The following is a 112,525-nucleotide window of genomic DNA, read 5'->3' as shown; positions in this document are numbered from 1 at the left end:
CGAGGTCAGGCGGCCCTGGTTCGGGAACGGCTCGCGGGTCACCGCCGGGTAGTACAGCAGCTTGTCGCCGACCATTTCGCCCAGGAACTCATGCTCGCGCAGTTCCTTCTCGAAATAATCGCGATAGGCCAGGTCCTTTTCGTAGCGCACACCGTGGCACAGGATCACCTTGTCGAAGCGCTCGTAGGTCTCCGGGTCCTTGATCACCGACAGCCACGGCGCCAGGCCGGTGCCGGTGCCCAGCAGGTACAGGTGCTTGCCCGGGTGCAGGTCGCTGATCAGCAGGGTGCCGGTGGGCTTCTTGCCGACCAGTACCTTGTCGCCTGGCTTGATGTGCTGCAGGCGCGAGGTCAGCGGACCGTCCTGCACCTTGATGCTGAAGAATTCCAGCTGTTCTTCCCAGTTGGCACTGGCGATGGAGTACGCGCGCAGCAGCGGCCGCGCATCGGTCTCCAGGCCGATCATCACGAACTGGCCGTTCTCGAAGCGGAACCCGCTGTCACGGGTGAGGGTGAAGCTGAAGTAGGCGTCGGTCCAGTGGCGGACCTCAAGCACCGTTTCGGCGCCGAAAGCGGAGGACATGGGCGTATCTATCGGAAGTCGTCGGGACAATTCTATCTCAAATGAGACAGGTTCTCATTAGGCGGAACGAGAGGCGTTCTCAGCGATAACCGGCCGCCTGCAGTTCGAACAGCTCGGCATAGCGGCCGCCCTGTGCCATCAGCTGCTCGTGCGTGCCGCTGGCTTCGATCCGGCCATCGGCCAGCACCAGGATGCGGTCGGCCATGCGCACGGATGAGAAGCGGTGGGAAATCAGCACCGCAGTGCGATTATCCGCCAACTCCCTGAACCGCTGGAACACCTCGAACTCGGCGCGGGCATCCAGTGCTGCGGTGGGCTCATCCAGGATCATCACCTGTGCGTCGCGCATCCACGCCCGGGCGATGGCGATCTTCTGCCACTGGCCGCCGGACAGGTCCACGCCCTGCTTGAAGCGGCGGCCGATCTGCTGGTCGTAGCCGCCGGGCAGGGCAGCGATCACTTCCTCGGCCATGCCGCGGCGGGCGGCATCGGAGATCCGCGCGCGGTCGTCCATCGCTTCGACCTGGCCGACACCGATGTTCTCGCCGGCACTGAGGTTGTAGCGCACGAAATCCTGGAAGATCACGCCCAGATTGGCGCGCAGGTCGTCCAGGTCGTAGTCACGCAGGTCGCGCCCATCCAGCAGGATGCGGCCTTCGTCCGGTTCGTACAGGCGTGCCAGCAGCTTGACCAGGGTGGTCTTGCCCGCGCCGTTCTCGCCGACCAGCGCCAGTACTTCGCCCGCGTGCAAGTGGAAATCCAGGTGGCGCACGGCCCATTGCTCGGCATCGGGATAGCGGAAGCCCACGTCCTCGAACACGAAGCCCTCGCGGATCGGCTGCGGCACGCGCACCGCGTCCTTTCGCGAATGGATTTCCGGTTCGATCTGGAAGAACGAATACAGGTCGTCCAGGTACAGCGCCTGGCTGGCCACCTGCGAGAACCCGATCAGCAGGCCTTCCAGCAACTGGCGCAGGCGCAGGAAGCTGCCGGCGAGAAAGGTCAGGTCACCGATCGAGAAATCGCCACGCACCGTGCGCCAGGCGATATACGCATACGCGGTGTAGTAGCCCAGCGTGCCCAGCGCGGCCAGCAACGTGCCCCAGAACGCCCGCCGCCGGGCAAGCGCGCGGTTGGCCAGGAACAGTGCCGCCGACAGGCTGCGGTAGCGGTCGACCAGGAACCGGTGCAGGTTGAAGATCTTTACTTCCTTGGCCGTCTCCACGCTGGCACCGAGCTGGCGCAGGTAGTCCAGCTGGCGGCGCTCCGGCGTCCACAGGAAGTTGAGGCTGTAGCCGGCCGCATTGAAGTGCGACTCGCCGATGAAGGCCGGCACCAGCGCCAGCGCCAGCAGCAGGATCAGCCAGGGTGCGTAGACCAGCAGGCCGACGGCCAGGCTGGCAACGGTGATCGCATCCTGCACCTGGCCGAACAGCTGGCTCATCAGGTTCATCCGGCCCATGGTCTGGCGCCGTGCGCGGTCCAGCTTGTCCTGCAGGTCCGGGTCCTCGAAATCCTCCAGGTCCAGGGTCGCCGCATGTTCCATCAGGCGCACGCTGGTGGCGTTGGCGAACAGCTCCGACAACAGCGCATCGGCGTAGCTGACCAGCCGACCGAGCAGGTCCGAGGCGATCGCCAGGCCGAATTCCAGTGCCAGCAGGCCGAGCAGTGGATTGAGCAGGCCGCTGGACAGCGCCTCGCCCATCGGCGGAAAACCGGCTCCGTGCTGGCTCAGGTGCAGGGCGGTATCGATGATCAGCTTGCCGACGTACAACATCGCCACCGGCAGCAGCGCACGGATCAGGCGCAGGCCGAGGCTGGCCAGGGTCAGTGCGCGGCTGGTCTGCCACACCTGGCGCAGGAACGGCGGCAGGTTGCGCATCGCCTTGAAGCGTTGGCGCAGGCTGGGTTTCTTGGCGCCGGCAGCGCCGGCAATGGGAGAGGCGGGCATGCCGCCATTGTGCGCGCCTGATACGTGCAGGTGGGGTCAGGGCAGCCGTGTGGCCGCACGGGGTCGGATCCCTTTGCTGTGCAAAGGGCTCTGACCCCATCGGCCCGAATCGGGTCAGAGCCCTTCGCAATGCGAAGGGCTGGACCCACCCGCATCCACGCATGGCGTGGATCTACCGAGGCCAGCGCGAGACTGGCCCCGCCGAGAATCACGGCAGCGGCGGCAGCAGCCCAGCCCCCAGCCGGTTCCAGGCATTGATCACTGCAATGCCCATGCTCAGGTCACTGATGCCTTTCTCATCAAAGTGAGGTGCCAGCGCATCGAACGCCGCCTGCGACGGTGCGCCATCGGTCAACCGGGTCAGCGCCTCGGCCCAGCCCAGCGCCGCGCGCTCGCGGTCGTCGAAGAACCGGCTTTCGTGCCAGGCGGGCAGCGTATCCAGCTTGCGCGGCTCGATGCCGCCCTTGCGCAGCGCGGTGCCGTGCATGTCCATGCAGTAGCCGCAGCCATTGAGCTGCGAAACGCGCAGGAACACCAGTTCCATCAACGTCGGATCGATCGAACTGTCATGCACCGCCTTGCTGGTGGCCAGCAGGCCCTTGAAGGCATCGGCGGCCAGGCGGGTGTAGGGAACGCGGGGAGAGGCGTGGTCGGACATTTTCGGCTCCACGGCGGCCACGATGGCCGCCTTTCATTACAAGGACGCCGCAGCATCGCCGCGCGTGACAACCGACGGCAATTTGTTCGGATTGAGCACGCTGTAGAGATTGGCGATGCGGCCATCGACCACCTCGATGGTGGTGATCGAGTGCAGGTGGTCGCCTTCGAAACGCAGGATCGCCGGTTCGCCATTGACGTAGCCGAGCTGTGCCGGATGCGCCGCGCCGCGACGGGCGATGGCCCAGTACAGGCGGCCGATACGCTCGGCACCCCGCAGTGGTCGCACCGCCGCGGTGACCACGCCACCGCCATCGGAAACCAGCAGCGCGTTGGCATGCAGCAGGGCCTGGATGGCCTCGCTGTCGCCACGCTGGGAAGCGTCCATGAAACGCGCCAGCAGTTGCCGGTGCTGGCTGGCATCGGCATTGAAGCGCGGCCGCCCAGACTGCAGGCGCTGCCGGGCCCGGTGCACCAGCTGGCGGCAATTGGCCTCGCTGTGGCCGATCAGCTCGGCAATCTCGCGGTAGTCGTGGTCGAAGGCTTCCTTCAGCAGGAAGGCGGCGCGCTCCTCCGGTCCGAGCTGTTCGAGCAGGGTCAGGAAGGCCACGGAGACGTCGTCGGCCAGCGCGTGCAGCTGCGCGGGGCCGGGCGCCGGGTCGGGTTCGAGGGTGATCGCCAGCGGTTCGGCCAGCCACGGCCCGACATAGTGGGTGCGCTCACGCTTGGCTGCCCGCAGCCGGTCCAGCCCCAGCCGGGTGGTGGTGGTCACCAGCCAGGCCTCGGGGTCGACGATGGCGGCCGAATCGCTGCCGGCCCAGCGCAGCCAGGCGTCCTGGACCACGTCCTCGGCGTCGCTGCGGCTGCCAAGAAGGCGGTAGGCCAGCGCCATCAGGCGTGGGCGGTGGGTCTGGAAGGCGGTTTCGGCGTTCATGTGGGCAAGGACGCGCCAGCGGGGCGCAGCGTGACAGAGGGCAGGTCAGATCTTGCCGGCCAGCGGCCGGCACCACCACCCCACGGTCGAGGGAGGGGGTAAAATGGGCGGATTACCCCCGCCAGCCTTCAGCAAGCGAGCAATCCGTGACATCGATCAAGCAGGAAGACCTCATCCAGTCCGTCGCCGACGCGCTGCAGTACATCTCGTACTACCACCCGGTCGACTACATCAAGAACCTTGCCGCCGCCTATGAGCGCGAGGAGTCGCCGGCAGCGAAGGAGGCGATCGCGCAGATCCTGATCAACTCGCGGATGTGCGCCGAAGGCCATCGGCCGATCTGCCAGGACACCGGCATCGTCACCGTGTTCCTGGAAATCGGCATGGACGTGCGCTGGGATGACGCCACCATGGGCGTGGAGGACATGGCCAACGAAGGCATCCGCCGCGCCTACCTGTACCCGGACAACAAGCTGCGCGCTTCGGTGCTGGCCGATCCGGCCGGCAAGCGCATCAATACCAAGGACAACACCCCTGGCGTGGTCAACGTCAAGGTGGTGCCGGGCAACACCGTGGAGGTGATCGTTGCCGCCAAGGGCGGTGGCTCGGAAGCCAAGACCAAGTTCGCCATGCTCAACCCGTCCGACTCCATCGTCGACTGGGTGCTGAAGACCGTGCCGACCATGGGCGCGGGCTGGTGCCCGCCGGGCATGCTCGGCATCGGCATCGGCGGCACTGCCGAGAAGGCGATGCTGCTGGCCAAGGAAGCGCTGATGGAGCCGATCGACATCACCGAGCTGCAGGCCCGTGGTGCGTCCAACCGCATCGAGGAACTGCGTCTGGAGCTGTACGAGAAGGTCAACGCACTGGGTATCGGTGCGCAGGGCCTGGGTGGCCTGACCACCGTGCTCGACATCAAGATCAACGACTACCCGACCCACGCGGCCAACCTGCCGGTGGCGATGATCCCGAACTGCGCCGCCACCCGCCATGCGCACTTCACCCTGGATGGCAGCGGCCCGGTGATGCTGGACCCGCCGTCGCTGGAGGACTGGCCGAAGCTGACCTACGACGCGTCCAAGGGCACCCGCGTGGACCTGGACACGATCACCCCGGAAGACGTGGCCAGCTGGAAGCCGGGCCAGACCCTGCTGCTCAACGGCAAGCTGCTGACCGGCCGCGACGCCGCGCACAAGCGCATGGTCGACATGCTCAACAAGGGCGAGGAACTGCCGGTCGATCTGAAGGGGCGCTTCATCTACTACGTCGGCCCGGTCGATCCGGTGCGCGACGAAGTGGTAGGCCCGGCCGGTCCGACCACCGCCACCCGCATGGACAAGTTCACCGAGCAGGTGCTGGCACAGACCGGCCTGCTGGGCATGGTCGGCAAGGCCGAGCGCGGCCCGGCCGCAATCGAGGCCATCAAGAAGCACAAGTCGGCCTACCTGATGGCCGTCGGTGGTTCGGCCTATCTGGTGTCCAAGGCGATCAAGGCGGCCAAGGTCGTCGGCTTTGCGGACCTGGGCATGGAAGCGATCTACGAGTTCACCGTGGAAGACATGCCGGTGACCGTGGCCGTCGATTCCACCGGCGAGTCGGTGCACAAGACCGGCCCGCGCGAGTGGCAGGCCCGCATCGGCAAGATTCCTGTCGTGGTGGAATGATCGGCGCGGCGTCGACCACGCCCGTCCGATTTCAGAACGGCGCCCGGGTGGCGCCGTTCTTCGTTTAACGACTGCAACCGCGCGGCTTTGCTAGGGTGTGCGCGTTGCCAGGCAAGGGAAGCTGTTTGTGCGTCAAGGAATACACAATGTTTTCGCCGCAGTCGCCCTTGCCTTGATGGTGGGCTGCGCGCCGCAGTATTACGTCGAGCAACCCACCAGCGAGGCCGGCCGTGTGTGTGCGGCGGGGTGTGCGCAGCGGCACATGCAGTGCGCGGATCAGGCGCGTTCGATGGCCGAGATGGCGCAGCAGAGCTGTCAGTCGGGCAAGGAGCGCGTCATCGACAGATGCAGCGACATCGTTGACGAAAAGATGCGGCATCGTTGCGAGGGTGCACGTGGTGCCGGCGCATACTGTGCCACCGCATCCAATACGCGCGCCTGCGATGCGACCCGTGCGCAGTGTGTACTCGACTGCGGTGGATCGGTGAGCGAAATCCGTTCTTCCGGCAGTCTTCCGGTCTATTGAACAAGGAGCGTCCTGTGAACCTGTTGCGCACCCTTTCCCTTGTCACCCTGCTGGTCGTGGCCGGCTGCAGTACGTCGTCCTCGTCGTATGGCGGTGGGGGCGGCTTCAGCGCCGGTGCCCAGTGCCAGATGCAGTGCCAGGCCAGCTATCGCAGCTGCATGGCCGAAGGCCAGGGGATCGGCAGCCGCCAGTCCAGCTGCGAGCAGCAGGTGGCACCGACGCCGGACCAGCGCTGCAAGGACATCGAGCATCCGGAACTGCGCCGTTCCTGCGAGTTGAAGGCGCACGACTGCACGCTGCGCGCACCGATGATGGGCTGCGGCGAGCGTCGTGATACCTGCATGAGCACCTGCGGCTGACCACGCCGGGGACAGCGCGCATAATCAGCCGTTCCCCGCCCAGGACAGGTCCTATGCGCACCACCTTGTATGGTTCCACCAGCACCGCCTCGCTGGTGGTGCACTGGCTGCTGATCGAGCTCGGCATCGAGCACGAACTGGTGCTGCTCGATTTCGAAACGCGCGAGCACAAATCAGCTGGCTACCTGGCGCTCAATCCGGCGGGCAGGGTGCCGACCCTGTTGATCGACGACCAGGTACTGACCGAGGCGGCCGCGATCGCGCTGTATCTGGCAGACCGTCATCCGCAGGCAGGGTTGCTGCCTGCCGTCGGCACGCCGGCACGCGGCGAGGCCTATCGCTGGATGTTCTGGTGCGCCAACACCGTGCAGCCGGCATACCGCGCCTGGTTCTATCCGCATGAAGCAGCGGGTGGCGAGTGCATCGAGGCCGTGCGTACGATGGCCCGGCAGCAGTTGGAGGCGGCGTGGCAGCACGTTGCCGCACACCTGCAGGACGGCGGTCCCTACCTGCTCGGCGATGCGCCGGGCGTGGTCGATTTCATGCTGGTGATGTTGATGCGCTGGTCACGCAACATGCCCACCCCCAGCGACCACTGGGCGGCATTGAAGGCGTATGCGGATCGCCTGAAGGCGCGCCCGGCGTTCGCCGAGGTCTATCGCCGCGAAGGCATCACCGACTGGCGGTAACCCGTTCTGTAGAGCCGGGCATGGCTCGGCTCTACCAGAGCGGGGCGGGTTACAGGATCTCCAGCACCGTTTCCGGAGGCCGGCACAGGCGGGTGCCCTTCGCGGTCCGTACCACCGGGCGGTTGATCAGCCGTGGGTGGGTGGCCATCGCGGCCAGCAGGGCGTCGTCATCGCTTCCCTGCAGACCCAGTGCGGCAAACTCGGGTTCCTTGCTGCGCACCAGCCCGGTCGCGGCCAGGCCGGATTCGGCCAGTACCTGGCGCAGCGTGGCCACGTCGGGCGGGCTGCCGAGATAGTCGATCACCACCGGCTCGAAGCCGGCGTCGCGGATCAGCTTAAGCGCCCCGCGCGAGTTGCTGCACGCGGGGTTGTGCCAGATCGTCACATCCATCAGAACCACTCCAGCAGGGACACGCCCACGCCGACGTAGGTCGCCTTGTGGTTGTAATCGATCAGGCTCTCGCCATAGCCGTCGAAGATCTGCACATGGCCGCGCAGCAGGTTGCTGATCGGGAAGCCGTAGTCCAGCTGCAGCGCGCCGTGCGAGCGGTCACCGGTGCGCAACGAGTGGCGCGCCATCAACGAGACCTCGTGACCCTTGTGGTTCCAGGTCAGGGTCGCGTCGCCGCGGCCCATGTAGTCCTCGATGTCCGGGTTGTTGTCGTCGCTGCGGGTCTCGGGAATGCGGTACCAGGGACGCAGCACCAGTGCCCAGTTCTCGCGGTCGAGGCCGACGTTGAGGATCACCCGGTTCCAGCTGCGCGACAGCGGATCGGCACGGCCGTTGGACTGGTGGTTGAGGCTGATGCCGGTCATCCGCCCACGCCAGCCACCGATCGAGTAGCCGTTGCGGAACATCATCATCACTTCCGGCTCGTAGTTGGTCTCGCGGAACGGGCGCGAGTCCTCGCCGTTGTAGGCCTGCCAGCGCGAACTCTGGGTGTAGCCCGCCCAGATGTCGCCGTTGTCGCCGAACAGGCTCTCGGCGATCTTGGTCTTGAAGCTGATCTGGAACTTCAGCTCGGCGCTGTCCAGCACCTGCGGGGTGGTCACGCTGTTGGCCGGGTTCGGCGAGTGCGGCATGGTGTTGCGGTCGCTGGTCCAGAAGGCCGGCAGCAGGTACACAGGCTTGTACGCGCGCAGCTGGAACGGGCCCAGCTTGGAGTCCTCGGCCAGTTCCCAGCGGCTGTCCAGCAGCGAACCGCGGCCGGCATTGGCAAGTGCGCTGTCCGGCGCTTTGGAACGGAAAAGATCGCTGACACGTTCGCGCAGTTTTTCCTCGCCTTGGCTTACCCGCGTGGTGTCGCGCTGCTCACGGCGCGCCTGTGCGGCGGCTTCGGCGGCGGCGTCAGCTTCGGCGGTGGCCTGAGGCGTGCGCCCGAACTGGCGGTCGTAGCAGGCCAGGCGGGCAGCATCGGTCGTGATGGCCGCGCAGGCGGCCGGCGAGGCCTCGGCGCTGGGCGCGAATTCCTGGGCAGCCACAGGTGCGCTGGCCAGGGCCAACGCCAGCGGTGCAAGGCGGGGAAACAACGGAGAGAGGGTCATTGCAGCAGGCCCTTCGGAATGAATGCGGAAAGAGGGACAGTGTGGCGGCTGCATCCGGTAACGGCCAGCCCCACGGGTTTATGCCCGGCGTGTGCGTGCGCGCTGCGTGAAGGCCGCATGCCTCACAGGAACCAGGCGAAGGCGAACAGGCCCAGCATCGCGATCACCAGCGCCAGCTTCAGTGCCAGGCCCAGCAGGATGCCCAGCCAGGTGGCCAGCCCGACCTTGGTCGAGCGGCCGAGCTCACGGGTATGCCAGTACTCGCCCAGCAGCGCGCCCAGCAACGGCCCGGCGAACAATCCGATCGGCATGAAGAACAGGCCGACGATGCTGCCGATGAAGGTGCCCCAGAGCGCTTTGCGGCTGGCGCCCACGCGCTTGGCGCCAACTACGGTCGCCAGCACGTCGACCAGCAGCGACAGCGCGGTCAGCACGCCGAGGATCAGCAGAGTGGGCCAGCCGACATGGACGAAGCCGTCTGCCCAGGCCGCCAGCACCAGCCCGATGAAGACCAGCGGGATGCCCGGCAGGGCCGGCAGGACGATGCCGGCGATGCCGATGAGGACAAAAATGACCGCTAGCAGATACAAGATGAATGAGAGGTCCATGCTGTCCAGTATGGTTGTCTTTTTGGGGTTGACAGTGAAAGGTTTTTGCCAGTTGCTTTTTCGTTTTGGTCGGGTTAAGTTGCAGTCGCTGAGCTTGGCAAGGTCACCGTGGATCGTGGCCTGATGAAGCAAGATCGTTCCGATCCGCTGCATCGATGCACCTCGCTTCCCCCTTGCTTGTCAGCCGCCCAACAGGCGTATCCAACAACAAGTAGAGAGTCAAAGGGAGTTAGTGAGATGGCTGATCGCGAGAACGGTACCGTGAAGTGGTTCAATGATGCCAAGGGCTTCGGCTTCATCAGCCGGCAGAATGGCGAGGACGTGTTCGTGCACTTCCGTGCCATCGAGACCCAGGGCTTCAAGAGCCTCAAGGAAGGCCAGGCTGTGAGCTTTGAAGTGGTGCAGGGCCAGAAGGGCCTGCAGGCTGACAAGGTCCAGCCGGCGTAATACCTGCCGCTTGCCGGCATGAAAAAGGCCCGCGCAAGCGGGCCTTTTTTTGTTGCTCCGGTTCTGATCGGCCGGGGCCCGCTGCGGTTCAGCGCAGGATGACCTTGCCGTTGACCACGCGGACATAGGTGTTTTCGCGGATGCCGCCGAGGTCGCGCTGGTTGACCACGATGGTGCGGCCGTCATCCATGCGCACGCTGATGTCATACGTATCGCTGGTGACGTTCTTCTGGATCTGGTTGCCCGCCAATGCGCCACCCACGGCGCCGGCGGCGGCGGCGATGTTCTTGTTGCCGCGGCTGCCGCCGGTGTGGTCGGAGATCTCATGGCCGGCAACCGCGCCGACGATGCCGCCGAGGATCGCGCCGGTGGCGGAGGGCGCGGTACGGCCGGACTGCACGGCATTGATGCGGGTGACGATGCCGCAGTCGGCGCAGCGGCCCTGGTTGTAACCGGAGTTGTTGCCGTAGCCACCGTTGTTGTAACCGTTGTTGTAACCACCACCGCCGTAGCCCGGCGAGGTGGCACAGCCGGCCAGGCCGACGGTTGCAATGACACTGGCGGCGATGAGCTGGATCTTCATGGGGCATCTCCTGGCCGTGAAGGCGGGTGCGTTGGGTGGTACTGCGTCATGCAGCAGGGTGAGCGAATCCTCCTCTTTCCAACGTGAACAAGGCGCCAACCACCTCGGCCTTCGCCCACTCGAAGATGAATCAGCGGAAGTCCTGATGACAGGCCCGGCAATCGTCCTGCAGTGCCTGGACCTGCTGCGCCAACGCGTTGCAGTCGATGGGCGGGCTGGCCAATGCCGCATTGAGATCGGCCCGGTACTGGCTGGCGTGCTGCTGGAACTGCCGGCTGTCCTTCAATCCGGGGAAGGCCTCGTCCAGATCGTTGGACAGCAGGCGCAGCACCTGCAGGCGCGGGACGCTGTCGGCCAGGCTGCAGCGGTTCTGCTGCTGAGCCTGCTGCAGCAGATCCGCCTGTCGCTGCATCACCTGCATCAGGCTGTCCGGGAACGGATCGCGGCGTGCCTGCAGTGCGCGGCCGACCATCACCGTGGCAATCAGGCCGATCAGCAGGCCCAGGCCGAGCACGAACAGATAGCGGTAGGCGGTGGACGGGCGGCGGGGTGGGCTGGCACTCATGGCGGGCGCTCCGGGCGTGCAACGGTGGGTTCGGCGTCGTCGTGCTGTAGTCAGGGGACCTGCACGTTAAAATAGCCCGATGAACGAACAGGTCAAACAACGCTTCGCCGGTATTGAACGGCTGTATGGCGTCGGCGCGCTCGAGCGCCTGCAGGGCAGCCGTGTTGCCGTGGTCGGCATGGGCGGCGTCGGCTCGTGGGTGGTAGAGGCGCTGGCGCGCTCGGCGGTGGGCCATCTGGCCCTGATCGATGCCGATGACATCTGCGTATCCAATACCAACCGCCAGCTGCCGGCGCTGGAAGGCAACTACGGCCGCAACAAGGCCGAGGCCATGGCCGAGCGCTGCCGGGCGATCAATCCGCAGATCGAGGTCGACGCCGTGCAGGCGTTCCTGACCCCGGCCAACATGGCCGAACTGCTGGACCGCGGTTTCGACCTGGTGATCGATGCCTGCGACAGCTTCCGTGTGAAGGTGGAAACCATCGCCTGGTGCCGCCGCCGCAAGCTGCCGTTGCTGACCGTCGGCGCGGCCGGCGGTCGTACCGATCCCACCCTGGTGCGCATCCGCGACGTCTCGCGCACCGAGCATGACGCGATGCTGGCGCTGATCCGCAAGAAGCTGCGCAGCGAATTCAACTTCCCGAAGAATGCCAAGCGCTATTTCGGCGTGCCGGCGGTGTATTCGCTGGAAAACGTGAAATATCCGCAGGCCGACGGCAGCGTCTGTGGCCTGCGGCCGAACCTGGGCGCGGATGCGGCCCTGAAGCTCGATTGCGGCGCTGGCCTGGGCGCGGCCACCCACATCACCGGCGCGTTTGCGTTCGCGGCCGTCGGCAAGGCGCTGGAGATGCTGCTGGAGCCGAAGAAGGTGAAGGCCGAAGTGGTCGAGGATCACGCCGACGCGTGATCGATAGCGCCGGGCCATGTCCGGCGAGCGCACAGCGCGACCAGCACAATGCCGCCGGGCATGGCCCGACGCTACCGGTCAGGCGGGCAGGTTGAACAGCCGCCGTGCGTTGTCCGTGGTGGCCCGCGCCACGTCTTCAATGTCCATTCCGCGCAGTGCGGCGATGTGGCGGGCGATGACCGCCAGCCGCGCCGGCTCGTTGCGCTGGCCACGGATACCCGCGTCGGGCTGGTCCGGCGCATCGGTCTCCAGCAGCAACTGTTCCAGTGGCATCGTGCGGACAAGCCGCTGCAGGCGCTGCGCTCGCTCGTAGGTCAACGGTCCGCCCAGGCCAAGCAGGAATCCCAGCTTGTGCAATTGTGCGGCCTGTTCCGGGCTGCCGGAAAAACTGTGCACCACCCCGCGCAGGCCACCGATGTGGCGGATCGCGGTGATCACCGCATCCACTGCACGGCGGGCATGCACGATCACCGGCAGGTCAAACTCGCGCGCCAGCGTCAGCTGGCCGAGGAAATACTCATGCTGGACCTCGGCATCCAGGCCCTCGACGAAGAAATCCAGCCCGCATTCGCCGATCGCGCAGGGCCGCTCCTGGTCGATCCATTCACGCAGCTGCGGCAGGTGTTCGGGCCGGTGCTGGTCAAGGAACATCGGGTGCAGGCCATAGGCGGGGTAGAGGCCCGTCGCCTGCTGGCAGACCTCGCGCAGCTTTGGCCAGCTGGCCGCAGTGACCGCCGGAACCACCTGCATCTGCACGCCGGCAGCGCGCGCGCGCTCGATGACCGCCGCGCGGTCGCCATCGAATTCGCTGGCATCCAGATGGCAGTGGCTGTCGACCAGCAGGTTCAACGCTGCTCCAGGGGCGGTGGCGTGGTCGCGCTGCGATTCTTCCAGTTGGCCAGCAGCAGGGTGCCCAAGCCCAGCATCAGTTCGTCGACGAACGGAATCGGGTCGGGGATGAACAGGGTCAGCGCGAACAGGCCCGCGGTCAGCTTGAACAGGGTGGGGTAGCGCAGCCGGCGTGCCCATTGCAGGACCGGCAGCAGCATCGGGTTGGCCATGGCGGAGGTCCTCCTGGGGAATGTGCAAACGCTACCACGGGCCCAGCATTTCCAGATGCTGAATGGGTTACGGCGGTGAGCAGGAAATGTGGAGATTCCGTTCAGGCACCGCATGCTGCAATCTGGCCTGAGAACGTTGCGGACGGTCCGCAAGGAGCAGGTCATGAAAAGCACAACTACAACTGTCCTGGTCGCAGCGGGCGCGCTGCTGGTCGGTGGTATCGCCACCGCCGCCTTCATGAAGAGCGGCGACAAGTCGCCGGAGCAGCTGAGCGCCGGAAACCCGAGTGAATCGCGCCTGGTCGATGGCAATGCCACCGACGATGGCGCACGTGGCGACGCAGTGGACGCCAGTGCGCCGCGTGGCCTGGAATACGCCGATGTGCTGAAGGTCGATCCGATCACCGAGAAGCAGAAGGCCTATGCCACCGTGATCGGCACCGATCCGGTACGCGAGACGTCCACCACCCAGACCCCGCATGAGGTCTGCCAGGACGTGGTGGTGCAGGAACGCCTGCCCGAGCGTGACGGCAACGTCGGTGGCACCGTGGTCGGTGCCGTGGTCGGTGGCCTGCTGGGCAACCAGGTGGGCGGCGGCAATGGCAAGAAGGCCGCGACCGCTGCCGGTGCCGTGGCCGGTGGCTTCATCGGCAACCAGGTCGACAAGCGCCATGTGGGTGGCCGTGTGGTCAACCGCACCGAGCGCCAGTGCCACACCGAAACGGCGACCTCCGAGTCGAGCCGTGTCACCGGCTACAACGTGACCTACCGCAATGAAGACGGCACCACCGGCACCATGCGCATGGGCAGCAAGCCGGGCAACCGCATTGCCATGGGCACCAGTGACGTGGTCAAGGGCTACAACGTGACCTACCGCTACGACGGCGCAGAGAAGACCGTGCGTATGGACAACAAGCCGGCCAGCGATCGCCTGCCGGTGGTGGATGGGCAGCTGGTCACCCAGACGGCTGCAGCCGGCGACGCGACCGCGAACCGTCAGTAATCCTCCGGCAACATCGGTAACGAACAGGCCAGCCGCTGCTGGCCTGTTTTTTTTATGGGTGGGGTTCATCCACGCGTGGTGTGGCTCTACCATGACGCCATGAGCATCTTTGACCTGCGCATCGAAACCGAACGCCTGATCCTGCGTCCGCCGCAGCGGCAGGACTACGCCCCCTATCTGGCGTTCTGCGCTGATGAGGAGGTGATGCGCACGCTGGGCGGTGTGCAGGCACCCTCGGTGGCATGGCGCAGCTTCTGCAGCCTGGCCGGCGCATGGCAGCTGTTCGGCTTCTCGATGTTCAGCGTGATCGAGAAATCCAGCGGTGAATGGATCGGTCGCATGGGGCCGTGGCAGCCGCAGGACTGGCCCGGCACCGAGGTCGGCTGGAGCATCCGACGGGCCAGCTGGGGCAAGGGCTACGCACCGGAGGCGGCGATCGCGGCCATCGACTGGGCGTTCGATACGCTGGGCTGGGACGAGGTGATCCACACCATCGCCGAAGACAACGAGAACTCGAAAGTGGTTGCGCGCAAGCTCGGCAGCACGTTGCTGCGCATGGGGCAGTTGCCATCGCCCTATGAAGGCAAGCCGCTGGAAATCTGGGGGCAATCGCGCGGGCAGTGGCAGCAGCGCGCACGCTGAGCACTGCCCGGGAGTGTCGGCCGCTGGCCGGCAATCGCACGAATCCAGCTGCATCAAGGTTGCCGGCCAGCGGCCGGCACGACCGAATCGCCATGCTGCACCCGCGCTTGGCAATCGCCAAGCTGCTTGCCAGACTGCGGACAGCCGGCTGCAGGCCGGGACCTCCCTGGAGCAGGCAATGGTGGAAGAACGCATTGCGTTGACGGTGCATGGCATGTCGGTCTCGGGCAATTGCCACAAGGTGCGCCTGCTGCTGGAACAGCTTGGCAGCCGCTACCGCTGGGTGGAGGTGGACAGTGCCCACGGCCAGACCCATACCGCGGAATTTCTCGCTCTCAACCCCAATGCCAAGGTGCCGTTGATCGTGCGCGACGATGGCCGCGTGCTGACCGAGTCCAATGCGATCCTGTTCTGGCTGGCCGAGGGGACGCCGTATCTTCCCGCTGACGGTTGGCAGCGTGCGCAGGCATTGAGCTGGATGTTCTTCGAGCAGTACACGCATGAACCCTGCGTGGCGGTGGCACGCTTCATCCGCGGTTGGACACCGGCCGACTCGCCACGCCGTGCTGAACTGCCGCGCCTGCATGAGCGCGCTGCCAGCGCGCTGGCGGTGATGGAGCAACATCTGCGCCAGGCGCAGTGGTTCACCGGCGATGACTACGGTATCGCCGATATCGCCTTGTTTGCCTATTCCGATGTCGCCGCCGACGGTGGCATCGCACTGGATCCATTCCCGCAGGTGCGGGCCTGGTTGCAGCGGGTGCGAGCGCAGCCTCGCTTCGTGCCCATGCCTGCGGTGACCGCCGAGGTGCGCGCGCGGTTCAACGCACCGGATTGATTCCCCTGCAGCGTCGGGCGTGCTCGACCAGCGGAAGGGTCGCGCAGGCCCGGCGCCTTGGTTCGCAACAACGGCACGGAGGGTGTTCGATGTTCGCTGTGGTTCCTGATCCCATTCCCGCACGCATGCGCGGTCTCAATCGCGCCGAGGTCTGTGACGTCAATTTCCTCGAGGCCGTACGCGCCTGGCGCGGCATCCCGCGTCCGCGCCCGGCGCCGGATGCGCCGATCCTGCCGGGCAGCACCCTCACCGCCGCCGCCTTCGGCGAACTGTTCGAATCGCAGCTGCTCAGTCGCCAGCTGGACCTGATGGCGCGCGTGCTGCGCGTGCAGAACAAGGTCTTCTACACCATCGGCTCGTCCGGTCATGAAGGCAATGCGCTGCTTGCGCGCGCCTGCCGCCACACCGACCCCGCCTTCCTGCACTACCGTTCCGGCGCGTTCATGGCCGAGCGTGCGCGGCTGGTGCCCGGCATGGATCCGGTGCGCGACGCCGCGCTGTCCTTCGCCGCCAGTGCCGAGGATCCGGCCAGCGGCGGCCGTCACAAAGTGTGGGGCAGCAAGCCGCTGTGGGTGCTGCCGCAGACCTCGACCATCGCCTCGCACCTGCCCAAGGCGGTGGGTACCGCGCTGGCGATCGAGAGTGGCAGGCGCCTGAGCCAGCCGCTGCCGATTCCCGCCGACAGCATCGTGATGTGCTCTTTCGGCGACGCTTCGGCCAACCACGCCACCGCGCAGACTGCGTTCAATACCGCGATGTGGTCGGCCTATCAGAAACTGCCGGTGCCGATCCTGTTCGTCTGCGAGGACAACGGCCTGGGTATTTCGGTGAAGACCCCTGAAGGATGGATCGCAGAGCGCTTCAGCCGGCAACCGGGCCTGGACTATTTCTTTGCCGATGGCCTGGACCTGGCGGCCGGACACGCGCAGGTGCAGGCGGCGGTCGAGCATTGCCGGCGCATGCGTCGGCCCACCTTCCTGCACCTGCGCACCACGCGGTTGATGGGCCACGCCGGTACCGACTTCGAAGTGGAATGGCGCGCATTGGCCGAGCTGTGCGCGGCCGAGGCGCAGGACCCGCTGCTGCGCTCGGCGCAGATCGCGCTGGAATCGGGCTGGATGGATGCGGCGGGCGTCGAGGCCGCCTATGAAACCCTGCGCGCGCGCTGCATGGCCGCCGCCATCGATGCTGATACGCGGCCGAAGCTGCAGACATTGCAGGAAGTGATCACGCCGTTGGCACCCTATACGCCCGCAGCGGTGCAGGCCGAGGCCGAGCGCGTGGCGCCCATCGAGGCCCGGCAGGCGCTGTACGGCGGCGCCGATTCGCTGCCCGAAGGGCAACCGCCGCGGCATCTGGCGATACAGATCAACCATGCGCTGCAGGAGCTGCTGGGCAAGTACCCGCAGGCGCTGTTGTTTGGCGAGGACGTGGCGCAGAAAGGCGGCGTCTACACGGTGACGCGCGACCTGCTGCGCCGTTTCGGCCCGCGCCGGGTGTTCAACACGCTGCTGGACGAAACCATGATCCTGGGCATGGCCCAGGGGCTGGCCAACATGGGCATGCTGCCGATCCCGGAAATCCAGTACCTGGCCTACCTGCACAACGCCATCGACCAGGTACGTGGCGAGGCCTGCTCGCTGCAGTTCTTCTCCAACGACCAGTTCCGCAACCCGATGCTGGTACGGGTGGCCGGGCTGGGCTACCAGAAGGGGTTCGGCGGCCATTTCCACAATGACAATTCGATCACGGCGCTGCGTGACATCCCGGGGCTGGTGGTGGGCTGTCCGTCGCGTGGCGATGATGCGGTGATGATGCTGCGCACATTGGCGGCATTGGCCCGCGTGGATGGTCGGGTAGCGGTGTTCCTTGAACCGATCGCCCTCTACATGACCAAGGATCTGCACGCGGCCGGCGACGGCCAGTGGTTGTTCGACTACCCCGCGCCCGGGCAGGCGCTGGTGCTGGGCGAGGGCAGGGTGTATGCGCCGGACGCCAGCGATCTGGTGATCTTCACCTATGGCAACGGTGTGCCGATGGCGCTGCGCGCAGCGGTCGCCATCGAGCAGCAGCTGGGCTGGCAGGTGCGTGTGGTCGACCTGCGCTGGCTGGTGCCGTTGAATGCGGCCTTCATCGGCGCCCAGGCCGCCACCGCGCAACGGGTGCTGGTGCTGGATGAGGGGCGCCAGAGCGGCGGCGTCGGCGAGGGCGTGATCACCGCGCTGGTCGAGGCCGGCCATGGCCACCTGCCCGTGCGCCGGGTCTGCGGTGCCGATACCTATACGCCGCTGGCGGGGGCAGCAATGTTCGGGCTTCCAAGCGACAATGCGGTGATTGGCGCCGCCCTCGACCTGGCGCAGGAACCCTGATGCATGTGTGGATTGGCAGGTATGTTGTTGCCGGCGGCACAGACGCCGGCCGAGGTCCTGCAGGCGCAGGCGCTGGCCATGGGCCAGGCGCTGCACCATCGCGGGCCGGATGACGGCGGTACCTGGGTCGATGCCGCCGCTGGCATTGCCCTGGCCCACCGGCGCCTGAGCATCCTCGATCTTTCACCGCTGGGCCACCAGCCGATGGCCTCGGCCGACGGCCGCTATGTGATGGCCTACAACGGCGAGGTCTACAACTTCGCCACGCTGCGCGCCGAACTGGAGCCGCTGGGGCATGCGTTCCGTGGCCATTCCGATACCGAGGTGCTGTTGGCCGCGATCCTGCAGTGGGGCGTCGAGGACACCCTGCAGCGCGCCAACGGCATGTTCGCCATCGCCCTGTGGGACCGCCAGGAACAGTGCCTGTGGCTGGCCCGTGACCGGGTCGGCAAGAAGCCGCTGTACTACGGCTGGGCCGGTGATGCCCTGGTGTTCGGCTCGGAGCTGAAGGCGCTGTGGCAGCACCCGGATTTCGACAACGACATCGACCGCGATGCGCTGACGCTGCTGCTGCGGCTGGATTACATCCCGGCACCGCACAGCATCCACCAGCGCTGCTACAAACTGATGCCCGGGCGCGTGCTGCGTCTGGATGCGGCGGCGGTGGCGGCTGGAGCCAGCGCACATCGCCCTGAGCAGGCGCAGCGTCCGTACTGGGACGCGCGCGCGCGCATGCAGGCGGCACTGGCCGCACCGTTCCAGGGCCGCATCGAGGAGGCCGAAGAGCAGCTGGATGGCCTGCTGCGCGATGCCGTCGCACTGCGCATGGTTGCCGATGTGCCGGTGGGCGTGTTCCTGTCCGGCGGCACCGATTCGTCGCTGGTGGCGGCGCTGATGCAGGCGCAGAGCGGGCAGCCGGTGCACAGCTTCAGCATCGGCTTCAGCGGCTCCCACCACGACGAGGCACCGTTGGCCAGGGAACTGGCCACCCACCTTGGCTGCGATCACACCGAGCTGTATGTCAGTGGCGCCGATGCGCTGGCGGTGGTGCCGCAGCTGCCGGCGATGTTCGACGAACCCTTTGCCGATGCCTCGCAGGTGCCGACCGCGCTGGTCGCCCGCCTCGCCCGCCAGGGCGTGACCGTCGCACTGTCCGGCGATGGCGGCGATGAGCTGTTTTTCGGCTATACCCGCTATGTGCGTGCGCTGCGCAACTGGCAGATGCTGGGACGGGTGCCCGCGCCGCTGCGCCGCTGGATGGGTGCGCGTGCGCACCAGCAGGGCGAGGCGTCGCGCACCGGCGGGCTGGCCGCGTTGCTGGCCGAAACCGGCGCACGTGGCATCGGCGATGTGTATCGCAACCGCATCTCGCGCTGGCGCGATCCGGCGGCCGCGGTGATCGGTGCACGCGAGGCGGGCAGCTTCTACGATCTGGCCGATCCGCTGCATGGTGCCGGTACGCCGGCCGACGCGATGATGCTGGCCGACTTCGTCAGCTATCTGCCCGACGATCTGCTGTGCAAGGTCGACCGCACCTCGATGGCGGTCAGCCTGGAGGCACGTGCGCCCTTGCTGGACTGGCGCGTGGCCGAGTTCGCCTGGTCACTGCCGCTGGGCTTCAAGCGCAGTGAGTCGACCAGCAAGGTGCTGCTCAAGCGCGTGCTGGGGCGGTACGTGCCGCAGTCGATGGTGCACCGGCCCAAGCGTGGATTCGGCGCCCCGGTCAGTGATTGGCTGAAGGGCGACCTGAAGCCCTGGGCGGACGAACTGTTGCAGCCGGCGCGACTGGAACGCGAAGGCGTGCTGTCGGCCGCCGCCGTGCAGCCACTGTGGCAGCAGTTCCTGGGCGGCCAGCGCAAGTGGCACACGCACCTGTGGAACGTGCTGATGTTCCAGGCCTGGCAGAACCACTGGCGGCAGGTGCGTGCAGGCGTGAAGCGCGCTTGATCTTCACCGGCGGGGAAGGGCGCGGCGGCTAGGCTGGCCCTCCCGCACCGTGAGGAGTATGTCCTGATGTCCGTCCCCACCATTGCTGTATTCGTCGGCAGCCTGCGCAAGGACTCATGCAACCGCAAGCTGGCCCGCGCGCTGGAGAAACTTGCGGGTGACAAGGCGCGCTTCCAGTACGTGCAGATCGGCGACCTGCCGCTGTACGACCAGGATTTCGACGCCAGCTACCCCGCGCAGGGCACGCGCCTGAAGGGCCAGGTACGCGCGGCTGACGCCGTGCTGTTCGTGACCCCCGAGTACAACCGTTCCGTGCCGGGCGTGTTGAAGAATGCCATCGACATCGGCTCGCGCCCCTACGGCGACAGCGCTTTTGCGGGCAAGCCAGCGGCGGTGATCGGTGCTTCCATCGGCCAGATCGGCACGGCGGTGGCCCAGCAGCACCTGCGCAACAGCCTGGCCTTCCTGGACATGCACGTGCTTGGCCAGCCCGAGGCGTTCATCCACTTCAAGGATGGCCTGATCGATGCCGACGGCACGATCCACAACGAGGGCACGCAGACGTTCCTGCAGGGCTATGTGGACCGGTTCCTGGCCCTGATCGCGGTACATGCCAAGGGCGATTGACGCCAGCAGCGGCGGTTCCCATCTGCGATAATGGTCCGCTTCGGGCGTCGCAACGACGCCCGTCGCAGGCAATGCGACGCCCTCGCGCCAGTCTGGACAGGCTCAGGCGGATATCCCCCGTTCTTCCACGGCTTATCCACAGGTTTGTCCATGGCCGCCGGGCTCGGCGCATGCCTACACTCGTCTGGCCCCTTTTGCAGGAAACACCGCAGCATGTCCGCCCGTTCCGGCTTCCGTTCCAACCGCAGAGAGCGCGGCGATGGCTTCGATCGCGATCGCGATGAATCGCGTATCGACCAGTTGCGCGTGCCGCCGCACTCGGTGGAGGCCGAACAGGCGGTGCTGGGCGGCCTGATGCTGGCACCGGAGGCCTACGACCGGGTCAACGATCAGCTGACCGAGGGCGACTTCTACCGCCGCGACCACCAGATGGTCTACCGGGCGATCCGCGAGCTGTCCGAGCGCGAGCGCCCCTTCGATGCGGTGACCCTGGGCGAGTGGTTCGAATCGCAGGGCAAGATGGAGCTGGTGGGCGATGGCGCCTATCTGATCGAACTGGCCAGCACCACGCCGTCGGCGGCCAACATCGTGGCCTATGCCGAGATCGTGCGCGACAAGGCGGTGCTGCGGCAGCTGATCCAGGTCGGCACCGACATCGTCAACGATGGTTTCCAGCCCGAGGGCCGCGACAGCAGCGAGCTGCTGTCCGCTGCGGAAAAGAGCGTATTTGCCATCGCCGAGCAGGGCGCGCGCGGCCGTACCGACTTCGTGGCCATGCCCGGTGCGTTGAAGGACGCATTCGAAGAGCTGCGCAACCGCTTCGAGAATGGCGGCAACATCACCGGCCTGCCGACCGGCTATACCGATTTCGATGCGATGACCGCCGGCCTGCAGCCGACCGACCTGATCATCCTTGCTGCGCGTCCTGCGATGGGCAAGACCACCTTCGCCCTGAACATCGCCGAGTACGCGGCGATCAAGTCGAAGAAGGGCGTGGCAGTGTTCTCGATGGAAATGTCCGCATCGCAGCTGGCGATGCGCCTGATCTCTTCCAATGGCCGCATCAACGCGCAGCGCCTGCGTACCGGCCAGCTGGAGGACGAGGACTGGAGCCGGGTAACCGGTGCGATCAAGATGTTGAAGGAAACCAAGATCTTCATCGACGATACGCCGGGAGTGTCGCCGGAGATCCTGCGTTCCAAGTGCCGCCGCCTCAAGCGCGAGCACGACCTGGGCCTGATCGTGATCGACTACCTGCAGCTGATGAGCGTGCCGGGCAACAGCGAGAACCGCGCGACCGAAATTTCCGAGATCTCGCGTTCGCTGAAGGGCCTGGCCAAGGAACTGCACGTGCCGGTCATTGCACTGTCCCAGCTCAACCGCTCGCTGGAAACACGTACCGACAAGCGCCCGGTGATGGCCGACCTTCGCGAATCGGGCGCAATCGAGCAGGATGCGGACATGATCGTCTTCATCTACCGCGACGATTACTACAACAAGGAAAATTCGCCGGACAAGGGCCTGGCCGAGATCATCATCGGCAAGCACCGCGGCGGCCCCACCGGCTCGTGCAAGCTGAAGTTCTTCGGCGAATACACCCGTTTCGACAACCTGGCCCACGACTCGGTCGGTTCGTTCGAATAGCGCCGACGGCGTTACGGTAGCGCCGGGCCATGCCCGGCGGATCTGCTCCCCAGCGGCAGGTTTCATCGCCCCCCAACCGGGTTTCGTCGCAAACCGTTTGCGGGCGACAGGGCGGGGCAGCAACGTGGTTGCAGGCGGCGGGGTGCCGCCGAGGGAGCCTCTGATGAAGACCTTGTTTGCGCTTGGTGTCTGGTGCCTGCTGTTCGTGCTGTGCTGGCCGTTGGCGATCCTGGCGCTGGTCGCCTGGCCGTTCGTGTGGCTGCTGAGCCTGCCGTTCCGCCTGCTCGGCATCACCTTCTCGGCACTGTTCGCCTTCCTGCGCGCGCTGTTCATGCTGCCGGCACGCCTGCTGGGCGGCGGCCCAGTGACCGCATGAGGCCGCGCGTCATTGCGATGGTGGCGCTGCTGGTGGCGGCGCCCGCGTCCGCCAAGGAGCCGCCGTCGGCCTACCTGGAGCGCGGGCATGATCCTGCTTTGGCCGCCACCGCCGCGACTGCAGAGGATGCGCCCAAGGAATCCTGCCGGGTGGTGAAGGAGTGGAAGGCGGGGGAAATGGTCGTCCAGCACCGCATCTGTGACGATCCGCCGAAGAGGGCTGCCGCCAAGCCGGCACCGCGGCCGGTGCAGCGTTGATCCGCCATCTGCCGGTACGGCGGTGGTTTCAGGATGAGGGCGCCGCGGCCGCCGGCGGTGCCGGGAACACCTGTTCGCGCAGATCGCGGTAGACCATGATGATGCGGCCACGCGGGCGCACTACGAATTCAACCTGCAGCGGCGCGCCAGCGGTGGCTGCCGCCGGATGGGTCACCGTGCAGGGCTGCCTGATCCCACAGCGCCGCAGGGATACTTCCAGGCTGCCATCGCTGGCCGTGCGCACATCCGCGCCGGGTGAGTGGAAGAGCGTCTCGGCAGGCACGTGGTAGCGGATCAGCACGTCGCCATCGCGTTGCGGCATCACTTCGACCGGCTGCACCTCGGCTGCGCGGTAGTCGGTTCTGGCTGGGGTGGCAGTGCACCCGGCCAAGGCGAAGCCGAGCAGCAATGGCAGGCGGTAGAAGCGGGACAGGTGCATGATCGTACGGCTCCATGGAAATCGGCGGCGGCCACAGCATTCCCTGGCCGGTTGCATTGGGCCGGGTTGCAGGCGGGCGGTCAAGCGGCCAACAAAAAACCCCGCCGAGGCGGGGTTTTTCGTATCCAGCAACGCGGGCCAGTGGCCGGCACTACCCGATGGCTCAGTTCGCCTTGTGGATCGCGCGCTTGCTCACGGCCATCGCCGCGTCGTGCACCACTTCCGACAGCGACGGGTGAGCGTGGCAGATCCGCGCCAGGTCGTCGGCCGAACCGCTGAACTCCATGGTCAGCACGCCTTCGTGCACCAGCTCGGACACGTTGGCGCCCACCAGGTGCATGCCCAGGATGCGATCGGTTTCGGCGTGGGCCAGAACCTTCACGAAGCCTGCCGGCTCGATCATCGCCACGGCACGGCCGTTGGCGGCGAACGGGAAGCTGCCGGCCTTGTACGGGATGCCCTCGGCCTTCAGCTGCTGCTCGGTCTTGCCGACCCAGGCCAGCTCCGGCTCGGTGTAGATGACCCACGGAATGGTGTCGAAGTTGACGTGGCCCGGCAGGCCGGCGATCAGTTCGGCAACCGCGATGCCTTCCTCGAAGCCCTTGTGCGCCAGCATCGGGCCGCGCACGCAGTCACCGACCGCCCAGACGCCATTGACGCCGGTGTGGCAGTGCGCGTCGACTTCGATCTGGCCACGCTCGTTGATCTTGACGCCGGTACCTTCGGCCAGCAGGCCCTTGGTGGCGGCGCGACGGCCGACAGCCACCAGCAGCTTGTCCACGACCAGCGACTTCTCGCCTTCGGCGTCGGTGTAGGTCAGGGCGACTTCCTTCTTCTTGCCCTTGCCGGTCACTTCGGCCTTGGAGACCTTGGCACCCAGGCGGATGTCCAGGCCCTGCTTCTTGAATTCCTTGGCGGCGGTCTTGGCCACTTCGGTATCGGCCGCAGCCAGGAAGTCCGGCAGCGCTTCCAGGATGGTCACTTCCGAACCCAGGCGCTTCCACACGCTGCCCAGTTCCAGGCCGATCACACCGGCGCCGATCACGGCCAGGCGCGCCGGCACTTCGGTGAAGTCCAGGCCGCCGACGTTGTCGACGATGGTTTCGCCGTCGAACTTGGCGAACGGCAGTTCGATCGAATCCGAACCGGCGGCGATGATGACGTTGGTGCCCTTCAGCTCGACGACCGAGCCGTCATGCTGGGTGACCTTGACCACGTTGCCCGGCTGCAGTTCGCCGAAGCCGTAATAGGCGGCGACCTTGTTGGCCTTGAACAGCATGGCGATGCCGCCGGTGAACTGCTTGACGATCTTGTCCTTGCGGCCAACCATCGCTTCGACGTCCATCTTGGCATCCTTGAAGCTGATGCCGTGGTCGCCAAAGATGTGGCCCATGTTCCAGAACTGGCGCGAGGAATCCAGCAGCGCCTTGGACGGGATGCAGCCCACGCGCAGGCAGGTGCCACCCAGGGCCGGCTTGCCGTCCTTGCCCAGCGCTGCGTCGATGCAGGCGGTCTTCAGGCCAAGCTGGGCCGCGCGGATGGCAGCGTGGTAACCGGCCGGGCCGGCACCGATGACGACGACGTCGAATTGTTCAGCCATTGAAATAGTCCTTGTTGCATTACCAGAACCCCTCCGCGCAGGCGCGGAGGGGCGGGAGGTCTCTTACAGGCCGAACAGCATGCGGCCCGGGTTTTCCAGCTGGTTCTTGATGTCCACCAGGAACTGCACCGAGTCCTTGCCGTCGATGATGCGGTGATCGTAGGACAGCGCCAGGTACATCATCGGCGCGATCACGACCTGGCCGTTCTGGGCGATCGGGCGCTCCTTGATGGCGTGCATGCCGAGGATGGCGCTCTGCGGCGGGTTGATGATCGGGGTCGACAGCAGCGAACCGAAGGTGCCGCCGTTGGTCACGGTGAAGGTGCCGCCCTGCAGTTCTTCCAGGCTCAGCTTGCCGTCACGGGCCTTCTTGGCGTAGTCGGCGATGGTCTTTTCGATGTCGGCGAACGACATGCGCTCGACGTTGCGCAGCACCGGCGTGACCAGGCCCTTCTCGGTCGACACGGCGATCGAGATGTCCGAGTAGCCGTGGTAGATGATGTCGTCGCCGTCGATGGAGGCATTGACCAGCGGGAAGCGCTGCAGCGCGTTGGCGGCGGCCTTCACGAAGAAGCTCATGAAGCCGAGCTTGATGCCGTGTGCCTTGACGAACTCGTCCTGCAGTTCCTTGCGCGCCGCCGACACCTTGGACAGGTCGACTTCGTTGAAGGTGGTCAGCATGGCGGTGGAGTTCTTCGACTCCATCAGGCGCTCGGCGATGCGCTTGCGGATGCGGGTCATCGGCACGCGTTCTTCCGGACGTGCGCCACCGGCCTTGCCGGCGCCGCCGTTGCGGGCGAAGTTGACGATGTCTTCCTTGGTGACGGCGCCGCGACGGCCGGTGCCGTCGACGTCGGCCGGGTTCACGCCTTCGGTGATGGCGGTGAAGCGGGCGCCCGGCGGCAGCGCGTCGGCAGCCGACTTGGCAGCCGGGGCCGGGGCAGCGGCGGCGGCCGGAGCAGCAGCGGCCGGAGCGGCCTCAGCCTTCTTCTCTTCGGCAGCCGGGGCCGGTGCAGCAGCCACGGCGCCTTCTTCGATGATCGCCACGACCTGGCTGGAAGTGACGGTGTCGCCTTCCTTGAACTTGATTTCCTTGATCACGCCATCGACCGGCGACGGCACTTCCAGGACGACCTTGTCGGTTTCCAGGTCAAGCAGGTTTTCGTCGCGCTTGACGGCGTCGCCCACCTTCTTGTGCCAGGTGGCGATGGTGCCGTCGGCGACGGATTCGGGCAGTACCGGGGCTTTGACTTCGGTGGCCATGCGGGAGCTTCCTGGTTTGTCTTCTAAATAGGGGGAGAGTTATTCAGCGAACGAGTCGTTGAACGGGTTGACCAGTGCATCGGCGACCAGCTGCTGCTGTTCGCGGACGTGGTCAGCCATGTGACCGGCAGCCGGCGAAGCCGAACGTGCGCGACCGGCGTAGTGCAGGCTCTGGCCATCGGCCAGGCAGAACTGCAGGTGGTGGCGGATCTGGTACCACGCGCCCTGGTTCTGCGGTTCTTCCTGCGTCCACACCACGTCGGTGGCCTTGCCGTACTTCTTCAGTTCGGCAGCCAGCAGCGCACGCGGGAACGGGTACAGCTGCTCCACGCGGATGATCGCCACGTCGTCCTGGCCACGCTTGGTCTGGTCTTCCAGCAGGTCGTAGTAGACCTTGCCCGAGCACAGCACCACGCGCTTGACCTTCTTGGCATCTGCGTTGGCATCGCCGATCAGGTGCTGGAACTCGCCATTGGCCAGCTCGTCCAGGGTCGACACGGCCAGCTTGTGGCGCAGCAGCGACTTGGGCGACATCACCACCAGCGGCTTGCGGGTGGTCAGGTGCTGCTGGCGACGCAGCATGTGGAAGGCCTGCGCCGGGGTCGACGGCACCACCACCAGCATGTTCTCCAGCGCGCACAGCTGCAGGAAGCGCTCCAGGCGCGCCGAGCTGTGTTCCGGGCCCTGACCTTCATAGCCATGCGGCAGCAGCAGGGTCAGGCCGGAGATGCGGCCCCACTTTGCTTCGCCGGCGGCGATGAACTGATCGATCACCACCTGGGCGCCGTTGGCGAAGTCGCCGAACTGGCCTTCCCAGATGCACAGGGTGTTCGGATCGGTGGTCGAGAAACCGTACTCGTAGGCCATCACTGCTTCTTCGCTGAGCAGCGAATCGATGACGGTGGCCTTCTCCGGCGAATCCACCAGCTGCCGCAGCGGCAGGTAGTAGTTGTCGGTCTTCTGGTCGTGCAGGATCGCGTGGCGGTGGGTGAACGTGCCGCGGCCGACGTCCTGGCCGACCAGGCGCAGCGCACTGCCTTCATCCAGCAGGGTGGCGTAGGCCAGGTTCTCGGCAAAGCCCCAGTCGCCCGGGATCTCGCCGGCAGCCATCTTGCGGCGGTCGTCGTACACCTTGGACACGCGCGAGTGCAGCTGCACTTCTTCGGGCACGGTGTTGATCAGCTTGGCCAGCGCGACCAGCTTGTCCTTGTCGACCTTCGTCGACACCGGATCGGACAGCTTGCCTTCCAGCAGCTTCGGCCAATCAACGAACAGCGGGCTGGTCGGCGGGGTCTTTTCGACCTTGGCCAGCTCGGTGGTCACTTCACCGGCATCGAGCTTCTCGCGGTACGCATCGACCATCGCCTTGCCGGCGCCGGCGGCGATCACGCCTGCCTTTTCCAGCTGCTCGGCGTACATCTCGCGGGTGGTGGCGTGCTTGCGGATCACCTGGTACATCAGCGGCTGGGTGATCGCCGGCTCGTCGGCCTCGTTGTGGCCCCAACGGCGGTAGCACATCAGGTCGATGACCACGTCCTTGGCGAACTTCTGGCGGAACTCGAACGCCAGCTGCGCGGCGAACACCACCGCTTCCGGATCATCGCCGTTCACGTGCAGCACCGGGGCGGCGATCATCTTCGCCACGTCGGTGGCATAGCGCGTGGAGCGCGTGTCCTGCGGATTGGAGGTGGTGAAGCCGACCTGGTTGTTGACCACGATGTGCACGGTGCCGCCAACGGCGAAGCCGCGGGCCTGCGACATCTGGAACAGCTCCATGACCACGCCCTGGCCGGAGAAGGCCGCGTCGCCGTGGATCAGGATCGGCATCACCTGCTTGCGCGCGGTGTCCTTGCGGCGCTCCTGGCGCGAACGCACCGAGCCGGCAACCACCGGGTCGGCGATTTCCAGGTGCGACGGGTTGAACGCCAGGGCCAGATGCACCGGGCCACCCTCGGTGGCCACGTCGGCGGAGAAGCCCATGTGGTATTTCACATCGCCGGCCGAAGCGTGCTCGTCGTGCTCGAACTTGCCTTCGAATTCGTCGAACAGCTTGCGCGGGTTCTTGCCGAGGGTGTTGACCAGCACGTTCAGGCGGCCGCGGTGGGCCATGCCGATCACCACGTCCTTGACGCCATCCTTGCCGGCGCTGCGGATGATGGTGTCCATCATCGGGATCAGCGAGTCGCCGCCTTCCAGCGAGAAGCGCTTCTGGCCGACGTACTTGGTGTGCAGGTAGCGCTCGAGGCCTTCGGCGGCGGTCAGGCGCTCCAGCGTGCGGCGCTGGGTGTCAGCGTCCAGCTGGTAGTTGCCACCGGCCAGTTCCAGCTTCTTGTAGATCCACTGGCGCTGCTCGACCTCGGAGATGTGCATGAACTCCGCACCGATCGAACCGGTGTAGGTCGCCTTCAGGCGCGCCAGCAGGTCACGCAGCTTCATGCGCGGCTGGCCACCCACGCCGCCGGTGCTGAACTCGCTGTTGAGGTCAGCATCGGACAGGTTGTGGAAGGGCAGGCCGAGGTCCGGGGTGTTGACCGGAGAGGCCAGGCCCAGCGGGTCCAGGCGGGCGTCCAGATGACCACGCGAACGGTAGGCGGTGATCAGACGACCGACATTGCGCTCGCGCTCATCGCCTGCACCGGTGCCGGTGCCTGCTTTCAGCGCATCCTTGGCCGCGTCCGCGATGTGGGAAATGACGGCCGAGTGCGGAATGTCGCCCGCTTCGCGGCCCTTGAAGCCGTCGAAGTAGGTTTTCCATTTGGGATCGACACTATCCGGGGAGACCAGGTACTGCTCGTACAGGTCCTCGACATAGGAGGCGTTGCCGCCGGCGAGTTGCGAAGATTGCGCAAACTGCTTCAGTTGATTGTCCACGATGGAGGGTGCTGATTCGCTTTGTGGGGTATGGCTTCAGAAGGACCCGGCACGAAGATGAATAGCCATGCACGGGCGCGTTCAAACGGCCAAATTGTACCCCCATCCGGACACGAAGGGGCAGCGACGAGGGCATCGGGCGTCCCCCGGTGTCGGTCCCAGACAGGTTGAGCGCACCCCGTCGCGGTCAGATGCCGAGTGCGCGCAATTCGCTGCATTCGCGCGAACGGTCCCAGACACGCTGCAATTGCTGCTCGAACGGCTGCGAACGTGCCGGCAGCGCGATTGCCGATTCGCCGTCGAGGCGATGGCCGATGAGACGAAAGTAGAAGTCGCCTGCATCGTTGAGCAGGCAGGCCGAGGCCAGGGCGCGATCGATCGGATCGGCGACCTCGCGGAACTGGATCACACTGGGAAGGCGCTGGAACAGCGCCAGCAGCGGCGCACCGGCACTGGCGATGGCTGCGGCGTCATGCACGATCACCCGCAGCTGCTTGTCGTGGCGGGCGGTGACGAAGCGGCGCAGGGCCGCCTGTACCGGTGGCGCATCCAGCAGGCCGGGGTCCAGCTGCCGGCTGTGCAGCCACAATCGACGGCGGGCGCGGTGGATGATCGCCGTGGTGATCGCCACCGCTTCAGCGCGGCTGTCGATGGCGGAAACGGCCTGCAGGCGGCGCCGCATCTGCTGGTGGCCAATGCCAGCTTCTTCGAATTCGGGGCCTTCCGGAAGGAAGCCCTGGCGGGCGTAGAAGTCGCGTGCCGGCAGCTGCGCATGCAGGTGCAGCTCGGCCAGGCCGAGCTGGCGCCCGGCCTGCACCAGTGCCTCAAGCAGGGCCTCGCCAATGCCGTGGCCGCGATACGCCGCCAGCACCGCCATGCGGCCGATGCGGCCATCCGGCGACAGCCGCCCGGTGCCGACCGGATGCCCGTCGGCATCCAGCGCCAGCACGTGGGCACAGACCGGATCCAGGGCATCGCGCTCCAGGGCGGCGTCGATGCCCTGTTCCTGCACGAACACCCGCTGGCGCACGTCGTGGATGGCGACGTGGGCCTCGGCGTGACTGACCTGCTGGACCCGCAGCGGGCTCATGGCTCAGCCGCGGCCGGCGTCGCTGTCGTCTTCGTCGTGGTCATCGAAGTTGACGATCACTTCAATACCGTCGTCGTGCACGGTCACCAGATGGACGTCATCGGACATCGAGTCAGCCTCGATCACCTCGACCTGCTCGTGGCCCTCGATCACTTCACCCAGCACCTCTTCCTCCTCGTCGGAGTACACCTCGTTCGGATCGATCAGCTGGAACACGCCGCCGACCAGCAACTGCTGGACCACCGCACGGCCCTTGTCGGACAGGCCGCGGTAGGCGGCGGCGTCGAGCTGCTCGGCACCTGCCAGGCGCTGCGCGTCCTTGACCGGCAGGGCGAAGTCCTGGCCACTGACATACAGGCTGGCACCGCGCTTGGCCCGGCGCCAGGCCAGGCGCGACCACGGGTGACGCTGCAGCAGCAGGCCCGACTGCAGGGCCTCCAGCACTTCTTCCTGCGGCGGCGCGGCCTGGTGGGCCATCACCTCGCCGGCGGCGCGGTAGGTGGTGATGAAGCGGCCGAACCAGTCACCCAGCTTGTCCGGATCGTTCATGCGGATGGCGTTGAGCGCGGTGATCACCCGCGCCATCGCCACGGTGTCGATCTCGTTCGGGTCGGCCGGTGCCTTCAGGTCGGCGTCCTGGTAGCGGATGTTCTCGTCGGCGTCGGCGATCAACGTGTCCAGATAGTCACTGATCAGCTCGGCCGAAGACGGTGCGCGCATGCCGAACGAGAACGTCAGGCACGGGTCTTCGGCAACGCCGTGATGCGGCACGTTCGGCGGCAGGTACAGCATGTCGCCCGGCGCCAGCACCCAGTCGTGGGTCGGCTTGAACACTTCCAGCAGCTTCAGTTCCACGTCGGGGCGGAAGCCCAGCGGCGGGCGCTTGCCCTTGATCGATTCACTGGCATCGATCTGCCAGCGGCGGTGGCCGTGGGCCTGCAGCAGGAACACGTCGTACTGGTCGACATGGGCACCGACCGAGCCACCGGTAGCGGCGAAGCTGATCATCACATCGTCCATGCGCCAGCGCGGCAGGAAGCTGAAGTGTTCGATCAGGGCGCGCACGTCCTTGTCCCATTTGTCCACGTCCTGCACCAGCAGGGTCCAGTCGTGGTCGGGCAGGGCGGGGAAGATGTCTTCCTGGAACGGGCCGCTGCGCACGCGCCAGCTGTCCTGGGCCTTGTCATGCTCGATCAGGCGGGCCAGCACGCCCTCTTCGCAGGCCAGGCCGGCCAGGTCTTCCGGCTGTACCGGGGTCTGGAAATCCGGGAAGGCATTGCGGATCAGCAGCGGGCGTTTCTGCCAGAAGTCACGCAGGAAGGTGGCCGGTGCCATGCCCAGCGGCTGGCCGCGGCGGGCGGTGACTTCGATCAGGGGGGAGGAGGACTTGCGGGCGGCCATGGGGGAGTTCCTTGCAGCGGAAAGCGGGAGGGGCGGCGTGGCGGGCCGCCAAGGGCTCCATTGTCCGACGTTCGATGGGATTGCGCACGTGTGCTGGTTTGTCGCGGGGTGTCCGGCCAACGGCGGAGCCCCTCGTGGCGGTCAGGCTCACAAGCAAAAGCCGAGCTTGGCCGGGCGGGTGGGCCATGCAGGGGACGCTGCAAGTACGTCCCTGTAAGCTCGATGGCGCCATCCATGGCGCCAACGCCCCTGCATGGCCCACCCGCCCGGCCCCTGACAGTTTCCTGCGGGGTCCGCCACGGAATGGAAGAAGAAAATCAAAGGCAACAGCGGGTCGCGCGCTGCGCTTGCTCCAACTGCCTTCGCCATAAACAAAGAGGGACGCGGCGAAGCCGCGTCCCTCTCTCAATTCCGTCCCGACAACCCAACGCTCTTCGATCCGTCACCGGGAATCTGTCAGAGGTGGGGCGGGATGGGCCAGCGGGACCGTTGGCGCCATGGATGGCGCCATCGAGCCCCCATGGATGGGTTCACGGCGTGTCCCGCTGGCCCATCCCGACCCGCCCAGCTAGCAGTAATCCAGAGCCGCTTTTGACGTTGCTGTTGCCGTTGCTGTTGCCTGCCGCAGGCAGCGCCCGCGGCCGCCGCCGCAAGGAAAACCCTTAAATCTTCTTCGCCAGCGACTCGGCCAGGCCGGTGTAGCTGCCCGGGGTCATCTCCAGCAGGCGCTGCTTGGCATCGGCCGGCAGCTCCAGCCCCTGCACGAAGGTGCGCATCGACTCGGCCGTGATGCCCTGGCCACGGGTGAGCGCCTTCAGCTGCTCGTACGGGTTCGGCAGCCCATGGCGGCGCATCACCGTCTGCACGGCCTCGGCCAGCACTTCCCACGCCGCATCCAGATCGGCGTCCAGGCGCTGCGGGTTCACCTCCAGCTTGCCCAGGCCCTTGGCCAGCGAATCCAGCGCCACCTGGCTGTGACCGAACGCGGTGCCCAGCGCGCGCAGCACGGTGGAATCGGTCAGGTCACGCTGCCAGCGGCTGATCGGCAGCTTCGCGCTGAAATGCTCGAATAGCGCGTTGGCAATGCCGAAGTTGCCTTCGGCGTTCTCGAAATCGATCGGGTTGACCTTGTGCGGCATCGTCGACGAACCGACTTCGCCTTCCTTCAGGCGCTGCTTGAAATAGCCCAGCGAGACGTAGCCCCAGATGTCGCGGGCCAGGTCGATCAGGATGATGTTGGCGCGGCGGGCGGCATCACCGATCTCGGCGATGTTGTCGTGCGGCTCGATCTGGGTGGTGTACGGGTTGAACACCAGCCCCAGCCCGGTCACGAAGCGCTCGGCGAAGGCCGGCCAGTCCACATCCGGGTAGCTGGCGATGTGCGCGTTGTAGTTGCCGACGGCGCCGTTGATCTTGCCGGTCAGTTCAACCGCGGCGATCTGCCGGCGCTGGCGCTCCAGGCGGGCGACTACGTTGGCCAGCTCCTTGCCCAGCGTGGTCGGCGAGGCGGTCTGGCCGTGGGTGCGCGACAGCATCGGCTGGCCGGCCTGGGCATGGGCCAGCGTGCGCAGTGCAGTGGCGATGCCGTCCAGGGTCGGCAGCAGCACCTCGCGACGGGCCTGTTCCAGCATCAGGCCGTAGCTGAGGTTGTTGATGTCTTCGCTGGTGCAGGCGAAATGCACGAACTCCAGCGCCGGCGCCAGCTCGGCATCGTCCTTCAGCTGTTCCTTGATGAAGTACTCCACCGCCTTGACGTCATGGTTGGTGGTGCGCTCGATCTCCTTCACGCGCGCGGCCTGGGCCGGGCTGAAGCCGTTGGCCAGTGCACGCAGGCGGACGATGGCAGCGTCGGAGAACGCGGCCAGCTCGACGATGCCCGGCTCGGCGGCCAGGGCCAACAGCCACTCCACTTCGACCGTGACACGGGCCTTGATCAGGCCGTACTCGGAGAAGATCGGGCGCAGGGCGTCGACCTTGCCGGCATAGCGGCCATCGAGCGGGGACAGGGCGAGCAGGGCGGATTCGGACATGTCGGCAGGGCTGGGACGAGCGGCGGGGCCGATATTCTACGACGCGTGGCCTTCGCATGCTCGGTAGCGCCGGGCCATGCCCGGCGGATGGTGGCCGCGCTGCGCGCTCGCCGGGCGCGGCCCGGCGCTACCCGTTCAATCGGCCCTGCGGATGAAACGATCTGGCCCGTCCTCGCCATCCCACGCTGCGGACAAGGGAGTATCGTTGTCGCAGCCGCCAGCCCGGGAAGCGACACCCTGCCAGCCGCCGCTTTCCTTTCCCCAACTGAAGTAGTGCGGAGTTGATGCAATGAGCAAAGCTGCAAGCAAGAGTGCCCCCAAGGGATTCCGGATCGAGCACGACAGCATGGGCGAGCTGCAGGTGCCTGCCGACGCCCTGTGGGGCGCGCAGACCCAGCGCGCTGTACAGAATTTCCCGGTGTCGGGCCAGCGCATGCCGCGCGGTTTCATCCGTGCGCTGGGCCTGGTCAAGGGCGCTGCCGCCGGCGTCAATGCCGAGCTGGGCCATCTGCCGAAGACCGTGGCCAAGGCCATCCAGTCTGCCGCGGCTGAAGTGGCGGACGGCACGTGGGACGCGCAGTTCCCGATCGACGTCTACCAGACCGGCTCGGGTACGTCCTCGAACATGAATGCCAACGAGGTCATCGCCACCCTGGCCAATCGCGCCGGCAAGGCCGGCAAGACCACGGTGCACCCGAACGATCACGTCAACCAGGGGCAGAGCTCCAACGACGTGATTCCAACGGCGCTGCGCGTGTCGGCCGTGCTGGCCACCCATGAGCAGCTGCTGCCGGCGCTGGTGCACCTGCGCAGGACGCTGGACAAGAAGGGCCGCAGCCTGCGCAAGGTGGTCAAGACCGGCCGCACCCATCTGATGGATGCGATGCCGCTGACCTTCGAACAGGAATTCGGTGCATGGTCGGCGCAGCTGGCCTCGGCCCAGGAGCGCATCGAGGACAGCCTCAAGCGCGTGCGCCGCCTGCCGCTCGGCGGTACCGCCATCGGCACCGGCATCAATGCCGACCCGCGCTTTGGTGCACAGGTTGCCAAGGCGCTGAAGCAGCAGACCGGCTTCAAGTTCGACAGCGCCGAGAACAAGTTCGAAGGCCTGGCCGCGCAGGACGATGCAGTGGAGCTGTCGGGCCAGCTCAATGCACTGGCGGTGGCCCTGATCAAGATCGCCAACGACCTGCGCTGGATGAACGCCGGCCCGCTGGCGGGCCTGGGCGAGATCGAACTGCCGGCACTGCAGCCGGGGTCCTCGATCATGCCGGGCAAGGTCAATCCGGTGATCCCGGAGGCGACGGTGATGGCCTGCGCGCAGGTGATCGGCCACCACACGGCGATCACCGTGGCCGGCCAGACCGGCAACTTCCAGCTCAACGTGACGCTGCCGCTGATCGCGGTGAACCTGCTCGATGGCATCGGCCTGCTGGCCAATGTGTCGACCCTGCTGGCCGACAGCGCCATTGCCGGCCTGAAGGTGCGCGAGGACCGTGTGGCCGAGGCGCTGGCGCGCAATCCGATCCTGGTGACCGCGCTGAACCCGATCATCGGTTACGAGAAGGCCGCAGCGATTGCCAAGCGTGCCTACAAGGAGCAGCGCCCGGTGCTGGACGTGGCGCTGGAAGACAGTGGCCTGGCCGAAGCCGAGCTGCGCCGCCTGCTGGATCCGGCCGCGTTGACGGCCGGTGGCATCCAGGCCGGTGGCGGTGGTGCCGGCGGCTGATCGAGCGGTGTGCGGGCCGAGGTCCGCACCCACTACAGGCGAGAAAGAAGAACGCCGCCCGGGAGGGCGGCGTTGTTCGTTTCAGCGACGGTCGGCGACGATGTTGCCGAAGGTCTCGGTGTAATCCTTGAACTCGGGAATGGTCTGCACCAGGTCCGGCGGAATCACCTGCATGCCCTCCGGCGGCACGATCTTCACCGGCTGCATGTTGGGGTCGGCCGGTGCGGCCACCAGCGTGTTCTGGCGCAGCACCTGCAGCTTGCCGAACATCGTCTGCAGCATCTGCTTCTGTTCGGCGTTGAGCGGGATCAGGATCTCGTCGATCTTCATCTGCCCGTCGGGCAGGATGATGATGTTCGGTGCCGGCTGGCGGCGCACGGTCACGATGCTCTCGCTGACGGAAATCTTGGGTTTGCCACGCTCGGCGCGGTGGTTGCGGTAGTCCTGGTCACAGCCGACCAGGCCCAGGCAGAGCAGGGCGGCCAACAGCAGAAACAGCTTTTTCATGGCGGTTCGATGAAGTGCATCCGGGGCTGCCATTGTAAGCCCGCCGGGGCGCAGCGGCCGGCAACGCAGGTGCGCGGCCGGCCGGGTGCGCTGATCTGTCACAGGGGTCAGCGGTTGACGACGGTGTCCTTGCCGCAGTCGTCCACATCGCTCTGGTCCATCGTGGCGTAGGGCTTGAACGCCGGCAGCGAAGCAGCCAGGGCCTGCTGGCTGGCCAGCATGGCCGGCATGCGGTCGCAGATGCGCTTGGCCTGCGCTTCGATCTTGGCGGCCTCGGCGTTGATCCGTTTCTCGATGCCTTCGCTGTCACCGCTGAAGATGCCCTTCAGTGCTTCACCGGCGGCGTTGGCGCCGAGCTTGGCGCCTGCCAGGCCGACATCCATGCCGTCCATCGCCACCGCCACCACGTGGCCGCGGTAATCAAGCAGCTGGCGACGCTGGCCATCGTCCAGCGCCACCGGCTTGCCACCGATCAGCAGCTGTCCCTGCGGGGTGATCTCCGCGCGTGGCTGGTTGTCGGCCGAGATATTGATGTTGCCTTCGGCGATTTCCCTGCGGGCGTCATCCATCGCCTCCTTGACGGTCTGGCCGGCGCCGCCCGCGGTCTCGGCCACCGCCTTGCCGGCGGTCTTGTCGGGGCTGGACGTGTCGCCACAGGCGATCAGCGGCAGGCACAGCAGGGCAGCAGGCAGCAGGCGCAGCAGACTCATGGCATTCCCCTCGGATCGGATGGTTGGACGTTACTTGCCGCGCGGCAGGGTGATGGTGCCGGACACGTTGCGATGCTGGACATCGCCGCTGCCGCTGTGCTCGACGGTGAGGTTGCCGCGCACGCCGTCGACATCGATGTCGCCCGAGCCGTGGCTGCGCACGCGGACGTTGCCGCCGACCTGCTCGATATCGACGTTGCCGGAGCCGACCACGCCGACCTCGACGTTGCCCTGCACCTGCTTGAAGCCGATGTCGCCCGAACCGACGGTATCCAGCCGCGCGTTGCCACGCACGTCGGTCACCTTCAGGTCACCGGAGCCGACGGTGCCGACGCTGGCATCACCGCCGATGTTGCGCGCGTTGACGTCGCCCGAACCCAGCGAGAGCAGGTTGAACGACGCGGCGCCATCAACGTCCAGGTCGCCCGAACCCACGGCGGCATGCACGCTGCCACGGGTGCCGCGGGCGATGCCATCACCGGAGCCCACGTCCATGCTCAGCGACTGCGCGTTCTCGATGCTGCCATCGCCCGAGCCGATCTTGAACTGCAGCGGCAGGTTGTCCGGCACGCTGCCACGGATGTCCAGCCAGGCGTAGCTGTTACCCATCGACAGCGCGTCGCGGCTGTCGCGGCGCAGGCTCACCACCAGCTTGTCGCCCACGCGGCGCTGGTCCAGCACCAGCTGGTCCAGCCAGTCCTTGTTGGACGCGCACGCGCGGCCTTCGAGCTGGCCGCCACCGGTGCTGGCGACCACCTTCAGGTCATGCTGGTTGATCTCGAACACCACCGCTTTGGCACCGGCCGCGTCGATCTTCAACGCGCGCGGCGCGGAGAACTTGCAGTTCGGTGCATCGGCGGCCAGCGCCGACAGCGGCAACAGCAACAGTGCAGTACAGGCAATCAAGGAACGCATGGATGGTGCCTCCAGGTTGACGATCAGATTTCGCCAGCGCGCTTGCGCAGGCGGATGGCGATGAAGATGAAGGCCACGCCGAAGGCCGCGCCGATCCACAGGTCGGGCATCGCCAGCGACTTGAGCTGGGCAGAGGGCGCCATCAGCGCCACGATCGAGTCCAGATCCTGCCTGGATTCACCGCCACCGGCGCGGTACAGCAGATCCATTCCCGGCATCGCACCCAGCAGCAGACGGCCGACGATGTGTTGCCAGAACCAGCCGGTGGTCAGGTCGAACAGGTGCATCAGCTTGGTGGTGCTGACGATGATGCCGGCGAACAGCGGCAGCATCACTGCCCAAAGGAACGGCTTGCTCCGTGCCCAGGCCGAGCACAGCAGCAGCCAGCCGGCAGTGGGCAGCGCCCACAGGGCGTACACCGGGATGGACACGAACATGCCCATGACCAGGCTCATCGGATTGGCAGGTCCCACGATCAACTGCATCGCATCGCCGCCGTGGGAGACCACCACCAGGCACAGTATCAGCATGAAAACGAGCAGGGTCAGGCTGGAAGCGATGATGGCGATGAGCGGTGCGACGATCAGTGCACTGAGCACCTTGGACAGTACGGTCTGGGTGTCCGACAGCGGCAGCGACTTCCAGAACAGGATGCTGCGGTCGCGGCGATCGTCATACAGGGCGCCCAGGCAATAGAAGAACACCACAAAGGCAAGCACGATCAGTGGCCAGGACGAGGTCAATACCATCGCCAGGTCCAGGCCGTTGCCCAGGTCGGCCATGTCCTTGGCGCTGATGTCGCGGGTCAGCACGGCCAGATCCAGGCCGTTGATGTTCACGCTCTCGCCGTCGATGTGCAGGCCGCCGTCGCGGGCGGCACGATGCAGGGCGAACAGGCCCAGGCCGATGCCGATGCCGCTCATCAGCAGCGAGACGATGCCGGCGATCACCGGGGCGTACAGGAAACCACCGCGGTTTTCCCAGTATTCGCGCTTGAGCAGCCAGCGCAGGGTGCCTGCGGGACTGACAGGATGGTTGACGGCATTCATGCGTAGGTCCCCTTCATGACAGCGACGAACAGATCGGCAAGGCCGGCGTTGCGGGTTTCACCCAGGCTGGCCAGCTGGCTGCGTGGCACCCCGTCGAACAGCAGGACGGTCTTGCCGAAGGCCTGGCTGCGCTCGTCGATGGGCTTCAGTGCGCGGGCGGTTTCAAGCTGGTCGGCACCGACCAGCAGTTCGGTATAGCGGTCGCCGACTTCGTCCATTTCCGCATTGAGGACGATGCGACCATCGCGGATGAACATCACGTCGGTGAGGATGTGCTCGATCTCTTCCACCTGGTGGGTGGTGACGATGATCGTCTTCTGCTCGTCGAAGTAGTCTTCCAGCAGGCGCTGGTAGAACTCCTTGCGGTACAGGATGTCCAGGCCGAGCGTGGGTTCGTCCAGCACCAGCACCTTGGCGTCGATGGCCATCACCAGGGCCAGGTGCAGCTGCACGATCATGCCCTTGGACAGTTCGCGCACGCGCTGCTTCGGCTGCAGCTTGGTGTTGGCCAGGAAGCGTTCGCAACGGGCGCGATCGAAGCGGGGGTGCACGCCGGCGACGAAGTCGATCGCCTCACGCACCTTCAGCCAGCGCGGCAGCACGGCGACATCGGCGATGAAGCAGATGTCGTTCATCAGATCGTCGCGGTGCACGCGCGGGTCGCGGCCGAGCACGCTCAGCTCGCCTTCCACCGAGGTCAGGCCGAGCACCGCCTTCAGCGCGGTGGTCTTGCCGGCACCATTGGGGCCGATCAGGCCGATGATGCGGCCTGCCGGAATGGAGAAGCTGGCGTTGTCGAGCGCGAGCGTGTTCTTGTAAGCCTTGCGAAGGCCACGGGCGGTAATGACAGCGTCGCTTGGCACAGCGGTAGTGGGACTGGCATTCATCAGAATTTCCCCTGGGGCAACAATTCGTCGAGACTCAGGCCCAGTCGCTGGATGCGTTCCAGTACGGCCGGCCATTCTTCATTGAGGAAGCGTTCGCGCTCGCTGCTGCGCAGCTGCGTGGCCGCCTGTTCGGTCATGAACATGCCCAGCCCGCGGCGCTTCTCGACCAGGCCTTCATCGGCCAGCTCCTGGTAGGCGCGCGAAACGGTGATGGGGTTGAGCTGGTAATCGGCGGCCACCTGGCGCACCGAAGGAAGGGCATCGCCCGGCTTGAGGATTCCGTCAAGCATCATGGCGATCACGCGTTCCTTCAGCTGGCGGTAGATGGGAGCGCCGTCGCTCCACTGGATGTCGCTCATATTCAGCTCCGTGGGGTCAGCGGCTGTGCGAACGAGAAATACGGCATGGACAGGGAGCTGTGCAGCCGACGCGGGGGGGAGGGGGAGGGAGCGGCATTCCCTGCCGTGGGTGCTGCTGCGTCCTGCGTACTGTCTTCGGAGAGGGTGGGGGAGGACGCGGCCGGCGGTGCCGGCATGGCCAGCCAGACCAGCACGAACAGGGTTGATACCGCGGTGACCGCGGGGGCGGCAAGGCTGCGACGCATCCGGCTGTTCATGGTTCCCCCTGTCTCAGGTGACTGGTGTTGTATGCAACTATAACACCGGCACGCCTGTGTGCAAGTCCTGCCCCCACCCAACTGATGGCAGGGGTGGTCACGGCACCGCAATGTTCGTTCAACCGCTTGATATGCATCGAAAAAGAGAAACTGCGGAGGCGCGTTTTCAGTCCGCCTCCCATTCAGCCATGTCCATGCTATGTCATCAGCAGCGGGCTGGGACGCGCGGCAGACTGCTTCCGCCACGCCGTGCAAAGCGCGACAACGCATGCGCTCCAGAGACGTGCAGACCCCGGTGCTATAGTTCGGCCGATTCCCGGCCGGTCACGGCCGGACCCCTGGAATGGCTACCGCGGACCGTCTCCCATGCCTTTGTCGACTGCCTCCTCGCGCCGCCTTCGCGGCCTGTCCCTGTTGACCCTGCTGGCCGCAGGCCTGGCCACGTCGGCCGCCGCTTCGGCCGCCGATCTGCTGGATCTGTCGTACCGGCCGCTGGCGGGCAAGCAGCAGGTCAACCTGCAGCAGCGTTACCACGGGCAGGTGCTGCTGGTGGTCAATACGGCAAGCAAGTGCGGCTATACCCCGCAGTACGAGGGTCTGGAAGCGCTGCAGAAGCAGTACGCCGGCAAGGGGTTTGCCGTGCTCGGCTTCCCGTCCAACGATTTCAAGGGGCAGGAGCCGGGTGATGAAAAGCAGATCCAGGATTTCTGCACGCTTACCTATGGTGTGAAGTTCCCGATGTTCGAAAAGGTGCACGTGACCGGCGCGCAGGCCACGCCGCTGTATCAGCGCTTGACCGCCGCCACCGGCGTGGCGCCGGCCTGGAATTTCCACAAGTATCTGGTCGGACGCGATGGCACGGTCATTGCCCAGTTCGCCAGCAAGGTCACCCCGGATGATCCGCAGCTGAAAGCGGCCATCGACAAGGCGCTGGCGGCACCGGCCGCACATTGAATGCCGGCACGGATGCCTCGACATCGACGGCATGCGTGCGACAATACGTGTTTTCGCGCCGACGTCGGCGTCCAGTCACTTCCAGGAATGCAGCGAATGAAAATGGGAATGCGCGGCGCCGCGGCGTCGGTTCTGATTCTGGCGATGGGCACCTCCGGTGTCGCCCTGTCGCAACAACCGGCCGCTCCTTCGGCCGCCAAGGAGACCGCACCCTTGAATTCCCCCAAGCAGAAGCTCGGCTACGCCATTGGTCTGGATGTGGCCAAGTCGTTCGCGCCGATCGCCGATGAAATCGATGCAGCCGCGCTGCGCACTGCCGTGGAGCGTTCCTTCGAAGGCCTGCAGCCGCAGATCACCCAGGAACAGGCCAAGGCGACCGATGCCGCCCTGCGCCAGGTGGTGATGGCCCGCAGCGGCCAGCAGGTGCCGGGCGTCGCGCCGGGCTCGCAGCCGGCGAAGGTTGATCGGGTCAAGGTCGCGCAGATGATCGGTGCTTATTCGGTGGGTCCGTCGCTGGCACAGCTGAAGGACGATATCGATACCGCTTCGCTGTTTGACGCAATCAACACTGGCCTGAGCAAGGGCCAGCCGAAGATGAGCGAAGCCGATGCCACTGCCACCATCCAGTCGTTCATGGGTGCCAAGCAGGCCGAGATGCAGGCAAAGGCCGCACAGGCAGCGCAGACCAACCGTCAGGAAGGCAACGCGTTCCTGGCCAAGAACAAGACCCAGCCGGGCGTGGTGACCACCCCGTCGGGCCTGCAGTACCAGGTGATCCGTCCGGGCAGTGGCGAGCGTCCGTTGCCCTCCAGCAAGGTGCGCGTGAACTACGAAGGCAAGCTGCTCAACGGCACGGTGTTCGACAGTTCCGCGGGCCGTGGCCCGGCCGAATTCGGTCTGGACCAGGTCATCAAGGGCTGGACCGAGGGCGTGGCCCTGATGCCGGTCGGCTCGAAGTACCGCTTCTGGATCCCGGGTGAACTGGCATACGGCGAGAACGGCACCCCGGGTGGTCCGATCGGTCCGAACTCCACCCTGACCTTCGACGTCGAGCTGCTGGGCGTTCTGCCGTAAGCCAACACGGAGTCAGCACGGATATGCGCGTTGCGATTTTTGGTACCGGCTACGTAGGTCTGGTGACCGGCACCTGCCTGGCCGACGTTGGCCACCAGGTGGTCTGCGTCGATATCGACCAGGCCAAGGTGGATGGCCTCAACCGGGGCATCATCCCGATCTACGAGCCCGGCCTGGAGCCGATGGTGAAGGCCAACCACGCCGCGTCGCGGTTGGTGTTCACCACCGACGCGGCGACCGCCATCGGCCACGGCCAGGTGGTGTTCATCGCCGTGGGCACGCCGCCGGACGAGGATGGCAGCGCCGATCTGCAGTACGTGCTGGCCGTGGCCCGCACCATCGGTCGGTACATTTCGGTGCCGACCGTGGTGGTCAACAAGTCGACGGTGCCGGTAGGCACTGCCGACAAAGTGCGTGCGGCCATTGCCGAGGAGCTGGCGGCGCGGGGGGCGGATATCGCCTTCGATGTGGTGTCCAACCCCGAATTCCTGAAGGAAGGCGACGCCGTTGCCGACTGCATGCGGCCTGACCGCATCATCATCGGTGCGACCAGCGCCGAGTCGGTCGCCGTGATGCGTCGCCTGTACGCACCGTTCAATCGCAACCACGATCGCGTGGTGGAGATGGACGTGCGTTCGGCCGAGCTGACCAAGTACGCCGCCAATGCAATGCTGGCAACCAAGATTTCGTTCATGAATGAAATCGCCAACATCGCCGAGCGCGTGGGCGCCGACGTCGAGCAGGTCCGCCAGGGCATCGGTTCGGATCCGCGTATTGGCTGGCACTTCATCTATCCGGGTGCCGGTTATGGCGGTTCGTGTTTCCCCAAGGACGTGCAGGCACTGGCGCGCACCGCGCAGCAGGCCGGCCTGGAGCCGAAGCTGCTGAACGCGGTGGAGGCGGTCAATGAATCGCAGAAGGGGCACCTGTTTGCCCTGATCCAGCGCCACTACGACAAGGGCGAAGACGAAGGCGTGCGCGGCAGGACGTTCGCCGTGTGGGGCCTGGCGTTCAAGCCGAACACCGATGACATGCGCGAGGCCTCCAGCCGCCGCCTGCTGGCCCAGTTGTGGGAAGGCGGTGCGACAGTGCGCGCCTACGATCCGGAGGCGATGCATGAATCGCAGCGGATCTTCGGCGAGCGCGACGATCTGGTGTTCTGTGACAGCGCCGACGATGCGCTGCAGGGCGCCGATGCACTGGTCGTGGTGACCGAGTGGAAGCAGTTCCGTAGCCCCGATTTCCAGATGCTGCGCGAGCGGCTGAAGGATGCGGTGGTGTTCGACGGCCGCAATCTGTACGAGCCGGCTGAAGTCGAGGCCGCCGGCCTTGCGTATTACGGCATTGGCCGGGGGCGTTCGCTGCATGTCTGAAGTACCGACCGAACGCGAGCAGGCGCTGGAAGCGCGCCTGGTCGAGCTGGAGATGCGCGTGTCCTTCCAGGAACACGCGCTGGCCGAACTGAGCGATGCACTTGCAGACGCGCGCATGGAAGGCAGCCGCAATGCCGGCATCCTGCGCGTGCTGCTGGAAGACCTGGGCAAGGTCCGCAATGCATTGAATTCTTCTGATCCGGCGAGCGAACCGCCGCCGCCGCACTACTGATCCATATCCTATGAGCGATACCCTCCGCGACCAGCTGATGGGCCTGGGCTTCAAGCCCGCGCCCAAGCCCGAGCGCAAGAATGATGCCCCCCGCCGTGATGGCCGCCCGCAGGGCAAGGGTGGCGCTGGCAATGGAAAGCCGCAGCACGCTGGCAAGGGCGAACACAAACCCGGCGAGCGGCGGGCGCATGGCAATGGCGGCCCGGGCAAGCCTGGCCAGCAGCGTGGCCAGGGCCACGGGCAGGGGCCGCGCAAGCCGCGTACCGCCGAGGAAATGGATCTGGCCAAGGCTTACGCGATCCGTGCGCAGCGGGAGAAGGAAGAGCGCATCGAGACCGAGCGCCTGAAGCAGGAAGAAGCCCGCCAGCGCCGCGAGGCCAAGGTGAAGCTGGAAGAACTGCTGAAGGACAAGAGCCTGAATGCCGAAGCGGCCGATATCGCGCGCCACTTCCCGTACGGCGGCAAGATCAAGCGCATCTACGTCACCGCCGAGCAGCTCAAGGCACTCAATGCAGGTGAACTGGGCGTGGTCCAGCTCAACGGTCGCTACCTGCTGGTGACGGCTGAAGTCCTCGCCCAGTCTGAGGCGGTGTTCGCCGCTTCGGTGGCGTTGAAGGTCGACCCGAATGCACCGGCCGAGGACGATCCGTACGCCGACCCGCAGTACCAGGTGCCCGACGACCTGGTCTGGTAAGCACCGACAAAAAGGGGACGGAGGGGATTAAGTCGTTTGTGCCAAGAACGACTTAATCCCCTCCGTCCCCTTTTTTCATTCCGGATCGTAGTCGAGGTTGGACGCCAGCCAGCGTTCGGCCTGGGCACGATCCACGCCCTTGCGGCGAGCGTAGTCGGCGACCTGCTCGCGACCGAGGCGGCCGACCACGAAATACTGGCTCTGCGGGTGGCTGAAGTAGTAGCCCGACACCGCCGCGGTCGGCAGCATCGCGAAGCTCTCGGTCAGTTGCATGCCGGCGTTGGTTTCCGCGCCCAGCAGATCGAACAACCGGCGTTTTTCGCTGTGCTCGGGGCAGGCGGGGTAACCGGGCGCGGGGCGGATGCCGCGGTACTTTTCGTCGATCAGCGCTTCGTTGTCGAGCGTTTCGGCGTGGTCGTACCCCCAGAATCCGGTACGTACCCGCTGGTGCAGGCGTTCGGCCAGGGCTTCGGCAAAGCGGTCGGCGAGGGCCTTCAGCAGGATTGCGTTGTAGTCGTCGTGGTCGGCCTCGAAACGGGCCACGTGCGCGTCGATGCCGATCCCGGCGGTCACTGCGAAGGCGCCGATCCAGTCCTGCTTGCCGCTGTCGGCCGGGGCGATGAAATCGGCCAGGCAGAAATCCGGGCGTTCGGCCGGCTTGTCCACCTGTTGCCGCAGGAAGTGCAGGGTGGCCTCGCCATCAGGATGCTGCACACGTACGTCGTCGCCGATGCTGTTGGCAGGCCACAGGCCGAACACGGCCTTGGCCCGCAGCCACTTCTCGTTGACGATGCGGTCGAGCATCGCGCGCGCGTCCTGGTACAGCTCGCTGGCCTGGGTGCCGACGATCTCATCGGTGAGGATCGCCGGATATTTGCCGGCCAGCTCCCACGCCTGGAAGAACGGCGTCCAGTCGATGTAGGGGACCAGCTCGGCGAGTGGGTAGTCATCGAATACATGCAGGCCCGGCTGCTTCGGTGCGGGTGGCGTGTACGCCTGCCAGTCGCACTGGAACTTCTGGCCACGTGCATGTTCCAGCGACACCAGGCGCTTGGCGTCACCGCGGTTGCGGTGGCGGGTGCGGATCTCAGCGTAGTCCGCCTCGTTGGCGGCGACGAACGCATCCCGCAGCTCGCGCGAGATCAGCGACTGCGCCACGCCCACGGCGCGCGAGGCGTCCTTCACCCAGACCGTCGGGGCTTTGTAGTGCGGGTCGATCTTCAGCGCGGTGTGCGCACGCGAGGTGGTCGCGCCGCCGATCATCAGTGGCAGGTCAAAGCCCTGCCGCTGCATTTCACGGGCGACATGGCTCATTTCTTCCAGTGACGGCGTGATCAGGCCGGACAGGCCGATGATGTCGGCCTGGTGCTCGCGGGCGGCATCGAGGATCTTCTGCGCCGGCACCATCACGCCCAGATCGATCACTTCGAAGTTGTTGCAGGCCAGCACCACGCCCACGATGTTCTTGCCGATGTCGTGCACATCGCCCTTCACCGTGGCCATGATGATCTTGCCGTTGCTCTTGGCGGTGTCGCCGCTGCGGGCCTTTTCGGCTTCGATGTAGGGCAGCAGGTAGGCCACTGCCTTCTTCATCACACGTGCCGATTTCACCACCTGCGGCAGGAACATCTTGCCGGCACCGAACAGGTCTCCGACCACGTTCATGCCGGCCATCAGCGGGCCTTCAATGACGTCCAGCGGGCGGCTGGAACGTTGCCGGGCTTCTTCGGTATCGGCGTCGACCCAGGCATCCAGGCCATGCACCAGCGCATGCGCCAACCGTGCGTCCACCGGCTTCTCGCGCCAGGCCAGGTCTTCGGTCTTCGCCGCGCCCTTGCTGCCCTTGTAGCGCTCGGCGATTTCAAGCAGGCGCTCGGTGGCATCAGAGCGGCGGTTGAGGATCACGTCCTCCACGCGCTCGCGCAGTTCCGGCTCCAGCTCGTCGTAGATCGGCATGGCGCCGGCGTTGACGATGCCCATGTCCATGCCCGCGGCGATCGCGTGGTACAGGAACACCGAGTGGATCGCCTGGCGCACGGTTTCGTTGCCGCGGAACGAGAACGAAACGTTGGACACGCCGCCGGACACATGGCAGTGCGGCAGCGTCTGCTTGATGATGCGGGTGGCTTCGATGAAGTCGACCGCGTAGTTGTCATGCTCTTCAATGCCGGTGGCGACGGCGAAGATGTTCGGGTCGAAGATGATGTCCTGTGGCGGGAAGCCGATTTCATCGACCAGCAGGCGATAGGCGCGGGTGCAGATTTCAACCTTGCGTGCGCAGGTGTCGGCCTGCCCGCTCTCATCGAAGGCCATCACCACTGCCGCCGCACCGTAGCGCAGCACTTTGCGCGCATGCTCGCGGAACAGCTCCTCGCCTTCCTTCAGCGAAATCGAATTGACCACGCTCTTGCCCTGCAGGCACTTCAGGCCAGCCTCGATCACGCTCCACTTGGAGGAATCGACCATTACCGGGATGCGGGCGATGTCCGGCTCGGACATGATCAGGTTGAGGTAGCGGGTCATCGCCGCTTCCGAATCGATCAGGCCCTCGTCCATGTTGACGTCGAGTATCTGTGCGCCGCTGGCCACCTGCTGCCGGGCCACGTCCACCGCTTCTTCGTAACGGCCTTCCTTGATCAGCTTGCGGAACTGCGCGCTGCCGGTGACGTTGGTGCGTTCGCCGACATTGACGAACAGCAGATCCGGGGTGATGACCAGCGGTTCCAGGCCGGACAGGCGGGTAGGGCGGACAGGCGTCATGATCGGCGGCAACTCAGCGGCAACAGGGGGACGTGCGGGAGGGGGCGGAGGTGTTCATGCCGCCTGCACCTGGGCGGCAGGCAGGGCGCGGGGCGGCAGCCCGGCCACCGCCAGCGCGATCGCGCGGATGTGGTCCGGTGTGGAGCCACAGCAGCCGCCGACCAGGTTGAGCAGGCCATCTTCGGCAAAGCCACGCAGGGTGGCGGCCATTTCCTCGGGTGTTTCGTCGTACTCACCGAATGCATTGGGCAGGCCGGCGTTGGGATGGGCACTGACGTAGCAGTCCGACACCTGCGACAGGGTTTCCACGTGCGGACGCATGGCATCGGCGCCGAGTGCGCAGTTCAGGCCGATCGACAACGGCCGTGCATGCGCGAGTGACGCCTGGAACGCCTCGGCGGTCTGTCCGGACAGGGTGCGCCCGGAAGCATCGGTGATGGTGCCGGAAATCATGATCGGCAGCCGCGCGCCACGTGCATCGAAGGCCTCCTCGATGGCGTACAGCGCAGCCTTGGCGTTGAGCGTATCGAAGATGGTCTCGACCATGATCGTGTCGGCGCCACCATCGATCAGGCCATCGATGGCTTCGCGGTAGGTGCCGCGCAGCTCATCGAAACTGGTGTTGCGGAAGCCGGGATCGTTGACGTCCGGGCTGATCGAAGCGGTGCGGCTGGTCGGGCCGAGCACGCCGATGACGAAGCGCGGCTTGTCCGGTGTGGTGGCCGCCACCGCATCGCAGCAGGCACGTGCGACGGCCGCACCTGCCTTGTTCAGCTCGTACACCAGGTGTTCGAGGTGGTAGTCGGCCTGGCTGACCGAGGTGGCGTTGAAGGTGTTGGTTTCCACCAGGTCCGCGCCCGCTTCCAGGTAGGCGGTGTGGATGCCGGCGATGACCTCCGGCCGGGTCAGCAGCAACAGGTCGTTGTTGCCCTTCAGGTCGTGGCCTTCGGGTGTGCCGCCGTGGTCGCAGCCGGGCCCATGGGCGTGGTCGTAACCGCCGGCGAAGCGCTCGCCCCGGTAATCCTCTTCCTGCAGGCCGTGGCGCTGGATCATCGTGCCCATCGCGCCGTCGATGATCAGGATCCGATCACGCAGGGCAGCGAGCAGCGATTCCACGCGTTCCGGGTGCAGCCAGGGCAATGCGGGCATATCGACCTCAGGGTTTGTTGGCGATCAGCGAGATCACTTCGAAATGCGGCGGGCGTTTTTCGCGGGTGACCGTTTCCAGGTTGGAGACCTGCAGGCCGGCCTTGTCGACGAACTTCTTCAGCTCCTTGTCGCTGAAGCCGAGGTTGACATGGCCATAAGCATCGACCGCGGCCTTGTGCTCGTGGCGGGCCAGGCTGCACAGCAGCAGGCGACCGCCCGGGCGCAGCACGCGCGCGGCTTCGGTGACCGCCTGCGCCGGCTTGCTGGCGTAGGTCAGGGCGTGCATCAGCACCACAAGGTCGAAGCTGCGGTCCTTGAAGGGCAGGGCATGCATGTCGCCCTCGCGGACTTCCACGTTCGGCAGGCGGCGCAGGCGTTCGCTGGCGGCGGCCACCACGCGCGCACTGGTATCGATGCAGATGTAGCGCCTGGCGTGCGGGGCGACCAGTTCGGCCAGCACACCGTCGCCGGAGGCGATATCCAGCACGTCGCCGGTTTCCAGCAATGGCAGCGCGGTGCGCGCCAGCGCTTCCCAGGTGCGGCCCGGGGAGTAGTGGCGCTCCATGTCGCCGGCCACGCTGTCGGCCCAGTTCTGGTCGGCAGCGCGGTGGGCGAGCACCGCCGCTACCCGTTCAGCATCCTGGCGCAGCAACGGGTCGTCGCTTCCGTTGCTCAGGGCATGCCACAATGCACGCTGCGCCGGGTCCAGCTGGGCCTCGTCGAAGCGGTAGTAGGCCGACACGCCCGCACGGCGGTCGCGCACAAGGCCGGCTTCCTTCAGGCGCGCCAGATGAGTCGATACCCGCGGTTGCGCCAACCGGGTGATGGCCGAAAGCTCGGCCACGGTCAGCTCTTCCTGCTCCAGCAGCGCCAGCAGGCGCACGCGGGTAGCATCGGCGAACACCTTCAGGCGGGTCGACCAGTCTTCCAGATCCATAAACATCTACCTATCGCGATATAGAGATATATTCGCTGACGGGGGGCTGCCCGGTCAAGCCGCCGCCAGGGTCGAGTCAGCCGCCAATGCCCCGCCCCCGGTACAATCGGCGAACCATTTTCCCGGGAGGGTGTTGTGGATTTCAGCTTTACCGAAGAGCAGTTGATGCTGCAGGACGTTGCGCGCCGGATCGCGCAGGAGAAGATCGCCCCGAGCGCGGAGCACCATGACCGTACCGGTGAGTTCCCGCTGGACAACATCCGCCTGCTGGGCGAGAACGGCCTGATGGGCATCGAAGTGCCGACCGAATACGGTGGCGCGGGCATGGACCCGATCGCGTACGTGCTGGCGATGGTGGAGGTCGCCGCCGGTGATGCTGCGCATTCGACCATCATGTCGGTCAACAATTCGCTGTTCTGCAATGGCATCCTGACCCATGGCAGCGAAGCGCAGAAGCAGAAGTACGTGCGCGCCATCGCCGAAGGCGAGGCCATCGGTGCATTCGCGCTGACCGAGCCACAGTCGGGCTCGGACGCCACTGCCATGCGTTGCCGCGCGGTCAAGCAGGCCGACGGCAGCTATGTCATCAATGGCAAGAAGAGCTGGATCACTTCCGGCCCGGTGGCCAAGTACATCGTGCTGTTCGCGATGAGCGAGCCGGACAAGGGCGCACGTGGCATCACCGCGTTCATGATCGACACCGACAAGGCCGGTTTCGGCCGCGGCAAGACCGAACCGAAGCTGGGCATCCGTGCCTCGGCCACCTGCGAGATCGAGTTCAACGATTACGTGGCGCAGCCCGAAGACGTGCTGGGGCAGGAAGGGGAGGGCTTCAAGATCGCCATGGGCGTGCTTGACGCCGGCCGCATCGGCATTGCCTCGCAGGCGATCGGCATCGCGCGCGCCGCCTATGAAGCGACCCTGGAGTATGTGAAGGACCGCAAGGCCTTCGGTGCGGCCATCGGTACCTTCCAGATGACCCAGGCGAAAATTGCCGACATGAAGTGCAAGCTGGATGCGGCGCTGCTGCTGACCCTGCGTGCGGCATGGGTGAAGGGCGAGGGCAAGCGCTTCAGCAACGAGGCCGCCATCGCCAAGCTGACTGCTTCGGAAGCGGCAATGTGGATCACCCACCAGGCCGTACAGATCCATGGTGGCATGGGCTACTCCAAGGAAATGCCGCTGGAGCGCTACTTCCGTGATGCCAAGATCACCGAGATCTACGAAGGCACTTCGGAAATCCAGCGCCTGGTGATTGCCCGCAACGAAACCGGGCTGCGTTGATTTTCCCGTGCCGCGCCGCTGCAATGGCGGCGCGGCAGTAGATCCACGCCATGCGTGGATGGCGTTGTGCCCAGATGGCATGCCCCTCTGGCTTTCCAGGATGCATGCTGCTGCAATGCGGATCGTTTTTTCTGGAGATACCGCATGATCTACCGCGGCTGGGGCTTCATGACGCTGGTGACGCCGATTGCAGGCATCCTGTTGCTGGCTTACTTCTTCCCGCACGACGGCGCCAAGGGCAACATCCCGCTGCAGCAGGTGCTGCTGGGTGGTGGCATCGGTGCGGCAGTGAACGTGCTGCTGGGGCTGTGGCTCAACCGTGCGCCGCGGCTGAAGGGGGAGGCCGCGCCCCATCATTTCTTCTTCGTGCCCATGCAATGGGTCGCATTGGTGATCGTTGCAGTGTGCGTGATGATCTCGCTGCTGCGCTGACACGTCGCCTTGGAGAGCGCCAACCAAGGTTGGCGGCTACCTGGCATGCCGCTGCTTTTGAATCCATGCCAACCTTGGTTGGCATGGATTCAAAAGCAGCAAAGAAAAAGGCCCCGGATCGCTCCGGGGCCTTTCTCGTTTCAATTTACCGCCGGATCAACGATCCGGGCGGTGGGCGCTTTCCGCATCACGCTGGCGGCCGAGGAATTCCTTCGACGGTTCATCCAGCTTGTCGCCCAGCATGCGGCGCACGACCACGAAGAACACCGGGATCATCAGCAGGCCGAGCAGGGTGGCGAACAGCATGCCGCCGATCACGCCGGTACCGATGGCGTGGCGCGAGTTGGCGCCGGCACCGGTGGAGATCGCCATCGGGATGACGCCCATGATGAACGCGAAGGACGTCATCAGGATCGGGCGGAATCGCAGGCGCGCCGCTTCGATGGTGGCATCGCGCAGGGTCTTGCCCGCCGCACGCTGCTCCACCGCGAACTCCACGATCAGGATCGCGTTCTTCGCGGCCAGGCCGATCACCGTGATCAGGCCGATCTTGAAGAACAGATCGTTCGGCAGGCCACGCATCATCGACAGGGCGAGTGCGCCCAGAACGCCAAGCGGTACCACCAGCAGCACCGCCACCGGGATCGACCAGCTTTCATACAGCGCGGCCAGGCACAGGAACACCACCACGATGGACAGTACCAGCAGCAGCGTCGCGGCGTTGCCTGCCAGGATTTCCTGGTAGGACAGGCCGGACCAGTCGTAGCCGAAGCCCGCCGGCAGGTCGTCGTTGACGATGCCTTCCATGGTCTGCATCGCTTCACCCGAGCTGGTGCCCGGTGCCTGCGAGCCGACGATGTTGATCGCCGAGTAGCCGTTGTAGCGGCTCAGCGACGGCGGTGCCGAGACCCATTCGGACTTGACCACCGTGCTCAACGGAATCATCGCGTTGGTGCCATCGGCATTGGTGGTCAGGCTGGACGGGCTGTAGAAGCTCTTCAGCGATTCCTGGCCAGTGCGGTACGGACCATCAGCCTGCATGGTCACGCGCTTGATGCGGCCTTCGTAGAAGAAGTCGTTGACGTACACCGGGGCCAGCATCAGCTGGATGGTGCTGTACACGTCCGACACCGACATGCCCATCGACTGCGCCTGCACGCGGTCCACGTGCAGCTGCAGCTGCGGGGCGTTTTCCAGGCCGTTCGGGCGCACGCCCACCAGGTGGTCCGGCTTCTGCGCGGCCTGGCCGAGCAGGATGTTGCGGGCCTGGGTCAGCTGCTCGTAACCGGCACCGCTGCGGTCCTGCAGCCACATGTCGAAGCCACCGAACTGGCCAAGGCCCTGCACGGTCGGCAGGTTGACCACGAAGATCTGCGCTTCCTTGATGCCGTAGAACGCGCCGTTCATGTTCTGGATGAATTCCGGAGCAGTGAACTTGCGCTCTTCCCACGGCTTCAGGCGGATGAAGCCCATGCCCACGTTCTCGCCGGAGCCGACGAAGCTGAAGCCGGCCACCTGCAGCATGCCTTCATAGCCATCCTGCTTTTCCAGGATGCCGCGCATCTGTGCGAACGCTTCGTTGGTCTGGCTCTTGGTCGAGCCCGGCGGCAACTGCACGATCGCCAGTGCATAGCCCTGGTCTTCCTCAGGCAGGAAGCTGCCCGGCATGCGGGTGAACAGGAAACCGCACAGCGCGGTCAGCACCACGAACAGGATCATCCAGCGTGGTGCATGGCGCACCGCGGAGGTGATGTGGCCCACATAGGTGTGGCTGATCTTGTCGTAGTACTTGTTGAAGGTGCGGTAGACGATGTTCGGGTTGTCGTTGTGCGTCGGCTTGAGGAACGTCGCGCACAGCGCCGGGGTGAAACCCAGCGCCAGGAACGCCGAGAACGCCATCGAGATGGCGATGGTCAGGGCGAACTGCTTGTAGATCTCACCGGCCGCACCGCCCTGCAGGGCCGAGGGGATGAACACCGCCGCCAGCACGACGGTGATGGCCACCACCGCACCGGTGATCTGGGTCATCGCCTTCTGCGTGGCCGGCTTCGGCGCCAGGCCTTCCTCGGTCATGATGCGTTCGACGTTCTCGATCACCACGATCGCGTCATCGACCACGATGCCGATCGCCAGCACCATCGCAAACAGGGTCAGCTGGTTGATCGTGAAGCCGATCATCCACATGCCCAGGAACGTACCCAGCAGGGCCACCGGGATGACCAGGGTCGGGATCAGGGTGGCGCGGAAGTTCTGCAGGAAGATCAGCATCACCAGGAACACCAGCAACACCGCTTCGAACAGGGTCTTGACCACTTCCTGGATCGAGATCTTGACGAAGGTGGTGCTGTCGTACGGCGAGAACCAGGTGACGCCGGCCGGGAAGCTGGGCTGCAGCTCGTCCATCTTGCCGCGCACCGCCTCGGCCACGTTCAGGGCGTTGGCGCCCGGCAGCAGCTGGATGGCGAAGGCACCGGTGGGCTTGCCGTTGTACTGGGTATCAAAGCCGTAGTTGTTGGCACCGAAGGCGACGCGGGCGATGTCCTTCAGCAGCACGCGCGAGCCATCGGCATTGGCGCGCAGGATGATGTTCTCGAACTCCTGCGGCGAGCTGAAGCGGCCTTCGGCCGACACCGTGGCGGTGAAGTGCTGGCCTTCCGGCGACGGGTCGGAGCCCAGCGCACCGGCGGCGAACTGCACGTTCTGCGCGCGTACTGCCGCCAGCACCTGGCTGGCCGACAGGCCATAGCCCTGCATCTTTTCCGGGTTGAGCCAGATGTTCATGGCGTACTCGGAACCGAACTGCTGGGTGCTGCCGACGCCGGGGATGCGCGAGACCTGGTCGAGCACGCGCGAACCGACGATGTCGTTCAGTGCGTCACGGTTGATCGTCGGCGTATCGGACTGCAGCGCCACCACCATCAGGAAGCCGGCGTTGGCCTTGGCCACCACCACACCCTGCTGGGTGACTTCCGAAGGCAGTCGCGGCGTGGCCAGCGAGACCTTGTTCTGCACCTGCACCTGGGCGATGTCCGGATCGGTACCGGTCTCGAAGGTCAGGGTGATCGACGCGCGGCCGTTGGAGGCCGATGAGGAGCTGAAGTACAGCAGGTGATCGATGCCGGTCAGCTGCTGCTCGATCACCTGGGTGACCGATTTCTCCGTGGTATCCGCACTTGCACCCGGATAGGTGGCCGAGACGGTCACCTGCGGCGGGGCGATGTTGGGGTAGGACTCCACGCCGAGGTTGAGGATCGCGATCACGCCGCTGAGCGAGATCAGGATCGCCACCACCCAGGCGAAGACTGGATGTTCGATGAAAAATTTAGGCATGACGGAAGGTCCCGTTACTGCTTGTTCGATTCGGTGGCGGCCGGCTCGGCCTTGTCGGCCTGGTCAGCCTTGGCCGGTGCCTTGGCGTCGGCCGGAGCTGCGGCAGGCGCGCCCGGAGCAGCGCCGCCGGCGGCAGGCTTGCCGTTGGCGTCCTGGCCCGGGGTCCACGGCTTGGCCGTGGCCGGCGTGCCTTCCTTGACCTTCTGCACGCCGGCGACGACCACCTTGTCACCCGCGGCCAGGCCCTCGCTGACCAGCCAGTTGCCGTTCTGCGCGCCGTCGGTCTTGACGTTCTTGCGGACGACCTTGCCGTCGGCACCCACCACCATCACATAGCCGCCGTTGGTGTCACGCAGCAGGGCCTGCTGCGGCACCAGGTAGGCATTGTTGCGCTCGCCCAGGTTGGCCTGGAAGCTGACGAAGGCGCCCGGCAGCAGGATCTTCTGCGGGTTCGGCAGCACCGCGCGCAGCGACACCGCGCCGGTGGCCGGGTCGACCGTGGTCGAGGAGAAGTCCAGCGTGCCCGGCTCGCTGTAGGTGCTGCCGTCGGCCAGTTTGACGTTGACCGTGGCCTTGCCGTCGCCGGACAGGGCCAGGGTGCCCTTGGCCTGCTGCGCACGCAGCTGGGTCAGTTCATCCACGCTCAGCGAGAAGTTCACATACAGCGGGTCGAGCTGGTCCACGGTGGTCAGCAGGGTCACATCGCCCTGGCCGACCAGCGCGCCTTCGGTGACCTGCTGCTTGTTGGCCACGCCACTGATCGGGGCGGTGACTTCGGTGTAGCCCAGGCTGATGCGCGAGGACGTGACGGTGGCTTCGGCCTGCTTGACCGCGGCCAGCGCGGTGCGCTCGGCCGACTCGGCATTGTCCAGGTCCGCCTTGGACACGAACTTCTGCGGCGCCAGCGAACGGGCGCGGTCAGCGGCGACCTTGGCGTTGGCGTAGGTCGCGCGGGCCGAAGCCAGCTGGGCCTCGGAGGCGTTGAGCGAGGCGCGCAGGGGCGCCGGGTCGATCAGGAACAGGGTCTGGCCCTGCTTGACCTCGCTGCCTTCCTGATAGACGCGCTTGAGCAGCACGCCGGGCACGCGGGCGCGCACATCGGCGCTGCGGAACGGCGACAGGCGACCGACCAGCTCGCGCTGCAGCGGCAGGGTCTGCGGCTTGGCGTCGATCACGCCCACCTCCGGCGGTGGGGGCGTCGGCTGTTCCGGCTTCTTGCAGGCAGCTACGGCGACAGCAACGGCGCACGTCAAGGCAAGGGTGCGGAGTGGGGCGGTCATCAGGAGGAACTCCGGGGTTGGTTTGAAGACGGGGCCGGCGAGGGCTGCGGCGCGAACGCGCGCAGGAAGCCATCGACGGAGAACTCTGCCCAGCGCCGACGCAATGCAGCGTCATCACGATGGGGGGTATGGAAGCGCTGTTTGTCGAAATCCTGACCGGCAATCATGCTCAGCAGCAGTTCGGCCATGAAGTGCGGGTCGTCATGCCGCAGCAGCCCGCGACTGCAAACGGTTTCAATCCATTCAGCAAGATGAAGTGTCAACGCGCCGGCGCCGTGCCGGTACAGCGTACGCGCCTCTTCGGGAAACTGTGCTGCATCGGCGGCGATCAGGCGGCAGGCCTGGCCGACGTGGGGCTGGTTGAAGTGCTCCAGGAAGTCGGTGGCGAACTGCAGCAGGCTGCCACGCAGGTCGTCACCGCGGAGTGCACGCAGCATGGCCCCGGTGGCGTGGCCGACGTGGCGCTGCATCACCCGCCGCAGCAGGGCCTGCTTGTTGCCGTAGCGCGAGTACAGGGTCTGCTTCGAGCAGCCTGCATGCTGGGCGACCGCGTCCATGCTCATCTGCATGCCCTGTCGGGCAAGCAGTTCGCGCACGGCGTCGAACACGCGCTCATCACGCGCGTCGAGGGCGACAGGAAGGTAGGCCGGATTCACGCGGTGGACTATACCGTCCAGTTCAGGATTGTGGAATCGCGCCGATGTTGCCGCATGTGTCTTCCGGTAACACGTTTTGCCGATCCTGTCGGCAACGCTGCGCGACTGCGACGCCCATACCGGTGCGAACTGAATAGGGCGTCTAAACCGCAGCAAACCCGAATCTGGTTATTCCGTCCTGCAGCAAGGCCTTTTCGTGCGGTAGGGCTACAATTTCATTTTCCCAACTGAGCAAGCGCGCCGCTCTGCCATGAAACCGCAAAAAACCGCAGCCAAGACCGTGAAAAACAAAAGCAAACCAGTTGAGTCGGAGGTCGCAGTGACCGCTGGTTTCTCCCTGGAGCCGGTGTACACGGCCTTGCGCAAGCGTTACCCCGCGGCCGCCCAGGCCGAGGCAGTGGCATTCGCAGCCGATTTCTACAAGCGCATGGAGGCCGACGAGTTCCCCCATCACAGCGCTGAGGAGTGGGCCGCGCTCGCAGCCGAAACGCTGGAGTTCGCCCGTGCCCGCAAGGCCGGCAAGGCCAATGTCCGCGTGTTCAATCCGACGGCGAAGGCCAACGGTTGGGAATCGCCGCACACCGTGCTGCAGATCATCAACGACGACATGCCGTTCCTGGTCGACACCGTGACCATGTCGCTGGCCGAGCATGGCGTGGGCGTGCATGTGCTGGGCCACCCGGTGCTGCATTTCACCCGTGACAAGGCCGGCAAGCTGACCAAGGTCGGCGAGGGCCAGCTGGAATCGGTGATGCTGCTGGAGATCGACCGCCAGCCGGCCGAAGCCATGGCAGACATCGAGCAGGCCATCAACAAGGCGCTGGATGAAGTGCGCGCCATCGTGCGCGACTGGCAGCCGATGCAGGACAAGGCGCTGGCGCTGGCCGACGACCTTGGCAGCCGCCAGCTGCCGGTCGACGCTGCCTCGCGCAAGGAAGCACAGGAATTCCTGCGCTGGGCCGCCGACAACCACTTCACCTTCTTCGGCTACCGCGAGTACCGCGTCGAGAAGCAGGGCAAGGAAGACGTGCTGGCGCCGCTGAACGACACCGGCCTGGGCCTGATGCGCGGCAAGGACAAGTCCGCTGCACGTCCGGTCAAGACCCTGGCCGCGCAGGGCCTGAACACCACGTCCGGGCTGAAGGACGCGCTGATCCTGACCAAGACCAATGCCCGTTCGCGCGTGCATCGTGCCGGTTACATGGATTACATCGGCGTGCTGGAATTCGACGCCAAGGGCAAGATCATCGGCGAACAGCGCTTCCTCGGCCTGTTCACCTCCAGCGCCTACAACCGCCGCCCGTGGGAAATCCCGCTGGTGCGCCAGCGCTACGAACACGTGATGAAGCAGTCCGGCCTGGCCGGCTCCAGCCATAGCGGCAAGGCCCTGCGCCACATCCTGGAAACCCTGCCGCGCGAAGAACTGTTCCAGTCCAGCGAGGACGAACTGTTCCGCACCGCGATGGGCGTGCTGGGTCTGCAGGAGCGCGTGCGCAGCCGCCTGTTCCTGCGCCGCGACAAGTACAGCCGTTTCATTTCCGCGCTGGTCTACCTGCCGCGCGAGCGTTTCAACACCGACGTGCGCCTGCGCATCGAAGCGATGCTCAAGGAAGCGCTGCACGGCGAGTACGTGGACAGCTCGGTGGTGCTGGGTGAATCGCCGCTGGCCCAGGTGCACCTGATCGTGCGTCCGAAGCCGGGCGAAATGCTCGATGTCGACACCGCCGAACTGGAACAGAAGCTGGCCCAGGTGCTGCGCAACTGGCAGGACGACCTGCGCGAAGCGCTGGTCACCCGCCATGGCGAAGCCGAAGGCCTGCGCATCGCTGCGCGTATCGGCAAGGCGCTGCCGGCCGGTTACATCGAAGACAACAGCACCGCCGTTGCCGCCAACGATGTCAGCCAGCTGGATGCGCTGACCGGCCCGGATGACCTGCGCCTGAGCCTGCAGGCCGTGCCGCGCGAATCCGGCGATGGCCTGCGCCTGAAGCTGTATCGCCAGCTGGATGACATCCCGCTGTCGGACGCGCTGCCGATGATGGAAAACATGGGCCTGCGCGTGATCGCCGAGCGTCCGTACCGCCTGTCGGTGGACAACGCGCCGGTGTACGTGCAGGACTTCGAGGTCGAGTCGACCGCTGGTGCGATCGATGCGGCCAGCGTCGATGAAGCCTTCGGTGAGACCTTTGCCCGCGTCTGGCACGGCGATGCCGAGAACGATGGCTTCAACCGCCTGGTGCTGGCTGCCGGCCTGCACTGGCGCCAGGTCGCCATGCTGCGTGGCTACTGCAAGTACCTGCTGCAGACCGGCGTGCCGTTCTCGCAGGCTTACGTCGAAGGCACCTTCACCCGCTACCCGTTGCTGGCACGCCTGCTGGTGGAACTGTTCGAAGCCCGCTTCGATCCGGCCACCGGCCATGAAAGCAAGGAAGACATCGCCGCCGGCCAAGCGCAGCTGAAAGCCCACCTCGAGGTGCTGGCTGCCGGCGACGAGGCCACCCTGAAAGTGCTCAAGACCGTGGTCGACGCCCGCAAGGGTGACCGCGATGCGCAGATGCAGGCCGCGCGCGAAGCGCTGCTTAAGCTGATGGACCGCGTGTCGAGCCTGGACGAGGACCGTATCCTGCGTTCCTTCATGGGCGTGATCGATGCGACCCTGCGCACCAGCTACTACCAGACCGATGCCAATGGCCAGCACGGCCATGTCATCAGCTTCAAGTTCGATTCGGCCTTGGTGCCGGACCTGCCCAAGCCGCGCCCGTACCGCGAAATCTTCGTGTATGGCCCGCGCGTGGAAGGTACCCACCTGCGCTTCGGTGCCGTCGCCCGTGGCGGCCTGCGCTGGTCGGATCGCCGCGAAGACTTCCGTACCGAAGTGCTGGGCCTGGTCAAGGCGCAGATGGTCAAGAACACCGTCATCGTGCCGGTCGGCGCGAAGGGCGGCTTCTTCGCCAAGATGCCGCCGGTGAACGGCGATCGCGATGCGATCTTCGCCAACGGCGTGGCCTGCTACAAGCTGTTCATCCAGGGCCTGCTGGACATCACCGACAACATCGTCAACAACAAGATCGTGCCGCCGGTGGATGTCGTGCGCCATGACATGGACGATCCGTACCTGGTGGTGGCCGCCGACAAGGGCACCGCGACCTTCTCCGACATCGCCAACGGCCTGGCCATCGCGCACGGCTTCTGGATGGGCGATGCGTTCGCCTCCGGCGGTTCGGTCGGTTACGACCACAAGGGCATGGGCATCACCGCGCGCGGCGCATGGGAGTCGGTCAAGCGCCACTTCCGTGCACTGGGCCGTGACAGCCAGACCCAGGACTTCACCGCGGTTGGCGTCGGCGACATGTCCGGCGACGTGTTCGGCAACGGCATGCTGCTGTCGCGCCACATCCGCCTGGTCGCTGCGTTCGACCACCGCCACATCTTCCTGGACCCGAACCCGGATGCAGCGACCACGTTCGTCGAACGTGAGCGTCTGTTCACCGTGCCGCGTTCGAGCTGGGCGGACTACGATGCCAAGCTGATCAGCAAGGGCGGCGGCGTGTATCCGCGCAGCCTGAAGTCGATCGAGATCACCCCGCAGGTGCGTGAAGCGCTGGGCCTGGACGAGAACGTCAAGGCGCTGTCGCCGAACGATCTGATGAGCGCGATCCTGAAGGCACCGGTCGACCTGCTGTGGAACGGCGGCATCGGTACCTACGTCAAGGCCGCCAGCGAGCAGCACAGCGATGTCGGCGACCGCGCCAACAACGCCCTGCGCGTGAATGGTGGCGAGCTGCGCTGCAAGGTGGTGGGCGAGGGCGGCAACCTGGGCATGACCCAGCTGGGCCGCATCGAAGCTGCCCAGGCCGGCGTGCTGCTCAACACCGACTTCATCGACAACTCGGCCGGTGTGGATACCTCCGACCACGAAGTCAACATCAAGATCCTGCTCAACGATGTGGTGCGGGCCAAGAAGCTGACCGTCGAGCAGCGCAACAAGCTGCTGGCGTCGATGACCGACGAAGTCGCCGCGCTGGTGCTCAACGACAACTACCGCCAGAACCAGGCCCTGAGCCTGATGGAGCGGATGGCGGTCAAGCGCCTGGGTTCCAAGCAGCACTTCATCCGTACCCTGGAACAGCAGGGCCTGCTGGATCGCCAGATCGAGTTCCTGCCGTCCGACGCCGAGCTGTCCCAGCGCAAGGCACGCGGCCAGGGCCTGACCCGTCCGGAACTGTCGGTGCTGCTGTCCTATTCCAAGCTGGTGGCGTTCGCGCAGCTGCTGGATTCGGACATCCCGGAAGATCCGTACCTGTCCAAGGAACTGCAGCGCTACTTCCCGACCCCGCTGCAGAAGAAGTACGCCGACGCGATGGAGCGTCACCGCCTGAAGCGCGAAATCATCGCCACGGCCGTGACCAACCAGACCATCAACCGCATGGGCGCCACCTTCCTGATGCGCATGCAGGAAGACACCGGCCGCTCCATTGCCGAGGTCGCCAAGGCCTACACCATCAGCCGCGAAACGCTGGACGCACGCGCGCTGTGGGCGCAGATCGATGCCCTCGACGGCACGCTGCCGGAGTCGGTGCAGATCGACGCGCTGGAAGTGATCTGGAAGCTGCAGCGTTCGTTCGTACGCTGGCTGCTGTCGCGCCCGGGCCCGATGCCGGGCATCACCGAGGCGGTCAACCGCTACCAGGGTCCGTTCAACGACATCCGTGTTGCTTCGGGTGTGCTGCCGGATTCGCAGCGTCCGACCTACGAAGCCCTGGTGGCCGAGTGGAAGGAAAAGGGCCTGCCGTCGGCGCTGGCACAGCAGCTGGCCGAACTGCACTTCCTGGAACCGGCGTTCGACATCATCGAACTGGCCCGTACCCGCGAGCTGAAGCCGGTGGATGTCTCCAAGATCCACTTCCGCCTGGGCGACGCCCTGCAGCTGCCGTGGCTGTTCGAGCAGATCGACGCGCTGGAGGTCAACGGCCGCTGGCACGCGGTGGCACGTGGCGTGCTGCGCGACGAACTGGCCGCACACCACCGCAGCCTGGCCGGCCAGGTGCTGGCCACCAAGGGCAGCACCGCTGAAGCCAAGGTGGCCGCGTGGATCGGTCGAGACGACAGCAGCCTGCGCTTCACCCTGGCGATGCTGGCCGAACTGGCCGAGCAGAAGACCCTGGACTACCCGACCGTTTCGGTCGCGGTGCAGCGCCTGGGTCAGCTCGCTGCCCACGGCGCGTAAGTGATGTAGTGCCAGGCCACGCCTGGCATGCGTGAACCGGAACGGCCCCGCGAAAGCGGGGCCGTTTTTTCTTGCGGACGACCGCCGGGCATGGCCCGGCGCTACCGATGTACGGCGGAGCAGGTAGCGCCGGGCCATGCCCGGCGAGCGCAGCGGCGCTCGGTTATGCTCTCCACCGAGCCTTCCCCCGGATCCACCGATGAGCGACACCCCCCGCATCGCTTTCCTGGCCAGTACCACCGAACCTGCACAGATGGCCCGTGCGGCGATGGTCTCGCGCTATGGCGAGCACGCCCCGGACCAGGCCGACGTGCTGTGCCCGCTCGGCGGCGATGGCTTCATGCTGCAGACCCTGCATCGTCACGGACACCTGGGCAGGCCGGTATTCGGGATGAAGCTGGGCACGGTGGGTTTCCTGATGAACCAGTACCGCGGCGACGACGACGTGCATGCGCGTATCGCCCGTGCCGAGCCGGCCCACCTGCGCCCGCTGGAAATGATGGCGCTGACCGAATCGGGTACCACCACCGGGTCGCTGGCCTACAACGACGTCTCGCTGCTGCGCCAGACCCGGCAGGCGGCGCATATCGGCATCGACCTCAATGGCCAGGAGCGGGTGGGTGAACTGATCGGTGATGGCGTGCTGGTGGCCACCCCGGCCGGAAGCACCGCCTACAACTATTCCGCACATGGGCCGGTACTGCCGTTGGGCTCGCACACCATCGCCCTGACCCCGCTGGCCCCGTATCGCCCGCGGCGCTGGCGCGGCGCCATCCTCAAGGCCGACACCGAAGTGCGCTTCCGCGTGCTCGATCCCTACAAGCGTCCTGTGAGCGTCACTGCTGATTCGCACGAGACCCGCGATGTGGTCGAAGTGACGATCCGTGAGTCGCGCGAGCACCGGGTGACCCTGCTGTTCGACCCGGAGCACAACCTCGAAGACCGGATCCTGAGCGAACAGTTCGTTTTTTGACGACAATAGGCGGCCGGCACTGCCGACCGCTTGAAGGACCCCACCGATGGGCGACAACTCCCCCCGTTTGCTGACCGTCGCGGTGACCTCGCGTGCGCTGTTCGACCTGGAAGAAAGCCATGCGCTGTTCGAAAGCGATGGCGTGGCCGCCTATGCCGAGTACCAGCGCCAGCACGAGGACGACATCCTCGGGCCGGGCGTGGCCTTCCCGGTGGTGCGCAAGCTGCTGGCGCTGAACCAGGGCGCCAGTCCCGAGAACCCGCGCGTGGAAGTGATCCTGCTGTCACGCAACTCGGCCGATACCGGCCTGCGCATCTTCAATTCCATCCAGCACTACGGGCTGGGCATCATCCGCGCGACCTTCACCGCCGGAGAGCCGACCTGGCCGTACGTGAAGCCGTTCGGCACCGACCTGTTCCTGTCGGCCAATCCGGAATCGGTGCGCAGCGCGCTTCGCCATGGCATCGCCGCGGCGACCATCTTGCCCAAGCCGCCGGGTGAGACCGCTGCCGCTGCCGCCGACCAGATCGACATCACCCGCCCGGCCGGGCAGCTGCGCATCGCCTTCGATGGTGATGCGGTGATCTTCGGGGACGAGAGCGAGCGCATTTCGCGCGAGCAGGGCGTGGAAGCCTTTGGCCGGCACGAACGCGAGCGTGCACGCGAGCCACTCAGTGGCGGTCCGTTCCGCGGCTTCCTCTCTGCGCTGCACACGCTGCAGGAAGTGTTCCCGGCCGGCGACAGCGCGCCTATCCGTACGGCGCTGGTGACCGCACGTTCTGCACCGGCGCATGAGCGGGTGATCCGCACCCTGCGCGAATGGGGCGTGCGCCTGGACGAGGCGCTGTTCCTGGGCGGTCGACACAAAGGCCCGTTCCTGCAGGCATTCGGTGCCGACATCTTCTTTGACGATTCGCAGCACAACATCGACAGTGCGCGTGAACACGTAGCCGCCGGCCACGTGCCGCATGGTGTCGCCAACGAAGGGTGAGGTGGCAGCGCCGGGCCATGCCCGGCGAGCGCAGCGGCGCCCATGGAAACGCCGGGCATGGCCCGGCGCTACCGGTTACGGGCTGCCTGACATCCCCAGCTGCAGGTCCACCACCTTCCAGCGCAGGCCCTGCGGTTCCAGCACTACCTTCAACGGAGGCTGGCCGGGGCCGCGATCGACGTCGACCACGAAGCGGTCCAGGGCTTCGAAGTGGTGTTCGGCGTTCTTCAGCGGTCGCGCCGGCTCGGTTGCACCCAAGGCCTCGCCGCCCTGCAGTTCGTTGCGGCCGCGCTTCCACAGGACGTGGCCCTGCAACATCGCGCCGATGCCGGTGGGCGTGACCATCGTGTCCACCGCGGCGCCACCCAACTGATCACCCAGCCCGTACAGCAGGGCACCGAAGGGACTGGCAGCCACCTCGGGGCCGGCCTGGCGCACCAGGTAGTCATTGAGCTGGGCGCGCAGGCTGGTACGCACGCGTGGGAAATCCACGTAGCGCTCCAGACGGGCGGTGTCCCGTTGTTCGATGGCCTTGGACAGGCCATGCACGGTCAGGTAGGGGCCGCCGAACCACCAGGCGGCCACCACAGCGATCAGCAGAACGAGGATGCCAATGAGCTTCTTCATGCTGCACAGCCTGCCGCAAGTACGGTTGCCGGTGGTGAACGGCGGGTGATCCCAGCGATGCCACCGGCGCCGGTCAGAACTCCAGATCCAGTGCAGCGCACAGGTAGTCCACGAACGGGCCGAGCGCCGCCAGGTCCTTGCCGAGCGTGGACAGCAGGCGCGGGCCGGTCATCGTGGCGTCGTCCAGCGAACGCCACATCACCCAGTTGCGGTGCTTGAGGTCATCAATGAACTCGAAGTCAGCCGGGAAGCCGCGCGGCGGGCGCACCAGCTTCTCGGTTTCCTCGAAGTCGAAACGCCTGCGCAGCGCCGGTGCGTGCGCAGCCGCCTTCCAGCTGCCCGGGTTGTCGAGGATGAAGTGGCGGACGCGGCGCTGGGTTTCCGGTTCGGGATGCCACAGCCCGGCACCGACGAAGCTCTCGCCCGGCTGCAGGTGCACGTAGAACGAGGGCGCGGCCACTTCGCGGCGACGCTCATGAAACAGGCGCGCGCCCTGCCAGGTCTTGTACGGCGATTTATCGTTGGAGAACCGCGCGTCGCGGTGGATGCGGAACAGCGAGCCGCCCACGCCACGCGTGTCTGCGCGGAAGTGTCCGCTGACCTCGGCCAGCGCCGGCTGCAGGTCGCCCAGCAGGCGCAGGAACGGCTGCCGCACGTGGTCTTCGTACTGCTGGCGATGGTCGTTGAACCAGGTCTTGTCGTTGTGCAGCGCCAGGCTGCGCAGGAACTTGAAACTGGCATCGGAAAAATAGGTGCTCACAGGTCCTCCTGCAGGTGCTGGCCCCAGTCACGCAGCGATTGCAGCAGCGCGGCGCGGCGGGCATCGTCGGGCGCCTCGGCTGCCAGCGCGTCGAGCTGCTGCTGGAACTGGGCCAGGTTGAGTTCGCCCATGCCTTCCTCACCGAACAGGCGCTGGCGGCGATAGGCCTTCCAGCGCTCGCGTTCTTCCGGTGCGAGGCTGTCGGGATGATTGCGGGCGCGATAGCGGAACAGCAGTTCCGGCAGGCGCGGATCGCGGAAGCGGCCTTCCAGTGCGGCCAGCTGCTCGGCGGGCGTGGTCCGTGCCAGTGCCAGCAGCGGCTTGTCGCCGGCGCCGAGGAAGCCGTCGTACAGCGATGCATCCACATCGGAAACGCTCGCCGCGCGCGGCTGGTTGTAGACCTGGCGCGCCTTCTCGGCCAACTGCGGCGCGAACGCGCGCAGGCGTTCGGCCTTGGCTTCGATCGCCGCCACGTCCAGCCCGAGTCGTGCGTGGTCATCAGCGCGCAGGTGGTTCCAGGCCACCAGCGCCGGCACCTTGTTCAGGTGCACTTCCTTCAACGGCACCCGGGCCACGCCTTCGGGCAGTTCGCTGGCGCGCAGGTACAGGCGCTGGGCGATCACTTCGGCGGGCAGTTCCAGCAGGTCATCGATGTCGCCGTCGAGATCGAACACGATCACCCGGTTGTTGATGGTCGGATGTACCGCCAGCGGCAACACCGGTGCCGCGCACAGGCGGCTGGCCGGGTAGCGCATCGAGATATGCAGCACCGGCTTCAATGCAGTGATGTCGAGCAGGCTGCCGACGAAACGCTTGTCGCGCAGCTTCAGCGCGTAGTCCCACAGGCGCGGCTGCGACTGCTTGAACAGGCGCGCCATGCCGATCGTCGCGCGCACGTCCGACAGCGCTTCGTGGGCATCGCCCTCGCGCACGCCGTTGGCCTCGGCCAGATGCTCCAGCTTGAACGAGGTGGCGCCGTCCTCGCGCTTGGGCCAGTGGATGCCGTCCGGGCGGATGGCATGCATCAGCCGCAGCATGTCCAGCAGGTCCCAGCGCGAGTTGCCGTTGCGCCACTCGCGTTCGTACGGGTCGTGGAAGTTGCGGAACAGGCCGTAGCGGATGAACTCGTCGTCGAAGCGCAGGGTGTTGTAGCCCAGTGCACAGGTACCGGGGCGCGAGAGCTGCTCGTTGATGCGATCGAACGCCTCGGCTTCGCTGATGCCTTCGGCCAGCGCCTGCTGCGGAGTGATGCCGGTGACCATCGTCGCCATCGGCGAGGGCAGCAGATCATCGGCCGGGCGAACGAAGAAGCTGACCGGCGTGTCGATCTCATTGAGGTCGCTGTCGGTACGGATTGCCGCGTACTGGGAGATACGGGTACGACGTGGATCCTGGCCGAAGGTTTCCAGGTCGTAGAACAGGAAGCTGTCGGCCATCAGTGCGCGCCCTCCAGCACCGGCAGCTGCGCATGGATCTGCGCTTCCAGTGCGTTCCAGTCGATGTTGTCCAGGGTGTCGTGGCCTGCGGTGGCGGCGATCAGCATCGCGCGCTGGAGGTCGGTGCGGCGCAGTGCCTCGGCATAGGGCGTGTGCAGGAACGTCACCATCGTGTAGTGCGGGACGAAACGCGTGGGCCAGCGCCGCTGCAGTTCCTGTTCCAGCTCACGTTGCAGCAGGAAGGCCGGATCGGCCACCCTGTCACGCATCTCCAGATAGTTTTCCAGCGCCATCTGCTGGATCGCACGCGCGTTCGGCTTGCGCTCGGCCTCGAATGCGGCGAACGCACTCTGCAGATCGTCTGCCTCCATCAGATGTCGGGCCAGCGCCACGCAGTCCTCGAACGCGCAGTTCATGCCCTGGCCGTGGAACGGCACCATCGCATGCGCGGCGTCACCGATCAGCACGGCACGTGCCTGCTGGTGCCAGCGTTGCAGGGTGAGGGTGCCGAGCAGGCCGGGCGGATGCTGCTCCCAGTCTGCACGCAGGTTGGGAATCAGCGGCAGGGTATCGGCGAACTCACGCGCGAACAGCGCTTCGGCCTGGGCGCCGGTGGTGACCGTGGCGAAGCTCGGATCGCCATCGTTGGGCAGGAACAGGGTGACGGTGAAGGTGCCCTCGTGGTTGGGCAGGGCGATGCACATGTAGTGGCCACGCGGCCAGATATGCAGGGCATTGCGCTCGATGCGGAAGCCGCCATCGTCGCTCGGCGGAATCTCCAGTTCCTTGTAGGAATGGTCGAGGAAGGCAATGTCCTCGCCCAGCGGTTCGCGCCGGTTCATCGCCGCACGCAGCGCCGAGCCGGCGCCGTCGGCACCCACCAGCGTATCGAAGCGGATATCGTGCGGGCTGTCGTCACGATCATCGATGAAGCGTGCGTAGCCGGCATCGAAATCGACGGTGTGCAGGCGGCGGTGGAAATGCACGGTGGCGCCGGCCTGCTCGGCCAGTTCCAGCAGCGTGGTATTCAGGTCGCTGCGATGGATCGACCAGATCACTTCGCTGTCGTCGCGACCATAACGCTGCAGCCGCGGCTCGCCCTCGCGCGGATGCACCATGCGCCCACGCATCATCACCGCACGCGCCATCACTTCGTCTTCCACGCCGGCCTGGCGCAACGCGTTGCGCCCGCGCTCGGCCAGGGCCAGGTTGATCGAACGGCCGCTTTCGTAATCGGCGATGCGCGGATCGCCACGGCGTTCGTACAGGGTGATGCGCCAGCCCTGCCGTGACAGCAGGATGGCCAGCAGGGATCCGGCCAGGCCGGCGCCGACAATGCTCAGCGAGCGGGATGCATGTGCGATCAACGAACTGTCCAGCAGTAGGGGAGGGCGGCTTACAGGCCAGCCCAGGCTTCCACTTCCTCGACGAAGTGGTGCACGTCGAGGTAGCGGTTGTAGAGCGGGGTGGGCGAGATGCGGATCACGTCCGGTTCGCGCCAGTCACCCAGCACGCCGATGGCGCGCAGGTGTTCGAACAGGGCGCGTCCACGCTCGCGGCCACCGATCACCCGCAGCGACAGCTGGCAGCCGCGGCGCTCCGGCTCGGCCGGGGTGACGATTTCCAGCACCTGCGGCAGGCGCGCGCGTACCAGTGCGTCGAGCATGCCGGTCAGTGCCAGCGACTTGCTGCGCAGCGATTCCATGCCGGCACGTTCGAACAGGTCCAGCGATGCCCGCAGCGGTGCCAGGCCGAGGATCGGCGGGTTGCTCAGCTGCCAGCCCTCGGCACCGACCGCTGGCGTGAACTGCGGTGCCATCTGGAAGCGGGTGGCTTCGTCGTGGCCCCACCAGCCGGCAAAGCGCGGCAGCGTGGTGTCGCGATGATGGCGCTCGTGCACGAAGGCACCGGCTACTGCGCCGGGACCGCTGTTGAGGTACTTGTAGTGGCACCACACGGCAAAATCCGGGGCGACGTCATGCAGGCGCAGCGGCAGGTTGCCGACCGAGTGCGCCAGGTCGAAGCCGATGCGCGCGCCCTGCAGACGCGCTGCGCGGGTGATCGCATCGAGGTCGAAGGCCTGGCCGCTGCGGTATTGCACGCCGGGCCACAGCACCAGCGCCAGGCGCGGACCGTGCGCGGCGATCGCGCGTTCGATGGCGGCCATCGAGATCGTGCCGTTGGCTTCATCCGGTTGCACTTCCACCAGGCAGTCGGCCGGGTCGAAGCCATGGAAGCGGATCTGTGCTTCCACCGCATGGCGGTCGGTCGGGAACGCGCCGGCTTCCATCAGGATCACCGGGCGTTCGGCCGTGGGCCGGTAGAAGCTGACCATCATCAGGTGCAGGTTCACGCTCAGCGTGTTCATTGCCACCACTTCGCTGGGCAGCGCACCGACCACGCGGGCCAGCTGTGCGCTGACCAGGCGGTGGTATGACAGCCATTGGGTCGGCCCGGTGAAGTGGCCTTCCACCGCCAGTTCGCCCCACTGCTTCATCACTTCCTGCACTGCAGCCTGTGCGCCGCGTGGCTGCAGGCCCAACGAGTTGCCGACGAAGTAGGTCTGCTCACCGCCACCGTGGCGCGGAATCAGGAATTCCTGCCGCAGCGGCCGCAGCGGATCGGCGGCATCAAGGGCAATGGCGTGTGTGCGGCTGAGCAGGTCGGACATGGTCGGGCAACAGGCTGCAACGGGGTTGCCAGTGTAGCGCCTGGGGCATCACCCGGTAGCTGCGCACCCAGCGCCAGCGCCGCATGATCCGATAGTGGCCAACCTTGGTTGGCGCACGTGCGAACAAGTGCCCACCAAGGTGGGCATCTACCGGGGGCGGAGCGCCGTCAGGCCGCCACTGGTCCCGGCAATGGATCCACGTGGCCGCACGCGCTGCAGGTGCGCAGTTCCAGGCTGGCCTGGTAGTGCGCGAACACCTTCGGCAGGTCGGTCTCGATGTTCTGCAGCGTGAAGTACTCTTCGTACAGCTTGTGGTTGCAGCGCTCGCAATGCCAGATCACGCCGTCGCGTTCATGCGGCAGGCGCTTGCGCTCGACCACCAGGCCGATGCCACCGGGCGGGCGCCGCGGTGAGTGCGGCACCTTGCCCGGCAGCAGGAAGATTTCGCCGGCACGGATCGGGATATCGCGCACCGCGCCATCCTCCTGCACCTTCAGCACCATCTCGCCTTCCAGCTGGTAGAACCACTCCGGGCCTTCGTCGTAGTGGAAATCGGTGCGGCTGTTCGGCCCGCCGACCACCATCACGATGAAATCACCGTTGTCGATCATCTTGTTGCCGACCGGCGGCTTCAACAGATGCCGGTTTTCCTCGATCCAGCCCAGCAGGTTGATGGGGGAGGCAAGCATGGGGGTGTCCGTAAGGGAGGGTCAGTCGCGCCGGCCGCGGCGCGGAACGTAGGACAGGGCCTTCTCGTAGGCCGGCTGCAGTTCTTCCGGTGCGCCCACGTCGATGCCCATTTCGCGCACGCGGCCGTCCTTCAGGCTGTACACCCAGCCGTGCACCATCAGCTTCTGGCCGCGGGCCCAGGCGTCCTGCACGATCGTCGAGCGGCAGGCGTTGACCACCTGCTCGATCACGTTCAGTTCGCACAGGCGGGCATGCTTCAGCTCCGGCTCCTCGATCGCATCCATGATCGCGGCGTGCTTCTGCGCCACGTCACCGACATGGCGCAGCCAGTTGTCGGCCAGGCCCACCCGCGTGTTGTTCAGGCTGGCGTGCACGCCGCCGCAGCCGTAATGGCCAACGATCAGGATGTGCTTCACCTTCAGCTGGTCCACGGCGTACTGGATCACGCTGAGGCAGTTCAGGTCGGTATGCACCACCACGTTGGCCACATTGCGATGCACGAACACCTCACCCGGGGCCATGCCGATGATCTGGTTGGCCGGCACGCGCGAATCGGAACAGCCGATCCACAGGTATTCCGGATGCTGCTGCTTGGCCAGCTGATGGAAGAAGTCAGGATCTTCCTTCTCGATCCGGTCAGCCCATTCGCGGTTGTTCTGCAGCAGCTTGTGGATGTCTTTCATGTTCGGGGTCCCTGACGTCGGGTGGGGGCAAGGCGCGGCCGTTCTGGTCGCGTCGTCGCGGGAAACAGAGCGCTCAGCTGCCTGCGGCGGCTTCGTCGCGATACCGGCGCATCCACTGCGCCAGTTCGGTGGAATGGGGATTGTCCAGGCGTTCCAGTTCGGCCATCACCGCTTGCTGGTTGGCCTCGGGGTGGTTCTGGCTCAGCTTCAGCGTCAGCTGCACCTGTTCGACGGTAAAACGGAAGCCGACGATGCCGCGCAGCTGGCGGCGGTGGTCGTCACGCTCGGGTTCGAACCGCCAGTCCTGGCCGACGCTGGCTTCGAAGTGGTCGCCGGTATCGCTGACCAGCTGGGCCAGGGCATCGGTATCGTCGAAGGGCTGCAACTGGCCGCGCAGCTCGGCGGCGGCGTAGTTCCAGGTGGGCACCCGTGCCATCGGTTCCTTGTCCGGATACCAGCTGGCCGATACATAGCCATGCGGCCCCTCCACCAGCACCTTGGCCGCACCGCTGTGGCGTGCCTGCGGGTTGGCACGGGCCCAGTGGCCGCGCAGCTCGATGTGGTCGCCGTCGCGCTGGTACAGCACCGGCAGCCGGGTCAGTTCCGGCAGGCCATCGCCACCGGCGGTCAGCACGGTGACGAATGGATCACGCGCCAGCAGGCGATCCAGCCACAGCAGGTCGGTCTCGGCGAAAGCGCGCGGGGTGAACATCGGTTGGCCTCAGGCGCGGCTGCCAAGCGACTGCACCATGCGCCCGCGCAGGCCTTCGTCGCTGCCTGCCTGCGGTGGCTGCACTTCATGCAGCGAGAAGCCGCGCACCAGCGCATCTTCTTCATCCAGGCCGTCGTACTCGACGAACTCGGCATCGAACAGCTGCGAGCGTGCAGTGTCTTCGCTGTCGTAGCTCAGCGTATTGCCATCGCTGTCCAGCACTTCGGCAGTGCCGGCCTCGCGGATGCGCAGGCGCGCCCAGATCAGGGTGTTGCCGAGGCTGGCCAGCCACCAGCTGTCGCGGACGTGGGAAAGGTCGTTCATGTGTGTCTTACCAGAGCGAGGCCAGCCAGAGCAGGGCAGCCATGCCCAGTCCGGCCAGCAGGGTCAGCAGCGATACCCAGGCGGGCGTCGCCAGCCCGGACAGCGAGCGGTCCGGCTGGGTGCGGTATTCGCGCCGCAGCAGCCAGCCCAGCGCATCGGGCTTGAGGAAGGCGCCACTGCCGAAGCGCTGCGCCAGCGCCGGATGGCGATCGCGCACATGCACCAGGGTCAGCGGCCAGAAAATCACGAAGGCACTGAACCCGGCCACTGCAACGCCGACGAAACACAGGGCGAAGAACAGGGTCATGGGGGCAGTACCTCCGTGGTCGTGCGTGTGGGCTTAGAAGTCCGCGCTGCCCGGGGCGCGCGGGTAGGGGATCGCATCGCGGATGTTGGACAGACCGCAGACGTACACCACCAGGCGCTCGAAGCCCAGGCCGAAGCCAGCGTGCGGTACCGAGCCGTAGCGGCGGAAATCGCGGTACCAGCTGTAGTGCTCGCGATCCAGGCCGAACTGCGCCATGCGTGCATCCAGCACGTCCAGGCGCTCTTCGCGCTGGCTGCCACCGATGATCTCGCCGATGCCCGGGGCCAGCACGTCCATCGCCGCGACGGTCTTGCCGTCATCGTTCAGGCGCATGTAGAAGGCCTTGATGTGCTCGGGGTAGTTGGTCACCACCACCGGGCGACCGACGTGTTCCTCGGTCAGCCAGCGCTCGTGCTCGGTCTGCAGGTCCAGGCCCCATTCGACCGGGAAGTCGAACTTCTTTCCGGACTTCTGCAGCAGGCTGACCGCATCGGTGTAATCGATGCGTTCGAACGGCGCGTTGATGAAGTCTTCCAGCTTGGTGATCGCGTTCTTGTCCACGCGCTCGGCGATGAAGGCCAGGTCGTCGCCGCGCTCGTTGAGCACCGCGCGGAACAGGTACTTCAGGAATTCCTCGGCCAGGCGTGCGTCTTCGGCCAGGTCGGCGAAGGCGATTTCCGGCTCGATCATCCAGAACTCCGCCAGGTGGCGGGTGGTGTGGCTGTTCTCGGCGCGGAAGGTCGGGCCGAAGGTGTACACCTTGCTCAGCGCCAGGCAGTAGGCCTCGACGTTCAGCTGGCCGGACACGGTCAGGAAGGTTTCCTTGCCGAAGAAGTCGCGGCTGAAGTCGATCCCGCCCTGGGCGTCACGCGGCAGGTTCACCATGTCCAGGGTGGACACGCGGAACATCTGGCCGGCGCCTTCGGCGTCGGAGGTGGTGATGATCGGGGTGCTGATCCAGTTGAAGCCGTTCTCGTGGAAGAAGCGGTGCACGGCCTGGGCCAGGCAGTTGCGGATGCGGGTGACCGCGCCGAACAGGTTGGTGCGCGGGCGCAGGTGCGCCACTTCACGCAGGAACTCCGGCGTCATCGGCTTGGGCTGGATCGGGTAGGTGAGCGGGTCTTCGACCCAGCCGACCACCTCGACCGCGCTGGCCTGGATCTCGAACGACTGGCCCTTGCCCTGCGACTTCACCAGCGTGCCGGTGGCCACCAGCGAGCAGCCGGTGGTCAGGCGCTTGATCTCGTCGAAGTTGGCCAGCGCGTCGCCGGCCACGACCTGGATCGGGGCGAAGCAGGAGCCGTCGGTCACATTCACGAAAGCCAGATTTGCTGAACCGCGCACCGTGCGCACCCAACCGCGTACCGTGACTTCGCCACCTTCCGGGATCTTCCCGGCAAGCGCATGCTCAACGCTGACCACCGTCATGACTTGAATCCTCTGCTGATCGACTCGATCTATGAACACGGGAGTTTACCGGTTGCAGCGTTCTGCTTGCGAGGCATTTCTGCGGTCATCGGCTCCCTATAATGTCCCGGTACCTCAGGAGTGATCCACCATGGCTGTCAGCCTGACCCCTATTGCCTTCGAGCGCGTGCAGCGCTTTGTCGCCCAGACCCCCGGCGCGCTGGGCCTGCGTTTTGGCGTGACCAAGACCGGCTGCTCGGGCTGGGGCCACATCACCGACCTGGCCCGCGACGAGCGCGCGGACGACACCGTGTTCGACCAGGACGGGGTGAAAATCTATGTCGACGCCAAGAGCCTGGCCCTGGTGGACGGCACCGTGATCGACTTCGGCAAGCACGGCCTGAGCGAGACCTTCACGTTCAGCAACCCGAATGCCACCGCCGAGTGCGGCTGCGGCGAGAGCTTCACCACCGACGCCGACAAGGCCTGACGGCCGGTTCTGGCGCCTGCCGGACGTGGTCCGGCGCTATCGGAACCTGCTCTGGTAGATGCCGACCTTGGTCGGCAGGGAGGGGATCCACGGATGGAACGACCGCTTTTCATTTATCACCCCAACGCCTACGCCCTCTCCTTCGAAGAGGTCGACGGGATCTGTGACTGCTGCGGTCAGTCGCGGACGCTTCGTTACCGGGGGCCGTTCTACACCCCGCTGCGTCCCGATTACCTGTGCCCCTGGTGTATCGCCGATGGCAGGGCAGCGGCCAGTTACGAGGGTGAATTCACCGGCTGGAGCGATATTGAAGGGGTATCCCCGGATCCAGCCGACCCGCCGCCGACCATCGCCCGCGAGCTGCTGCTGGAGATCTGCGAGCGCACCCCGGGCTACTCGTGCTGGCAGCAATCGGTCTGGCTGAGCCATTGTGAGCGGCCCTGCGCCTTCCTCGGCTTTGCCGGCAGCGAGGACCTCCTGCCCATCCTCGACCAGGTCCGGCCGGACGTGGCCGAGGTCAACCCGCGCGACGCCGACTGGTTGCTGGAACACCTGAGCCGGGACGGGGAGATGGTCGGCTGCCTGTTCCAGTGCCTGCAATGCGGCCAGCACCGCCTGCATGTGGACCTGGGGTAGCCCGGGGCGGTTTCCGCGTTCGCCGAGCATGGCCCGGCGCTACCAGGTTCAGGTCGCTCTGCGGCTCGCCGGTTGCCCGGCAGCCCCATCTGCGCCATAATGCGCGGCTTCCTGCCTCCCTGGCAGGATCCCTTGCCCCACCGCGGTATCAACGGCGGGGGGCTGTCCGGCCGCAAGGCCACATCCGAAAGGTAGAAAAACATGAGTCGTCATTACGAAATCGTGTTCATGGTCCACCCGGACCAGAGCGAGCAGGTCCCGGCCATGATCGAGCGCTACAAGTCGCTGGTCGAGAACGGCAACGGCACCATCCACCGTCTGGAAGACTGGGGCCGCCGCCAGCTGGCGTACCCGATCCAGAACCTGGTGAAGGCGCACTACGTGCTGCTGAACATCGAAGTCGACCAGGCCGTGCTGACCGAACTGACCGAGAGCTTCCGCTTCAACGACGCCGTGCTGCGCAACCTGGTCATCAAGCGTGACGAGGCTGACACCGAGCAGTCGCTGATCATGAAGAGCAAGGACGAGAAGGGCGACAAGCCCGAGCGTGGTGAGCGTCGTCGTCGTGATGACGAAGAAGGCGAAACCACCCCCGCCGCTGACAACGATGCCGGCGACGACGCCGCTTCGGCCGCCTAAGGAGCACTGACATGTCCAAGTTCTTCCGTCGCCGCAAGTTCTGCAAGTTCACGGCCGAAGGTGTCAAGGAGATCGACTACAAGGATCTCAACACCCTGCGCCAGTACCTGACCGAGAACGGCAAGATCGTGCCGAGCCGCGTCACCGGTACCAAGTCGAAGTACCAGCGTCAGCTGGCGACCGCCGTCAAGCGCGCTCGCTTCCTGGCCCTGATTCCGTACACCGACAACCACGACGTCTGATGCCGGCGGGGCAGCTTCGCGCTGCCCCCGCTGTGCCAGCTATTCGGACAGCCTTTGTTGCGGGGCCCGCGCCTCGCTAACGAATAACTTATCTGGAGCAATACCATGCAGCTGATCCTCCTGCAGAAAGTCACCAACCTCGGCAACCTGGGCGACCTGGTCGACGTGAAGCCGGGCTACGGCCGTAACTTCCTCGTGCCGCAGGGCAAGGCCGTTCCGGCCACCGAGAGCAACAAGGCCGAGTTCGAAGCCAAGCGCGCTGATTACGAAGCCAAGGCCCAGTCCATCCACGCTGAAGCCGAAGCCCGCAAGGCCAAGCTGGAAGGCGCGAGCGTGACCGTCGCCGCCAACGCTTCGACCGAAGGCAAGCTGTACGGCTCGGTCGGCGCGCGCGAAATCGCCGATGCCTTCACCGCTGCCGGCCTGGCGCTGAGCAAGAGCGAAGTCATCTTGGGCGAAGGCGCCTTCCGCAACATTGGCGAGTACGAAGTCCTGGTGCACCTGCACGCGGACGTCGAGACCACCGTCAAGGTCGTGGTTGAAGCCGAAAAGGCCTGATCCCACGCCGCAAGGCCTGGTATCACCAGAACGGGCGCCCGCAAGGGTGCCCGTTTTGTTTTGGGGCGGCCTGTCCGGCCGGGTCGGTGCTTGGCGTGCGACGCCCGTGCCGATAGATCCTGGATGAATCCATGAAGATCAATGCGTTGGCCTCATTTTCCGGACCCGGGTCGGTTTACGGGGCGGCCTCCGGCAGAGCCTGGAAGCACGAGCGGGCGTGAGCGCTGAGCCTCCTCCCACGGTCATCCCGCCCGTGGAACATTGGCCCCGCTATACTCATTCCATTGCGTCACCCTTGGCCTTGTTGAATTCTTTTGAAATCAAGGGCTTGAGGTGCTGGCTGACCTGACATCCACTATGGTGGCGGCCGTAAGGCCCTTGCCCGGAACCCAATCACGCCATGCGTCTTTCCACGATCAAGCTGTCCGGCTTCAAGTCCTTCGTCGATCCGACCACCCTGCACCTGCCGACCAACATGACCGGCGTGGTGGGACCCAATGGCTGCGGCAAGTCGAACATCATCGACGCGGTGCGTTGGGTCATGGGCGAAAGTTCGGCCAGCCGCTTGCGTGGTGACTCGCTCACCGACGTGATCTTCTCCGGTTCCAATGCCCGCAAGCCGGTCTCGCAGGCCACCGTCGAGCTGATCTTCGACAACTCCGACCACACGATCTCCGGCGAGTACGCCTCGTTCAACGAGATCTCGGTCAAGCGTACCGTCAGCCGTGACGGCAGCAGCAATTATTACCTCAACGGCACCAAGTGCCGCCGTCGCGACATCACCGACCTGTTCCTCGGCACCGGCCTGGGCCCGCGCAGCTACTCGATCATCGAGCAGGGCATGATCAGCCAGATCATCGAAGCGCGCCCGGAAGACCTGCGCGTGTACCTGGAAGAGGCCGCCGGCATCTCCAAGTACAAGGAGCGCCGCAAGGAAACCGAGACCCGCATCCGCCACACCCGCGAGAACCTGGACCGCCTCGGCGACCTGCGCGAGGAAATCACCAAGCAGCTCGAGCACCTCAAGCGGCAGGCCAAGCAGGCCGAGCAGTACCAGGCGTTGCAGGAAGAGCGCCGGGTCAAGGATGCAGAGTGGAAGGCGCTGGAATACCGTGGCCTGGATGGTCGCCTGTCCAAGCTGCGCGAAGGGCTGTCGCAGGAAGAAACCAAGCTGCAGCAGCTGATTGCCGACCAGCGCGACGCTGAGGCGCGGATCGAGACTTCCCGCGTGCGCCGCGAGGAGGCTGCCGATGCGCTCAATGCCGCGCAGGCCGAGGTCTACCAGGTGGGCAGCACGCTGGCCCGCCTCGAACAGCAGATCCAGCACCAGCGCGAACTGTCGCAGCGCCTGCACAAGGCGCGCGATGAAACCCGCCAGGCACTGGCCGAACTGGGCCAGCACATCAGCGGCGACGAGGCCAAGCTGATGGTGCTGCGCGAAGCGGTCGATGCGGCCACCCCGCAGCTGGAAGCGCTGCAGGAAGAAAACGAGATCAAGCAGGAAGGCCTGCGTGAGGCCGAAGCGCGGTTGTCCGATTGGCAGCAGCGTTGGGAGCAGCACACCTCGCAGAGCTCGGAAGCCTCGCGCGCCGGCGAGGTCGAGCGCACCCGCGTGGACTACCTGGACAAGCAGATCCTTGATGCCGATCGTCGCCGCGAAGCGCTGGCGGCCGAACGTGCTGGGCTGGACGTGGATGCACTGGATGAAGTCTTCGAGCAGCTGCACCTGCAGCACGATACGCAGAAGACCGCGCTGGATGAGCTGACCGAGCAGGTCGAGGAGCGCAAGCACGGTGTCGCCGCCGTGCAGGAGCAGCAGCGCAACGGGCAGAACGAGCTGGCCGAGCTGCGCAAGCAGGTCAATGGCCTGCGCGGGCGCCTGTCTTCGCTGGAAACCCTGCAGCAGGCTGCACTCGGCCAGGAGCAGGGCGCGGCGGTGGCGTGGCTGAAGTCGCGTGGGCTGGATTCGGCCGCGCGCGTAGGTGAGCGCCTGGATGTTGATGCGGGTTGGGAAAACGCAGTGGAAAGCGCGCTCGGTCAATTGATCGAAGGCGTGCTGGTCGATGACCCGGCCAGCCTGGTCGATGCGTTGGGTGAGCTGGGCGAAGGCCGCATCGCGCTGGTTGCCAATGACGGTGCGGACCTGAAGGTTGCGCCGACCTCGCTGGCTGCACGCGTGCGGGGCCCGGCGCCGATCCGGCGCCTGCTTGCGCGCCTGCACGGCGCGCGTGACCTTGCCGAAGCCAATGCACTGCAGGCCAGCCTGCCCGAGGGAGATTCCATCATCACCCAGGGCGGCGAACGCCTGGGCGAAGGCTGGGTGCGCGTGTCGCGCTCCGGCGCCGCCAAGCAGGGCGCGCTGCTGCGCGAACGCGAAATCAACGAACTGCGCGAGCAGATCGAGCAGCTGCAATCGCGCGAAGCCGAACTGGAAGAACAGCTGGCCGGTTTCCGCGAGCACCTGTTGGCCGCCGAACAGCAGCGCGAGGATGCGCAGCGTGCGCTGTACCTGGCGCACCGCGCGGTGTCCGAACTGGCCGGCCAGCTGCAGGGCCAGCAGGGCAAGGTGGAGGCGGCACGTACGCGCATCGACCGTATCGAAGGCGAGCTCAGCCAGTTGCTGGAGACCCTGGACATCAATCGCGAGCAGGCGCGTGAAGCGCGTGCGCGGTTGGAGAATGCGGTCAACAGCATGGGTGACCTGGAGTCGAACCGGCAGGGCCTGGAGGGCGAACGCCGTCAGTTGACCGAGGCGCGTGATCTGGCCCGCGACGCCGCCCGTGCGGTGCGCGAGCGGTCGCACGCGTTGGCCCTGACCCTGGAATCACAGCGCGCCCAGGTGGCGTCGTTGAGCCAAGCGCTGGAACGCATGAGCACCCAGCGCGGCCAGCTTGATGCACGCCTGGGCGAACTGCATTCGCAGCTGGACGAAGGCGATACCCCGGTCGAATCGCTGCAGGCCGAGCACCAGAACGCGCTGGAAGAGCGTGTCCGTGCCGATCGCGTGCTGACCGAAGCGCGCACGTTGCTGGATGGCATCGATGCCGAACTGCGCAACTACGAGCAGACCCGCCACCAGCGCGACGAGCAGGCGCTGTCCCAGCGCGAGCGCATCTCGCAGCGCAAGCTGGACCAGCAGGCGCTGGTACTCAGTGCCGAAACCCTGCAGGGCGCAGTGGAGAAGGCCGGTTTCGTGCTGCAGGATGTGATCAACGCGCTGCCCGAAGAGGCCCGCCTGGGCGACTGGGAGCAGGCGGTGCACCAGATCGACGGTCGTATGCGCCGGCTGGAGCCGGTCAACCTGGCCGCGATCCACGAGTATGGCGAAGCCTCGCAGCGCTCGGAGTATCTGGATGCGCAGCACGTGGACCTGACCACCGCGCTGGAGACCCTGGAAGATGCGATCCGCAAGATCGACCGCGAAACCCGGGGCCGCTTCAAGGACACCTTCGACCGTGTCAACGCCGGTGTGCAGGCGCTGTATCCGCGCCTGTTCGGTGGCGGCCACGCCTACCTGGAGCTGACCGGCGAAGACCTTCTCGATACCGGCGTGACCATCATGGCGCGTCCCCCGGGCAAGCGCGTGTCGAGCATCTCGCTGCTGTCCGGCGGCGAAAAGGCGATGACCGCCGTGGCGCTGGTGTTTGCGATCTTCCAGCTCAACCCGGCACCGTTCTGCCTGCTGGACGAGGTGGACGCGCCGCTGGATGAAGCCAACGTCGGCCGCCTGGCCAACATGGTCAAGGAAATGAGCGAGAAGGTGCAGTTCCTGTTCGTCAGCCACAACAAGGCCACGATGGAAGCGGCGCACCAGTTGTCGGGCGTGACGATGCGCGAGCCGGGAGTCAGCCGCCTGGTCAGCGTGGACCTGGAAGAAGCCGCGCGATTGGCGGGCGCGGCCTGACGTGCCATCCTAGTTACCTGAATGAACTAGCCGGAGAACCTAACGAATGTCCGACACGGCACTGTTGCGCATCGGCATCCTGGCCGCCGGCCTGCTGTTGGTCGCTGCGATCTTCCTGTTTGGCCGCCCGAAAAAGAAGCCCCAGGGCCGTCGCCTCGATAGCGCCGAACCGACCAGCGGCGAGCGTCGCGAGCCGGTGCTGGGCGAGGATGGCGTGCCTGTGGCCGGCGACCGCGTCGAGCCGGGCATGGGCGAGACGGTCGAGCAGGCCGAACTGGGGCTGCCCGATGTCGATGGCGCGGCCAGCGACCTGGGCAAGCGTGCGACGCAGGATTTCGACAAGATCGTTTCGCTGTTCGTGGCCGCCCGCGCCGGTGAGCAGCTGCGCGGCGAAGACATCGTCGTGGCAGCGGAGAAGACCGGCCTGGTGTTTGGCCACATGAATGTCTTCCACCGGCTGGTGGAGGGGCATCCCGAGCGGGGCCCGATTTTCTCGATGGCCAGCATCATGAAGCCGGGCAGCTTCGATATGGGCAACATCCGCGCCATGGAAACCCCGGCCATCGCCTTCTTCCTGACCCTGCCGGCACCGCTGACCGCGCTGGACGCCTGGGAGAAGATGCTGCCGACCGTGCAGCGCATGGCTGAACTGCTCGATGGCGTGGTGCTGGATGACAGCCGCAACGCGCTCGGCCGCCAGCGCATCGCCCACATCCGTGATGAGCTGCGCGCCTATGATCGCCAGCACCAGGCGCCGCCGCTGACCAAGACCCCGCGCTGGTAAGCGCGGCAGGTCCTGGCGTGCCGACCAACGGTCGGCACCCACAACAGTAGATCCACGCCATGCGTGGATGCGGCGAACCAGGGTTCGCCCCCCACCAGACCAGTAGATCCACGCCATGCGTGGATAGGGTCAGACCGGTACCCCAGCCACTTTCGCGAACGCGTTGCGGAATGCGGCCATTTCCTCTTCGGTGCCCACGGTCACGCGCACGCGCTGCGGCCAGATCGGCCAGCTGCGGCCGATCACCACGCCGTTGTCCGCCATCGCCTTGGCAAAGGCCGCGCCGTCGCGCTGCACATCCACCACGAAGCAGTTCGCTTCGGTCGGCAGGCAGTCAAAGCCACGCTTGCCCAGCCAGGCGATGGTGGCCTGCCGGACCTTGGCGTTCTGCAGACGTCGTCGCGGGATCAACTGCGGGTCGCGCAGGCTGGCCAGTGCCGCTGCAAGGGCGGGCACCGGCAGCGGGTTCTCGCCCAGGCTCGCCAGCTCGCGCAGGCGCTCCGGATGCGCTGCAGCCACGCCAAGACGCAGGCCGGCCATGCCGTACAGCTTGGAGAAGGTGCGCAGCACGATCAGGTCATCGCGCTGGGCCACCTTTGCAATCAGGCTGGGCTGTTCGCTGTACTGCAGATAGGCCTCGTCCAGCAGCACCCGGGTACCTGCGGGCTTGTTGGCCAGCAGCCAGGCCAGCTCGTTGGCCGGACTGATCGAGCCGGTGGGGTTGTTGGGATTGCACACGTACAGCAGGCCGGTCGGTCGCGCGTGCGCGGCGGCCGCCATCGCGCGCAGGTCGTGCGCGCCATCGCCGCGCAGCGGTACCGTCTGCACATGGGCGCCGCGCGCAGCTGCCATCTCGCCCAGCGTCTCGAAGGTCGGGTCGGCCACCACCAGGCCCGCCTGCGGGCCGGTCCACAGTGTCGCCGCACGGTTCAGCGGTTCGCTGGAGCCCGGATACAGGCGCACGTGGTCGGCGGGAATGCCGGCCTGGGCGATGAATGCGTCGCGCACCTCACCGGCCAGGGCGAAGCGGTAACGGCCGCAGCTGGCGATGCTGTCGCGCGCCGCCTGCTGTGCGGCCGGCGAGGGGCCATAGGGGCATTCGTTGAAGTTCAGCAGCGCCGCGCCCGCATCGGCGGGTGGCGGCGCAACGGTCGCCGGCTGGGCCTGGGCCGACCGGGGCAGGCCGCTGCTGGCGAGGGCGAGACCGGCACCGGCCATCTGCAGGAAGTGGCGACGGGAGGCAGGCAAGGTCACAGGGGACGGTTCCGGAAGGGCGACCGACGCACGCTAGCGCTGGTGGTCAGCGCGGGCAAGGGGCTGTGCAGCGTCTCCAACCATGGGCGACCGTTGCTCGCCGCCAGTCCCGCATGGCCCAGCTCTACAAGGTGCTGCGCGCAGGCGCGGTAGAATTCACGGCCATCCCAGAACCCGCGGATTCCGATGAGCCCCAGCCCCGCCGAACGTGCCGAAGACCTGCGCCGGCAGATCGCCCAGGCCAATCGCGCCTATCACGAGCTGGATGCGCCGGAGATCCCCGACGTCGACTACGACCGCCTGGTACGTGAGCTGGAGGCGCTGGAGCGCGAGCATCCGGAGCTCGCCCGTGCCGACAGCCCGACCCAGCAGGTCGGGGCACGCCCGTCTGGCCGCTTCGCCGAAGTCACCCATGCAGTACCGATGCTGTCGCTGTCCAATGCCTTCAGCGATGAGGAAGTGGCCGACTTCGTGCGCCGCATCGATGAGCGCCTGCGCCGCGGCACCCTGCGTTTTTCCGCCGAACCGAAGATGGACGGCCTGGCGATCAGCCTGCGTTACGAGGACGGTCATTTCGTGCTGGGCGCCACCCGGGGCGATGGCAGCACCGGTGAGGACGTGACTGCCAACCTGCGCGAGATCGGCGACATTCCCAAGCGCCTGAAAGGCAGGGACTGGCCGGATGTGCTGGAAGTGCGCGGTGAGGTCTACATGGCCCGCGCCGACTTCGAGGCCTACAACGAGCGCGCGCGCCTGCACGGTGGCAAGGTGCTGGCCAATCCGCGCAATGCCGCGGCCGGTTCGCTGCGCCAGCTTGACCCGAAGATCAGCGCGCAGCGCAGGCTCAGTTTCTTCACCTACGGTACCGGTGAAGTGCAGGGCGGTGAGTTGCCCGATACGCACTCGGGCACGCTGGCGCAGCTGCGCGACTGGGGTTTCCCGGTCAGCGACCTGTGCAAGGTGGTGGAAGGCAGCGACGGCCTGCTGGCGTACTACCGTGACATCGGCGAGCGTCGCGACGGCCTGGCATTCGACATTGATGGCGTGGTCTACAAGCTCGATGACCGCGCCGGCCAGCAGGCCATGGGCTTCGTGTCGCGCGCACCACGCTGGGCCATCGCGCACAAGTTCCCGGCGCAGGAACAGAGCACTACGCTGGAGGCCATCGAAATCCAGATCGGCCGCACCGGTGCTGCCACCCCGGTGGCGCGCCTTGCGCCGGTAGCGGTGGCCGGTGTGATCGTCTCCAATGCCACCCTGCACAACGCCGACCAGATCGCGCGCCTGGATGTGCGCGTGGGCGACAGCGTGATCGTGCGCCGTGCCGGCGATGTGATTCCGGAAGTGGTCAGCGTCATTCTCGACCGCCGTCCCGCCGGCACCACGCCCTGGCAGATGCCGACCAGCTGCCCGGTGTGCGGCTCGGAGATCGTGCGCGAGGAGGGGGCTGCCGCGTGGCGCTGCTCGGGCGAGCTGTCCTGCCCGGCGCAGCGCAAGGAAGCCATCGCCCACTTCGCCTCGCGACGGGCGATGGATATCGACGGCCTTGGCGACAAGTACATCGAAACCCTGGTGGACGCCGGCATCGTCAGGAGCGTGGCTGATCTGTACCGCCTCACCCGCGACCAGCTGCTGCACCTGAAGCTGGTGTTGGACGCAGAAGATCCTTCCGCGCTCGCGGCCAGCCTGAAACTGCACTTGCCGGCAGAAGGCAGTGGCGCGGTGCTCAACGCTGTGTTGAAACTGGATGGCAACGATGCGGGGTGGCGCGCGCAGGCATTGGCGCAGCCGGCAGCCTTCGAATGGAACACGAAGAAGATCGCGACCAAATGGGCTGACAACCTGATCGCTGCGATCGATGCCAGCCGTGATGCGACGCTGGAGCGACTGCTGTTCGCACTGGGCATCGAGCACGTCGGCGAGAGCACCGCCAAGGCACTGGCACAGTGGTTTGGCGATCTGGCGTTGATCCGCCGTCTGCCGTGGCCGTTGTTCAAGCGCGTGCCGGATATCGGTGGCGAAGTGGCGCGCTCGCTGGGCCACTTCTTCGAACAGGAAGGCAACCAGCAGGCCATCGACGCGCTGCTGCAGGTGGGGCAGGTGCGCATCAGCGACGTGCACCCGCCAAGTGCGAAGCTGCGCGAGGGGCTGGATCTTGCCCAGCTGCTGGTCGAAGCGGAGATTCCCGGCATTACCCGCCTGCGCGCCGAAAAACTGGTCGCAGTACTGCCCAGCGCGCAGGCGGTGCTGGACGCCGAGCACGGCCAGTTCGTCAACGCCGGCCTGCCCGATGACACCGCGCGCGGCGTCGCTGACTGGCTGGACAGCGAGGGCCATGGCGCGATGTTGCTGGCCGCCGAAGTGGAGATGAAGCACATCCTGGCCAGCGCACCGGCCCTGGCCGAAGTGGTGGCCGGCCCGCTGGACGGGCAGACGGTGGTGCTTACCGGCACGCTGGCCCAGCTCAATCGCGATACCGCCAAGGAGCGCCTGGAGGCGCTGGGCGCAAAGGTATCCGGCAGCGTGTCGAAGAAGACCAGTTTCGTGGTGGCAGGCACCGAGGCGGGTTCAAAGCTGGACAAGGCGCAATCGCTGGGCGTTCCAGTGTGGGATGAAGAGCGCCTGCTGGCCTACCTGGCCGAACACGAGTGATGAACCGGCCGGGTGCGCAGGCACCCGGCACGCAACCGCAAAGGAACACTGATGCAGACCGCTCCGCTGGATTTCCGCCTGGCCACCCGTGCCGACGAGGAACTGCTGATCGCGCTGATGCGCGATTTCTACGCCGAAGACAAGATCGAATTCGACGATGCGCGCGTGCGCCGTGGTGTCGATGCGCTGCTGGCCGATCCGCGCAACGGGGAAGTGCTGCTGTGGCTGGACGAGGCCGCGGCCGTCGTTGGCTATGCGGTGATCGCGATGGGCTTCAGCCTGGAGCAGGGCGGCCATTTCATGCTGCTCGACGAGCTCTACCTCAGCCACCGCGCGCGTGGCCGTGGCCGTGGCAAGCGGGCGCTGGCCATCTGCGAACAACGCGCGCGCGGGCGCGGGGTCAGCCGGCTGCGGCTGGAGGTGAACCATCACAACGAACTGGCGCGCCGCCTGTACCTGGCCAGTGGCTACATCGATGACACGCGCGATCTGCTGACCCTGCCGCTGGACCATCCGCGGCCGGAGGGCATCCTGTGAGCGAGGCACTGCTGCGCAGCCTGCAACAGCGTGCCAGCCTCAATGCGCTGGTGCGACGCTTCTTCGCCGAGCGTGGCGTGCTGGAAGTGGAAACGCCGATCCTTTCCGTGGCCGGCAACACCGAGCCGAACATCGACAGCTTCCACACCGATTTCAGCGGCCATGTCGATGCGGGCGGACGCCGACGCTGGCTGCGCACCTCGCCGGAGTTCCCGCTCAAGCGCCTGCTCGCTGCCGGCGTGGGCGACTGCTATGAGCTCGGCCGGGTATTCCGCAATGGCGAAGCCGGTGGCCGCCACAATCCCGAGTTCACCATGCTGGAGTGGTATCGGGTTGGCTGGGACCACCATCGGTTGCTGCAGGAAACCGCGGAACTGGTGGGGCAGGCGTTGGCGCTGGTTGGCCGCTGCGCGACGCTGCGCGTGCTGAGCTATCGCGAACTGTTTCAGCAACAGGCCGGCGTGGACCCGTTCGATGCCGATGAGGGCCAACTGCGCGCCGCGCTGGGCGAGGTGCACATCGATCCGGTAGGCCTGACCCGCGATGATTGGCTGGATCTGTTGATGACCCACCGTATCCAACCGCACTTCGATGACACGGTCATGACCGTGGTCCACGACTGGCCCGCCAGCCAGGCGGCACTGGCGCGCATCCGCCCCGGCACACCGCCGCTGGCCGAGCGTTTCGAGCTGTACCTGGGCGCGGTGGAACTGGCCAATGGCTATAACGAACTGAACGATGCGGCTGAACAGCGCGCGCGTTTCCAGCATGACCTGCAGCGTCGCCATGCACGGGGGCAGGTACAGCCCGCGCTGGATGAAGCGTTGTTGCGTGCACTGCCTGCAATGCCCGCCTGTGCCGGTGTTGCCGTTGGCATTGATCGCCTGCTGATGGCGATGCACCGCACACCGCGCATCGCCGACGTGCTTGCATTCGATTTCGCCCACGCATGAGCCGATTTCCCCTGCACCTGGCAGGCTGAACGAAAACACGCGTCTGCGCGCTTGATTCAGCAAGCACGATGATGCTCTTATCACAGCCGATACCGCACACTTGCGTCGTGGTTCATCCATTCATGGGGAAGGCTTTGGTCAAGTGGTTTGCGGTCGTAGCGGCACCGATGTACTCCGTGGCGATATGGGGTGGCCTGCTTCCGTCGACCGCATCGGCGCAGTCGCTTGGCTATGACAGCGAAGTGGTGACCTGCGAATCCCGCGACATGGGTTGGGTGCATTGCGACATCGATGTCAGCAACGGCGTTGACCTGATCCGCCAGTTGTCCAGCAACAGCTGCATCCGTGGCAGCGAGTGGGGCACCGACCGCAGTGGCGTGTGGGTGACGCTGGGCTGCCGCGCCGAGTTCCGCGCGCGCCGCGCAGAGAATGATGCCGTGCCCTCGGCCGAGGGCCGCAAGCGACTGGTGCGGCGGGTAGTGCGCTGTGAGTCCAATGGCCGCCCGCAGAGCTGCCCGGTACGCCTGGACGGTGCGCCGGTACGGTTGCTGCGGCAGCTGTCGGTGCTGCCGTGCCGGGAAGGGCAGGGCTGGGGCTACAAGCGCAATGAGGTGTGGACCACCCGCGGTTGCCAGGGTGATTTCGAGGTGGCCGACGAGCAGGGCCGTTTCGTCGACATGCCGCGCCGGCTGACCTGCGAATCCAAGTCCAAGAAGCGCCGCTTCTGTGGCGCCAGCATCTCCACCAGCGCCACCCTCTCCAACCAGCTTTCCAGCACCCCGTGCGAGGAAGGCAGCACCTGGGGCTGGAACCGCAACGGCATCTGGGTCGATGGCGGCTGCCGCGCCGAATTCTCGGTGAACTGACCCCGGACGGGGTCCATCCGTGCGTGGCGTGGCCCTACAATGGGGCCATGAATACCGCCACCGACCTCGACTACGCCCGCTACGACCACATCCGCCCGATCCTGTGGACCGGCGATGCCCTGCAACTGCTCGACCAGCGCAAGCTGCCGTTCGTGGTCGAGCATGTGGCCTGCCATGACAGCGATGAGGTGGCTGCCGCCATCCACGCCCTGACCGTGCGCGGTGCGCCGGCCATCGGCATCGCCGCCGCCTGGGGTGTGGTGCTGGCCGCACGTGATGTGCAGGCGGCCGATGGCGCGCATGCCCTGCAGCAGCTGGAACCGGCGCTGCAGCGGCTGAATGCCTCGCGCCCGACGGCGGTCAACCTGGCCTGGGCGCTGGCACGCATGCGACGTTGCCTGAACGCTGCCGGTGCCGACTGGAAGGCGCTGCTGGAGGCTGAAGCGCAAGCGATCGCCGAAGAAGACCTCGCCGCGAACCGCCACATGGGCGCACTCGGTGCCGGCCTGATCGAGGCCGGCAGCGGCGTGTTGACCCATTGCAATACCGGCTCGCTGGCCACCGCCGGCTTCGGTACGGCGCTGGGCGTGATCCGCGCCGGCATGGCCCAGGACCGCATCGCCCGTGTGTTTGCAGGTGAGACCCGGCCGTGGTTGCAGGGTGCGCGCCTGACCGTGTGGGAGCTGCAGCAGGACGGCATCGACGCGACGCTGATCGCCGACTCGGCCGCCTCGCACCTGATGAAGACCGGTGCGGTGCAGTGGGTGATCGTAGGCGCTGACCGCATCTGCGCCAATGGCGATACGGCCAACAAGATCGGCACCTACCAGCTGGCCATCGCGGCCCGCCACCACGGGGTGAAGTTCATGGTCGTGGCGCCGTCCTCGACGGTGGACATGGATACCGTGGACGGCAGCCAGATCGAGATCGAGCAGCGCGACCCGGGCGAACTGTACGGCGTGGGCGGCACCCGCACCGTGGCCGAGGGCATCGCCGCCTGGAACCCGGTGTTCGATGTCACCCCGGGCGAGCTGATCGATGCCATCGTGACCGAGCGGGGGGTGATCCTGAACCCGACCGCGGAGAACATGCGTACCGCCTTCGGCGGTTGACGCGGGCAGGGGCGGGTGCCTTTCCGCTGGAAAGGGCTCCGACCCCGGCGTCCGGTAGTGCCGGCCGCTGGCCGGCAACCCCCTAAGTTCCTGATTTGTGCCGGTAAAATCACCGTAAAGGCAGGCGGAAAACGGCCCCGTGTGGTAGAATCCAGCGGTTGAATCGAGGTTCCGGCACGACCACCCCCGGGTGGATGCGCCGGACTGGACCGCTACCAGACAACGGAACCCGAATGGCAGAAACCGCCAAGGAAATCATCCAGGTCAACCTGGAAGACGAGATGCGCAAGAGCTACCTCGATTACGCCATGAGCGTGATCGTGGGGCGCGCGCTGCCAGATGCGCGCGATGGCCTCAAGCCGGTGCATCGTCGTGTGCTGTTTGCGATGAATGAACTCAACGCGCACAGCAACAAGCCCTACTTCAAGTCGGCACGTATCGTCGGTGACGTCATCGGTAAGTACCACCCGCATGGCGACCAGTCGGTATACGACACGCTGGTGCGATTGGCACAGCCGTTCTCGCTGCGCTACATGCTGGTCGATGGCCAGGGTAACTTCGGTTCGGTCGACGGCGACTCCGCTGCGGCGATGCGATACACCGAGGCGCGCATGTCGCGGCTTGCGCATGAGCTGATGGCGGACATCGACAAGGAAACCGTCGATTTCCAGCCCAACTACGACGAAAAGGAACTGGAGCCGACGGTCATGCCGACCCGGTTCCCGAACCTGCTGGTCAATGGTTCGGCCGGTATCGCGGTGGGCATGGCGACCAACATTCCGCCGCACAACCTCACCGAATCGATCAATGCCTGCATCGCGCTGATCGACAATCCGGAAATCGATATCGACGGCCTGATGGAGTTCATCCCGGGCCCGGATTTCCCGACTGCGGGCATCATCAACGGCACCGCCGGCATCATCGCCGGTTACCGCACCGGCCGTGGCCGCGTGCGCATCCGTGCCAAGGCGGATGTCGAAGTGGCCGACAACGGCCGCGAATCGATCATCGTCACTGAAATTCCTTACCAGGTGAACAAGGCGCGTCTGATCGAGAAGATCGCCGAGCTGGTCAAGGAAAAGAAGATCGAAGGCATCAGCGAGCTGCGCGATGAGTCCGACAAGGACGGCATGCGCATCTACATCGAAATCAAGCGCGGCGAGTCGGCCGAGGTTGTGCTCAACAACCTCTACCAGCAGACCCAGATGGAGTCGGTGTTCGGCATCAACATGGTGGCGCTGGTCGACGGCCGCCCGCAGTTGATGAACCTCAAGCAGATGCTGGAGGCCTTCGTCCGCCACCGTCGCGAAGTGGTTACCCGCCGCACCGTGTTCGAGCTGCGCAAGGCGCGCGCCCGTGCCCACGTGCTGGAAGGTCTGACCGTTGCGCTGGCCAACATCGACGAGATGATCGAACTGATCAAGACCTCGCCGAACCCCACCGAGGCACGCGAGCGCATGCTTGCGCGCCTGTGGGAACCGGGCCTGGTCGGTTCGATGCTCGGCGCCGCCGGTGCCGAAGCCTCGCGTCCCGATGACCTGCCCAAGGGCGTGGGCCTGATCGAAGGCGGCTACCAGCTGACCGAGATCCAGGCGACGCAGATCCTGGAAATGCGCCTGCACCGCCTGACCGGGCTGGAGCAGGACCGCCTGACCGAGGAATACAAGCAGCTGCTGGAAGTGATCGCCGGGCTCATCCATATCCTGGAAGATCCCGATCGCCTGCTGCAGGTGATCCGCGAAGAGCTGATCAACGTGCGGGCCGAGTTCGGTGACGAGCGCCGTACCGAGATCCGCCACAGCGAAGAAGACCTGGACATCCTCGACCTGATCGCCCCGGAAGACGTGGTGGTCACCCTGTCGCATGCCGGTTACGTGAAGCGCCAGCCGGTCAGCGCCTATCGCGCCCAGCGTCGAGGCGGCCGTGGCCGCAGCGCGGCGTCGACCAAGGAAGAGGATTTCATCGAGCAGCTGTGGCTGGTCAACACGCACGACACGCTGCTGACCTTCACCAGTTCGGGCAAGGTGTTCTGGCTGCCGGTCTACCAGCTGCCTGAAGCCGGTTCCAATGCCCGCGGTCGTCCGATCATCAACTGGATCCCGCTGGAGCCGGGCGAACGCGTGCAGGCCGTGCTGCCGGTGCGCGAGTACGCCGATGGCCAGTTCGTGTTCTTCGCCACCAAGAACGGTACGGTCAAGAAGACCCCGCTGGGCGAGTTCGCCTTCCGTCTGGCCCGCGGCAAGATCGCGATCAACCTCGACGAGGGCGATGCCCTGGTCGGCGTCGGCCTGACCGATGGCGAGCGCGACATCCTGCTGTTCGCCTCCAACGGCAAGACCGTGCGCTTCGGTGAAGACAAGGTCCGCTCGATGGGTCGTACCGCTACCGGCGTGCGCGGCATCAGGATGCCGGCCGGCGAGGAAGTGGTCAGCCTGATCGTGGCCGAGAGTGCTGGCGGCATCGAGGACGAGAACGAGGACGACAACGGTGTCGAGGAGGCCGTCGCCAATGGCGATGCGCTGATCGAAGGTGCCGACGACGCCAACCTGCGTTACATCCTCACCGCCACCGAAAACGGCTACGGCAAGCGCACCCCGCTGCCGGACTACCCGCGCAAGGGGCGTGGCACGCAGGGCGTCATCGGCATCCAGACCACCGAGCGCAATGGCAAGCTGGTTGCCGCGGTGCTGATGGGTACCGACGATGAGGTCCTGCTGATCTCCGATGGTGGCACCCTGGTGCGTACCCGTGGCTCGGAAATCAGCCGGGTCGGCCGCAACACCCAGGGCGTGACCCTGATCCGCCTGTCCAAGGACGAGAAGCTGCAGGCGGTGGAGCGCATGGATGCCTCGATCGACGAGGACGAGGACGAGGTGGCCGCCGCCGCCCCGGCCGCGACCGACGGCGCACCGGCTGCTGCCAGCAGCGAGGACGCCGCGCAGGAGTGATCCTGCCGCGATGCTGAGGTACCCGACGACGCCGGCCTTGTGCCGGCGTCGTCGTGTCTGCAGTCGAAAATACGCACGCACTTCACGGTGACGGTGGCATAAGGGCGCATGCTGCCCCCGGAGATCGACGATGTCCGCCACGCCGCAGTCTGCTTCCGCGCCTCCTCCCCGCCATCCTCTCGTTACCGTGCTGGCCCTGTTGCTGATCGTGCTCGGCCTGGTCATCGGCGGCCTTGGTGCGTGGCTGCTCAGCCTCGGTGGCTCCTGGTACTACGCCATCGCGGGCTTGGGCCTGCTGGTCTGCGGCATCCTGTTGTGGGGCAATCGGCGTAGCGGTGCACTGCTGTACGCACTGGTGTTCATCGGCAGCCTGCTGTGGACCTGGTGGGAGTCGGGCAGCGATTACTGGCGCTGGGTACCACGGCTGGGCCTGGTGACCGCCCTCGGCATCGTCCTGGCATTGCTGGCGCCGACCCTGCAGGCACCGGTGCCCAGGCGGCTGTCGCGCAGCGTGGCCGCTGTACTGATGCTGGTCTTCGTGGCCGCCTTCGGCCTCGCGTTCACCCCGCATGGCGTGGTCGACGGGCATCAGCCGTTCCCGGAGCCGGCGGTCAGCGCCGGGCTTGATCCCACCCGTGACACCACCGGCCTGCAGCCTGCCGACCAGCCGGCCGAGGGTGACTGGCCGGCATGGGGGCGCAGCAATGCCGCCACCCGTTATTCGCCGCTGCAGCAGGTCACCCCGGAAAACGTGGGAACCCTGCAACTGGCGTGGCAGTTCCGCACGGGCGACCTGCCGAAGAAGCGCTGGGGTGCGGAAACCACGCCACTGAAGATCGGTGATCGGTTGTACCTGTGCACCGCACGCAATCAGTTGATCGCCCTCGATGCCGGCAGCGGCAAGGAGCTATGGCGTTTCGACCCGAAGGTGAAAGATGCGTCGATCCCGTACACGGCCGCCTGCCGTGGCGTGTCCTATTACGAGCTGCCCAGCGCGCCGGCCCTCGCCGATGCCGCACTGGCTGACGTGGCTGCCGATCTCGCGCTGCCCGCACCGCCGCCGACCCGCACCCACCAGAGCGCGGCGCCAGGGAGCCGCTCAGCCTGCAGCGCACGCATCATCGAAGGCACGCTGGACGGCCGCCTGATCGCGGTGGACGCCGACAGCGGTCGCCCCTGCGCGAATTTCGGCAACAACGGCCAGGTCGACATCACCCTGGGCATGGGCGAGGTGCCGCCGGGTTACGTATCGATCACCTCGCCGCCGGCGATCGTCCGCGGTGTCATCGTTACCGGCCACCAGGTACTGGACGGCCAGCGCCGCGACGCGCCCTCCGGCGTCATCCAGGCCTACGACGCGATCAGCGGCAAGCTGCGCTGGGCGTGGGACATGGACCAGCCCGAGCGCAGCGGCCTGCCACCGCGCGAGCAGACCTATACACGTGGTACACCGAACATGTGGACCACCGCTACCGGCGATGAAGCACTGGGCCTGGTGTACCTGCCGATGGGCAATTCCGCAGGCGACTACTGGAGTGGCTCGCGCACCGAAAACCAGAACAGGTACGCGACCTCGCTGGTCGCCATCGATGTGGCTACCGGCAAGCCGGTCTGGCATTTCCAGGCCGTGCGCAAGGATGTCTGGGACTACGACCTGGGTTCGCAGGCCAGCCTGATCGACTACCCGACGGCATCGGGAAAGGTGCCGGCGATCCTGCTGCCCACCAAGCAGGGCGACATGTACATCCTCGACCGCCGCAACGGCCAGCTGCTGACCCCGGCTGAGGAGCGCAAGGTGCCACAGGGCGGCGTGGAGCCCGTGCAGCGCGCCGCCACCCAGCTGTTCTCGCTGTATCACACGCTGCGGCGCGACGACGCGCTGACCGAGCGCGACATGTGGGGCATCACCCCCATCGACCAGCTGGTCTGCCGAATCCAGTTCCGCAAGGCACATTACGAAGGGTTCTACACACCGCCCAGCAGCGATCACCACTCCATCGAATACCCCGGCTACAACGGTGGCTCGGACTGGGGCAGCGTGGCCATCGATACGCGGCGTGGCGTGATCGTGGCCAACTACAACGACATGCCCAACTACAACCGGCTGGTGCCGCGCGCCGAAGCCGACCGCAAGGGCTGGCTGCCGCGCGAGCAGATGCGCGCCGACAAGGGCGGTGCCGAAGGCGCAGGGGATCCGCAGGTCGGCACGCCCTATGGCATCGACGTCAACGCTGGCTGGCGGCTGCCGTTCACTGGCCTGCTGTGCAAGCAGCCGCCCTATGGCGGTATCCGTGCGATCGACCTGCGCAGCGGCAAGCTGCTGTGGGACCGGCCGTTCGGCAGCGCGCGTGGCAACGGCCCCTTCGGCATCCGCTCCGGCCTGCCCATTGAAATCGGCACGCCGAACAATGGCGGTTCGGTGGTGACCGCCAGCGGCCTGATCTTCATCGCCGCAGCGACCGACGACCTGCTGCGTGCCATCGACCTGAAGACCGGCAAGGAGCTGTGGCACACCAAGCTGCCAGCCGGTGGCCAGGCCAACCCGATGGTGTACGAGCAGGGCGGGCGGCAGTACGTGGTCATCATGGCTGGCGGGCACCATTTCATGGAGACGCCGGCCGGGGATTACGTGATGGCGTATGCGTTGCCGGAATAGCCCAAGGGTGTGAGTGCGGCTGCAGTGCATGGACTCTGTGCGATTGTCCTCTAGGATGGCGCTACGTTCTGCCTGCGAAGGATTCGCCATGTCCGTGTACCGTCAACGCTTCTGTGCCTTGCTGTTGGCTTTCGCCTTGCTGCCGGCATTGTCATCCAGTGTTGGTGCGGCCGAAGTACCTGCCGGATCGAGCGGTCCGCGCGCACAGGATGCCGTGGATGAATGGTTGGCTGCCTTCAATGCGGGCAGCCTCGATGGATTGCAGGCGTTCGCCGACAGGTACGCAAAGAAGGCGGGCAGCGGCCCGCAGGATTACCTGGAGTTCCGTGCGTCCAGTGGGCCGATGAAGGTGCTCGACGTCCGCTCGAGCACGCCGGAGAAGGTCGAAGTGCTGGTGCTGGGCGAGAACAGTGAACGGGCGATGCTGTTGACTGCGGAAATGGACCCTGCCGCTCCACGCCACGTGAAGCTGTTCCAGTTGGAAGGTGTGCCGACGCCGCAACAGTTCCAGCCCGCACGAATGGAGCTGCCGGCACTTCTGGGCGAAATCACGGCACGGCTCAACGCGCTGCAGGCGGCCGACGCACTCTCTGGCGCCGTGCTGGTCGCGCACGATGGCAAGGTGCTGATGCAGTGGCAGGGAGGGCTCGCCAACCGTGAGCAGCGCGTGCCCGTCGATGCGCAGACGCAGTTCCGCCTTGCCTCTTCCAACAAGATGTTCACCGCAGTGGCGATCCTGCAACTGGCTGAGGCCGGCCGTCTTACCCTGGATGACACCATCGGCAAGCGCCTGGCGGACTATCCCAACGAAGGGGTGGCAGGTACGGTCACGATCCGGCAACTGCTCAACCATACCAGTGGGCTCGGTGATTTCTTCGGTGATGATTTCGAGCACTACGCCGCGTCACTGAGAACGCACGACGATTATGTGCAGCACTTCGCCAAGGATCCCCCGCAGTTTTCCGCAGGCAGCCAGGACGGCTATTCCAACTACGGGTTCATTGTGCTCGGCCGGATCATCGAGGTGGTGTCCGGGCAGACGTACTACCACTACGTCAACGACCATATTCTCCGCGCAGCGGGCATGACGGCAACCGGCTTTGAGCCGGAATCGGTGGACGTTCCACATCGTGCACCCGGCTATACCCGGGTGAAAGGACAGTGGCTCAGCGAAACCAGATCCCTGCCATGGCGCGGGACTGCGGCCGGTGGCGGTTACAGCACCGTGGGTGACATGTTGAAGTTCGCCGAGGCCCTGCGTGCCGGCACCCTGGTTTCGCCGGCGTGGCTACAGCAGGCCACGCGTCCGCAGAACAACAAGGGCTGGTACGGCTACGGGTTCATGGTGCAGGGAGAGGGCAGGCAGCGCCAGTTCGGCCATGAGGGCGGGGCGCCCGGCTCGAACAGCGCCATTGTGGTGATGCCTGAGCAGGGATATGTACTGATCGGCCTGGCCAACGTCGATCCGGATGCAATGGGCAATGTGATCAACTACATCGCCCGCCGCGTGCCCCTGTGATGCACGGCGCCGGCAGCAACGACCGACAGCAGAGCGGCAAGAGGGGCCTGATTGGACTGCAATGGTCATCGCTGTGCATGGCTTTACTTCTTGCCGGCACGGCACAGGCACAGCGTCCCGACGCCGCGCTTGCAGAGTGGGAACTGCACGGCCGCTCCGAAGGCCTGGCTCGCCCCGACACCGTCTGCCAGGATTTCCTGCAGGCGATGGGACGCAAACCAGCCGAGCTGGAATACCTAGGCTGCACGCAGGACGACGATTCCTACATCCAGCCGATGGAAGCGCGGTATCGCGTCAGCGGTGCCTCGGCGGCGAAGATCGAAGCCTATCTGCAGCAGACCTTTGGCATGCCGTCATTGACGTATGTATGTTGTGGCTGGAGCAGCGGCGCGCCTTATTTCTGGCATGAGCAGCCGGGCAGCGTGAAGTACCAGATCGGCATGGGCGTGGAATCGCTGCATCATCCGCGCACGCAGTGGAGCGCGATTCCCTACTTCACGGTAACCGTTGCGGTGAACCGCAAAGGCCCTTGATGGCGTACGCTTGCAACCAACCACTGGCGTACAAGGAATGACAACCATGCCCCCGATGCTGCTCCGCGTTGCTGCCATCACGCTTGCCCTGGCACTGAGCCAGGTCGCCGCCGCCGCATCTCCCGAGCCGCTGCAGCTGCCGCAGGCCGAAGCGCTGACGTACTGGAAGCCGGTGGAGGGCACCTTCCGCCCACAACTCAATGTCGACCCCGGCCGTGTGCCGTTTGCGGAGGAGGTGACCGTGGCCTATTCGGTCAACAAGCGCGGCCGTACGTATGACGTAAAGGTGGTGGAGGCCAAGCCGTCGACGGCCTTCAGTGGCTGGGCGTTGAATGCGGTCAAGGCGATGCGCTTCACGGCAACGGACAGCAATACCGAGCGCACGCCGATCCGCAGCGAAATGACTGCACGCTGGGGCAGTGGCAAGTAGTGCGCTAGGCAGGTACCCGAACCATCTTTGCCATCAGGTGTTCGACCACGCCCGCCGGGTCCGCCGTGCGGCCTACGTGTGTGCTGGACATCTGCACCACCGAGCTGCGCTTGGCGGTCAGGAAATGGAAGCGCGCGCGCGCAGGCAGCTGCGCGATCGGGCCGGCGCCGGCATCGCCCCGGCAGATCGCCACGATGGCATCCAGCCACGGCTGCAGCGCTTCAATATCCAGCGCCGGCGCGAAGGCGTGCAGGCGCGCGGCATCGATCTCGATTGCCGCTTCCAGGTGCCGTGCACCCGGGCAGGATACGATCACGCCGACGTTGATGAACTCCTCGCGCTCCACCCGCGGTACCACGCGGATGACGGCATAGTCATACGTGTGCAGCGTGGGCACGGATGGCCTCCTGCACGAACACCGCACGCACCTTCAGGCGATGCTTCAGGTAGTTGATGTAGCCCTGCCGGTAAGCTTGGGGGCTGTCGAAGGCCGGCTCATCGACCAGCCAGCTGTCCGGCACCAGGCCGACGATGCGCTCGATCTCCGTATCAGGCAGGCGCGCGGCCAGCTCGGCATCCACCTCGGCGATGCGGCTGGCGAATGACAGCAGCACGTGGTCACGGATCAACACGAACGGCTTCTCGCAGGCATCGCCGGCGTTGGCCCAGTCGTGATGGAAGTACATCGCCGCACCGTGGTCGATCAGGTACAGCTTGCGGTGCCAGACCATCAGGTTCGGATTGCGCGTGGTGCGATCGACGTTGCTGGTGAATGCATCAAACCAGACGATGCGCGAGGCCAGGTCGGCGTCCACCGGCATCGCCGCCGGATCGTAATTGATCGCGCCGGGCAGGTAATCCAGGCCCAGGTTCAGGCCTTCGCTGGCGCGGATCAGGTCCTGGATCTCCGGGTCCGGCTCGGTCCGCGCGAACTCGCTGTCCAGCTCGACGAACAGGATCTCCGGAATCGGCAGGCCCACCGCGCGTGCCATCTCGCCTGCGATCAGCTCGGCGATCAGCGCCTTGGGCCCCTGGCCAGCGCCACGGAACTTGAGCACCGCCATACCGTCGTCGTCGGTCTCGACCACGGCAGGCAGCGAGCCACCTTCCCGCAAGGGGGTTATATAGCGGAGGGCATGGACGGTACGCATGGGTGCATTCTAGCGTGGCACATGCATGGGGTGCGCCGGGTGGTGTCCGGCGCTGTCCCTGACCTCAGTGCGACAACGCGCTGCGCTGCTGTTCCTGCACCTGCTGGCGCGTCTGTTCCTGCGAGGCGTGGTCGGCCTGGCGCTGGTTGACGATAGCGAGGCTGTCCAGGCTTTCCTGCACCGGCCGCTGCGCGGCTTCGGCCGTGGCTGCCGATGCACGCAGCGACGCAGGATCATCCAGCGCTCCCTTCACCACGAACACGTTCTGCGCCGCAGCGACATCGCCTGCCTGCCGGCTGAGCACCACATGATCCACGCGGTCCAGGCCGTTCTCGCGGGCCAGTACCAGCAGGCTTGCGCTCAGTCGTTCACTGGAGGCGTCGAAGCTGCGGCCGTTGGCGGCATCCAGCTCTGCCACCTTGCCGCGAATCTGATCGTGCAGGGCACGGTCGTTGCCACCCGCCAACGGCGCAGCCTGCGCTTCGGTCGGCACGGGTGTGATCGCCTGTGCAGTGATGGGCACGTGGGCGTAGGTGCCCTCGGTGTGGTCGAAATAGTGCAGCGTGGACGGTGAGGTGCTGGTATCGAAGTAGGGCTGCCGTGGTGGCGTGCCTTTACCCAGAGAGAGACCGTTCTGTTCCAGCAGGCTTTCCTGCAGGCCGAGCTGTGCCATGTTCACCGACATCCGGCTGATGCCATCGGGTGCGGGGTTCTTGGCTTCTTCCTTGCAGGCGCGGCCGATGGCATCGGTGGCGTAGTAGTTCTGGTAATCCGAATTGCCGTTGGGACCCAGCCGCGACGACACACCTTCGTCGTAGTAGTGCTTGCCCATGCCCTCGATGTTGGCGGCAGTGGCGGTCATGCTCAGGTCTGCATTGAGCGTCAGGTCCGGATGCGCGGCATAGGTCATCGGCGGGCCGGGCTGCACGCGCACGAACTCCTCTGCACGGGTACTTGCTTTGTAGAGATCTTCCAGCGTGGCGTCCGGTTTGGCGGTCTTGACCATGCCGACCAGCGCATTCCAGCCCTCGATGTTCGCCGATGCCTCGTCGCGCCGGTTGGCTGCGAGCAGGGTGCCGATGGCCTGGGTGTAGTCGTGGGTCGAATCGCGTGCAGCAATGTCTGCAATATCGGAATCAAACTGCTTATAGGCCCGTTCGGTCGCTGCATCATTGAACCCATGCTGCAGCTCATGGCCCAGTACGAAAGTCAGCTCTGCAGCGTCGTGCCTGTCCCGCGCTGGTGTGGACAGACTGGATGCCGGCAGGCTGATCGTCTTTGCGCCGCCGTCGTACTCGCCGCCCACACTGCTGTCGGCAGGCAGCAGCTCAAAGCGCTGCAGATGACCGGCGGCGATGGCCGAGTCGACCTGGGCTGCCAGCGCCGGAGAGTTGGCGATGGCCTTGCGAAGGTTGTCGACCTGATCGGTCGTTACATCGGGTTTTCCTGCAAATTCGGTCAGCAGGCGTTCCGTATCCGCTGAAAGCGTAGGCATGGTGCGGTGCTCCTTACTGCACGGTGACAAGGCGGACGCAGGCATGCGCCGGCTCGCCAGACGGGGTCGGATTCTCAGCCATCGTGTCGACCTTGATGCTCAGGTTCGGGCGATCGAAACGGTCATGGATGATGCGGCCGTGCTCGCCGCGGATGGTTTCACGCTTGAAGCCCGCGGCCTGCAGACCCGAGGCGAACTGATCGAAGTCGACCTGGCAGATCGCCGATGCGTTGGCTTTACGCTCGGCGGTGGTGTCGATGAAATTGAGATCGAGACGCGTATCGGCGGCGCCAGCCGTCTTGATTTCGAGGCCGTAGCTCCATTCCGGCGTCAGCGTGCCGCCGTAGCCGAAGTGCCCCGGGCCGAAACTCTGCGCGGGCGCCTGCATGGCCTGCGATACCCGTTCAAGGGTCAGTTCACGGGTGGAGGTGGTGTCCTTGATCAGATCCAGCAGACGCAACAGGAGTTGATCTGCGGTGAGCGCAGACGGCGTTGCGGCGTCGGAGGCAGTCGATGCCATGGTAGCGGGTCCTTGAGAAGTCGACGAATGGTCAGTCGCGTGTGCGCAGGCGCAGAGCGAGGCCGCACTTAGGACGATTGTCCACGGCCGTGTGAATGCGTACCCAAGCATAAGCGTTCCCTGCATGTTGAGCGCTGACCCTAAAGTGGGCCAGGTGAATCACAGGTTAAATGGAATTGACGATTGCTGGCACCGGGACCGGGCGCTTCGGACCTCAGGTGTTTGCTGCAAGCGGAGTTGCCAGCGCCGGGCTCTCCCTGGCGGCGCGCAGTCGGCTCTGGATGCCATGGAATTTTCTTCACTTCCTCATTCCGTGAGAGGTGGCAGCATTCAGCCGTGAGTCGATCAAGCACTGGCGTGGCCTTGAATTGCAGGCCTCCCTGCCGCTTTCCCGCGACCGACACCCGCCAGCTTGTTTCCGGCACATTTGCGCAGCGTTGAACGTGGTCCTGCGAGGCCACTCCCCTCGGCAAGGAGGCCCGCGATGCACAGTCCTGTTCACGCGTATACCTACTGCATCAGCAACCAGCCTGTCGCGCAGGCAGCGTGCGCTGGTGTTGGCAGACATGCTGAAGACGTTGCTGCGGTTCATGCAGCCTCAGACAGAATTCTTCCGTGAGTTGAGCACCGATGGTTGGCTCTGCATCCCGCAGTGCGCAGAGCCACTACATGCATGCGAGTCGCCCCATGGCGCTGCTTCGTTCGCAGCACTGGGCGCGCATCTCGTCCACGATGTCCACGCAGGCTTCCGAGGTGCACGATGAGCAACGAATCGAGAGGAGCCCTGCCGCCCCTGGATCTGGATGATGCCAAGGCCGCGCAGATGATTGGCAAGCTGGTGCTGGTGGGCGTTACCCGTTTTGGTGGCGATGGCCAGGTGCAGGGGCTGGAGCAGTTTGCCGGCACCGTGCTGCGGGTCAGTGCCGAAGAAGGGCTGGTGCTGGCCGATGGCGATGACGGCCATGAGCGCTACCTACCGCCCATGCTGGACCAGTACCTGCCGGCCGCACCGGGCGAGTACCAGTTGCGGTCCAGCGGGGTGACGGTGATCGATCCCGATTATCTGTCCACCTGGGAACTGCACGCGCGGCAGTAGGCGAAGGGCATCCAGAGAGGGGCCGGGCCAGGCAGGGCCACGCTTTGCAGGATGGGGCGACTAGCCCTTCCGGCCCATTTCCCGGTGGGCAGGGGGTGTTAGATTCGGCCCATGCCCGCCGTGCGGGTACCCAACTCACACCCCAGGGGAAAAGGATGCTCATCCGTCGTACCTCTCTGGCGGCGGCCGTTGCCGTTGCCACGCTCGGCCTGCTGGCCGCCGGCCCGGCCTTTGCCGACTACGCCAAGCCGCCGGAACACCTGCTCAAGGTGCTCAAGGCGCCGCCGCCGCCGGCACCGAACATCGACCCCAGCGGCCAGCGCCTGCTGCTGACCACCGCACAGACCTATCCGTCCATCACCCGTGTGGCCCAGCCGTACCTGAAGCTGGCTGGCGTGCGCTTGGAACCTAAGAACCGCAGCCGCCACGACACCCCGGGCGGCTATGGCATTCCGGCCTGTGTGGCCGACTTCACCCTGGTCGAGATCGTCAGCGGCAAGAGCACCAAGGTGAACCTGCCGCAGGGGTGCGCAGGTGGCGCACAGTGGTCGGCCGATGGCAGCCGTTTCGCCTTCCAGAATGCCGTCGATACCAGCGTGCAGCTGTGGGTCGGCGACGCCGCCACCGGCCAGGTGAAGCAGGTGCCGAACGTGCAGTTGAACCCCATCTTCGGCAGCACGGTGCAGTGGCTGGGCGGCAGCCAGAACCTGCTGGTGAAGCTGGTGCCGGCCAACCAGGGGCCGGCGCCGTCCAACGGCGGTACGCCCACCGGTTCGGACGCGCAGGAGTCGCTGGGCAGCAGTGGCGAGAGCAGCACCTATGAAGCGCGTGACACGCTGACCAGCGTGCACGATGAAAAGCTGTTCGCCTATTACGGTGCCTCGCAGCTGGCGGTGGTCGATGCCGCTGTCGGCAGCGTGCGCCCGGTTGGCCAGCCGGCGCTTTACAACGACGTCAACGCCGCGCCCGATGGCGTGCATGTGCTGACCGAGACCCTGAAGGCGCCGTTCTCGCATGCGGTGACCTACCAGCGTTTCGCCAATGATGTGGCGGTGCTGGACCTGGCCAATGGCCGCAATACGGTTCTGGCCAGCCTGCCGCTGGCCGATCGCGTGCCGGTACACGGTGTGCCGGAAGGCCCGCGGGGTTATGACTGGCGCTCCACCGACCCGGCCACCCTGGTCTATGCCGAAGCGCTGGACAAGGGCGACTGGAAGGTGAGCGTGCCGCATCGCGATCGCGTGCTGATGCTGAAGGCCCCGTTCACCGGCAAGCCGGTGGAAATCGCCCGCACTGCACAGCGCTTCGAGGGCTTTGCGTGGTCGGCCGACCCGGCCGTGTCGTTCCAGTTCGAGAACGACGAGAACCGCCACTGGATGCAGGCCCGCATCGTCGATGTGGACCAGCCGAAGAAGGAAGGTCGCCTGCTGTGGGACATGTCCAGCGATGAGCTGTACGGCAACCCGGGCAACCTGGTGTTCAAGCGCCTGCCCAGCGGTGCGCCGGTGGTGCGCCAGGAGGGCAACACCGTGTTCCTGCGCGGGCAGGGGGCCTCGCCGCAGGGCGACCGTCCGTTCCTGGATGCGCTTGATCTGGCAACGTTGAAGAGCGAACGCCTGTTCCGCAGTGATGCCGATGCGTACGAGCAGTTCCTGGGGTTCAGCAATACACCGGGTCGCTTCCTGACCTGGCATCAGTCGGTGATGGACCCGCCGAACGCATTCGTGCGTCTGCTCGGTGAGCGCGTCAACGATGCCAAGGCCGGCGAGGCACAGTTCCAGTCCAAGCCTGCTGCGTTGACCAAGCTGGTCGACCCGACCCCGGAAGTGCGGCAGATCCAGAAGCGCCTGGTGACCTACAAGCGCGCCGATGGCGTGGACCTGTCGTTCACCCTGTACACGCCGCCGGGCTACAAGGAAGGCCAGCGCGTGCCGGCGATCCTGTATGCCTACCCGGCCGACTTCGCCAATGCCGCGCAGGCCGGCCAGGTCTCCGGTTCGCAGCAGACGTTCACCCGTCTGCAGCCGTACCGCCTGATGCTGCTGGCCGGCTACGCGATCATCGACAACGCCTCGTTCCCGATCGTGGGTGACCCGAAGAACGCCTACGACACCTATCTGGAACAGCTGGAAGCCGACGCCAAGGCGGCGGTGGACAAGGCCGTGGAGCTGGGCGTGGTCGACCGCAACCGTATCGGCGTGACCGGCCACAGCCATGGTGGCCTGATGACCGCCAACCTGATCGCCCACACCAACCTGTTCAAGGCCGGCGTGGCGACCAGTGGCTCGTACAACAAGACCTTCACCCCGTTCGGCTTCCAGAACGAGCGTCGCTCGGTATGGCAGGCGCAGGATGTGTACCTGAAGGCGTCGCCCTTCTTCTATGCCGACAAGATCAAGCTGCCGCTGCTGCTGGTCCACGGCGAGGACGATGCCAACCCGGGCACCGAGCCGTTCCAGTCGCGCAAGCTGTACCAGGCGATCCGCGGCAATGGTGGTACCACCCGCCTGGTGATGCTGCCCAACGAACCGCACTGGTATACCGCGCTGGAATCGAACGAGCAGCTGGTGTCGGAAATGCTGAATTGGTTCGACACCTACGTGAAGAACGCGAAGTAATCCGGCAAGGCCGCCTTCCGGGGCGGCCTTTCTGGTTCAGGCGTCCAGTCCAGGCATCCAGTCCAGGTATCCCCCTGTGGGTGTTGCGTAACCATCTGTGATGCAGGCATGGATCGGCCACAAAGCTGCGGTACGCTGCGCATCTGATGTCCGCTACGGGTTCGCTCCATGAAGGCCTTCATCCTCGCCGTATCGCTGTCGATGTCCGTTGTCCCGGGCATTGCATTCGCCCAGCCGCTGCCGGCAGAACTGGCAGCATTGGGCATCACTGCCGGCATGCCCTACAGCAAGGCCAAGCGCCTTCTTGATGCCGCAGGATGGCAGGCCAGCCCGCCACGCGATGCACCCGAAGTGTTGGACGGTTTCCCGGAAGTGGGCTGCCAGAAGGGCGGCAACAATTGCAGCAGCACTTTCGCCAAGGATGGGCAGCAGGTCGCTCTGCAGGTGGGAACCACGCTGGCGGGCCAACCCTTCGTGCAGGGCGGCCGCTGAGCACGACGGGCACTCAGCCCAGCGGCAGGTTCTCCAGCGCACGCGACATCCGATCATGCAGGTCGCGCACGCGTTCGGCCTTGGCATGCACGCGGCGCTCATCGCCGAAGCTGCGGACATAGGCGCATGCAGCGAAGCCGGCGCTTTCCCTTTCGTAGTCGGCGACCCACGCCAGGCGGTCGGGGTTGCTGGCCTGCTCGGCCGACCAGGCCGCCACCGGCGGACGGATGTGCGCGATGATGCCAAGCCGCCACGGTTTGGGTGTCAGCCGCGCACGGAAGCAATGCTGCAGCGTGCACATGCGTGCATACAACGTGTCGGTGCCCAATGCCTTGAAGAAGGCATGCACCTGCGCATCCTGTGGTTCGAACGTGGCATGCATCGCCAGTATGCGCAGCCCGGCCGGGGTGCGGTAAGCGCGCAGGTGCCAGTCGGGGTGGTGCTCGACGAATGCCTGCACGCGCTGCAGTGCGATGCCCTCGACGCCGCCGGCCCGGGCGAGCCGTCGATTGCGCCGCCCCGACAGGATCTGGTTGACCACCACCATGGCAATGCCGCCGGCCGCCAGGCCGATGTTGAAGTTGCCCAGCGCACCGCCGATCAGCGCACCGGCCGCCAGCAGCCCCAGCGCACCCAGCAGCGGCAATGCGCAGCCTGACGGAGTGGACACGTGGTCGATATCCGCAAACAGTACGTCCGGGGTGTTCAGGCATAACGCGCCGTAGCTGTTGCGGGTAACGATGACGTCATCGCTGCGCTGCACGATCTGCTCGCGGATCGGGATGCCTTCGACACCGTAGTTGGTTCGTCGCTCGCGACGCGGCACGGACTGGCCACTGAGGATGGCATCAAGCGCTTCGCGTGCACGTGCATCGGCGTGGACCTGCGCGGCGTCCTGGTCGTCGTCGGACCAGCCGAACCGGCGTACCACCAGCGGGCGTCCCCTGTACCTGTCCTGCAGGCGGGCTTCGGCCCAGTACGCTGGAACGATCATCATCCTGTATTCCCCTCGCTTCCCTGGCAGCCGGTCGGCACGAGTCTGGCACAGCCGCAGAGTGCGTTGCACGATACGGCAGCGCATGCGACGACGCGGTGGTAGATTGCGCGCTTCGCGTGCACTCCACCAAGGACGGAGCCATGTTCGTGTCATTGCGTTGCCTGCTTGCCCTGGCCCTCGGCGGGGTGATCGGCACTGCCCAGGCGGCCGCGCCGGGACCGGAAATCCTGACCGCTGATGCCACCCGTTTCTACGCGCTGTACGAGGCCGCTGGCGGCAAGCCCAGCGTGGCCCAGCTTGAGCAGTACCTGGCACAGGGCACGCCGAGCCTGGGCCAGTTCGCCAAGCTGCGCCGGGTGACCGCCCAGCGCATGGCCGAAGCGATGGCGCGCGACCCCGCGCTGTACGCCAATGGACGGGCCTGCCTGGCAGAGTTGCCGGCGGTGCGGCAGCGACTGGTGCAGGTGTTCGCTAATCTGCAGGCGATCTATCCTCAGGCGAAGTTTCCGCCGGTGGCGATCGTGGTGGGGCGCGGCAAGCCGGTGGGCATGACGTACCCCGATGGCGTGGTGATCGGCCTGGAAGCGCTGTGCGCGGCCGATTTCATGAACACCAACGCGCAGGACCGCTTCGTGCACGTGATCGCGCATGAGTACGTGCATATCCAGCAGACCGGCGTGAGCGAGTACGAAGCAGGCGACCCGCGGGCGACGGTGCTGCGCGAGTCGCTGGGCGAGGGGATCGCCGAGTTCATCGCCGAGCTGATTTCCGGCAACGTTGGCAATGGTCGGCATGCCGGCTGGACGCGGGGCAGGGAAGTGCATATCGAAAGTGCCTTCGCGCTGGACGTGGACAGCACCGATCTGGCGCCCTGGCTGTACAACTACACGCCGGGTTCGCAGGAGCCCTACGATCTGGGTTACTGGGTGGGCTACCGCATCGCCAAGGCGTATTACCTGCAGGCCGGCAACAAGCGCGATGCCGTGCGCGCGCTGATCCAGCAGGACAACCCGAAGGCGATCCTGCAGGCCAGCGGCTGGACGCCAGGGATGTGGATGCCGGCGAAGGTGACGGGTGTGGCGGCAAGGGCGGCTGCATCGGCCAAGTGACCATTGGCAGGCCGCGCTAGACTGCCCAGGTCGACAACGGAGGATGCTCATGCGCAGGAGGACTTCACTGGCCTGGCTGCTGGCCGGATCGCTCATGGCGGGGCTGGCCACGCCAGTGTTGGTGCAGGCGGTCAGCAATCCATTGCTGACCAAGCCAGTGGAGCAGGTGCAGCCAGACGAAGTGCGCTTCATGCAGCAGCGTCTGTCCGATTGGCCGCAGCTGCAGAAGTACCGCGCAGCCAATGCTGCTTTGCCCGCGCCACGGGACGGCCAGTCACGCGTGGTGTTCTTCGGCGATTCGATCACCGAAGGCTGGGGCAAGGAAGGCAGCAGCACCTTCTTCCCCGGCAAGGGTTACCTCAATCGCGGCATCAGCGGGCAGACCACCGCACAGATGCTGGTGCGCTTTTCGCAGGATGTGCTGGCGCTGCGCCCGAATGTGGTGGTGATCCTGGCCGGCACCAATGACATCGCCGGGAACACCGGCCCGTCCACGCAGGCGATGATCGAGGACAACCTGCAGGCCATGCTGGATCTGGCCAAAGCGCATGGCATCGCGGTGGTGCTGGCGTCGGTGTTGCCGGTCAGCGAGTACCCGTGGATCCCGGGCATAGCACCTGCATCCAAGGTGCGTGCATTGAATGCTGCGTTGAAGCGGCAAGCCGATGCACGCGGGCTGGTCTATCTGGACTACCACACGCCGATGGCCAACCGTGCCGGCGGACTGGATGCGCAGTTGGCAACCGATGGCGTGCATCCGACGGCGAAGGGCTATGCGCTGATGGCTCCGCTGGCCGAGGCGGCGATCAAGCGCGCGCAGGCGAACGCGCCCAAGCGCTGAGACTGGGGTAGTGCCGGCCGCTGGCCGGCAACCTCGATCTGCATGCCGAACGGACTGCCGGCCAGCAGCCGACACTACCCTATCGCCAGTTCCGCCAGAAGCCACTCACAGAAACGCATCACCAACGGACGCGGCGCCGCTGCGATAGAGTGTCCACCGAGCCGGCCGCGCACGGTGGCCGCCAGGGACGACGAGGCAGGGAATGCAGAACGGAATCGGCAGCAGGCTGCGCTTGGCCGGCGTGGCCACGGTACTGATGTTTGCAGGTCAGGCGAGCGCCCTTGCCGCGCCTGCAGCGTCTCCGGTCACACGTGAGGCGGTGGCCGGCATTTCCCTGAGCGAATGGACCGCGCGTTGGTGGCGCTGGGCTGACGAGCAGAGGGTTGCGCCTTACCTGGATCCCGATGGTCGCCTGTGCGAACTGGGCCAGGAGGGACCGGTCTGGAACCTGGCAGGAACCAATGGCCGCTTCCAGCCACGCAGGCAGTGCGTGGTGCCCGAAGGCAGGCACCTGTTGCTGCCCATCATCAACATGGCCAGCTACCAGACCGGGGAAGACGTCTCCTGCGAGGAGCTGCAGGCCGGCGCGGCGATCAACAACGACCATCTTGTCAGCGCTGTGGTGCTGCTGGACGGGCAGCCGTTGGGTGACATGCGCCTGCACCGGGTGAAGAGCGAAGGTTGCTTCCGCATGGATCCGGATGACGACGACTCGAGATTGGCTGCAGCCGACGGCTACTGGCTGATGCTCAAGCCACTGACGCCCGGTCGGCACACCGTGAGCGTCGGCGCCAACTATGGCGCGCCCGAAGGTGGCGCGTACAGCCTGATGCGGCAGACCTTCGAGTATGTGCTGCATGTGGGTGGCCGCACGCAGATCACCTTCGTGACCCCCATGATGGTGGAGGCGTCTGCCCCCTGATCTGCGTGGCAGGGGTCAATCATGGTCCAGCTTCAACGCCAGATCGGCAGCCAGCAGCGCCTCGGCTGCCGCACTCAGGGCCGGCGAGGGCGGAGCAACCACGCCGATCGATTCCATCATCTGTGGCATGCCGACGAACTGACGTGCGCGGCGGTCGTAGATGCCGGTGATCAGCAGTGCACGCGTGGCGGTTTTCTGCTCCGGGCCGATCAGTACGCGCTGCTCCATGATGCCGCGTGTGCCGACCCAGCCGACCAGTCGCGTTTCCAGGGTGAAGCGCTGGAACGGCTTCAGCTCGCGCCGGAACTGGATGGTGCCGGCGCCAACAATCGGCGCCCACTTCTCACGCAGCGCCACCTTGCCCAGGCCCATGCGCAGGATCAGGTCCAGCCGGCCCAGGTCGAAGATGTTCCAGTAGCGGCCGTTGGTCATGTGCAGGTTGCTGTCCAGGTCGTTGGGCAGCACCCGGAACTGCAGGCGGGAGACGCCGAACGGGGCGTCCAGCTTCGGCCGGAACAGGCTGCGCAGCAGCAGGTGGAGCAGGCGGAACCAGAGATTCATGATTATGACGACTGTTATAGAGCGGTCGATACGCTAGTCTATGACGACTGTCTTAGCAAGGAGCCGGCCGTGAGCCCGCGATCGTCCGATGCCCCCCAGCGTGTGATCGATGCCGCAGCGCAGATGCTCGCGCGGGTGGGCCTCAACGCGACCAGCATCCGCGAAGTGACCAAACTGGCTGATGCGCCGCTCGGGTCCACGTATCACCACTTCCCGGGCGGCAAGCAGGAATTGTTGGCACGGGCCACCACGATGGCCGGCGACAAGGTGGAGGCGCTGCTGATCGAACTGCTGAAGGGCGGCGCGGTGCAGGGGTTGCAGCAGTTCCTGGCGCTGTGGCGCGAGCGCCTGCTGCGCACCGGTTTTCGTGCCGGCTGCCCGGTGCTGGCGGCAGCCGTCGAGGAGCCGGTGGAGGCCACGCCGAGCCAGCCACGTGCGGCGGCCGCCGAGGTGTTTGCCCGCTGGCAGGGGCACCTGGCTGAGGCGTTCGTCGCCGATGGGCACGCGCCTGCCCAGGCGACCGGCCTGGCCAGCCTGGTGATTGCCAGTGTGGAAGGCGCAGTGGCGATGAGCCGCGCACTGCAGGACATCGCCCCGTTCGACCAGGTGGCTGCGCAGTTGTTGAAGGCAGCCGCACCGCCTGCCTGAGCGGCGCGCGGACTACTTGAAGAACATGTAGACCCACCCGGCAAACATGGGCACCATCACAGCGATACTGGATGCCACCAGCCAGCGTACATAGCGGCTGGCCGCATCGGCCCCTTGCCTTTTCAGTGCCCAGGCATGCAGAGGCAAGACCAGCAGGGCCTGCAGGAACAAGGCCGCCATTGCGCCAAGCCAAAGTGCAAACACGCCCAGGCAGCCGTCACTCATGCAATAGGTCGCGAACCACGACCCCCAGCCTGCCAGGCCGATCATCGGCAGGAACATGACGATGGCAACAGGACGGGTGAACTGGGACGCTTGCATGCAGGAGCCGATCCGTTCCGTGGCTGCCCAGAATATAGGATCCACACCGGACTGCGGTTGCCGTGGATCCGGCGGAAACTGGACGGGACGTGATCTGTAGACGCGGCGCCACGGCAGGGTAGAATCCGGCCAGCGCAGCCCGCGCGTGCTTGGCAAGGATGTCTGCATGCTGCACCACCTCTCGTTGGGTGTCCGCGATCTCGAGCGTGCAGGTCGCTTTTACGATGCCGTTCTTGCAGCACTCGGTTACCGCCGCGTTTTCGAAGACGACACTGCGATCGGCTATGGCCTGGTCGAGGATGAAGACCTGTTGTGCCTGAAGCTGCGCGACGATGCGGTTGCGCCGGGACCTGGCTTCCATCTGGCGTTGACGGCAACTACGCGTGCGGCCGTTGATACCTTCCATCATGCGGCCTTGGCCACCGGAGGCCAGGACAACGGACCTGCCGGTCTGCGCCCGGACTATGGCGAGCGCTACTACGCTGCGTTCGTGATCGATCCAGATGGCCATCGCATCGAGGCGGTGACCAAGGCGGCGGCATGAAACACGGACGCCAGCCCGTTTCGATGACGGGCAGCCGAAGCAGCGAAGCGATGCGTGCACGTCGGCAGCTGCAGCATCGTGGCTGGCCGCGGCTGCAGATGGCCGTGATTGTCGTGCTGACCGGTGCCGCCGGGTTCCTCGCCTCGCACGTGCTGCGCCTGGCAGGCATGGACGCGATGCTGCTGCGCTATCCGCTGGCCGTGCTGATCGCCTATGGCGTGTTCCTGCTGCTGATGTGGGTCTGGATCCGGTGGCGCTGGGATGCGGTGGCCGATGGGTTGGGCTCCGCGCCCGGCGGCGGTGACAGCCAGGCATCGCCGTGGACCGGCAGCGGCGGGCATTCCGGCGGTGGTGGCGCGTCCGCCTCCTGGGGCGAAGCCGCAGCGTCCTCCAGCGCGAGCGCCGACAGCGCATCGTTGCTGGACGTGGCCGACGGCGAGGCAGGCCTGCCGTTGCTGGCCATTCTCGGAATCATGGCGTTGGTGGCTACAGTGCTCGTGGCCAGTGTCTGGGTAGTCTGGTCTGCGCCGGTGCTGATGGCCGAGCTGCTGGTGGATGCGGCCATCGCCGGGGGTCTGTACAAGCGGATGCAGGGCATGCAGGCGCAGGGGTGGTGGCGGCTGTGCCTGTCCCATACGATCTGGCCGCTGCTGGGCCTGCTGGTGTTTTTCGCCGGGCTGGGCTGGCTTGCGCAGCAGTTGGCGCCGGATGCGGTCAGCCTGATGCAGGTATTGAAGGCGTTGTAACAGGATCTGCCACGACGTTTAATATCAATCACACGCAAGGAGAAGCGCATGGATGTCGCTGCACGCAGGAACAGGAAGTTCGTTCGTTGGCTGATGGTGGCGATGTTCGCCCTGTTGATGCCCTTCGCGGTGCTGGCCCAGTCCGGGCCTACGGCCACCCCGCCTACAACAGACGCGGCCGCCGAAGAAGCGCAGTGCCGCGCCTGCACCTATGAACGCATCGGGCACAAGGTCGACATCGGCCTGGTGGCCTTGGTGTCGCTGCTGGTGGTCGGCCTGCTGGTGGCCATTTCCCGCGAATGGGGGACGACCTCGCAGCGCTGGACCTGCCGCACGATGGCCCTGCTGCTGGTGGGCATCGGGGTGGCCCTGCTGTGGTGGGCGGGCAGCATCATCTATCTGGGCTATAACCCGTGGCAGGAGGACGCCGCTCCGCTGGATGCCGCGTTGGCCTCTACACTGCTCAGCACGTCGCCGAAGTGGCTGGCAGGGCTGTTGATGATGGGTTTCGCGCCCACTGTCTGGCGGCGCAGCGAGCGCCTGCCGTCCTGGCGCATTGCATGATCCATAGGGCGCCGGGCGATGCCCGGCGCTCCCCTTGTGAATCAGTCGAAGCGCCAGCGCACGCCTGCATACACGCCGCGGCCTTCACCGGGCGTCGAGCGCGCCACGTCCTTGCCGGCATCGTTGTAACCGGGGGTGACGGTGGCGGCGTAATGGCGGTCAGCGATGTTGCGCATCTCCGCCCACAGCTGCCAGCGGCCGCCCGGTGCGTCGTAACCAATGCGACTACCGAAGATGACGTGGCTGTCCGCCCAATAGCTGTTGGCGTAGTCCACCGCGATGCGTGAGGCGTACTCGGTGTTCAGTGCGGCATACAGGCCCGAGGCGTGGTCGAAGCGCAGTTCGGCCTGGTAAGCGTGGCGCGGCAGGCCGGGCAGGCGGTTGCTGCCAAAACGTGCATCGTGGCGGTAGCGGAAGTCGCTGAAGGTATACGCCTGGCGCAGCGACAAACGACCCGGTGCGGCATGCCACAAGGTACTGTCCAACCCGGCCTCGATGCCACGGTGCACGGTGGGGCTGGCGTTGTTCTCAGCGATGAACAGGTTCGGGACCGGCTGTAGTTCCACGCTCAGCAGTTCGTGGTTCACGTGCGCGTAGTAGCCGGTCAGTTCCCAGCGGCCCAGGGCCGCTTCGCCGCGTGCGCCCAGTTCCAGTGTGGTGGCGGTCTGGTTCTGCATCGGCACCGGCGCGCGCTGGCGGCCGGTGGACGGACCATTGCCCGCGCCGAAGTACTGGTTCGAGCCCCAGATCATCGACCACGGGTGCGGCGATTCCACCGAACGGCTGAGGTTGCCGAACCACTGCGTCTGCGGCGTCTGCTGCCAGGTGAAGCCCAGCCGCGGCGCGTAGTCCCAGTCGTGGTCTCGCAGGCGACCGCCGCTGCTCGGCCACGTGACCTGCACATCACGGCGGGTATTGATCAGTGCAAAGCCGGTCTGTACGCGCAGGCGATCATTCACGGCCAGGTTGTTGCCGATGTGCAGCGTGCTGTTGGTGCCGTGGTGGCGGAAGTCGCGCGTGCGGGTGCCGGCGGCATAACCGTTGTTGGCAAAGCGCAGCGACTCGCGCACATCGGCATCCAGGTCGTGGGTAATGCGCAGCCCGATGGTGGTCTCGCTGTCCAAACCGAACAGCGTGTGCCGGCGACGGTAGTCCAGCGTGGCATTGAGGTTGGCGTAGTCCAGCTGCTGGCGGTACAGGCTCTCGTTCAAGTCCATCGGGTACTTGTGATAGACCAGCCCGGCCTGCAGCGAGGAATCCTCGTCGATCTGCAGGGTGGTGAGATTGCCCACCCAGGTGCTGCCCGGCTGCGGGCGGCGCGCATCGATGGCCAGGTTGGCCGCGTTCGCCGCGCGCGGATCATTGCGGATCTGCTCGCGGGTCAGGCGCCCGGGTGTCTCGTGGTTGGTTTCGCGGTAGCGCACGAAGAAGCGGGTCTGCAGATCGGGGGTGATCTGCCAGCCGATGTTGGCCATCGCGCCTTTGCCATCGCCGGCCGCATGGCGCTGGTAGCCATCGAATTCGGTATTGGTATAGGCCAGGAAGTAATCGACATCGCCGCTGACGCCGCCCCAGCTGATCCCGCGCTTCTGGTAGCCGCGGCTGCCGGCTTCGTAGTGCAGCTGCACGCCAGCCGAGTCGCGACCGCTGCGGCTGATGTAGTCGATGGCTCCGCCCAGTGCCAGCGCGCCGCGTTCGAAGCCGTTGGCACCGCGCAGCACTTCCACGCGCGACAGCCACAACGGTTCCAGCAGTTCGTAAGGTGTGCCGCCCGGGCCGGTCAGTGGAAGGCCGTCGATCGACACCGCGATGCCGGAAGCGTGTGCACCCGGGCCGCGGTTGATGCCCGAGCCGCGGATCGACACCTTGGTGCCTTCGTTGCCCGGCGACTGCGCGCTGATGCCGGGCTGGTAGGCCAACACGTCGGCGCTGCTGGACAGGCGGCTGTCCGCCTTGGCCACGTCGATCACGTTGCTGGCGCCCGGCACGCGCTTCAGTGCCTCGCGCGCCTGCGCGCTGGCATCGGCGGCAGTGACCTGCACCGCGTCCAGCGTGGTGGCCTGTGGGGCGGCGTGGGCGGTGGTGGAAAGGCCAAGCAGGATGGCCAGCGACATCGGGGAGCGGGTGGGGCGGTGCGGCAGGAAGGGCATGCGGACAGTCTGTAAACCAAAAAACAGGCGCGAAAGTTAACAGGTCGAGTGCGGTACGTCACCTACCGGGTGCGCATGGGCTCACCCCGATGCGTGGCGTGGATTCACAGAAGAATCTACGGCGAGGTTTTCGCCAGCCCCTTCGACTTCGCATACAGCCGATCAGCGGTCTCCTTCTCGCCCAGC

The 112,525-nt window shown here is 66.0% G+C and carries 104 protein-coding genes (2 of these 104 only partly in view); 53 read left to right on the top strand and 51 right to left on the bottom strand.

The window, feature by feature from the left end; genetic code table 11:
• From CR918_RS11870 to CR918_RS11855, 4 genes are all read right to left on the bottom strand, one after another.
• Window positions 1-582, bottom strand: partial view of a ferredoxin--NADP reductase gene (locus CR918_RS11870; RefSeq protein ID WP_049466610.1) — the 5' portion only. The gene continues 198 nt to the left of window position 1, outside the view; 582 of the gene's 780 nt are visible here — the first part of the coding sequence; the start codon lies at window positions 580-582; its stop codon lies beyond the left edge, outside the window.
• Window positions 583-661: 79 nt separating this feature from the next.
• Window positions 662-2,533 carry an ABC transporter ATP-binding protein gene (locus CR918_RS11865; RefSeq protein WP_099843051.1) on the bottom strand — a complete coding sequence of 624 codons (1,872 nt, stop codon included), beginning with the start codon at window positions 2,531-2,533 and terminating at the stop codon, window positions 662-664.
• A gap of 208 nt (window positions 2,534-2,741) precedes the next feature.
• Window positions 2,742-3,191, bottom strand: coding sequence for a carboxymuconolactone decarboxylase family protein (locus CR918_RS11860; protein ID WP_025876752.1), 450 nt, complete (start codon window positions 3,189-3,191; stop codon window positions 2,742-2,744).
• Between the two features lie 36 nt (window positions 3,192-3,227).
• Window positions 3,228-4,124, bottom strand: a complete 897-nt coding sequence (locus CR918_RS11855; RefSeq protein ID WP_099843049.1) for an RNA polymerase sigma-70 factor — start codon at window positions 4,122-4,124, stop codon at window positions 3,228-3,230.
• 146 nt (window positions 4,125-4,270) lie between these two features.
• Here CR918_RS11855 and CR918_RS11850 point away from each other — a divergent pair, with 146 nt between their 5' ends.
• The 4 genes from CR918_RS11850 (at window position 4,271) to CR918_RS11835 (ending at window position 7,362) form a co-directional block, all read left to right on the top strand.
• On the top strand, window positions 4,271-5,788 hold the full coding sequence (locus CR918_RS11850) for a fumarate hydratase (RefSeq protein WP_025876754.1): 1,518 nt from the start codon (window positions 4,271-4,273) through the stop codon (window positions 5,786-5,788).
• Between the two features lie 289 nt (window positions 5,789-6,077).
• Window positions 6,078-6,314: a hypothetical protein gene (locus CR918_RS11845; protein WP_243379082.1), complete on the top strand. Its 237-nt coding sequence runs from the start codon at window positions 6,078-6,080 to the stop codon at window positions 6,312-6,314.
• A gap of 14 nt (window positions 6,315-6,328) precedes the next feature.
• Complete coding sequence (locus tag CR918_RS11840) at window positions 6,329-6,673, top strand: hypothetical protein (RefSeq protein ID WP_099843047.1); 345 nt, start codon at window positions 6,329-6,331, stop codon at window positions 6,671-6,673.
• Between the two features lie 53 nt (window positions 6,674-6,726).
• Window positions 6,727-7,362, top strand: a complete 636-nt coding sequence (locus CR918_RS11835; RefSeq protein ID WP_099843045.1) for a glutathione S-transferase family protein — start codon at window positions 6,727-6,729, stop codon at window positions 7,360-7,362.
• A 49-nt stretch (window positions 7,363-7,411) separates the two neighbouring features.
• Here CR918_RS11835 and arsC read toward each other — a convergent pair whose 3' ends face one another.
• From arsC to CR918_RS11820, 3 genes are all read right to left on the bottom strand, one after another.
• Complete coding sequence (gene arsC / locus CR918_RS11830; protein WP_088101706.1) at window positions 7,412-7,753, bottom strand: arsenate reductase (glutaredoxin); 342 nt, start codon at window positions 7,751-7,753, stop codon at window positions 7,412-7,414.
• On the bottom strand, window positions 7,753-8,907 hold the full coding sequence (locus tag CR918_RS11825) for a phospholipase A (protein WP_099843043.1): 1,155 nt from the start codon (window positions 8,905-8,907) through the stop codon (window positions 7,753-7,755). Before CR918_RS11825 ends, arsC begins: the two co-directional genes overlap by 1 nt.
• A gap of 122 nt (window positions 8,908-9,029) precedes the next feature.
• The gene (locus CR918_RS11820) at window positions 9,030-9,515 is read right to left on the bottom strand and encodes a DUF456 domain-containing protein (RefSeq protein ID WP_033831531.1); all 486 of its coding nucleotides are present in this window, start codon (window positions 9,513-9,515) and stop codon (window positions 9,030-9,032) included.
• 237 nt (window positions 9,516-9,752) lie between these two features.
• On the opposite strand from CR918_RS11820, the gene CR918_RS11815 reads away from it, so the two are divergent.
• Entirely contained in the window at window positions 9,753-9,962 is a 210-nt protein-coding gene (locus tag CR918_RS11815; protein ID WP_025876765.1) for a cold-shock protein, read from the top strand.
• 88 nt (window positions 9,963-10,050) lie between these two features.
• On the opposite strand, the gene CR918_RS11810 is transcribed toward CR918_RS11815, so the two are convergent.
• Entirely contained in the window at window positions 10,051-10,545 is a 495-nt protein-coding gene (locus CR918_RS11810; protein ID WP_032978839.1) for a glycine zipper 2TM domain-containing protein, read from the bottom strand.
• A 130-nt stretch (window positions 10,546-10,675) separates the two neighbouring features.
• Window positions 10,676-11,110: a cytochrome c gene (locus CR918_RS11805; protein WP_099843041.1), complete on the bottom strand. Its 435-nt coding sequence runs from the start codon at window positions 11,108-11,110 to the stop codon at window positions 10,676-10,678.
• Between the two features lie 79 nt (window positions 11,111-11,189).
• Between CR918_RS11805 and CR918_RS11800 the strand changes: the two genes are divergently transcribed.
• Window positions 11,190-12,017: a tRNA threonylcarbamoyladenosine dehydratase gene (locus CR918_RS11800; protein ID WP_099784764.1), complete on the top strand. Its 828-nt coding sequence runs from the start codon at window positions 11,190-11,192 to the stop codon at window positions 12,015-12,017.
• Between the two features lie 78 nt (window positions 12,018-12,095).
• Here CR918_RS11800 and CR918_RS11795 read toward each other — a convergent pair whose 3' ends face one another.
• On the bottom strand, window positions 12,096-12,866 hold the full coding sequence (locus tag CR918_RS11795; protein WP_099843040.1) for a TatD family hydrolase: 771 nt from the start codon (window positions 12,864-12,866) through the stop codon (window positions 12,096-12,098).
• Entirely contained in the window at window positions 12,863-13,078 is a 216-nt protein-coding gene (locus CR918_RS11790) for a DUF6116 family protein (protein WP_080148438.1), read from the bottom strand. The genes CR918_RS11795 and CR918_RS11790 overlap by 4 nt, the downstream gene beginning before the upstream one ends.
• A gap of 163 nt (window positions 13,079-13,241) precedes the next feature.
• Between CR918_RS11790 and CR918_RS11785 the strand changes: the two genes are divergently transcribed.
• From CR918_RS11785 to CR918_RS11745, 9 genes are all read left to right on the top strand, one after another.
• Window positions 13,242-14,081 carry a glycine zipper 2TM domain-containing protein gene (locus CR918_RS11785; protein ID WP_025876774.1) on the top strand — a complete coding sequence of 280 codons (840 nt, stop codon included), beginning with the start codon at window positions 13,242-13,244 and terminating at the stop codon, window positions 14,079-14,081.
• Between the two features lie 99 nt (window positions 14,082-14,180).
• Window positions 14,181-14,723, top strand: a complete 543-nt coding sequence (locus tag CR918_RS11780) for a GNAT family N-acetyltransferase (RefSeq protein ID WP_099843038.1) — start codon at window positions 14,181-14,183, stop codon at window positions 14,721-14,723.
• 178 nt (window positions 14,724-14,901) lie between these two features.
• Window positions 14,902-15,561: a glutathione S-transferase family protein gene (locus CR918_RS11775; protein WP_025876778.1), complete on the top strand. Its 660-nt coding sequence runs from the start codon at window positions 14,902-14,904 to the stop codon at window positions 15,559-15,561.
• 89 nt (window positions 15,562-15,650) lie between these two features.
• Window positions 15,651-17,930, top strand: a complete 2,280-nt coding sequence (locus CR918_RS11770; protein ID WP_099843036.1) for a thiamine pyrophosphate-dependent enzyme — start codon at window positions 15,651-15,653, stop codon at window positions 17,928-17,930.
• 3 nt (window positions 17,931-17,933) lie between these two features.
• Window positions 17,934-19,877 carry an asparagine synthase (glutamine-hydrolyzing) gene (gene asnB, locus CR918_RS11765; protein ID WP_099843034.1) on the top strand — a complete coding sequence of 648 codons (1,944 nt, stop codon included), beginning with the start codon at window positions 17,934-17,936 and terminating at the stop codon, window positions 19,875-19,877.
• Between the two features lie 66 nt (window positions 19,878-19,943).
• Window positions 19,944-20,504, top strand: a complete 561-nt coding sequence (locus CR918_RS11760; protein ID WP_099843032.1) for an NADPH-dependent FMN reductase — start codon at window positions 19,944-19,946, stop codon at window positions 20,502-20,504.
• Window positions 20,505-20,717: 213 nt separating this feature from the next.
• Window positions 20,718-22,148, top strand: a complete 1,431-nt coding sequence (locus CR918_RS11755) for a replicative DNA helicase (RefSeq protein ID WP_099843030.1) — start codon at window positions 20,718-20,720, stop codon at window positions 22,146-22,148.
• Between the two features lie 163 nt (window positions 22,149-22,311).
• Window positions 22,312-22,524: a hypothetical protein gene (locus tag CR918_RS11750; protein ID WP_025876788.1), complete on the top strand. Its 213-nt coding sequence runs from the start codon at window positions 22,312-22,314 to the stop codon at window positions 22,522-22,524.
• Window positions 22,521-22,781 (top strand): hypothetical protein, encoded by a 261-nt coding sequence (locus CR918_RS11745; protein ID WP_032951933.1) that lies wholly within the window; start codon window positions 22,521-22,523, stop codon window positions 22,779-22,781. Before CR918_RS11750 ends, CR918_RS11745 begins: the two co-directional genes overlap by 4 nt.
• 28 nt (window positions 22,782-22,809) lie before the next feature.
• Here CR918_RS11745 and CR918_RS11740 read toward each other — a convergent pair whose 3' ends face one another.
• From CR918_RS11740 to purB, 7 genes are all read right to left on the bottom strand, one after another.
• A complete protein-coding gene (locus CR918_RS11740) occupies window positions 22,810-23,220 on the bottom strand; it encodes a hypothetical protein (RefSeq protein ID WP_099843028.1) in 411 nt (136 codons plus the stop codon).
• Between the two features lie 163 nt (window positions 23,221-23,383).
• Window positions 23,384-24,820 (bottom strand): dihydrolipoyl dehydrogenase, encoded by a 1,437-nt coding sequence (gene lpdA / locus CR918_RS11735; protein WP_032951934.1) that lies wholly within the window; start codon window positions 24,818-24,820, stop codon window positions 23,384-23,386.
• Between the two features lie 63 nt (window positions 24,821-24,883).
• Complete coding sequence (gene sucB / locus CR918_RS11730) at window positions 24,884-26,083, bottom strand: dihydrolipoyllysine-residue succinyltransferase (RefSeq protein ID WP_025876796.1); 1,200 nt, start codon at window positions 26,081-26,083, stop codon at window positions 24,884-24,886.
• Window positions 26,084-26,122: 39 nt separating this feature from the next.
• A complete protein-coding gene (locus tag CR918_RS11725) occupies window positions 26,123-28,954 on the bottom strand; it encodes a 2-oxoglutarate dehydrogenase E1 component (RefSeq protein ID WP_032978870.1) in 2,832 nt (943 codons plus the stop codon).
• 187 nt (window positions 28,955-29,141) lie between these two features.
• Entirely contained in the window at window positions 29,142-30,044 is a 903-nt protein-coding gene (locus tag CR918_RS11720; RefSeq protein WP_099843026.1) for a GNAT family N-acetyltransferase, read from the bottom strand.
• A gap of 3 nt (window positions 30,045-30,047) precedes the next feature.
• Window positions 30,048-31,445: a ribosomal protein uL16 3-hydroxylase gene (locus tag CR918_RS11715; protein ID WP_099843024.1), complete on the bottom strand. Its 1,398-nt coding sequence runs from the start codon at window positions 31,443-31,445 to the stop codon at window positions 30,048-30,050.
• 662 nt (window positions 31,446-32,107) lie between these two features.
• A complete protein-coding gene (gene purB / locus CR918_RS11710; protein WP_033831519.1) occupies window positions 32,108-33,475 on the bottom strand; it encodes an adenylosuccinate lyase in 1,368 nt (455 codons plus the stop codon).
• A gap of 289 nt (window positions 33,476-33,764) precedes the next feature.
• Here purB and CR918_RS11705 point away from each other — a divergent pair, with 289 nt between their 5' ends.
• Window positions 33,765-35,204 (top strand): class II fumarate hydratase, encoded by a 1,440-nt coding sequence (locus tag CR918_RS11705; RefSeq protein WP_080148444.1) that lies wholly within the window; start codon window positions 33,765-33,767, stop codon window positions 35,202-35,204.
• Between the two features lie 81 nt (window positions 35,205-35,285).
• On the opposite strand, the gene CR918_RS11700 is transcribed toward CR918_RS11705, so the two are convergent.
• The 6 genes from CR918_RS11700 to CR918_RS11675 form a co-directional block, all read right to left on the bottom strand.
• Window positions 35,286-35,711, bottom strand: a complete 426-nt coding sequence (locus CR918_RS11700) for a hypothetical protein (RefSeq protein ID WP_032951937.1) — start codon at window positions 35,709-35,711, stop codon at window positions 35,286-35,288.
• Window positions 35,712-35,818: 107 nt separating this feature from the next.
• Complete coding sequence (locus CR918_RS11695) at window positions 35,819-36,421, bottom strand: YggN family protein (RefSeq protein ID WP_099843022.1); 603 nt, start codon at window positions 36,419-36,421, stop codon at window positions 35,819-35,821.
• Between the two features lie 30 nt (window positions 36,422-36,451).
• A complete protein-coding gene (locus CR918_RS11690) occupies window positions 36,452-37,336 on the bottom strand; it encodes a GIN domain-containing protein (RefSeq protein WP_025876813.1) in 885 nt (294 codons plus the stop codon).
• A gap of 23 nt (window positions 37,337-37,359) precedes the next feature.
• The gene (locus CR918_RS11685) at window positions 37,360-38,385 is read right to left on the bottom strand and encodes a hypothetical protein (RefSeq protein WP_025876815.1); all 1,026 of its coding nucleotides are present in this window, start codon (window positions 38,383-38,385) and stop codon (window positions 37,360-37,362) included.
• A complete protein-coding gene (locus CR918_RS11680; protein WP_032976317.1) occupies window positions 38,382-39,272 on the bottom strand; it encodes an ABC transporter ATP-binding protein in 891 nt (296 codons plus the stop codon). Before CR918_RS11680 ends, CR918_RS11685 begins: the two co-directional genes overlap by 4 nt.
• Window positions 39,272-39,631: a GntR family transcriptional regulator gene (locus CR918_RS11675; protein WP_012511573.1), complete on the bottom strand. Its 360-nt coding sequence runs from the start codon at window positions 39,629-39,631 to the stop codon at window positions 39,272-39,274. The genes CR918_RS11680 and CR918_RS11675 overlap by 1 nt, the downstream gene beginning before the upstream one ends.
• Window positions 39,632-40,254: 623 nt before the next feature.
• Here CR918_RS11675 and CR918_RS11665 point away from each other — a divergent pair.
• The 5 genes from CR918_RS11665 to CR918_RS11645 all read left to right on the top strand — a co-directional run bounded on the left by CR918_RS11665 (window position 40,255) and on the right by CR918_RS11645 (window position 44,215).
• Entirely contained in the window at window positions 40,255-40,842 is a 588-nt protein-coding gene (locus tag CR918_RS11665; protein WP_025876823.1) for a glutathione peroxidase, read from the top strand.
• A 96-nt stretch (window positions 40,843-40,938) separates the two neighbouring features.
• Window positions 40,939-41,916, top strand: a complete 978-nt coding sequence (locus CR918_RS11660; protein WP_025876825.1) for an FKBP-type peptidyl-prolyl cis-trans isomerase N-terminal domain-containing protein — start codon at window positions 40,939-40,941, stop codon at window positions 41,914-41,916.
• 23 nt (window positions 41,917-41,939) lie between these two features.
• On the top strand, window positions 41,940-43,289 hold the full coding sequence (locus tag CR918_RS11655) for a UDP-glucose dehydrogenase family protein (RefSeq protein ID WP_025876827.1): 1,350 nt from the start codon (window positions 41,940-41,942) through the stop codon (window positions 43,287-43,289).
• Window positions 43,282-43,521 (top strand): SlyX family protein, encoded by a 240-nt coding sequence (locus CR918_RS11650; protein ID WP_025876828.1) that lies wholly within the window; start codon window positions 43,282-43,284, stop codon window positions 43,519-43,521. Before CR918_RS11655 ends, CR918_RS11650 begins: the two co-directional genes overlap by 8 nt.
• A 10-nt stretch (window positions 43,522-43,531) precedes the next feature.
• On the top strand, window positions 43,532-44,215 hold the full coding sequence (locus CR918_RS11645; protein WP_032976315.1) for a DUF2058 domain-containing protein: 684 nt from the start codon (window positions 43,532-43,534) through the stop codon (window positions 44,213-44,215).
• A 75-nt stretch (window positions 44,216-44,290) separates the two neighbouring features.
• Here the strand turns inward: CR918_RS11645 and metH are convergent, their stop codons facing one another.
• From metH to CR918_RS11630, 3 genes are read right to left on the bottom strand one after another with little or no spacing between them, the layout of a single operon-like run.
• Window positions 44,291-46,975 carry a methionine synthase gene (gene metH, locus CR918_RS11640; RefSeq protein ID WP_099843020.1) on the bottom strand — a complete coding sequence of 895 codons (2,685 nt, stop codon included), beginning with the start codon at window positions 46,973-46,975 and terminating at the stop codon, window positions 44,291-44,293.
• A 54-nt stretch (window positions 46,976-47,029) separates the two neighbouring features.
• Window positions 47,030-48,124 carry a homocysteine S-methyltransferase family protein gene (locus CR918_RS11635; RefSeq protein ID WP_059064614.1) on the bottom strand — a complete coding sequence of 365 codons (1,095 nt, stop codon included), beginning with the start codon at window positions 48,122-48,124 and terminating at the stop codon, window positions 47,030-47,032.
• 7 nt (window positions 48,125-48,131) lie between these two features.
• Entirely contained in the window at window positions 48,132-49,061 is a 930-nt protein-coding gene (locus CR918_RS11630) for an ArsR/SmtB family transcription factor (protein WP_032976312.1), read from the bottom strand.
• 135 nt (window positions 49,062-49,196) lie between these two features.
• On the opposite strand from CR918_RS11630, the gene CR918_RS11625 reads away from it, so the two are divergent.
• Both CR918_RS11625 and CR918_RS11620 read left to right on the top strand, forming a co-directional pair.
• Window positions 49,197-50,345 (top strand): acyl-CoA dehydrogenase family protein, encoded by a 1,149-nt coding sequence (locus tag CR918_RS11625; RefSeq protein ID WP_032976311.1) that lies wholly within the window; start codon window positions 49,197-49,199, stop codon window positions 50,343-50,345.
• 144 nt (window positions 50,346-50,489) lie between these two features.
• On the top strand, window positions 50,490-50,777 hold the full coding sequence (locus CR918_RS11620) for a hypothetical protein (protein ID WP_059064613.1): 288 nt from the start codon (window positions 50,490-50,492) through the stop codon (window positions 50,775-50,777).
• A gap of 156 nt (window positions 50,778-50,933) precedes the next feature.
• Here CR918_RS11620 and CR918_RS11615 read toward each other — a convergent pair whose 3' ends face one another.
• Genes CR918_RS11615 through CR918_RS11605 form a run of 3 tightly spaced genes read right to left on the bottom strand, consistent with a single transcriptional unit; the run spans window position 50,934 to window position 56,043 of the window.
• Entirely contained in the window at window positions 50,934-54,107 is a 3,174-nt protein-coding gene (locus CR918_RS11615; protein WP_025876842.1) for a multidrug efflux RND transporter permease subunit, read from the bottom strand.
• Window positions 54,108-54,121: 14 nt separating this feature from the next.
• Complete coding sequence (locus tag CR918_RS11610) at window positions 54,122-55,387, bottom strand: efflux RND transporter periplasmic adaptor subunit (RefSeq protein WP_025876844.1); 1,266 nt, start codon at window positions 55,385-55,387, stop codon at window positions 54,122-54,124.
• A complete protein-coding gene (locus tag CR918_RS11605; protein ID WP_099784744.1) occupies window positions 55,387-56,043 on the bottom strand; it encodes a TetR/AcrR family transcriptional regulator in 657 nt (218 codons plus the stop codon). The genes CR918_RS11610 and CR918_RS11605 overlap by 1 nt, the downstream gene beginning before the upstream one ends.
• A gap of 250 nt (window positions 56,044-56,293) precedes the next feature.
• Here CR918_RS11605 and CR918_RS11600 point away from each other — a divergent pair, with 250 nt between their 5' ends.
• From CR918_RS11600 to CR918_RS11590, 3 genes are all read left to right on the top strand, one after another.
• Window positions 56,294-61,270: an NAD-glutamate dehydrogenase gene (locus tag CR918_RS11600; protein WP_099843018.1), complete on the top strand. Its 4,977-nt coding sequence runs from the start codon at window positions 56,294-56,296 to the stop codon at window positions 61,268-61,270.
• Window positions 61,271-61,469: 199 nt separating this feature from the next.
• The gene (locus CR918_RS11595) at window positions 61,470-62,243 is read left to right on the top strand and encodes an NAD kinase (RefSeq protein ID WP_099843016.1); all 774 of its coding nucleotides are present in this window, start codon (window positions 61,470-61,472) and stop codon (window positions 62,241-62,243) included.
• Window positions 62,244-62,289: 46 nt separating this feature from the next.
• Complete coding sequence (locus CR918_RS11590; protein ID WP_033831508.1) at window positions 62,290-63,234, top strand: 5'-nucleotidase; 945 nt, start codon at window positions 62,290-62,292, stop codon at window positions 63,232-63,234.
• Between the two features lie 75 nt (window positions 63,235-63,309).
• Here the strand turns inward: CR918_RS11590 and CR918_RS11585 are convergent, their stop codons facing one another.
• The 11 genes from CR918_RS11585 to asnS all read right to left on the bottom strand — a co-directional run bounded on the left by CR918_RS11585 (window position 63,310) and on the right by asnS (window position 72,872).
• A complete protein-coding gene (locus tag CR918_RS11585) occupies window positions 63,310-63,861 on the bottom strand; it encodes a DUF2939 domain-containing protein (RefSeq protein ID WP_099784740.1) in 552 nt (183 codons plus the stop codon).
• Window positions 63,862-63,934: 73 nt separating this feature from the next.
• On the bottom strand, window positions 63,935-64,621 hold the full coding sequence (locus tag CR918_RS11580; protein WP_025876858.1) for a DUF2461 domain-containing protein: 687 nt from the start codon (window positions 64,619-64,621) through the stop codon (window positions 63,935-63,937).
• A complete protein-coding gene (gene sbcB / locus CR918_RS11575) occupies window positions 64,618-66,057 on the bottom strand; it encodes an exodeoxyribonuclease I (protein WP_033831506.1) in 1,440 nt (479 codons plus the stop codon). The genes CR918_RS11580 and sbcB overlap by 4 nt, the downstream gene beginning before the upstream one ends.
• The gene (locus tag CR918_RS11570) at window positions 66,057-67,424 is read right to left on the bottom strand and encodes an FAD-dependent oxidoreductase (RefSeq protein WP_099843014.1); all 1,368 of its coding nucleotides are present in this window, start codon (window positions 67,422-67,424) and stop codon (window positions 66,057-66,059) included. The genes sbcB and CR918_RS11570 overlap by 1 nt, the downstream gene beginning before the upstream one ends.
• A 29-nt stretch (window positions 67,425-67,453) precedes the next feature.
• On the bottom strand, window positions 67,454-68,728 hold the full coding sequence (kynU, locus tag CR918_RS11565) for a kynureninase (protein WP_093819065.1): 1,275 nt from the start codon (window positions 68,726-68,728) through the stop codon (window positions 67,454-67,456).
• A gap of 167 nt (window positions 68,729-68,895) precedes the next feature.
• Window positions 68,896-69,417: a 3-hydroxyanthranilate 3,4-dioxygenase gene (locus CR918_RS11560; protein WP_099843012.1), complete on the bottom strand. Its 522-nt coding sequence runs from the start codon at window positions 69,415-69,417 to the stop codon at window positions 68,896-68,898.
• Window positions 69,418-69,438: 21 nt separating this feature from the next.
• Window positions 69,439-70,101, bottom strand: a complete 663-nt coding sequence (gene can / locus CR918_RS11555; protein ID WP_006376530.1) for a carbonate dehydratase — start codon at window positions 70,099-70,101, stop codon at window positions 69,439-69,441.
• Between the two features lie 73 nt (window positions 70,102-70,174).
• A complete protein-coding gene (locus CR918_RS11550; protein ID WP_032976302.1) occupies window positions 70,175-70,813 on the bottom strand; it encodes an FMN-binding negative transcriptional regulator in 639 nt (212 codons plus the stop codon).
• Between the two features lie 9 nt (window positions 70,814-70,822).
• Entirely contained in the window at window positions 70,823-71,137 is a 315-nt protein-coding gene (locus CR918_RS11545; RefSeq protein WP_025876872.1) for a hypothetical protein, read from the bottom strand.
• A 7-nt stretch (window positions 71,138-71,144) separates the two neighbouring features.
• Entirely contained in the window at window positions 71,145-71,444 is a 300-nt protein-coding gene (locus tag CR918_RS11540) for a hypothetical protein (RefSeq protein ID WP_006376524.1), read from the bottom strand.
• A 33-nt stretch (window positions 71,445-71,477) separates the two neighbouring features.
• Window positions 71,478-72,872 carry an asparagine--tRNA ligase gene (asnS, locus tag CR918_RS11535; protein WP_012511556.1) on the bottom strand — a complete coding sequence of 465 codons (1,395 nt, stop codon included), beginning with the start codon at window positions 72,870-72,872 and terminating at the stop codon, window positions 71,478-71,480.
• Between the two features lie 130 nt (window positions 72,873-73,002).
• Between asnS and CR918_RS11530 the strand changes: the two genes are divergently transcribed.
• From CR918_RS11530 to zipA, 7 genes are all read left to right on the top strand, one after another.
• Complete coding sequence (locus CR918_RS11530; protein WP_033831500.1) at window positions 73,003-73,341, top strand: HesB/IscA family protein; 339 nt, start codon at window positions 73,003-73,005, stop codon at window positions 73,339-73,341.
• A gap of 93 nt (window positions 73,342-73,434) precedes the next feature.
• Complete coding sequence (locus CR918_RS11525) at window positions 73,435-73,977, top strand: CbrC family protein (RefSeq protein ID WP_099843010.1); 543 nt, start codon at window positions 73,435-73,437, stop codon at window positions 73,975-73,977.
• A 201-nt stretch (window positions 73,978-74,178) separates the two neighbouring features.
• The gene (gene rpsF, locus CR918_RS11520; RefSeq protein ID WP_025876882.1) at window positions 74,179-74,616 is read left to right on the top strand and encodes a 30S ribosomal protein S6; all 438 of its coding nucleotides are present in this window, start codon (window positions 74,179-74,181) and stop codon (window positions 74,614-74,616) included.
• An 11-nt stretch (window positions 74,617-74,627) separates the two neighbouring features.
• A complete protein-coding gene (gene rpsR, locus CR918_RS11515) occupies window positions 74,628-74,858 on the top strand; it encodes a 30S ribosomal protein S18 (RefSeq protein ID WP_002804494.1) in 231 nt (76 codons plus the stop codon).
• A 105-nt stretch (window positions 74,859-74,963) separates the two neighbouring features.
• The gene (gene rplI, locus CR918_RS11510; RefSeq protein WP_025876905.1) at window positions 74,964-75,416 is read left to right on the top strand and encodes a 50S ribosomal protein L9; all 453 of its coding nucleotides are present in this window, start codon (window positions 74,964-74,966) and stop codon (window positions 75,414-75,416) included.
• Between the two features lie 400 nt (window positions 75,417-75,816).
• Window positions 75,817-79,320: a chromosome segregation protein SMC gene (gene smc / locus CR918_RS11505; protein ID WP_025876909.1), complete on the top strand. Its 3,504-nt coding sequence runs from the start codon at window positions 75,817-75,819 to the stop codon at window positions 79,318-79,320.
• A gap of 46 nt (window positions 79,321-79,366) precedes the next feature.
• A complete protein-coding gene (gene zipA / locus CR918_RS11500) occupies window positions 79,367-80,104 on the top strand; it encodes a cell division protein ZipA (protein WP_025876911.1) in 738 nt (245 codons plus the stop codon).
• A 129-nt stretch (window positions 80,105-80,233) separates the two neighbouring features.
• Here the strand turns inward: zipA and CR918_RS11495 are convergent, their stop codons facing one another.
• The gene (locus CR918_RS11495) at window positions 80,234-81,358 is read right to left on the bottom strand and encodes a pyridoxal phosphate-dependent aminotransferase (protein ID WP_099843008.1); all 1,125 of its coding nucleotides are present in this window, start codon (window positions 81,356-81,358) and stop codon (window positions 80,234-80,236) included.
• 180 nt (window positions 81,359-81,538) lie between these two features.
• Here CR918_RS11495 and ligA point away from each other — a divergent pair, with 180 nt between their 5' ends.
• The 10 genes from ligA (at window position 81,539) to CR918_RS11445 (ending at window position 95,564) form a co-directional block, all read left to right on the top strand.
• Window positions 81,539-84,010 carry an NAD-dependent DNA ligase LigA gene (gene ligA / locus CR918_RS11490; protein WP_207759536.1) on the top strand — a complete coding sequence of 824 codons (2,472 nt, stop codon included), beginning with the start codon at window positions 81,539-81,541 and terminating at the stop codon, window positions 84,008-84,010.
• Between the two features lie 51 nt (window positions 84,011-84,061).
• Window positions 84,062-84,547, top strand: coding sequence for a GNAT family N-acetyltransferase (locus tag CR918_RS11485; RefSeq protein WP_025876917.1), 486 nt, complete (start codon window positions 84,062-84,064; stop codon window positions 84,545-84,547).
• On the top strand, window positions 84,544-85,500 hold the full coding sequence (gene epmA / locus CR918_RS11480) for an EF-P lysine aminoacylase EpmA (protein WP_099843004.1): 957 nt from the start codon (window positions 84,544-84,546) through the stop codon (window positions 85,498-85,500). Before CR918_RS11485 ends, epmA begins: the two co-directional genes overlap by 4 nt.
• A 134-nt stretch (window positions 85,501-85,634) precedes the next feature.
• Window positions 85,635-86,366: a DUF3011 domain-containing protein gene (locus CR918_RS11475; protein ID WP_099843002.1), complete on the top strand. Its 732-nt coding sequence runs from the start codon at window positions 85,635-85,637 to the stop codon at window positions 86,364-86,366.
• A 47-nt stretch (window positions 86,367-86,413) separates the two neighbouring features.
• Complete coding sequence (gene mtnA, locus CR918_RS11470) at window positions 86,414-87,478, top strand: S-methyl-5-thioribose-1-phosphate isomerase (RefSeq protein WP_099843000.1); 1,065 nt, start codon at window positions 86,414-86,416, stop codon at window positions 87,476-87,478.
• Window positions 87,479-87,711: 233 nt separating this feature from the next.
• A complete protein-coding gene (gene gyrA, locus CR918_RS11465; protein WP_025876925.1) occupies window positions 87,712-90,426 on the top strand; it encodes a DNA gyrase subunit A in 2,715 nt (904 codons plus the stop codon).
• A gap of 130 nt (window positions 90,427-90,556) precedes the next feature.
• Window positions 90,557-93,082, top strand: a complete 2,526-nt coding sequence (locus CR918_RS11460; protein ID WP_099842998.1) for a membrane-bound PQQ-dependent dehydrogenase, glucose/quinate/shikimate family — start codon at window positions 90,557-90,559, stop codon at window positions 93,080-93,082.
• 13 nt (window positions 93,083-93,095) lie between these two features.
• On the top strand, window positions 93,096-94,601 hold the full coding sequence (locus CR918_RS11455) for a serine hydrolase domain-containing protein (RefSeq protein ID WP_243379078.1): 1,506 nt from the start codon (window positions 93,096-93,098) through the stop codon (window positions 94,599-94,601).
• On the top strand, window positions 94,601-95,134 hold the full coding sequence (locus CR918_RS11450; RefSeq protein ID WP_341476891.1) for a DUF4952 domain-containing protein: 534 nt from the start codon (window positions 94,601-94,603) through the stop codon (window positions 95,132-95,134). The genes CR918_RS11455 and CR918_RS11450 overlap by 1 nt, the downstream gene beginning before the upstream one ends.
• A gap of 46 nt (window positions 95,135-95,180) precedes the next feature.
• Complete coding sequence (locus CR918_RS11445) at window positions 95,181-95,564, top strand: energy transducer TonB (protein WP_165780902.1); 384 nt, start codon at window positions 95,181-95,183, stop codon at window positions 95,562-95,564.
• 4 nt (window positions 95,565-95,568) lie between these two features.
• On the opposite strand, the gene CR918_RS11440 is transcribed toward CR918_RS11445, so the two are convergent.
• The 4 genes from CR918_RS11440 to CR918_RS11425 all read right to left on the bottom strand — a co-directional run bounded on the left by CR918_RS11440 (window position 95,569) and on the right by CR918_RS11425 (window position 98,730).
• Window positions 95,569-95,961, bottom strand: coding sequence for a DUF3037 domain-containing protein (locus CR918_RS11440; protein ID WP_025876936.1), 393 nt, complete (start codon window positions 95,959-95,961; stop codon window positions 95,569-95,571).
• Window positions 95,939-96,715: a HipA family kinase gene (locus CR918_RS11435; protein ID WP_093819081.1), complete on the bottom strand. Its 777-nt coding sequence runs from the start codon at window positions 96,713-96,715 to the stop codon at window positions 95,939-95,941. Before CR918_RS11435 ends, CR918_RS11440 begins: the two co-directional genes overlap by 23 nt.
• A 64-nt stretch (window positions 96,716-96,779) precedes the next feature.
• The gene (locus tag CR918_RS11430; protein ID WP_099842992.1) at window positions 96,780-98,210 is read right to left on the bottom strand and encodes an XVIPCD domain-containing protein; all 1,431 of its coding nucleotides are present in this window, start codon (window positions 98,208-98,210) and stop codon (window positions 96,780-96,782) included.
• Window positions 98,211-98,223: 13 nt separating this feature from the next.
• The gene (locus CR918_RS11425) at window positions 98,224-98,730 is read right to left on the bottom strand and encodes a hypothetical protein (protein WP_243379075.1); all 507 of its coding nucleotides are present in this window, start codon (window positions 98,728-98,730) and stop codon (window positions 98,224-98,226) included.
• Between the two features lie 760 nt (window positions 98,731-99,490).
• On the opposite strand from CR918_RS11425, the gene CR918_RS11420 reads away from it, so the two are divergent.
• From CR918_RS11420 to CR918_RS11410, 3 genes are all read left to right on the top strand, one after another.
• Window positions 99,491-99,826: a hypothetical protein gene (locus CR918_RS11420; protein ID WP_025876944.1), complete on the top strand. Its 336-nt coding sequence runs from the start codon at window positions 99,491-99,493 to the stop codon at window positions 99,824-99,826.
• Between the two features lie 155 nt (window positions 99,827-99,981).
• Entirely contained in the window at window positions 99,982-102,444 is a 2,463-nt protein-coding gene (locus tag CR918_RS11415; RefSeq protein WP_099842988.1) for a S9 family peptidase, read from the top strand.
• Window positions 102,445-102,612: 168 nt separating this feature from the next.
• Window positions 102,613-102,936 carry a hypothetical protein gene (locus CR918_RS11410; protein WP_099842986.1) on the top strand — a complete coding sequence of 108 codons (324 nt, stop codon included), beginning with the start codon at window positions 102,613-102,615 and terminating at the stop codon, window positions 102,934-102,936.
• Between the two features lie 13 nt (window positions 102,937-102,949).
• Here the strand turns inward: CR918_RS11410 and CR918_RS11405 are convergent, their stop codons facing one another.
• Complete coding sequence (locus CR918_RS11405; RefSeq protein WP_099842984.1) at window positions 102,950-103,933, bottom strand: hypothetical protein; 984 nt, start codon at window positions 103,931-103,933, stop codon at window positions 102,950-102,952.
• Between the two features lie 140 nt (window positions 103,934-104,073).
• Here CR918_RS11405 and CR918_RS11400 point away from each other — a divergent pair, with 140 nt between their 5' ends.
• From CR918_RS11400 to CR918_RS11390, 3 genes are all read left to right on the top strand, one after another.
• The gene (locus CR918_RS11400) at window positions 104,074-105,042 is read left to right on the top strand and encodes a DUF2268 domain-containing putative Zn-dependent protease (protein WP_099842982.1); all 969 of its coding nucleotides are present in this window, start codon (window positions 104,074-104,076) and stop codon (window positions 105,040-105,042) included.
• 49 nt (window positions 105,043-105,091) lie between these two features.
• Window positions 105,092-105,883 carry an SGNH/GDSL hydrolase family protein gene (locus CR918_RS11395; RefSeq protein WP_099842980.1) on the top strand — a complete coding sequence of 264 codons (792 nt, stop codon included), beginning with the start codon at window positions 105,092-105,094 and terminating at the stop codon, window positions 105,881-105,883.
• A 202-nt stretch (window positions 105,884-106,085) separates the two neighbouring features.
• Window positions 106,086-106,805, top strand: a complete 720-nt coding sequence (locus CR918_RS11390) for a hypothetical protein (RefSeq protein WP_223486030.1) — start codon at window positions 106,086-106,088, stop codon at window positions 106,803-106,805.
• 15 nt (window positions 106,806-106,820) lie between these two features.
• On the opposite strand, the gene CR918_RS11385 is transcribed toward CR918_RS11390, so the two are convergent.
• A complete protein-coding gene (locus CR918_RS11385) occupies window positions 106,821-107,366 on the bottom strand; it encodes a thioesterase family protein (protein WP_099842978.1) in 546 nt (181 codons plus the stop codon).
• Between the two features lie 69 nt (window positions 107,367-107,435).
• Here CR918_RS11385 and CR918_RS11380 point away from each other — a divergent pair, with 69 nt between their 5' ends.
• Window positions 107,436-108,014, top strand: coding sequence for a TetR/AcrR family transcriptional regulator (locus tag CR918_RS11380; RefSeq protein WP_099842976.1), 579 nt, complete (start codon window positions 107,436-107,438; stop codon window positions 108,012-108,014).
• Window positions 108,015-108,026: 12 nt separating this feature from the next.
• Here the strand turns inward: CR918_RS11380 and CR918_RS11375 are convergent, their stop codons facing one another.
• Window positions 108,027-108,335: a hypothetical protein gene (locus tag CR918_RS11375; protein ID WP_033831474.1), complete on the bottom strand. Its 309-nt coding sequence runs from the start codon at window positions 108,333-108,335 to the stop codon at window positions 108,027-108,029.
• Window positions 108,336-108,501: 166 nt separating this feature from the next.
• Here CR918_RS11375 and CR918_RS11370 point away from each other — a divergent pair, with 166 nt between their 5' ends.
• The 3 genes from CR918_RS11370 to CR918_RS11360 are packed head-to-tail and all read left to right on the top strand — an operon-like array spanning window position 108,502 to window position 110,189.
• Entirely contained in the window at window positions 108,502-108,879 is a 378-nt protein-coding gene (locus CR918_RS11370) for a VOC family protein (protein ID WP_099842974.1), read from the top strand.
• Window positions 108,880-108,929: 50 nt separating this feature from the next.
• Window positions 108,930-109,625 (top strand): hypothetical protein, encoded by a 696-nt coding sequence (locus CR918_RS11365; RefSeq protein WP_223486024.1) that lies wholly within the window; start codon window positions 108,930-108,932, stop codon window positions 109,623-109,625.
• Between the two features lie 48 nt (window positions 109,626-109,673).
• Window positions 109,674-110,189, top strand: coding sequence for a hypothetical protein (locus CR918_RS11360; protein ID WP_099842970.1), 516 nt, complete (start codon window positions 109,674-109,676; stop codon window positions 110,187-110,189).
• A 41-nt stretch (window positions 110,190-110,230) separates the two neighbouring features.
• Here the strand turns inward: CR918_RS11360 and CR918_RS11355 are convergent, their stop codons facing one another.
• Both CR918_RS11355 and CR918_RS11350 read right to left on the bottom strand, forming a co-directional pair.
• Entirely contained in the window at window positions 110,231-112,339 is a 2,109-nt protein-coding gene (locus tag CR918_RS11355; RefSeq protein WP_099842967.1) for a TonB-dependent receptor family protein, read from the bottom strand.
• 116 nt (window positions 112,340-112,455) lie between these two features.
• On the bottom strand, window positions 112,456-112,525 hold the final stretch of the coding sequence (locus CR918_RS11350) for a serine hydrolase domain-containing protein (RefSeq protein ID WP_099842965.1). It continues 1,367 nt past the right edge of the window; only the last 70 of its 1,437 coding nucleotides appear in the window; the start codon falls outside the window, past its right edge; its stop codon occupies window positions 112,456-112,458.

The organism is Stenotrophomonas indicatrix (assembly GCF_002750975.1).
GTDB lineage: Bacteria > Pseudomonadota > Gammaproteobacteria > Xanthomonadales > Xanthomonadaceae > Stenotrophomonas > Stenotrophomonas indicatrix.
The sequence above is the reverse complement of the archived record's forward strand: the minus strand, read 5'-3'. Positions and strand labels throughout refer to the sequence as shown.

What these genes read in the sequence shown, in the direction of transcription:
- CR918_RS11865 (WP_099843051.1), bottom strand. Translation starts at nt 2,533, where the DNA reads ATGCCCGCCTCTCCCATTGCCGGCGCTGCCGGCGCCAAGAAACCCAGC.
- CR918_RS11860 (WP_025876752.1), bottom strand. Translation starts at nt 3,191, where the DNA reads ATGTCCGACCACGCCTCTCCCCGCGTTCCCTACACCCGCCTGGCCGCC.
- CR918_RS11855 (WP_099843049.1), bottom strand. Translation starts at nt 4,124, where the DNA reads ATGAACGCCGAAACCGCCTTCCAGACCCACCGCCCACGCCTGATGGCG.
- CR918_RS11845 (WP_243379082.1), top strand. Translation starts at nt 6,078, where the DNA reads ATGGCCGAGATGGCGCAGCAGAGCTGTCAGTCGGGCAAGGAGCGCGTC.
- CR918_RS11835 (WP_099843045.1), top strand. Translation starts at nt 6,727, where the DNA reads ATGCGCACCACCTTGTATGGTTCCACCAGCACCGCCTCGCTGGTGGTG.
- arsC (WP_088101706.1), bottom strand. Translation starts at nt 7,753, where the DNA reads ATGGATGTGACGATCTGGCACAACCCCGCGTGCAGCAACTCGCGCGGG.
- CR918_RS11825 (WP_099843043.1), bottom strand. Translation starts at nt 8,907, where the DNA reads ATGACCCTCTCTCCGTTGTTTCCCCGCCTTGCACCGCTGGCGTTGGCC.
- CR918_RS11820 (WP_033831531.1), bottom strand. Translation starts at nt 9,515, where the DNA reads ATGGACCTCTCATTCATCTTGTATCTGCTAGCGGTCATTTTTGTCCTC.
- CR918_RS11815 (WP_025876765.1), top strand. Translation starts at nt 9,753, where the DNA reads ATGGCTGATCGCGAGAACGGTACCGTGAAGTGGTTCAATGATGCCAAG.
- CR918_RS11810 (WP_032978839.1), bottom strand. Translation starts at nt 10,545, where the DNA reads ATGAAGATCCAGCTCATCGCCGCCAGTGTCATTGCAACCGTCGGCCTG.
- CR918_RS11805 (WP_099843041.1), bottom strand. Translation starts at nt 11,110, where the DNA reads ATGAGTGCCAGCCCACCCCGCCGCCCGTCCACCGCCTACCGCTATCTG.
- CR918_RS11800 (WP_099784764.1), top strand. Translation starts at nt 11,190, where the DNA reads ATGAACGAACAGGTCAAACAACGCTTCGCCGGTATTGAACGGCTGTAT.
- CR918_RS11790 (WP_080148438.1), bottom strand. Translation starts at nt 13,078, where the DNA reads ATGGCCAACCCGATGCTGCTGCCGGTCCTGCAATGGGCACGCCGGCTG.
- CR918_RS11785 (WP_025876774.1), top strand. Translation starts at nt 13,242, where the DNA reads ATGAAAAGCACAACTACAACTGTCCTGGTCGCAGCGGGCGCGCTGCTG.
- CR918_RS11780 (WP_099843038.1), top strand. Translation starts at nt 14,181, where the DNA reads ATGAGCATCTTTGACCTGCGCATCGAAACCGAACGCCTGATCCTGCGT.
- CR918_RS11775 (WP_025876778.1), top strand. Translation starts at nt 14,902, where the DNA reads ATGGTGGAAGAACGCATTGCGTTGACGGTGCATGGCATGTCGGTCTCG.
- CR918_RS11770 (WP_099843036.1), top strand. Translation starts at nt 15,651, where the DNA reads ATGTTCGCTGTGGTTCCTGATCCCATTCCCGCACGCATGCGCGGTCTC.
- asnB (WP_099843034.1), top strand. Translation starts at nt 17,934, where the DNA reads ATGTGTGGATTGGCAGGTATGTTGTTGCCGGCGGCACAGACGCCGGCC.
- CR918_RS11760 (WP_099843032.1), top strand. Translation starts at nt 19,944, where the DNA reads ATGTCCGTCCCCACCATTGCTGTATTCGTCGGCAGCCTGCGCAAGGAC.
- CR918_RS11755 (WP_099843030.1), top strand. Translation starts at nt 20,718, where the DNA reads ATGTCCGCCCGTTCCGGCTTCCGTTCCAACCGCAGAGAGCGCGGCGAT.
- CR918_RS11750 (WP_025876788.1), top strand. Translation starts at nt 22,312, where the DNA reads ATGAAGACCTTGTTTGCGCTTGGTGTCTGGTGCCTGCTGTTCGTGCTG.
- CR918_RS11745 (WP_032951933.1), top strand. Translation starts at nt 22,521, where the DNA reads ATGAGGCCGCGCGTCATTGCGATGGTGGCGCTGCTGGTGGCGGCGCCC.
- CR918_RS11740 (WP_099843028.1), bottom strand. Translation starts at nt 23,220, where the DNA reads ATGCACCTGTCCCGCTTCTACCGCCTGCCATTGCTGCTCGGCTTCGCC.
- lpdA (WP_032951934.1), bottom strand. Translation starts at nt 24,820, where the DNA reads ATGGCTGAACAATTCGACGTCGTCGTCATCGGTGCCGGCCCGGCCGGT.
- sucB (WP_025876796.1), bottom strand. Translation starts at nt 26,083, where the DNA reads ATGGCCACCGAAGTCAAAGCCCCGGTACTGCCCGAATCCGTCGCCGAC.
- CR918_RS11720 (WP_099843026.1), bottom strand. Translation starts at nt 30,044, where the DNA reads ATGAGCCCGCTGCGGGTCCAGCAGGTCAGTCACGCCGAGGCCCACGTC.
- CR918_RS11715 (WP_099843024.1), bottom strand. Translation starts at nt 31,445, where the DNA reads ATGGCCGCCCGCAAGTCCTCCTCCCCCCTGATCGAAGTCACCGCCCGC.
- purB (WP_033831519.1), bottom strand. Translation starts at nt 33,475, where the DNA reads ATGTCCGAATCCGCCCTGCTCGCCCTGTCCCCGCTCGATGGCCGCTAT.
- CR918_RS11705 (WP_080148444.1), top strand. Translation starts at nt 33,765, where the DNA reads ATGAGCAAAGCTGCAAGCAAGAGTGCCCCCAAGGGATTCCGGATCGAG.
- CR918_RS11700 (WP_032951937.1), bottom strand. Translation starts at nt 35,711, where the DNA reads ATGAAAAAGCTGTTTCTGCTGTTGGCCGCCCTGCTCTGCCTGGGCCTG.
- CR918_RS11695 (WP_099843022.1), bottom strand. Translation starts at nt 36,421, where the DNA reads ATGAGTCTGCTGCGCCTGCTGCCTGCTGCCCTGCTGTGCCTGCCGCTG.
- CR918_RS11690 (WP_025876813.1), bottom strand. Translation starts at nt 37,336, where the DNA reads ATGCGTTCCTTGATTGCCTGTACTGCACTGTTGCTGTTGCCGCTGTCG.
- CR918_RS11685 (WP_025876815.1), bottom strand. Translation starts at nt 38,385, where the DNA reads ATGAATGCCGTCAACCATCCTGTCAGTCCCGCAGGCACCCTGCGCTGG.
- CR918_RS11680 (WP_032976317.1), bottom strand. Translation starts at nt 39,272, where the DNA reads ATGAATGCCAGTCCCACTACCGCTGTGCCAAGCGACGCTGTCATTACC.
- CR918_RS11675 (WP_012511573.1), bottom strand. Translation starts at nt 39,631, where the DNA reads ATGAGCGACATCCAGTGGAGCGACGGCGCTCCCATCTACCGCCAGCTG.
- CR918_RS11665 (WP_025876823.1), top strand. Translation starts at nt 40,255, where the DNA reads ATGCCTTTGTCGACTGCCTCCTCGCGCCGCCTTCGCGGCCTGTCCCTG.
- CR918_RS11660 (WP_025876825.1), top strand. Translation starts at nt 40,939, where the DNA reads ATGAAAATGGGAATGCGCGGCGCCGCGGCGTCGGTTCTGATTCTGGCG.
- CR918_RS11655 (WP_025876827.1), top strand. Translation starts at nt 41,940, where the DNA reads ATGCGCGTTGCGATTTTTGGTACCGGCTACGTAGGTCTGGTGACCGGC.
- CR918_RS11650 (WP_025876828.1), top strand. Translation starts at nt 43,282, where the DNA reads ATGTCTGAAGTACCGACCGAACGCGAGCAGGCGCTGGAAGCGCGCCTG.
- CR918_RS11645 (WP_032976315.1), top strand. Translation starts at nt 43,532, where the DNA reads ATGAGCGATACCCTCCGCGACCAGCTGATGGGCCTGGGCTTCAAGCCC.
- metH (WP_099843020.1), bottom strand. Translation starts at nt 46,975, where the DNA reads ATGACGCCTGTCCGCCCTACCCGCCTGTCCGGCCTGGAACCGCTGGTC.
- CR918_RS11635 (WP_059064614.1), bottom strand. Translation starts at nt 48,124, where the DNA reads ATGCCCGCATTGCCCTGGCTGCACCCGGAACGCGTGGAATCGCTGCTC.
- CR918_RS11630 (WP_032976312.1), bottom strand. Translation starts at nt 49,061, where the DNA reads ATGGATCTGGAAGACTGGTCGACCCGCCTGAAGGTGTTCGCCGATGCT.
- CR918_RS11620 (WP_059064613.1), top strand. Translation starts at nt 50,490, where the DNA reads ATGATCTACCGCGGCTGGGGCTTCATGACGCTGGTGACGCCGATTGCA.
- CR918_RS11615 (WP_025876842.1), bottom strand. Translation starts at nt 54,107, where the DNA reads ATGCCTAAATTTTTCATCGAACATCCAGTCTTCGCCTGGGTGGTGGCG.
- CR918_RS11610 (WP_025876844.1), bottom strand. Translation starts at nt 55,387, where the DNA reads ATGACCGCCCCACTCCGCACCCTTGCCTTGACGTGCGCCGTTGCTGTC.
- CR918_RS11600 (WP_099843018.1), top strand. Translation starts at nt 56,294, where the DNA reads ATGAAACCGCAAAAAACCGCAGCCAAGACCGTGAAAAACAAAAGCAAA.
- CR918_RS11595 (WP_099843016.1), top strand. Translation starts at nt 61,470, where the DNA reads ATGAGCGACACCCCCCGCATCGCTTTCCTGGCCAGTACCACCGAACCT.
- CR918_RS11590 (WP_033831508.1), top strand. Translation starts at nt 62,290, where the DNA reads ATGGGCGACAACTCCCCCCGTTTGCTGACCGTCGCGGTGACCTCGCGT.
- CR918_RS11585 (WP_099784740.1), bottom strand. Translation starts at nt 63,861, where the DNA reads ATGAAGAAGCTCATTGGCATCCTCGTTCTGCTGATCGCTGTGGTGGCC.
- sbcB (WP_033831506.1), bottom strand. Translation starts at nt 66,057, where the DNA reads ATGGCCGACAGCTTCCTGTTCTACGACCTGGAAACCTTCGGCCAGGAT.
- kynU (WP_093819065.1), bottom strand. Translation starts at nt 68,728, where the DNA reads ATGTCCGACCTGCTCAGCCGCACACACGCCATTGCCCTTGATGCCGCC.
- CR918_RS11560 (WP_099843012.1), bottom strand. Translation starts at nt 69,417, where the DNA reads ATGCTTGCCTCCCCCATCAACCTGCTGGGCTGGATCGAGGAAAACCGG.
- can (WP_006376530.1), bottom strand. Translation starts at nt 70,101, where the DNA reads ATGAAAGACATCCACAAGCTGCTGCAGAACAACCGCGAATGGGCTGAC.
- CR918_RS11550 (WP_032976302.1), bottom strand. Translation starts at nt 70,813, where the DNA reads ATGTTCACCCCGCGCGCTTTCGCCGAGACCGACCTGCTGTGGCTGGAT.
- CR918_RS11545 (WP_025876872.1), bottom strand. Translation starts at nt 71,137, where the DNA reads ATGAACGACCTTTCCCACGTCCGCGACAGCTGGTGGCTGGCCAGCCTC.
- CR918_RS11540 (WP_006376524.1), bottom strand. Translation starts at nt 71,444, where the DNA reads ATGACCCTGTTCTTCGCCCTGTGTTTCGTCGGCGTTGCAGTGGCCGGG.
- asnS (WP_012511556.1), bottom strand. Translation starts at nt 72,872, where the DNA reads ATGACGGTGGTCAGCGTTGAGCATGCGCTTGCCGGGAAGATCCCGGAA.
- CR918_RS11530 (WP_033831500.1), top strand. Translation starts at nt 73,003, where the DNA reads ATGGCTGTCAGCCTGACCCCTATTGCCTTCGAGCGCGTGCAGCGCTTT.
- CR918_RS11525 (WP_099843010.1), top strand. Translation starts at nt 73,435, where the DNA reads ATGGAACGACCGCTTTTCATTTATCACCCCAACGCCTACGCCCTCTCC.
- rpsF (WP_025876882.1), top strand. Translation starts at nt 74,179, where the DNA reads ATGAGTCGTCATTACGAAATCGTGTTCATGGTCCACCCGGACCAGAGC.
- rpsR (WP_002804494.1), top strand. Translation starts at nt 74,628, where the DNA reads ATGTCCAAGTTCTTCCGTCGCCGCAAGTTCTGCAAGTTCACGGCCGAA.
- rplI (WP_025876905.1), top strand. Translation starts at nt 74,964, where the DNA reads ATGCAGCTGATCCTCCTGCAGAAAGTCACCAACCTCGGCAACCTGGGC.
- smc (WP_025876909.1), top strand. Translation starts at nt 75,817, where the DNA reads ATGCGTCTTTCCACGATCAAGCTGTCCGGCTTCAAGTCCTTCGTCGAT.
- zipA (WP_025876911.1), top strand. Translation starts at nt 79,367, where the DNA reads ATGTCCGACACGGCACTGTTGCGCATCGGCATCCTGGCCGCCGGCCTG.
- CR918_RS11485 (WP_025876917.1), top strand. Translation starts at nt 84,062, where the DNA reads ATGCAGACCGCTCCGCTGGATTTCCGCCTGGCCACCCGTGCCGACGAG.
- mtnA (WP_099843000.1), top strand. Translation starts at nt 86,414, where the DNA reads ATGAATACCGCCACCGACCTCGACTACGCCCGCTACGACCACATCCGC.
- gyrA (WP_025876925.1), top strand. Translation starts at nt 87,712, where the DNA reads ATGGCAGAAACCGCCAAGGAAATCATCCAGGTCAACCTGGAAGACGAG.
- CR918_RS11460 (WP_099842998.1), top strand. Translation starts at nt 90,557, where the DNA reads ATGTCCGCCACGCCGCAGTCTGCTTCCGCGCCTCCTCCCCGCCATCCT.
- CR918_RS11450 (WP_341476891.1), top strand. Translation starts at nt 94,601, where the DNA reads ATGCACGGCGCCGGCAGCAACGACCGACAGCAGAGCGGCAAGAGGGGC.
- CR918_RS11445 (WP_165780902.1), top strand. Translation starts at nt 95,181, where the DNA reads ATGCCCCCGATGCTGCTCCGCGTTGCTGCCATCACGCTTGCCCTGGCA.
- CR918_RS11435 (WP_093819081.1), bottom strand. Translation starts at nt 96,715, where the DNA reads ATGCGTACCGTCCATGCCCTCCGCTATATAACCCCCTTGCGGGAAGGT.
- CR918_RS11430 (WP_099842992.1), bottom strand. Translation starts at nt 98,210, where the DNA reads ATGCCTACGCTTTCAGCGGATACGGAACGCCTGCTGACCGAATTTGCA.
- CR918_RS11425 (WP_243379075.1), bottom strand. Translation starts at nt 98,730, where the DNA reads ATGGCATCGACTGCCTCCGACGCCGCAACGCCGTCTGCGCTCACCGCA.
- CR918_RS11420 (WP_025876944.1), top strand. Translation starts at nt 99,491, where the DNA reads ATGAGCAACGAATCGAGAGGAGCCCTGCCGCCCCTGGATCTGGATGAT.
- CR918_RS11415 (WP_099842988.1), top strand. Translation starts at nt 99,982, where the DNA reads ATGCTCATCCGTCGTACCTCTCTGGCGGCGGCCGTTGCCGTTGCCACG.
- CR918_RS11410 (WP_099842986.1), top strand. Translation starts at nt 102,613, where the DNA reads ATGAAGGCCTTCATCCTCGCCGTATCGCTGTCGATGTCCGTTGTCCCG.
- CR918_RS11405 (WP_099842984.1), bottom strand. Translation starts at nt 103,933, where the DNA reads ATGATGATCGTTCCAGCGTACTGGGCCGAAGCCCGCCTGCAGGACAGG.
- CR918_RS11400 (WP_099842982.1), top strand. Translation starts at nt 104,074, where the DNA reads ATGTTCGTGTCATTGCGTTGCCTGCTTGCCCTGGCCCTCGGCGGGGTG.
- CR918_RS11395 (WP_099842980.1), top strand. Translation starts at nt 105,092, where the DNA reads ATGCGCAGGAGGACTTCACTGGCCTGGCTGCTGGCCGGATCGCTCATG.
- CR918_RS11390 (WP_223486030.1), top strand. Translation starts at nt 106,086, where the DNA reads ATGCAGAACGGAATCGGCAGCAGGCTGCGCTTGGCCGGCGTGGCCACG.
- CR918_RS11385 (WP_099842978.1), bottom strand. Translation starts at nt 107,366, where the DNA reads ATGAATCTCTGGTTCCGCCTGCTCCACCTGCTGCTGCGCAGCCTGTTC.
- CR918_RS11375 (WP_033831474.1), bottom strand. Translation starts at nt 108,335, where the DNA reads ATGCAAGCGTCCCAGTTCACCCGTCCTGTTGCCATCGTCATGTTCCTG.
- CR918_RS11370 (WP_099842974.1), top strand. Translation starts at nt 108,502, where the DNA reads ATGCTGCACCACCTCTCGTTGGGTGTCCGCGATCTCGAGCGTGCAGGT.
- CR918_RS11365 (WP_223486024.1), top strand. Translation starts at nt 108,930, where the DNA reads ATGCGTGCACGTCGGCAGCTGCAGCATCGTGGCTGGCCGCGGCTGCAG.
- CR918_RS11360 (WP_099842970.1), top strand. Translation starts at nt 109,674, where the DNA reads ATGGATGTCGCTGCACGCAGGAACAGGAAGTTCGTTCGTTGGCTGATG.
- CR918_RS11355 (WP_099842967.1), bottom strand. Translation starts at nt 112,339, where the DNA reads ATGCCCTTCCTGCCGCACCGCCCCACCCGCTCCCCGATGTCGCTGGCC.